Here is a 115343-nt window from a genome sequence, read left to right on the forward strand (position 1 = left end):
ATGAAGTTGATCACATTCCAGATCAACATCAGGGTATTCTTGGTTGTCAGGGGTTTTGCGGACATAGCCACTCCATTTTTCCATGCATTCCGCTAATGCTAACTGAAAATAACAGCAACGGGAAAACACATTTGTAAGTGATTTTATACGCGTGCTTTTACCGGCTTAGCCGAAGGGAGATCGCAATGCATGCTTTATGTTGAGCTTGATGGCGGCTCAGGTTATGCTGATTTAAATCACTTGTTTAAAAAGGATGTTTTAATGTCGGGCTTTCCTCATTTATTAGAACCCTTGGATCTGGGGTTTACCCAGCTGAGAAACCGGGTACTCATGGGTTCCATGCATACCGGGTTGGAAGAAGAAAAGGGCGGTTTTGAGAAACTGGCACACTTCTACAAGGAGCGGGCGCTGGGTGGTGTGGGTTTGATTGTCACCGGCGGCATAGCGCCAAACTTTCGCGGCCGTTTGGCCCCCAACGCCTGTCAGCTGAGTTTTCCCTGGCAAGTGGGCAAACACCAAATCGTTACCCGCGCCGTGCATGAGGGCGGCGCCAAGATCTGTATGCAGATCCTTCATGCCGGTCGTTATGGCTATCATCCTTTTTCACTGGCACCGAGCAAGGTCAAGTCACCCATTACCCCATTTACGCCAAGCGCCATGTCTTTGCGGCAAATCCGTGGCACCATAAAGGATTATGCCACCTCTGCCGAATTGACCAAACGGGCCGGTTATGATGGCGTGGAAGTGATGGGCTCTGAAGGCTATCTCATCAATCAGTTCATCTGTGAGCGGGTCAATCAGCGCAGCGATGAGTACGGCGGCAGTTTTGCCAACCGTATTCGCCTGCCACTGGAAATTGTTCGCGCCATCCGCGCCAAGGTCGGACCCGAGTTCATCATTATCTTTCGTTTGTCTATGCTGGATCTGGTTGACAAGGGCTCAAGCCTTGAGGAGGTCATAGAGCTCGGCAAAGCGCTGGAGCAAGCCGGTGTCACTATCATCAATACCGGCATAGGTTGGCATGAGGCCAGGATCCCGACCATAGCCACCAGCGTACCCAGAGGCGCCTTTGCCTGGGTCACTGAACGTTTGAAAAAAGAACTCAGTGTTCCTTTGGTGGCCACCAACAGGATCAATACACCTGAGATAGCCGAGCAGATCCTCTCCTCGGGGCAGGCGGATATGGTTTCCATGGCCAGGCCTTTCCTGGCCGATCCTGAGTTTGTCAACAAAGCCGCGGCCAATCAAAGCGAAGCCATCAATACCTGCATCGGCTGTAATCAGGCTTGTCTCGATCATACCTTCTCGCTCAAGCGTGCTACTTGCCTGGTTAATCCAAGAGCCTGCTATGAGACAGAGATTAATTTCCCCAAGACTGAGTCACCCAAACGCCTGGCTGTGATGGGCGCGGGCCCGGCGGGGATGGCGTTTGCCGTCTACGCCGCTGAGCGGGGGCACAAGGTGACTTTGTTTGAAGCCCGAGATGAAGTCGGTGGCCAGTTTAACCTGGCGCGCAAGATCCCCGGCAAGGAGGAATTCAACGAAACCATACGCTATTTCAAGAATCGCCTCGCACACTTTAAGGTGGACCTGCGTTTGAATACGCCGCTCAACGCCTCTGTGCTCAGGGATGAACCTTTTGATGAGTTGGTGGTCGCCAGTGGTGTTGTACCAAGAGAGCTCAACTTGCCCGGATTTGATTCTCCCAAGGTGGTCAGTTATCAACAGGTGCTGCGGGGCGAGGTGGAAGTCGGCCAGCGGGTGGCACTTATCGGCGCCGGTGGCATAGGTTTTGACTTGGCGCATTTCCTCGGCGAGCAGGAGTCCAGCACGCTGGAGCCGGAGCGCTGGTATCGTCAGTGGGGGATAGACACAAGTTACGCCGAGCGCGGCGGATTGGCCAAACAAGCCCAGGCGCATGCCCCGGCCAGAGAGCTGTATTTGCTGCAACGCAAGAAGAGCAAGCTGGGTAAAGGTTTAGGTAAGACCACGGGCTGGATCCATCGCATGGTGCTTAAGCAGCACAAGGTGACAGAGCTCAGTGGGGTAAGCTATGAGCGCTTTGACGACCAGGGATTGCACATACTGATTGATGATAAGCCGCAACTGCTGCCAGTGGATACTGTGGTGATCTGCGCAGGCCAGGAATCCAACCGTGTGCTGTTGCCGGAACTGGAAGAGTGCGGCTTGCCAATGCACCTCATTGGCGGCGTTGATGTTGCTGCCGAGTTGGATGCCAAACGCGCCATTCGTCAGGGTGCAGAATTGGCGATGCGGATCTAGTCTCTAACCGGGTTTAGGGAAGGTGCGAATAAGTCCTTTTGGCCTTCTCTTTTGTAGAGAGTGGCTTATTCAGCAATTGGCGTTCAAGGTATCTAACTGAAGGCATGCCGGGCCCTTTATCGATGGTGGCGAGTGGCGGGGGATTTATATCTTTGATGTCGCCAGTCTGGCTGAGGCTGAAGCCTTGACGGCCAGCGATCCTGAGGTTCAGGCCGGTAGCCTTATTATGGAACTTAAAGCTTGGTACGGCAGTGCAGCTTTGCTGGAGGTCAACCGTATTCACGCCCGGATAGCCGAGTCACAGCCTTGAGTGACAAGCTTTCAACACTAAATGAGCGTTTCAAAGCCGCTTGAGAATATCGTTTGGTACTGAGCTCAACCCGGGCGGCGGTAAAAAACCACCCAAGCCGCGGTCGATACGCAAATGCTGCAGATCCAGCGCCCGGGTCAGGGGCACGAAGAGGGCGCCTGGATGAAGGATATATTCGCTCACCAGGTTGAAGCCGCCGCCACAGATAACCCTTTGATAATGCCAGCCAATATCTGAGGCCGGGTACAGCTGCAGCCGGGTTAATCCAGGTTTGTGCTCTTTGTTGTTGCAGTTGTTGAACTCGCTCAGAGCACTCTTATCAAGGGATTTGCTATCAAGGGGTTTGTTATTAAAGCCTGCATCGGCGCTCGGGCGCGGCGGCGCAATAATATCTATCGCTTCTCCCGCCTTTGTGGCGTGTTCAAGCAGCAAAGCCTGCTCGGCAAGGCTTCCCGAGTGGATCACCAGAGTCTGTTTAGGCTTTTCAAGACCCTTTGGGGTTGCGCCTTTGGACTTGTCTTCGCCGAGTAACGGCAGCCAGAAGCGTTGGCCCGTTTGATTGGAGAGCGCCAGCTCTTGCTCCGGGGTCGGCCATTCACAAAACCAGATTTGCTGAAAACGGGGAATATGGGCAATACGCTGGCGATAGACATTCCAGTTGAGCAATCTGGCGATATAGACAAGTTTGCCAGGCAAGGGGATATCACCAAGCTCGCCCCAAATGCCCCCGGGAAAGGCATCTATCAGCATGAGCCGACACGCTTGTTGCTTGTTGAGCGATGCCAGTAACTGCTTGAGCCAAGCGCTGAGTTCGGCTCGGCTTTGAAGCCCGGGCGGCAGACTTATGTGTTGAATGCCCTTTGGTAGCAGCGTGTCGACCGCTAACGGCAGTGGACTTGTGATCACCAACGCTTGCTGCGCCTTGATAAAGCCGAGCACTTTCAGTGCCCGGCTCAAGTGCCCGAGTCCGCCGCCGGGGGCGTAATAGATAAGCATCAGTGACTCGCCGTTTGAGCGACCAGAGACTTGATGACAGAAAAATAACGCTCGGCTTCAGCCTCGGCGCTGCACTGACTCAGTACTGTTTGGTACAAAGCCTGGCTCTTGGCGGCGCGAATCGAAGCGGTATCGGTTTGCCAACGCACCAACGCATCCAAAAGCGATTCCGCCGAAGTTGGATGAAACAGATAACCTGAGTCCGTTTGGCCGCGGAGATTATTTGCTGCGTCACTGTCAGTCAAACGGCCATCAAAGACATGCTTTTCGCGCTCATGCAGGCTGTCGAAGATAAGATCGGCCATACCGCCGCAGCAGGCGCCGAGCACAGGGATGTTGAGCGCCGCCGCCTCCAGCAGCACATTGGGTGTTCCCTCATAGAAAGAGGGAATGGCGATAAGGTCGCATACCAGATAACGGCTTATCAGTTGATACCTGTCAAGAAACGGCTCCAGGGTGTAACTGCCCTCGGGCAGGGTTTGCAATAGCTCGGCGGCGCTTTCATCCAGCTCGCCAATCAACAACAGATGGCAGTTGTGTACCAAGGGGCTGCGTTTGAAGGTCTCGATAAAAAAGGCCAAACCTTTTTTCTCTTTCAAATGGCCGAACAGGCCAATCACAGGCTGACTGGGATTTTCCAGGTTATTGGAACGCCAGGCTTTGGCTTGCTCTTTATCCAGCGGCAGTGGTCGCCAACGTTCGCTATCCAGGCCATTACTCATGTTGTGCACTCTGACTTGCGGCCACAGGGCTTTGACCCGTTTTGCCTTGTCGGCGCTGACGGTCAATACCAGCGCGCTGGCTTGCAGCGTATCCTGCAGCACTTGATAGCGACGATGATCGAGAATACTCAAGTCGAAGTCATTGCCGCGCAGCAATGTGATGAGCGGTAGCCCAAGCCAGGCGGCAAAGACCCGCCCGGCATGCATGGAGAAGGGATAGCCATAGGCAACGACAGCATCATATTCACCTTCCAGCTTGTGCCACAGAAGATTGAGCGAGTGCGCCGGGTTTGTACCCATGGGAAAGCTGAGATCGCAACCCTGCTCAGCAAAATAGCCGGTCTCCTTTTCCAGGCCGCCGGAGCGTAAATGATAAAGGGTGATATGTACCCCGAGCCGCCGCAAATGGCGCACCAGTCTATCGCAGGACAATGCCATGCCGCCTTTGGCCGGCGGGTAGTGTTGAGTCAGCCACAGTAGCCTGGGGTTAGCTGTCATAGATATCCCGGTACTCGTAATCCGGCAACTGCTGATCATCTTCGTCGACAGGGAGCTCAAAAGCGGCAAAGTCCTCGGCATCAAACTCTTTATTGTAACTGCCGTGTTTGGTGTGCAGTTGGTACCAGGCACTGCCGAGATACAGTTGCTTGAGGGCGAAACCGGCAAGCGGATCCTCAGGTTTAACGCCTTGTAGGCTCAATTGCTCATACTTGGTGCCTGAGTGTGGATCTTCATAGACTTCCTTGCCGACCTTCAAGGGTTTGGCGGCGCACTGGAAACACAGACAGGTTTTGGGATCCAGATGATGCTCGCAGACACTGGCTTGGCACTCACTGCAACTGCCAACGGCAGGTTGGCCGCAAGGGCTGAGGGTGAAAAAACCGACTTTTAACTGACACTGACTCATATTATCCCCTGGCTCGAATACTGGTCTGTTGATAGGACTTGGCGATGGTTCTGAGAATATTCTCGGCATCCATCAAACGTGACTCACCGATAAATTTAAAGGTGGAGTTGGATTTCACCTTGGTGATGCCGTTTTGAGTCTGTGCCTTGCTCGTTGGTGCCAGTTTACCCTGGCGTAGATGATAATATTCAGCATTCAGCGTCAGGCAGCTGCGAATGCTGCGCCGTCCCTTGTACTTGATCTTGGTTTTGACTTTGCCTCGGGCGTTGCGACGGGTGCGTTTACGACGACAGATAACATCATCCACCCGCAGTTGCAGCTCATTGCCGTCCTTGAGTTTGGCCCTGAATTGCAACAGTGGCACTTCAAAGTAGGCCAGTTGGGTATTTTTCTCAGGCTTTTCGGTTCGGGCCGGCTTACGCTTGTGTATGGAGTCGAGATCCAGTTTCAGTTGCACGCTGTTGGTCTCCATCGCCAGTACCTGCATCAATTTGATAAGGCCGGTGCGCACATTGTCGTTGACGTCCATATTGTTGCAGCTGTGAAGCAATAATATCGAGGCCAGAGTCAAACCCACCAAGGCATACACCACCAGGTGAGGTACGGGCAGGAATATGCTGACAATAGTGAAACCTATTAACCAATTGCGGCTGCGGCGAAACTGGCGTCTCAATGGGCTGCCCATACGATCCAATCGGGTCAGGCGCTTGAGAAACAGTAACCAGTGCTGGGTCGAATGGGTTGCATCCAACTTCCTGGTGCGGATAAATTCTTGCTCCACCGGGGTTAACTGCTTGAACACTTTGCGCATTCGCCAGTAGTGAAGCGGGGCGTTAAAAGGGTTTATGGCTGTTTCCATATCGTTTCCTTGACATTAAACAGGTGCTATTAAGCGGTAGCTTGCATGGGGCCTTGGCTCAGCTGTTGATACAAGTCGCTGAGTTGAGTGCAGATCTGTTGCCATTGGAACTGCTCTGTCACCCTTTGTTGGCCCTTGAGGCCCAAATCTTTGGCCTTGGCCGGTTGACTGAGCAGCTCAATACAGGCTCTGGCGAGCTCGGAGGGCCTGGAGGGGGGAACCAAGAGCCCATGCTCTTCATGGGTTACCAGTTCACGAATGACAGGTAGATCCGAGGCGATAACTGCGGTGCCACAAGCCATGGATTCGAGCACTTTCAAAGGGCAGCATCCCTGAAGCATGTTGCGCCTGCAGGGCGTGAGCGGCGCCAAAGATGCGCTCGCGGCCTGGATTTTTTGCCTGAGACTGGCTTGGTCCAACCCGAAATGCAGCGAAACACAATCTTCCAGTTCCATGGACTTGAGCCAGGCCTTTACCTGCCGGGCCTGGCGATTTTCGAGTGACAGGCAGAGATCCAGCTCGACCTCCAACTGCTGACGCACCAAGGCAAAGGCTTTGAGCAGATCCCTAAGCCCCTGCCAGCGCTGGGCAGCACCAAAATAGATGAGCCTGGGCAGACTCGCATCCTCTGCTTGCCTCAATGGCTCGGCAGGCGGCAACTCGGCGCCGTTTGGCAGATAGACTACTGGAGTGGTAGTGCGTTTTTCAAGGCCGGCAGCCGTGAGTTTTGAAGGCGTCACAATCAGATCGGCACCATCCAGGCAACGCTGCTCCCAGGCGCTGATTTTGGCCAGGGTTTTTCGCGGCAGCGACAGGTGAATAGGCAGCTCTATGCTGGGCAGGGCATTAACCTCATAGACAAGCTTGAGCGCTGGATTGTCCTTGCGATGATCCAGCAATGGCACCCCCGCCCAGGGGTCGCGAAACTGCGCCAATGTCAGGGTATCGCGATTTTGCCTGAGCAGCGCCCCAAGCTGATTGGCATAGTCCAGCGCCTTGGCAAGCACGTTATTGCCCGAGCTTGGGTTTAGCTGGTGCCTGACGATACTGACCTCACTGGGATTGCTGCCGAGTGACAGGGTTTCCTGCTGCCAGGAAGGCATCTGGGGATCACCTTGTAGATAGAGCATACCAGGGGACTGGAAGGCAAACAGGGTTGACGCCATATAACGTATATGGGTCGAAGCGCCTTTGGGCAGAGGGTAACGATCAAAAGCGCAATAAAGACTTTTGAATGAATAACTTGAGTCTGATTTCATAAGTCCGGCAGAGTACCGGAGTCAGGCAGGATTTACAACGAAAAAACGCTTGTTTGACTGTAGGAGATCTGCCATTGACGGTGTTTTTTGCGCTTGTTTCAGGCCAAGTGTTTAACCCGCAGCAGCGGCATGTCGGCGCCTTCGCTGGAGAGATCCAAGTCCAGATCTTCCGTGGGCACACAGCAGCAGGGCAGACATTCATCCGCCTTTAACTCGGCCAATGGCGTGGTCAGGTAAGTAACCGAGCCACTGCGCACCCGGGTCTTGCAGGCGCCGCAAAACCCGCTGCGGCACTCGGCAAAAATGCTCACCTTACGGGCTTCAAGCGCTGCCAGGAGAGTCCTGTGCTCTGTGGTATACAGCAGCAAGGGCTCTCCGCGCAGCAGCACGATAGGGGCTTTGTTAAAGGTCAAAGTCGGAGAACTCATCGTCATCGACAGCCGAATCTATCTGGCCGACCAAATAGGATGATACTTCCACTTCCTGAGGCGCCACCTGTACGGCATCGCTTTCCAGCCAGTTTTTCATCCAGGGCAGGGGATCGCTCTGCTCACTGTATGGTGCGCCCAGGTTAACCGCCTTCATTCTCTGATTGGTAATGAACTCCACATACTGGCAGAGAATGGTTTCGTTCAGGCCTATCATGGAGCCATCCTTGAACAGGTACTTGGCCCAGGCCTTTTCCTGCTCGGCGGCGCGCAGGAACAGATCGTAAGCTTCCTGCTGGCACTCTTTGGCGATTTCACCCATCTCAGGATCATCTTTGCCACCCTGCATCAGGTTGATAATGTGCTGGGTTGAGTTCAGGTGCAAAGCTTCATCGCGGGCGATCAGGCGAATGATCTTGGCGTTGCCTTCCATCAGTTTGCGCTCGGCAAAGGCAAAGGAGCAGGCGAAGCTGACGTAAAAACGTATCGCTTCGAGCGCATTGACCGACATCATGCACAGATAGAGGGCTTTTTTGATGGTGCGGGTAGTGACTTCAAGCGTGCGACCGTTGACGTCGAACTTGCCTTCACCATGCAGGTGATACAGCTGGGTCAGCTCGATAAGGCGGTCATAATACTCGGCAATATCGCCGGCGCGCTTGAGGATCTCCTCATTGACCACTATGTCATCGAACACCACGGATGGGTCGTTGACAATATTGCGAATGATATGAGTGTAGGAGCGGCTGTGAATGGTCTCGGAGAAGGACCAGGTTTCAATCCAGGTTTCCAGCTCAGGCAGGGACACCAGCGGCAGGAAAGCCACATTGGGGCTCCGGCCCTGAATCGAGTCCAACAGGGTTTGGTACTTGAGGTTGGAGAGGAAGATATGCTTTTCATGATCCGGCAGGGCGCCGAAATCGATTTTGTCGCGGCTGACATCCACTTCTTCCGGGCGCCAGAAGAAAGACAACTGCTTTTCGATCAGTTTCTCGAATACTTCGTACTTCTGTTGATCGTAACGGGCCACGTTAACCGCCTGACCGAGAAACATAGGTTCGCGGGTGGCATCGTTGGGGGTTTGACAAAAAATTGAATAAGCCATGATCTACTCTTTCCAAACAACGGGGCCACCTGGGCCCCGAACTTGTTACTTAACCCTGCTTAAATCTTGCAGGCGCCGCCGGCACAACCGTCGTCTTCCTTCTCGATGCTGGTAATGTCATCGAATTTGTCGGAAGCACCATCACGGGTGTTGTGGTAGTAAAGGGTCTTGACCCCGAGTTTGTAGGCGGTCAACAGATCCTTGAGCAGCAGCTTCATTGGAACTTTGTTACTTTCAAACTTGGATGGGTCATAGTTGGTATTGGCCGAAATCGCCTGATCGACAAACTTCTGCATAATACCCACCAACTGCAGGTAACCGTCGTTGCCGGGCATCTGCCACAGCAACTCGTACTTGTCCTTGAGCTCATCAAAATCGGGCACCACTTGCTTGAGCTGGCCATCTTTACTGGCCTTGACGCTGATAAGGCCGCGTGGAGGCTCAATACCATTGGTGGCGTTGGAGATCTGCGAAGAGGTCTCGGATGGCATCAGTGCCGACAGAGTCGAGTTACGCAGGCCATGCTGCTTGATATCGTGACGCAGGGCATCCCAATCCAGGTGCAGCGGCTCATCACAAATCTTGTCCAGATCCCGCTTGTAGGTATCTACCGGCATGATCCCCTGAGAATAAGTGGTCTCATGGAACAGCGGGCAGGCACCCAGCTCTTTGGCCAGATTCATCGAGGCTTTGAGCAGGTAGTACTGTATGGCTTCAAATGTTTTGTGAGTCAGGCCGTTGGCGCTGCCATCAGAGTATTTCACGCCGTTCTTGGCCAGATAGTTGGCGAAGTTGATGACCCCGATACCCAGAGTGCGGCGGTTCATCGATGCCGTCTTGGCAGCGGGAATAGGGTAGTCCTGGTAATCCAGCAGGTTATCCAGGGCGCGCACGGCCAAATCGGCAAGGCCTTCCAGTTCGCCCAAGTCTTTTATCGCACCCAGGTTCAGCGCTGACAGAGTACAAAGGGCGATTTCGCCATTGGGATCGTCAATGTTGTTCAGTGGCTTGGTTGGCAGGGCAATCTCAAGGCACAGGTTGGATTGACGCACAGGGGCCACTTCGGCGTTGAAGGGGCTGTGGGTGTTACAGTGATCCACGTTCTGCACATAGATGCGACCTGTGGAGGCGCGCTCCTGCATCATCAGCGAGAAGAGCTCGACCGCTTTAAGGGTCTTCTTGCGAATGCTCGGATCTTGCTCATATTTCACATACAGGCGTTCGAATTCGTCCTGATCGGCAAAGAAGGCATCATACAAGCCGGGAACGTCCGATGGGCTGAACAGAGTGATATTTTGGCCCTTGATCATCCGCTGATACATCAGCTTGTTGATCTGAACGCCATAGTCCAGGTGACGGATACGGTTGTCTTCAACACCACGGTTGTTTTTCAGAACCAGCAGCGATTCAACTTCCAGGTGCCAGATAGGGTAGAACAGGGTTGCAGCACCGCCGCGAACGCCGCCCTGGGAGCAGGATTTCACCGCAGTTTGGAAATATTTGTAAAAAGGCAAACAACCTGTGTGGAAGGCTTCGCCGCCACGAATAGGGCTGCCCAGGGCGCGAATACGGCCGGCGTTCACACCGATACCGGCTCTCTGGCTGACATATTTGACGATGGATGAGGCCGTGGCATTGATAGAATCCAGGCTGTCATCACACTCGATCAGCACGCAAGAGCTGAACTGACGTGTCGGCGTACGCACACCGGACATGATAGGGGTCGGCAGAGAGATCTTGAAGGTAGAAACCGCATCATAAAAGTCTTTGACATACTGCAGCCGGGTTTCTTTCGGATAACGGGCAAACAGACAGGCGGCGACCAGAATGTAGAGGAACTGGGCACTTTCGTAGACTTCATGAGTCACACGGTTTTGTACCAGATACTTGCCTTCCAGCTGTTTGACGGCAGCATAGGAGAAGTTCATGTCGCGCCAGTGGTCGATATAGCTGTCGAGTACATCCAACTCTTCACGGCTGTAGTCTTCCAACAGGTGCTTGTCGTACTTGCCCATGGCAACCAACTTGCTGACATGATCAACCAGTTTTGGCGGCTCAAACTGACCAAAGGCTTTCTTACGCAAATGAAAAACAGCAAGGCGGGCGGCCAGGAACTGATAGTCCGGAGAGTCGGGAGAGATCAGATCGGCTGCGGCCTTGATAATGGTTTCATGGATGGCTTCAGTGGGAATACCATCATAAAACTGCAGGTGAGAACGTAACTCCACCTCGGAGACCGAGACGTTGTTTAATCCTTTGGCTGCCCAGGTGATAACGCGATGGATCTTATCGAGATCTATGGTCTCGCGTGCGCCACTGCGTTTGGTAACTGTCATAGTGCTATTCATTGAAGATAGGCCTTGGTTGTAATATCTGTGACAATGACGCGTCGGCGTCATTAAACCTTCCCTTGTAAAACAATCAACCGAACAGTTAACGACGGCGGCCCGAGTGGGCTCTGTTAACCGGGAGTTTTCAGTGCAAGACTAGTATGTTTGATTGCGACTGATACACAAGATATGGTGTTTTTCTATATCTTGGATAACAAGATAGTGAGGTGTGGCACTTTTTGCAAGCCTGAGTTTTGGGTATATCTTGTGGATATCTTGAGGATATTGAGTGGCCGATTCCGCAAAGCTGCATCATTGCTGGCGCACAGTCATCATGGTTAAAAATTAAGCGATCTCACTCAAGGTGATCGACTGCTAAAATAAGCAGCGATCCGCGATCTTGCTCAGATCCGCTCGGTTAAAGTAGCATCCGGACTGCGACTTTCATTAAGGCCTTGTCCCCTCGGGAAAACAGTGCCGATTTAGCGTTTTTCTTACCTTGTTACCACAATGGCAGAGACATCACTGCCTGTGGATGGTTCAACTGCCAATCTGCGCCCCAGTCTGCCGGTTTATCCTCTGCCGCCAGATATCCCCACATGGCGATGGCAGAGGGCATATTAACCGCCTGCGCCGCGGCTATGTCGCGCTCTGCATCGCCAAGATAGAGAATACGTTCGGTCGCGCAGTTAAGCTGCTGGGCCCCCAGTAACATAGGAGCCGGGTGGGGCTTGCGATAGAGGGTAGTATCGGCACTGATCACAGCATCAAAGCGTTTAAGCAGCCCGATGCGCTCTAACAAGGGACGGGTAAAACGCGCTGGTTTATTGGTGACAATCCCCAGCGGCATAGCTCTTGAACGGGCACTGTCCAGCAAGGCTTCTATGCCTTCAAACAAACAGGCTTTTTGGCCGTTGACCGCATCATATTCCCTGAGCATCGCTTGCCGGAGATGCTCCTGCTCTTCGGCTGAGGCTTGGGGCACGGCGGCTTGCACCATGGCAAGCGAGCCGTGAGAGGCCAGAGTGCGCAAAAGTTTGCGCTTATCTTCTATCGATACCCCATGGGATGCCAGCGCCAAGGCCAGCGCTTCGGTCAGGTCCTCGGCGGTATCCACCAAAGTTCCATCCAAGTCGAACAGAATCCCTTGAAACGGCAGCTTAGGCGTCATGGCATCAGTCCTGGCGCTGACAGGCAATCATGTAGTTGACGTCAACGCTCTTGGTGTAACTGAATACGCCACTCAAAGGGTTGTATTTTATGCCCAGCGCGTCACGACACAATAGTTCAGTGTTTTCTGCCATGGCGATTAACTCGGATGGGCGGATAAACTTACTGTGGTCATGGGTTCCGGCCGGCAACATTTTCAGTACATACTCGGCACCGAGTATGGTTTGCACCCAGGACATGATGTTGCGGTTAATGGTGGAGAAGAACACCCAACCACCGGGCTTGACCATATCGCAACAAGCCTGGATCACAGATTGCGGATCCGGTACATGCTCGAGCATTTCCATACAGGTAACTGTGTCGTAATGCCCCTGATGATTCTGGGCATGCACTTCGGCAGTTTCTTGCAGGTAGTCTATGCTGACGCCGGCTTCCAGCGCATGCAGCCTGGCGACTTCCAACGGCTCAAAACCCATATCCAGCCCGGTGACCTTGGCGCCGATGCGGGCCATGCTCTCGGAAAGAATGCCGCCGCCACAGCCGACATCCAGCACCAGTTTGTCAAAGATACCGCCGGATTGGGCATCTATATAATTAAGGCGCAGTGGGTTGAGTTCATGCAGCGGCTTGAATTCACCGGCAGGATCCCACCAACTGGCGGCCATACTTTCAAACTTGGCAATTTCCTGAGGGTCGACATTGGGTTGAGAAGACATATTCGGACCTGAAACAGCAATATTAAGGATGCGCCTATTATAACCATATAAGCCATAGGGAAGGGCAGTATAAATTGGCGCCTCAATGTGATCGGCGGCACTAAAGGCCAAAAGCTGGACAAAATATCGGCAAGATTCGGTTTTTGATGATAAAAACAACAACGGAACTCATGTCTATGACAGTGATATCAGCCCCCGCTCGCGACTTGTATCATGCCCTTGGCGTTTTTGGCTGCAAAGGCGGCTTTAAGGACTTCCGACATTAAATAACTGTGTTAGAATGCCAAATCACGTTTGTTGGGCTCGACAATGACACGGATTTACAAGTTGTCAGCTAATTTAAGGGGATCGAGCAGTTTATGACTGATCTGGCTTTATCAATTTCGCCAATAAATATTGAAGACGAACTAAAGAACTCCTATCTGGATTACGCCATGAGCGTTATCGTCGGGCGGGCATTGCCAGACGTACGCGATGGCCTCAAGCCGGTGCATCGCCGCGTACTCTTTGCGATGAACGAGCTGAAAAACGATTGGAATAAACCCTATAAGAAGTCGGCACGTGTTGTCGGTGACGTGATAGGTAAGTATCACCCTCATGGTGATAGCGCCGTATACGACACCATAGTGCGGATGGCACAGCCTTTCTCGCTGCGTTACACCCTGGTAGATGGTCAAGGTAACTTCGGCTCCATCGACGGCGATGCCGCGGCGGCCATGCGTTATACCGAAATTCGTATGGAAAAGCTGGCGCATCAACTGCTGGCTGACCTTGAGAAAGAAACCGTCGATTATGTCCCCAACTACGACGGCACCGAAATGATCCCGGCCGTATTGCCGACCCGGATCCCCAACCTGCTGGTCAACGGCTCCTCCGGTATTGCGGTGGGCATGGCCACCAATATTCCGCCGCATAACCTGAACGAAGTGGTTAAAGGCTGTTTGGCGCTTATTGAAGAACCTGAGCTGTCTATCGAACAGTTGATGGAGTATATCCCGGGCCCGGACTTCCCGACTGCCGCCATTATCAATGGCAAGAAAGGCATAGAGGAAGCGTACCGTACCGGCCGCGGTAAGGCGATTATGCGCGCCCGTGCCGAGGTGGAAACCGAAGACAATGGCCGCGAGCGGATCATTGTTACCGAGATCCCGTACCAGGTGAACAAGGCTCGTTTGATTGAAAAAATTGCCGAGCTGGTAAAAGACAAGAAAATTGAAGGCATCAGCGGCCTGCGCGATGAGTCTGATAAAGACGGTATGCGTATTGTGGTTGAGGTCAAGCGCGGCGAAGTCGCCGAGGTGGTACTCAACAACCTCTATGCCCAGACCCAGATGCAAACCTCTTTTGGTATCAACATGGTGGCTTTGACCAATGGCCAGCCCAAGTTGTTTAACCTCAAGGAGATGCTGGAAGCCTTTATTCTGCACCGCCGCGAAGTGGTCACCCGCAGAACCGTGTTTGAACTGCGTAAAGCCCGCGAACGCGCGCATATTCTGGAAGCCCTGGCTATCGCCCTGGCCAACATCGACCCTGTGATTGCGCTGATCAAGGCCTCTCCAACACCGGCCGAAGCCAAGGTTAAACTGGTGGAAACCGGTTGGCAGCTCGGCAACGTGCAGGGCATGTTGGAAAAAGCCGGTGATGATGCCGCCCGTCCCGAGTGGCTGGAGCCGGAGTTTGGTATTCGCGATGGTCTCTACTATCTGACTGAGCAGCAAGCCCAGGCTATCCTAGAGCTGCGTCTGCACCGTCTGACCGGTCTTGAGCACGAGAAGATCCTCCAGGAATATGAAGAACTGCTGGAGCTGATTGCTGGATTGCTGCATATCCTCAGAAGCCCAGAGCGTCTGATGGAAGTGATCAAAGAAGAGTTGGAAGAAGTACTTGAGCAATATGGTGACGAGCGTCGCACCGAGATCAATGCTTCAGCCGTGGATATCAGCCTCGAAGACCTTATTTGCGAAGAAGATGTGGTAGTAACCCTGTCGCATTTGGGTTATGCCAAGTATCAGCCGCTGAGCGATTACCAAGCGCAGCGCCGCGGCGGTAAGGGTAAGGCGGCTACCAAGGTTAAAGACGAAGATTTCGTTGAGAAACTGTTGGTTGCCAATACCCACGACACCATTTTGTGCTTCTCCGACTTCGGCAAGCTCTACTGGCTCAAGGTTTATCAGTTGCCGCTGGCCAGCCGTCAGTCGCGCGGTAAACCTATTGTGAACCTGCTGCCATTGTCTGAGGGCGAGCACATTACGGCGATTCTGCCGGTTCGTGAATACGAAGCCGACAAGTATATCATCATGGCGACTTCCCACGGCACAGTGAAGAAGACATCGCTTATTGAGTACAGTCGTCCAAGAGCCAACGGCATTATCGCCGTTAACCTGAAAGACGGTGACCAGTTGATCGGCGTTGACCTGACCGATGGCAGCAACGAAATCATGCTGTTCTCCAACGAAGGTAAGGTTGTACGCTTCAGCGAAGATCAGGTGCGCGCCATGGGCCGTACCGCCACCGGTGTTCGCGGTATCAAACTCGAAGATGGTCAGGAAGTGGTTTCACTGATAGTGCCAAAAGAAGATGGTGCCATTCTGACAGTGACAGAAAATGGTTTTGGTAAGCGTACCGAGCTGAGTGAGTACCCAACCAAGAGCCGTGCTACCAAGGGTGTGGTTTCCATCAAGGTCAGCGAGCGTAACGGCGCGGTAGTCGGCGCGGTTCAGGTTGGCGACAATGATGAAATAATGCTGATCAGCGACAAGGGCACACTGGTGAGAACCCCGGCGGCCGGCGTTTCTATCATAGGCCGTAATACCCAGGGCGTGACCATTATCCGCACTGCCGGTGACGAGGCCGTGGTGGGTTTACAGCGTATCGATGAAATCCAGTCTGATGAAGACGAAGTGGAATTCGATGAAAACGGCGAACCCATAGCGGCCGAACCTGCCGCCGAGGATACAGAAGGCCAAGCGCCCGAAGCACCTGAAGCCGAGCAGGAATAACAGCATCAAGCATATATGAGCGTCCAGTTGGACGCTCTTTTTTTCAAGGAGAACAATGAAGTGAGCACGATTTATAATTTCTGTGCCGGACCAGCCATGTTGCCGGCCGCGGTAATGCAAAAAGCCCAGCAGGAATTACTGGACTGGCAGGGGCACTGTGTCTCCGTCATGGAGATCAGTCACCGCAGTCAGGCCTTTATCGATCTCACCAAGGCTGCCGAGTCCAGATTACGCTCGCTGATGAATATTCCCGAAGATTACCATGTACTGTTTATGCATGGCGGTGGTCGCGGTCAGTTCTCTGCTGTCGTGAATAATTTTTTGGGCAATAACGGCAGAGCCCTGTATTTGGAGAGCGGTCAGTGGTCAAGATCAGCCACGGCAGAGGCCAGGAAGCTGGCCGGAGATGACAGGATTGATAGCCAAAGCATAGTTGAAAAGATCAATGGACTCAACAAAGTAACCTTGCCTAAGCTGGAAGGTGATAGTGGCAAGTATCGTTATGTGCACTATTGCCCTAACGAGACGGTAGATGGTATCGAAATTTTTGAAGAGTTGGAGTCTCCTTGGCCAATTGTGGCGGATATGTCATCCACTATCATGTCCCGTGAAATCGATGTCAGTCGTTACGGGCTCATTTATGCCGGGGCGCAAAAAAATATCGGCCCTTCCGGTTTGGCCATAGTGATAGTGCGTAAAGAGATGCTGGCTTTGCCGGCCATGCCGCAATCGTCCATCATGGATTATCGCTTGGCGGCCGAAAACGATTCCATGTTTAACACTCCCCCTACTTTTGCCTGGTATTTGGCGGCCGAAGTGTTTGAGTGGCTGCACCGGGTGGGCGGTATCGAGGCGATGGCAGAGCTCAACAAAGCCAAGGCCGAACTGCTTTATGCCTGTATCGATGAACTGGACTTTTACCGCAATGGTGTGGCGACGCCAAACCGCTCGCGGATGAATGTGACTTTCCAATTGGCCGATGAGTCGCTCAATGGTGAGTTCCTGAAAGAGGCGGAGGCCGCAGGTTTGGTGGCTCTTAAGGGGCACAGAATTGTCGGCGGGATGCGTGCCAGTATCTATAACGCCATGCCTTTGGCCGGCGTTGAGGCCCTGGTTGCCTTTATGAAAGCGTTTGCGGCCAAGCACAGCAGCTGAACCCCGGCGAAAATCGTTTTATTGCAACAAATCCCATAAAAAAGCGAATGCCTCGGCATTCGCTTTTTTCATCTCACTCTCCAATTTTAACCTTGCAACACCTTGGCGATAGACTTGGCAAGGTAATCGACATTGCTATCGCTTATCCCGGCGATACTGATCCGGCTTGAGTCCACCATATAGATACCGAACTCCTGCTTAAGTTGTTCAACCTGCTCTGGCGACACCCCAAGGAAGGAGAACATCCCTTTTTGGCGGGCGATAAAGCTGAAGTCCTGCTCGACGCCTATCGCCTTTAAACGCTCAACCAGAATGGCACGGTTACCGTTTATCCTGTCACGCATCACCTTGAGTTCATCCAGCCACTGCTGCTTGAGCTGATTGTCGCCGAGAATGGTTTCCACCAACGCGGCTCCATGTGCCGGCGGCATGGAGTAGAGACAACGCACCACATAAAGCAGTACCGACAAGGCGACATCGGCGGCAGCACTGCTGTTGGCTATGATGCTGCAAGCGCCGATACGTTCGCGATAAAGGCCAAAATTCTTTGAGCAAGAGGAGCAGAGCAACATGTCTTCCACGGCCGCTGCCATCTTGCGAACGCCGTAAGCATCCTCTTCAACACCGTCACCAAAGCCCTGGTAAGCCATATCGATAAGCGGGGTAAAACCGCGTTTGACGGCGACTTGTACCACTTGGTCCCACTGCTCGGTGCTGAGATCCTGGCCCGATGGGTTGTGACAACAGGCATGCAGCAGCACCACATCGTTTTCCCCAAGAGTGTTAAGTTTGGCGAGCATTTCATCAAACTTCAGCGCCTTGGTGGCGTAGTCATAGTAAGGGTAACGCTCAACCTTGAGACCGGCCGCCTCAAAAAGTCCGGTGTGATTGGCCCAGGTCGGATCGCTGACCCAAACGGTTGCGTCTGGGCGACAACGTTTAATAAAGTCGGCTGCGACCCGCAGCGCGCCGGTGCCGCCGGGAGTGGAGACACTGCGAATGCGTCCTGCGCTCAGGGTAGGGTGCTGCTCACCGAATGCCAGCTCGGCAATGAGACGATTGAAATCACTGCTACCGGCAGGGCCGATATACACCTTAGTGGTTTCTGTGGCGGTGCGGCGCTGCTCGGCGGTCTTAACGCAGTCGAGGATGGGGGTATTTCCCAAGATGTCTTTATAGACACCAACGCCCAAATCAATTTTTTCATGGCGAGGGTCGTCGCGATATTGGCTGAGCAGCCCAAGAATGGGATCGGCTGGCATCGCCTTGAGTGTGCTGAACATAGGGTTCCCTGGATTGAATACTTGTTGAAGAAGATTAGCATAACGATATTTAGGTTATTTGTTAACGGCTGGTGAGGTTGCAGTAAGCGATAGTCTGAGTGGTGCAACTGGCAAGCTGGGCTTCCAGGGTGTAAAGCTCTGTTGCAAGAAAGCAGAGTCGTTTCTCTGTATCACTTGTTGGAACGTCTATCGGAGAGTTAAAGAGCTTATTTAGCGCTAGTTGAATAATTTTCCGCTGAAATCGGCTTTTTTCAGCAAAAAACGGTTGAATCCCTGTGGCGCTCAGGTAACTTTAATGCCACGAACACTTAATTCAGGCCTATCAGCACTCGCTGTATCTAATCTTTTGTCTTGATTTACCGGTTTTATCCCATAATCGGTGACAAGGTCTTTTAACCCGCTTTGGCGGTATGTGGCGTAACGCTGCAACGCCGTCAAACACAGATGCAAGAATCCAAAAAAGATGAAGCAATTGCGACTGGATCCCATAAGTAGAATGCATGGGGAGGTCAACATCCCCGGCTCCAAGAGTATCTCCAACCGGGCGCTGCTATTGGCAACCCTGGCCAAGGGCAGCACAGAACTGACCAATCTGCTCGACTCAGATGATATTCGTCACATGTTGGCAGCGCTGAAACAGCTCGGCGTTCAATTTGAGCTCTCCGAAGACAAAAGCCACTGTAGTGTGCAGGGCCTTGGCGGCGCAATCAACAGCGACAAGCTGCAAGAGCTTTTTCTCGGTAATGCCGGCACCGCTATGCGGCCATTGTGCGCCGCGCTGACTCTGGGGAACGGTGAGTTTGTTCTCACGGGTGAACCCAGAATGGAGGAGCGGCCAATAGGAGATTTGGTCGACAGTCTCAAGGCCTTGGGCGCAGATATTCAATATCTGAAACATCCCGGCTTCCCGCCATTAAAAATCAAGGCAACGGGCCTCAGTGGCGGGGATGTGGAAATTGCCGGTAATCTCTCCAGCCAGTTTCTTACCGCGTTACTGATGGTTGCGCCGCTGGCCGGTACCGCTGTCAATATCAAGGTCAAGGGTGAACTGGTTTCCAAGCCCTATATTGATATTACTTTGGCCTTGATGGCGCAATTTGGTGTTAAGGTCATCAACCACGACTATCAGCGTTTTGAGATCCCATCCGGTCAAAGCTATCTGTCACCGGGCAAGGTATTGGTGGAAGGCGATGCCTCATCGGCGTCTTATTTCCTGGCCGCAGGCGCTATCGCCGGCGGTGAAGTGAAAGTTACCGGAGTTGGCCGTCTCAGCATTCAGGGTGATGTCAAGTTTGCCGATGCGCTGGCGAGCATGGGCGCCGAGATTGAATGGGGAGATGACTATATTATTGCCAGGGGCAGCCAGCTCAAGGGCATAGATATGGACATGAACCATATTCCCGATGCGGCAATGACCATAGCCACAGCTGCGGTTTTTGCCAAAGGGCCGACTCGTCTTAGCAATATCTACAACTGGCGTATCAAGGAGACAGATCGTCTCAGCGCCATGGCCACAGAACTGCGTAAAATTGGTGCCGAGGTGGAAGAGGGTGAGGATTATATTTTGGTAAATCCACCGCTTGCGCCCACGCATGCCGCCATCGATACCTATAACGACCACCGCATGGCCATGTGTTTTTCGCTGCTGGCGTTTGCTGATTGCGGCGTCACCATTAATGACCCGGATTGCACCTCAAAAACCTTCCCGGATTACTTCCAACGCTTTACGGCCTTGGCCGGTTAAGCGGCTGAATTTCGGGCTGTTGACAACAACAGCCCGAAATTGACCTTGAATTCAGCATACGGAAAGCATGCAGTTGATATATAATATTGGCCGCTCATTTTCGGTGAACTCATACTGTGTCCTCATGGAAGATGATAATTACTGCGGAGGAATTTATGTCTGAACGGGCGCCTGTTGTCACAATTGACGGCCCAAGCGGTGCGGGAAAAGGCACTATAAGTCAGTTGCTTGCCAACAAACTTGGATGGAAACTGCTCGATAGTGGTGCCATATATCGAGTGCTGGCACTTGCCGCTATTCACCACGATGTGGAACTGGATAACGAAGAAGCCATCACCCTGTTGGCCGCGCACCTGGATGTACAGTTTCTGGCGGGAGCCGGAAATGAAGCCATAAAAGTGGTGCTGGAAGGCGAAGATGTCAGCCATGCCATTCGCACTCAAGAATGTTCTGACGCAGCCTCAAGAGTGGCGGCGTTTCCCCGGGTGAGAGAAGCCTTACTCAGAAGGCAGCGCGCTTTCAGAGTTGCCCCCGGGCTTATAGCTGATGGCCGGGATATGGGAACCGTTGTTTTCCCGCATGCACCGGTCAAATTATTTTTGACAGCCTCGGCTGAGGAAAGGGCCCAGCGGCGCTATAATCAGTTGCAGGACAAGGGCTTCGATGTTAATATCGAGCGTCTTTTAACCGAGATCCAGGAAAGAGATCACCGGGATATGAATCGCGCAGTTGCGCCTTTGGTGCCCGCAGAAGATGCCTTGGTGATAGATACTACCGGACTCGGAATTGAGACTGTGCTGGAGCTGGCGCTCAGGCACATAGTTGACAAATTATCTGACGTCAGTCTCTGAGACTGGCGGGATAGGCATTCGCCACAGGGAAGAGGCGAGTTATTTTACTGACTCCACGTTCAGGATAGATACGTGGTTTATTACTTAAAGTTAATTAACATGACTGAATCTTTTGCTGATCTGTTTGAACAATCCCTTCAACAACTGGAATTCCGCCCAGGTTCTATCGTTCGTGGTACTGTAGTTGCCATCGAAAACGGTATGGTACTGGTTGACGCCGGTCTGAAATCTGAGAGCCCAATCCCAGCTGAGCAATTCAAAAATGCTCAAGGTGAACTGGAAATCGCCGTTGGCGACCAAGTTGACGTTGCGCTGGATAGCGTTGAAGACGGTTTCGGTGAGACTCAACTGTCTCGCGAAAAGGCTAAGCGCCACGAAGCCTGGATCGTTCTGGAAAAAGCTTACGAAGATGCTGAAACTGTAATCGGTGTCATCAATGGCAAGGTTAAAGGCGGTTTCACCGTTGAGCTGAACGGTATCCGTGCGTTCCTGCCTGGTTCTCTGGTTGACGTTCGCCCAGTACGCGATACTGCTCACCTGGAAAACAAAGAACTGGAATTCAAAGTTATCAAGCTGGACCAGAAGCGCAACAACGTTGTTGTTTCTCGTCGTGCTGTTATCGAATCTGAAAGCAGCGCTGAGCGTGATGCTCTGCTGGAAAACCTGCAAGAAGGTCAAGCAGTTAAAGGTATCGTTAAGAACCTGACCGACTACGGTGCATTCGTAGATCTGGGCGGTGTTGACGGCCTGCTGCACATCACCGACATGGCTTGGAAGCGTGTTAAGCACCCATCTGAGATCGTGAATGTTGGTGACGAAATCAACGTCAAAGTACTGAAGTACGATCGCGAGCGCACTCGTGTATCTCTGGGTCTGAAGCAACTGGGTGAAGACCCATGGCTGGAAATCAGCAAGCGCTACCCAGAAAACACTCGTCTGACTGGTCGCGTAACCAACCTGACTGACTACGGCTGCTTCGTTGAAATCGAAGAAGGCGTTGAAGGTCTGGTACACGTTTCTGAAATGGATTGGACCAACAAGAACATCCACCCATCCAAGGTTGTTAACCTGGGTGACGAAGTTGAAGTTCTGGTTCTGGACATCGATGAAGAGCGTCGTCGTATTTCTCTGGGTCTCAAGCAGTGCAAGACCAACCCATGGGAAGACTTCGCTAACCGTTATGCCAAGGGCGACAAAGTTACCGGTAAGATCAAGTCTATCACTGACTTCGGTATCTTCATCGGTCTGGACGGCGGCATCGACGGTCTGGTTCACCTGTCTGACATCTCTTGGAACGGTAGCGGCGAAGACGCTGTTGGCGAGTACAAGAAAGGCGACGAAATCACTGCAGTGGTTCTGTCTGTTGATCCAGAGCGTGAGCGTATCAGCCTGGGTGTTAAGCAGACTGAAGACGATCCATTCAACGCCTACCTGGCCGACAAGAAGAAAGGTACCATCGTAGTTGGTACTGTTACTGCTGTTGACGCCAAAGGTGTTACTGTTGAGCTGGCTGACACCGTTGAAGGTTACATCCGTGTATCTGACATCAGCCGTGACCGTGTTGAAGATGCATCAAGCGTCTACAATGTAGGTGACAGCGTTGAAGCCAAGTTCATGGGCGTAGATCGCAAGAACCGTGCAATCAGCCTGTCTGTACGTGCTAAAGACGAAGCTGAAGAAAAAGAAGTGATGGCTAACCTGAACAAGCAGGATGACGCTATCATGACTAATGCAATGGCTGAAGCGTTTAAAGCAGCTCGTAAGTAAGTGCCTGTAGTACAGGGGGCTTGCCCCCTGTTAGGTGACTGTGTTTGGCTTGATAATAGGGGTAGCTAGGATGACTAAATCCGAACTGATCGAAAAACTCGCCAGTGGGCAGTCGCAACTGTCGGCGAAAGAAGTAGAAGGCGCCATCAAAGAGATGTTGGAGCAAATGGCTAAAACATTGGAAAGCGGTGATCGCATAGAGATCCGTGGCTTTGGCAGCTTTTCACTTCACTATCGTGCACCTCGCACTGGTCGTAATCCCAAAACGGGAACATCAGTCGAGTTGGATGGCAAGTACGTCCCGCACTTTAAGCCAGGCAAAGAACTGCGCGAACGCGTTGACGCTTATAACCGTTAATCGCTGTTGTATTAAAAGCCTCCGAAAGGGGGCTTTTTTATGCCCGGAGCTTGGCTAAAGCTGGTCAGCTCAGTCAAATTACTGGATAATCAGAACATTGAAACGCGTTTATGGAGTGCAACGTGAAGTCATTTGTCGCAACCGTACTGGTGGCAATGTTGTTTGTAGTGGCACTGGTATTTGGCTCTCGCAATGAACAGCTGGTCACCATCAGTTATTTTGTGGCACAGGGAGAGTTCCGTTTGCCTGTGGTGTTGGCCGTGGTGTTTCTGGCGGGGTTTATCCTCAGCTGGGTCATTGCTTTCTACTACATCATGAAGCTGAAACTGTCATTGCGTAATGCCCGTAAGAAGATCCAGACATTAACGCAGCAGCAGGGGCAAGACGCCTAGTATGCTCGAACTTCTCTTTCTGTTGCTGCCTATTGCTGCGGCTTACGGTTGGTACATGGGCCGCCGCAGTTTGAAGCAGAAACAGAATTCAGCACAAAAGAAACTGAGCCGAGACTACTTCACCGGGCTCAACTTTCTGCTCTCCAATGAGTCGGACAAGGCTGTTGATCTCTTTATCAGCATGTTGGATGTCGATGATGAAACCATAGACACTCACCTGTCTTTGGGATCCTTGTTTCGCAAACGGGGTGAAGTAGATAGATCTATTCGTATTCACCAAAACCTGATAGCCAGGCCCAATCTCGCCACCGAGCAAAGAGACATGGCGATGATGGAGCTGGGTAAGGACTATATGGCCGCCGGGTTCTACGATAGGGCTGAGGAGATTTTCCTTAACCTGGTCAGTCAGGACGATCACAGCGAAGAAGCGGAAACCCAACTGATCTCCATTTACCAAACCACCAAAGATTGGCAAAAGGCGATAGATATCACCAAGCGCTTGCCACGAAAAAGCCAGCAGGGTCTGAAACCCGTCATCGCCCATTTCCATTGCCAATTGGCCGAAGAAGCTGACGATGAAGCGGGAAAACTCAAGGGCTTTCAAGCCGCACTCAAGCAAGACCCTCAATGTGGCCGCGCCTTGTTGTCACTGGCCAACGCCTACTTGGATGCCGGACAGTTACCTCAGGCCAAACAGATGCTCAATCAACTGATTGACGCCGATGCCGAGCTTTTTGCCGATGCACTCGCCTGTGCCCGCCAGCTCTATCAAGAGCTCAAGGATATTGAAGGTTATCGCGAACTGTTGGCTCACGCCATAGATAAGGGCGCGGGTGCTTCAGTTGTGGTGGCATTGGCGCAGCGTATGATTGAAGACGGCGATATCAAAGGCGCCGAAGACATGGTGATGCAAGCTCTCTATCGTCACCCCACCATGCGGGGGTTCCAGCACCTTATGCAGATGCACATCAAGCAAGCTGAGCAGGGCCAGGCACGAGATAGCCTGGCGATGCTGGAAAAATTGGTAGAGCAACAAATTAGATTCCGTCCAAGTTACCGCTGCCGGGAGTGTGGTTTCCCGGCACATACCTTGTATTGGCACTGCCCATCCTGCAAGAGCTGGGGCAGTATTAAGCGGGTTCGCGGTTTGGACGGTGAATAACCCTCAGATAACGGAGTAAAAATGACAGAGACACCTATTGTGGTCGCCTTGGACTTTGATAATAAATTCAAAGCATTGCAACTTATTGATAAGTTGGATCCGTCTATGTGCCGCCTTAAGGTAGGCAAAGAGATGTTTACCCTGTTCGGGCCTCAACTGGTGAAAGAGATCCATGACCGAGGGTTTGAGCTGTTTCTGGACCTGAAGTTTCACGATATTCCCAATACAGTGGCCAAAGCGGTAGCTGCCGCCGCCGAAATGGGGGTGTGGATGGTGAATGTCCACGCCAGTGGCGGTCTCGCCATGATGGAAGCTGCCCGCCGGGCCTTATTACCTTATGGGGATAACGCCCCCTTGCTGATTGCTGTTACTGTGCTGACGTCAATGAGCGACGATGAGCTCAAGCTTATTGGTGTTGAAGGCAGTGCTGAAGAGCAGGTTCGAAGACTGGCGCGCCTGACGCAAACAGCCGGTCTCGATGGTGTGGTCTGCTCGGCCCGAGAGTCCAGTATGCTCAAGGCCGAACTTGGCGCCGATTTCAAACTGGTGACTCCGGGTATTCGTCCGGCGGGCAGTGACGCCGGCGATCAAAAACGCATCATGACCCCGGCCGAAGCTATGGCCGCGGGCTCAGATTATCTGGTCATAGGTCGACCCATTACTCAAGCGGCCGATCCTTTGGCGACATTGCAGGCGATACATCAATCGTTGGCATAAACTTGCGACATACCGGCGACTTGCAGTATGGACCGGAATAACGAATGATCAGTGGATAGGAGAGAAGCTCAATGTTCGATTATCAGGGTAAGTATGTAGTGGTCGTCGGGGGTACCAGCGGCATTAACCTTTGTATCGCCAAGGCGTTCGCAGTAGCCGGTGCCCATGTGGCGGTTGCCAGCCGTAACCCGGAAAAAGTGGCAGCCGCAGTGGCGTTATTGAATGAAGCCAATCCGCAAGGTCAACATCTGGGCCTGAGCTTCGATGTCAGGGATTTGCCGGCACTCGAGCAAGGCTTTACAGTTTTGGCCCAGAGTTTCCCGCATATTGATGTGCTTGTCAGTGGCGCCGCCGGCAATTTCCCAGCCAGCGCCGCCAAACTCAGCGCCAACGGTTTCAAATCTGTCATGGATATCGATTTGTTGGGCAGTTTTCAGGTGTTGAAACAAGCCTATCCTATGCTTAAGCGCCCTGGCGCCAGCATTATTCAAATTTCGGCGCCGCAGGCGTATATTGCCATGCCGATGCAGGTCCACGTTTGTGCCGCCAAGGCGGGAGTCGATATGTTGACCCGCACACTGGCGTTGGAATGGGGGCCTGAAGGCATACGGATAAACTCCCTGGTGCCTGGTCCAATTGCCGGTACCGAAGGATTTAATCGCTTGGCGCCGTCGGCGCAGTTGCAACAACAGGTGGCAGAGAGTGTACCGTTAAAACGCAATGGTGAGGGCGAAGACTTGGCCAATGCCGCACTCTTTATGGCCTCGCCAATGGCTTCCTATATTACCGGAACCATATTACCGGTCGACGGTGGTTGGTCGCTTGGCGGTGCCAGTGCGGCCATGAGTCAACTCGGGGCGCTGGCAGCAAAGCTAGAATCAAGTAAGTAGCAAGAGAGAGATTATAAAATGGCAAACGCATTACAGGAACAGTTGCTTAAGGCGGGGCTCGCCAGCAAGCAAAAAGTTCGCGATGTCAAAACCCAGAAGAAACGTAACCGCAAGTCCAATATTGATGATGGCTCTGCCCAGCTGAAGGCGCAAATCGCACAGCAGAAAAAGCAGCAGGCAGAAAAGGATAAGGCACTCAATGAACAACGCTTTGCCGAGGCCACAGAGAAAGGCTTGGTTCGTGGCCTGGTCACTGAGATTAAGCAAAATGCGGTGGCGCTGCCGAAAGATGGCGAAATCAAGTTCAACTATACGTTGGAGAACAAGATATACCCATTGTATATCAATGAAAAACTCCAGAATCAGCTACTTGGTGGCCGTTTGGGGATAGTGCGAATTGAGCAAAGCAGCTATCTGGTGCCCCATAAACTCGCCGAGCGGGTCAATCTGTTGGTGCCGGCTTGGTGTGGCTATTTGTGGCAAGCCGAGAACAACGCGGAGCAAGTGCCGGATGAAGAGGACCCTTACGCAGATTATGTCATTCCGGACGATCTTATGTGGTAACTCTCAGTAGAGCTGTTCGTCATCGCCATCGACGTAAAGCTCTATCATATGCCTCTGGTCATTGATGTGCAGCCTCATGTGGATGGGGTTGCAGCATACCCGACAATCATTGTAAAACTCCTGGTCGCCGCCGCTGGCATCGAGCTCTACTTTTTGATGGTGGCCACAATGGGGGCAACAAATAGTTTGACTTTTAAGTTGCATAGTTTCCTCCTCCGCCGTTCAGCCCTATGCCTTTGGACGATAGAACCCAAGCTCACAACATAAAGTAAGTATAGCCCCGGCCTGTGAGCCAAAGCTTATTCATTGAATGTTTTTGGGTTGCGTGGGCCGGGCCTTATCCCGTAAAATTACCAGTCTGCCCGGCGGAGACCTTAAGGCTCCTGTACTGCCTTAACCCAAGGGCTAACATACTTTTTTATCATTGATAACCAAGTGGCCCTACGTGTGGGTCACCACTGGACAAGGAATTTTCATGCCCGTAATTACACTTCCCGATGGGAGCAAACGCGAGTTTGCCAACCCAGTCTCTACACTCGATGTTGCTGCTGATATTGGTCCTGGCCTGGCGAAAGCCTGTATTGCCGGACGAGTCAACGGCGAGTTGAAAGATGCCTGTGATCTGATCGAAACAGATGCAGAACTGTCGATCATCACGGCCAAAGATGAAGAAGGGCTGGAAATCCTTCGTCACTCTTGCGCGCATTTGTTGGGTCATGCGATCAAACAACTGTGGCCCGAAACCAAGATGGCGATTGGTCCTGTTATTGATAACGGCTTCTACTATGACATCGACCTGGATCATAAACTGACCCAGGAAGATCTGGAGAAGCTGGAAAAACGCATGCTGGAACTGGCCAAGACCAACTATGACGTAGTCAAGCGCGTGGTTAGCTGGCAGGAAGCCCGTGATACTTTTGAATCTCGCGGCGAGCCTTACAAAGTGGCAATCCTGGACGAAAACATTAGCCGTGATGCCACTCCGGCACTGTATCACCACGAAGAATACACAGACATGTGTCGTGGTCCTCATGTGCCCAACATGCGTTTCTGCCATTTCTTTAAACTGATGAATGTTGCCGGCGCCTACTGGCGTGGTAACTCAGACAACAAGATGTTGCAGCGCATCTATGGTACTGCCTGGGCAGACAAGAAAGCGCTCAAGACTCATTTGACTCGCTTGGAAGAAGCGGCCAAGCGTGACCACCGTAAAATCGGCAAGCAGCTGGACCTGTACCATATGCAGGAAGAAGCGCCGGGCATGGTGTTTTGGCATAATGACGGCTGGAGCGTATTCCTCGAGCTTGAGCGTTTTATTCGCCAGAAGCTGAGCCAGTACGACTACCAGGAAGTGAAAGGCCCGCTGATGATGGACCGTGTGCTGTGGGAACGTTCAGGTCACTGGGATAAATACGCCGAAGCGATGTTTACAACCAGCAGTGAGAACCGCGAATACGCCGTCAAGCCGATGAACTGCCCCGGTCATGTGCAAATCTTCAACCAGGGCCTCAAGTCTTATCGTGACCTGCCGCTGCGGATGGCCGAGTTCGGCTGCTGTCACCGTAATGAGCCTTCAGGTGCCTTGCACGGCCTTATGCGGGTTCGTGGTTTTACCCAGGACGATGCGCACGTATTCTGTACTGAAGAGCAGGTGCAATCCGAAGTCAGTAAGTGTATCAAGATGGTGTACGACACCTATTCCACTTTCGGCTTCAGCAATATCGTGGTTAAGCTCTCTACCCGTCCAGAAAAGCGTATCGGTGATGATGCCATGTGGGATAGGGCAGAAGAAGCTCTGAAACAAGCGCTGCGCAGCAACGATATTGAATTTGAAATCCTGCCCGGTGAAGGCGCCTTCTACGGTCCTAAAATCGAGTTCACTCTGCACGATTGTCTGGACCGTGCCTGGCAGTGTGGTACAGTGCAGCTTGACTACGCTTTACCAGGTCGTCTGGGCGCAACTTATGTTGCCGAAGACAACAGCCGTCAGACTCCTGTGATGATCCACCGTGCGATTTTGGGCTCTTTGGAGCGATTCCTCGGTATTCTCATCGAAGAGTTCGCCGGTCGTTTCCCAACCTGGCTGGCCCCTGTGCAGGTTGTTGTTATGAACATAACAGACAAACAAGCTGATTATGTTGAAGAAGTAGTCGAATTCTTCAAGGAACAGGGCATACGTGCCTCTAAAGACTTGAGGAATGAAAAAATAGGCTTTAAAATACGCGAGCACACTTTGAGGCGGGTTCCTTATTTGCTGGTCATAGGTGATCAGGAGATGGAAAATCGGGAAGTCGCTGTGCGTACCCGAGACGGGGTGGACTTAGGTAAGATGCGAATCGATGATTTCGCCGCTAAGGTCAAGCAACAAATTTCGCTCCGTAGTCTTGAATTGTTGGAGGATTAGGTCATAAAGATCAAAAAATCAGCAGGCCGTCAGGCGGCCCCGAATAGAATTAATGAAGAAATTACCGGCGTACCTGAGGTACGTTTGAATGGCGTTGATGGTGAAGCCATTGGTATCGTCAGCATCAAAGAGGCTCAGGAAGTAGCCGATGAGGCAGGTCTGGATCTGGTTGAGATCAGTCCTAATGCTGAGCCGCCTGTATGCCGTATCATGGACTACGGTAAATATCTGTTCGACAAGGCAAAAGCCCAGAAAGAACAGAAGAAGAAGCAGAAACAGATCCAGGTGAAGGAAGTTAAATTCCGCCCTGGTACTGATGAAAACGACTATCAGGTAAAACTACGCAACCTGATTCGTTTTCTAGAAGATGGAGACAAAGCGAAAGTTACGCTGCGTTTCCGCGGACGCGAAATGGCACACCAGAACCTGGGTATGGATCTTTTGAACCGTATCAAGGCCGATCTGGAAGAGTATGCGGTTGTTGAATCCTTCCCGAAAATGGAAGGTCGACAAGCCATCATGGTGCTGGCGCCCAAGAAGAAATAGCAGGGCAACCCTGAAAAGTAGCAAAGGTCTACGGGCCTTTGCTCGCCTTGCGTTTTATTAATATCCCAATGCGGAGTTTTAGTAATGCCTAAAATGAAAACCGACAAGGGTGTAGCGAAGCGTTTTAAGAAAACCGCCAATGGTTTCAAGCGTAAGCAAGCCCATCTGCGTCACATCCTGACCAAGAAGAGCACCAAGCGTAAGCGTCATCTGCGCGCCAAGTGTTTAGTTGCCAAAGCTGACGTGCCAATGATTGCACGCCAACTGCCATACGCTTAATTAGGAGGAATTGAAAAATGCCAAGAGTTAAGCGTGGTGTAACTGCACGAGCTCGTCACAAGAAAGTTCTTAAACTTGCCAAAGGTTACTACGGTGCCCGTTCACGTACTTTCCGTGTAGCGGTACAAGCAGTAACCAAAGCAGGTCAATATGCTTACCGTGACCGTCGCCAGAAGAAGCGTCAATTCCGTCAACTGTGGATTGCACGTATCAATGCGGCTTCTCGTCAGAATGGTCTTTCATACAGCCGTTTCATCAACGGTCTGAAAAAGGCGTCTATCGAAATCGATCGTAAGATTTTGGCAGACATCGCTGTATTCGACAAAGTAGTGTTTGCTACTCTGGTAGAAAAAGCGAAGGAAGCACTGGCAAACTAATCTCTCAGGAGATAAGTTGTAGTTGCTGTTAAAAAGGGACTTAAGGTCCCTTTTTTCATGCCTGTGATTTACTTATATTTTAATGTCTCAGACAAAAAAGCCAGTCATCAATGACTGGCTTTTTCAGTATATCGGCAGAGCTTATTTCTGGGCATCCAGGAAGCGCTCGGCATCCAGAGCCGCCATACAACCGGTTCCGGCTGAGGTGATGGCCTGACGGTAGTGCTGATCCATCACATCGCCGGCGGCGAATACGCCTTTGACGCTGGTCTGGGTGGCATTACCGTTAAGGCCGCTTTCGACCTTGATATAACCGCCATTCATCTCCAACTGGCCTTCGAAGATACCTGTGTTGGGACTGTGGCCAATGGCGACAAATACCCCAGCCACTTCCAACCCGGAAATACTGGCGTCTTTGGTGCTCTTCATCTTGAGTCCGGTAACCCCCATGGCATCGCCAGTCACTTCATCGAGAGTTCTATCCAGATGCAAAATGATATTACCGTTTTCGACTTTATCCATCAGACGGTCGATAAGAATTTTCTCAGAGCGGAAGCTGTCACGGCGATGGATCAAGTGTACTTCAGCCGCGATGTTGGAAAGGTAGAGCGCTTCTTCAACCGCTGTGTTACCACCGCCGATCACCGCCACTTTCTGGTTGCGGTAGAAGAAACCGTCACAGGTGGCACAAGCAGATACACCACGGCCCTTGAAGGCTTCTTCAGATGGCAGACCGAGATACTTGGCCGAGGCGCCGGTAGCTATGATCAGCGCATCACAGGTGTATTCACCGTTGTCACCTTTCAAGGTGAAAGGGCGCTGCTGCAGGTCAACTTCATTGATATGGTCAAAGATGATTTCGGTATCGAACTTCTCGGCATGCTTTTGCATCCGTTCCATTAGCGCAGGACCTGTCAGGCCTTCGGCATCGCCGGGCCAGTTTTCGACTTCGGTCGTTGTGGTCAACTGGCCACCCTGTTGGATACCTGTGATCATCACTGGCTTGAGATTGGCGCGGGCAGCATAAACGGCTGCGGTATAGCCGGCGGGGCCAGACCCCAAGATAAGTAGGTTACAATGTTTGGCTTGGCTCATTTTATTCTCTCCGTGCCTTGGCAAATAGCAGCGATTGTAGGTAATTTCCCCCAAAGGGTAAAGCGCTTGGAACAGAATCTTCAAGATTGGCTTAATCGAAAAAAAGGAGCCCTTGGGCTCCTTTAACGCTATAACTAATTTATTTACTGTAACAGTTCGTTGGCAGCGGTATAAGGCATATTGTGTGCTACAGCGACTTCTTTACAGGTGATCTTACCGTGCATCACGTTAAGACCATTTTGCAAGTGCTTATCAGACAAGAGCGCGTCGCGGTAACCCAGACGGGCCAGCTTGAGAATGTAGGGCAGGGTTGCGTTGTTCAGGGCAAAGGTGGAAGTACGCGCCACAGCGCCCGGCATATTGGCCACACAGTAATGCACTACATCATCGACGATATAGGTAGGATCCTGGTGAGTTGTGGCATGAGAGGTTTCCACACAACCACCCTGATCTATGGCGACATCCACTATCGCGGCACCTGGCTTCATCTTCTTAATATGTTCTCGGGTAACCAGCTTGGGCGCCGCCGCCCCGGGGATCAGCACGCCGCCGATGACCAGATCGGCTTCCAGCACATGTTTCTCAATGGCGTCTGCCGTAGAATAGATAGCCTTAACTTTGGAGCCAAACTGTACGTTCAAACGACGCAGTGCATCAATAGAACGATCAAGCACCACTACATCGGCGCCCATACCGACTGCCATTTGTGCGGCATTGGTTCCAACCATACCGCCACCTATGATCACAACTTTGGCTGGCTCAACTCCGGGAACACCACCGAGCAACATGCCCAGACCACCCATGGATTTTTCCAGCGCCATTGCTCCGGCCTGGATGGACATACGTCCGGCTACTTCTGACATGGGAGCCAGCAAAGGCAAGCCACCACGATCATCGGTAACTGTTTCATAGGCGATACAAACAGCGCCGCTGCTAATCAGTTCTTCTGTCTGGGGCAGATCAGGGGCAAGGTGCAGATAGGTAAAGAGGATCTGATCATGGCGCAACATGGCACGTTCTACGGCCTGTGGCTCTTTGACTTTGACAATCATCTCAGCCTTGGCAAAAACCTCGGCGGCCGTGTCCAAAATGGACGCTCCGGCATTGATATAGTCTTGATCGGTAAAACCGATCCCATTACCAGCATTCGTTTCGATAAAAACCTGATGGCCATGCATAGTGAGCTCGCGTACGCTGGACGGCACCATACCCACGCGATATTCATGGTTTTTGATTTCCTTTGGAACACCAATTATCATTTTCGAGCCTCAATATACTAAAAAACCCACTTTTAATGGGCATAATTGTTATTTTATAGTGACCTGAACGTGATCAATTCAGGAAAGTCTAGTATAGTATTGCCCGGGCAGATTATGCTGCTAAACTTGTGACATACGCAAAATTAAATGTTGTTTTAGTGATAAAACAAGGTTAAAAATATGGTAAATAATAAAAAGAGTCCTGTAAAAGACTTGGATCGTATCGATCGTAATATTCTTAATGAACTGCAAATTGACGGTCGCATTTCCAACGTTGAGCTTTCCAAACGTGTTGGTTTGAGTCCAACACCCTGTCTTGAACGCGTTAAGCGTCTTGAAAAACAAGGCTACATTAACGGTTATACCGCACTGGTCAACCCGCACTTTTTAGGTGCATCTTTACTGGTGTTTGTTGAGATCACCCTTAACAGAGATACTCCCGAAGTCTTTGATAAATTTAACCGTGCAGTACAGCTTTTGGATGATATTCAGGAATGTCATCTGGTATCCGGCGATTTCGATTATCTGCTCAAGACCCGGGTGTCGGATATGTCTGCTTACCGTAAATTATTGGGCGAAACCCTATTGAAATTGCCTTCCGTATCCGATACCCGTACCTATGTGGTAATGGAAGAAGTGAAGCAAACCAGTAAAGTAGCCATCAGTATTTCAGCCGAAGCTTGATCCCGATATCGTCCTCGAAAAAGGAGTCTATTTGGCTCCTTTTTCACCACTGCTGTTTGCTTTTTAATCCGGAATAGAAAGTCTAATACACAAAGTCTCCTTATCCACTTGCTTTTAGTGGCTTTCGTAGGCTTATTCGCTGCACATTCAGGTTGATTCTGGTATCTTAAATCCATCCGTTTTTCGTTTGCTTATGGAAATCGCATTTGTCTCAGGGAAATAGTGTCAGAACCCTCAGTGGCCTGCAACGCCTGCTGGAAGGGGGGCTTATTCTGTGCTGCATGATCGCCATCTATATACTGTTGGCGCTGGGCAGCTTTCATCCGGGCGATCCCGGTTGGAGTCAGTCTAACTATCAAGGGGAGATCGAGAATGTCACCGGTGCCGTAGGTGCCTGGCTGGCCGATGTCCTGTTCTATTTCTTTGGCTACACCGCCTACTTAATCCCTATCATCATTGCCGGAACCGGTTGGTTGATCTTCAGGCGCGCTCACAAACTGTTGGAAGTGGATTATTTCTCGGTCGGCTTGCGCTTGATTGGCTTCTTGTTGATGGTGCTCAGCCTGGCTGCCTTGGCCAGTATGAATGCCGGTGATATCTATGAGTTTTCTGCCGGTGGCGTGGCCGGCGACGTGATAGCCCAAGCCATGCTGCCTTACTTCAACCAGTTGGGTACCACACTGCTGCTACTTTGCTTTGTCGGCGCGGGTTTCACTCTGCTGACAGGAATAAGCTGGCTTACCATAGTCGAGCTCACAGGCTTGGCAACTATCTGGTGTTTTCTCAAGCTCAAACAGTTGCCGGCACGTCTGTCTGGTCCGAAAGAAACCGAAGATACCCGCGGCTTTATGTCGGTAGTGGACAAGTTCCGCCGTGAACGCGATGAACTTGAGCCGGAAGAAGTGCTCGAAGACGATGAAGATGAGGTCATAGAGCCGCCCGCCAAGAAGCCTGGACTGCTGAGTCGTTTCCGTAAAAAGGATCCGCAAACTCTGGAGCGGGAAGACGCGGAAATGGCCGATGAGAACACTGATACTGAGCACAAGCGTCAGGGCAGGGTAGAACCTGTGCTTTTTGCCGGGGTTGCCGGAAGTGCGACCGATAATGCTGCCGACACGCCGCCTTGGCAGAAGAGTAATACCGAAGGTAGTGACACAATAGACTTCGACAAGCGTGCTTCTACTGGGGCTATCAGTCATAAAGAGCGGCAATTGCAGGCCCAGAAAGCCAGGGTTGAAAACGGCATTATTATTTTGCCCGGTGAAGAGGGCACTTCCAAAGAACGTAAGCAACCTATGGATCCCTTGCCGAGCATCTCGCTGTTGGATGTGCCCAATCGCAAGAAGAACCCCATCAGTGAAGAAGAACTGGATCAGGTCGCACGCTTGGTGGAAAGCAAACTCGCTGACTTCAATATTACCGCGCAAGTGGTCGGAGTCTATCCCGGCCCTGTGATTACCCGCTTTGAGCTGGACTTGGCTCCTGGGGTCAAGGCTTCAAAAATTTCTAACTTATCCAAGGACTTGGCGCGTTCTCTGCTGGCTGAAAGTGTGCGGGTGGTGGAGGTTATTCCGGGTAAAGCCTATGTGGGGCTGGAACTGCCCAACAAGTTCCGCGAAACCGTATTTATGCGTGATGTGCTTGATTGCCAGGCGTTCAAGGACAGTAAATCCAATCTCACCATGGTGCTTGGACAGGACATTGCCGGCGATCCGGTCGTGGTGGACTTGGCCAAGATGCCGCACCTTTTGGTGGCTGGTACCACAGGTTCAGGTAAGTCGGTCGGGGTCAACGTGATGATCACCAGTCTGTTGTACAAATCCGGCCCGGAAGATGTGCGTTTTATCATGATAGATCCCAAGATGCTGGAGCTTTCTGTCTATGAAGGTATTCCGCATCTCTTGTGTGAAGTGGTTACGGATATGAAAGAGGCCGCCAATGCCCTGCGCTGGTGTGTTGGTGAGATGGAGCGGCGCTACAAACTGATGTCGGCGCTCGGGGTACGTAACCTCAAGGGCTTCAACGCCAAAATCGCCGAGGCCAAGGCCGCTGGTACGCCAATATGCGATCCGCTTTGGAAGTCCAACGAAAGCATGGAAGATACGGCGCCTGAACTCGACAAGTTGCCCTCTATCGTGGTTGTCGTGGACGAATTTGCCGACATGATGATGATAGTCGGTAAGAAGGTGGAAGAGCTGATTGCCCGTATCGCCCAGAAAGCACGCGCTGCCGGTATACACCTGATTCTGGCGACCCAGCGCCCGTCTGTGGATGTGATAACAGGCCTTATCAAGGCCAACATTCCCACCCGCATCGCTTTCCAGGTTTCTTCCCGCATCGACTCGCGCACCATTTTGGATCAGCAAGGCGCCGAAACCCTGCTCGGGATGGGCGATATGCTTTATCTGCCCCCGGGTACCGGCGTGCCCAACCGGGTTCACGGTGCTTTTGTGGACGATCACGAGGTGCATGCGGTCGTTGCTGATTGGCATGCCCGCGGTAAGCCTCAATATATTGAAGAAATTCTTCAGGGGGCCAGTGACGGCGAACAGGTGTTGCTGCCCGGTGAAGCACCGGAAGGCGGCGAGGAGGAGCTGGATGCACTCTACGACGAAGCCGTGGCTTTTGTTACCGAAACCCGCCGGGGCTCTATCTCCAGTGTGCAGCGTAAGTTCAAGATAGGTTATAACCGCGCCGCTCGCATCATAGAGCAGATGGAACTTCAAGGGGTGGTCAGTGCCCAGGGCCATAATGGCAACCGCGAAGTCTTGGCGCCACCGCCGCCAAGATAAGACAGATTGAGGTACAGATGAAAAAAAGCGTTATGTTTCTTGCTCTGGCAATGAGCTTACCGGCCGTGGCCGATGATGCCGGACAACTCAAAGCTAAGTTAGATGCCATTGCCGGTCTGAAAGCCGATTTCCAGCAGCAGGTTACAGATATTAATGGCAAACTTATTCAGCAAGGCACTGGCGAGCTCGCCTTGGCGCAGCCCAATCAGTTTTACTGGCATCTACAGCAGCCGGATGAATCTGTGATAGTGGCAGATGGCAAAGATGTTTGGATCTATAACCCGTTCGCCGAGGAAGTGAGCGTGCTGGCGCTGGAAAATGCCATTGCCGCTTCGCCCATGACGCTTTTAGTGCGCCGCGACGAGGCCAGTTGGGCCCGCTATAACATCACTCTGGACAAAGAGTGTTTCCAGATAGCACCCAAGACTGAAGAGGCCGGAGTACAGCAGGTCAGCGTCTGTTTCAATGATAATACTTTGACCCAACTGGCACTGAAAGACACTCAGGGTAATCTCAGTCAGTTCAACCTTAGCGGGCAACAGCCGTTGACAGATAGCGACAAGACACTGTTTAAATTTGAGGTTCCCGAAGGCGTTTCCATTGACGATCAGCGCCCAGGGCGGGAAGGTTAACCTTGTCCAGCCTGAGCTTTGATTTCGCCCCCGACTTTCGCCCTCTGGCTGCAAGAATGCGCCCGGCGACGCTTGAACAGTACGTAGGTCAACAACATCTGCTGGGACCAGGGCAACCGCTGAGACTGGCACTGGAGGCAGGAAAGGCCCATTCCATGATGTTCTGGGGGCCGCCGGGTACCGGAAAGACGACACTGGCAGAGCTGGTCGCTCATTATGCCAACGCTCACGTGGAACGAATATCTGCGGTCACATCCGGGGTGAAAGAGATCCGTTCGGCGATAGAACATGCCAAAAATGTGGCGCAATCGCGCGGCCAGCGCACCTTGCTGTTTGTCGATGAGGTGCACAGATTCAACAAGAGCCAGCAGGATGCTTTTCTGCCTTTTATTGAAGATGGCACTGTGATTTTTATCGGCGCCACCACAGAAAACCCTTCGTTTGAAATCAATAACGCTTTGCTTTCCAGGGTGCGGGTTTATCTGATTAAGCGTCTCGATGAAGACGAGATTGCTACCATAGTGACCCAGGCGCTCGCTGATGAAGAGCGTGGCCTTGGCAAACGCAGGTTGCAGATGCCGCAGGAGCTGATGGCCAAGTTGGCGACTCTCGCCGATGGTGATGCCCGCAAGGTTCTCAACCTGGTGGAGCTGATGAGTGACATGCTGCCGGACGGCGGTAGTTTTACCGAGGCCATGCTGGTGCAGGTAGCCGGTGAACAGTTGGCGGGGTTTGATAAGAATGGCGATCAATATTACGACCTGATCTCTGCCGTGCACAAATCGATTCGCGGCTCGGCGCCAGATGCGGCGCTCTATTGGTTTTGTCGCATGCTGGAAGGGGGCTGCGATCCTCTGTATGTCGCAAGACGCCTGCTGGCGATAGCCTCTGAAGATGTGGGGAATGCCGACCCTACCGCAATGACAGTCGCTCTCAACGCCTGGGACTGCTTTCACCGGGTCGGCCCGGCCGAGGGCGAGCGCGCCATCGCGCAGGCAATTGTTTATCTGGCCTCGGCGCCCAAGAGCAATGCGGTGTATACAGCCTTTAAGGCGGCCAGACAACTGGCCCGGGAAACCGGCCAGCAGCCTGTTCCCATGCATTTGAGAAACGCGCCGACCGAACTGATGAAATCCATTGGTGCCGGTGAAGGCTATCGTTATGCTCATGATGAGGCCAATGCTTACGCCGCCGGTGAATGTTATTTCCCCGAAGCCTTGGCCGAGAGTCGTTTTTATTATCCGACCGAGCGGGGATTCGAGAAACGGATCCGCGATAAGTTGGCGCAGCTTTGCCAACTCGACCGCCAAAGTGAGAACAAAAGGTATGATTAATCTGACCGTTGTCGCCCTTGGTGGTGCAACCGGCGCAGTTTTGCGCTACCTGATATCGATATTTGTGCTCCAGCTATTTGGCAGTGGTTTTCCTTTTGGTACACTGGCTGTTAATGTACTTGGCTCATTTCTGATGGGGATGCTCTATGCACTGGGAGAACTCAGTCATATCAGCCCTGAGATCAAGGCGCTGGTCGGTGTCGGATTTCTTGGAGCACTGACAACCTTCTCGACTTTCTCAAATGAAACCTTACTGCTGATACAGGGAGGTGAGTTGCTAAAGGCATTTCTGAATGTGGCGTTGAACCTGGGACTGTGCCTGGCCATGGTTTACCTGGGACAACTGCTGATTTTTTCACGCGTATAACTGATAAGACAAGTAGACATGTTAGATCCAAAATATCTGCGTAATGAACTCGCAACAACTGCGGAGCGCCTGGCGACCCGCGGTTTTATCCTCGATGTAGACAGGCTGACCAAGCTGGAAGAAAAGCGCAAGTCGCTGCAGGTGGAAACCGAAGAGCTGCAGGCCAGTCGCAATGCCATCTCCAAGTCCATAGGTCAAGCCAAGTCCCGCGGTGAGGACGTTGCTCCAATCATGGCGCAGGTAGGCGATCTCGGCAGCCAGCTGGACAGTAAAAAGCAGGAGCTGAGTGCGCTGCTCGAAGAGCTGGATGCTATTGCCATGAGCATTCCCAATTTGCCGGATGAATCTGTACCTGTGGGTTCAGACGAGAACGACAACGTGGAAATCCGCCGCTGGGGCACACCAAGGGAGTTCGACTTCCCGGTACGGGATCATGTGGATCTCGGTGAACAGCTCAAAGGATTGGATTTCAAGAGTGCCGTTAAGGTAACGGGTTCACGCTTTATCTTTATGCAGGGCCAAATTGCCCGTATGCACCGCGCTCTGGCGCAGTTCATGCTGGATTTGCATACTCAGGAGCACGGCTACACCGAATGCTATGTGCCTTTACTGGTCAACGAAGCCAGCCTTAAGGGCACAGGCCAACTGCCCAAATTTGGTGAAGATCTGTTTCACACCAAACCGGCCACAGAGGAAGGCCAGGGGCTTAGCCTGATCCCAACCGCCGAAGTGCCGCTGACTAACCTGGCCCGCGACACCATACTGGATGAGGCCGAGTTGCCTATCAAGTTGACTGCTCACACGCCATGCTTCCGCAGTGAAGCCGGCTCTTACGGTAAAGATACTCGCGGCCTTATCCGCCAACACCAATTCGACAAGGTCGAAATGGTGCAATTGGTGAAGCCGGAAGATTCTGAAGCCGCATTGGAACAGTTGGTCGGTCACGCCGAAAACGTACTGAAGAAGCTGGGTCTGCCACACAGAACTATCGTCCTGTGTACCGGTGATATGGGCTTTGGTGCCGCCAAGACCTACGACGTTGAAGTCTGGGTTCCGGCTCAAAATACCTACCGTGAGATCTCTTCCTGCTCTAACGTGCGTGACTTCCAGGCGCGGCGAATGCAGGCCCGTTATCGCTCCAAAGACGACAACAAGCCAAAGCTTATCCACACTCTGAACGGTTCTGGTCTGGCAGTTGGTCGCACGCTGGTAGCCATTTTGGAAAACTACCAGAATGCCGATGGCAGTGTCACAGTACCTGAAGCACTGCGCAGCTATATGGGTGGCATTGAAAAAATAGGTTGATGGGTGAGGTCATATGGATAAAGGTCAGCGCTACCTGCGCTGGCTTGCCTACGTGGCCGTCATCGCAGTTTTTTCTGCCCTGTTTTTAGCCACGCTCGGCAAGGCAGCCATGCTGGTATATGAGAATTTAAAATAGTTATTCTGCATAGTAAAAAGCCCCGAAGTTCGGGGCTTTTTTGTGTGCGAAATCGAGTTGCTCTAAATACACTTGGCCGGTTTGGGCAACCCGGCAATCTTGGTTGCCTGCTTGGCCGGCCCCATAGGGAACAGGGTGTAGAGGTACTTGGAGTTGCCTTTCTCCGGCCCCAGCGCCTGGCCGATTGCCTTGACCAAAACCCGGATAGCCGGGCTGGTCTTGTATTCAAGATAAAAGTGACGCACAAAGTTAACCACTTCCCAATGGGCAGCGGTCAGCTCTATATCTTCACCTGCGGCGATAACGGGCGCCAGCTCGGGCGTCCAATCGGAAACCTGCTTCAAGTACCCTTGAGGATCGGTCGCTATCTGCTTGTCATTGAATTGAATGAAATCTACCACGAAATAACCTTTGTATGAGCCAATGTCAGCGCTACCAGCGCCGGATAATCCAACTGTTCATAATTACCAAGAAAGTCTTCCAGCCCGCGGGCCTTAACATCATCAGCCACCAGCACCACTTTAAATGGTGATAGCGCCATGGCCCATTGACGTTTCAGCAGGGCGCTTACTGCATCGCCGGCCAGCAGAAACACATCTGTCTTACCGGCATATCTCAGTGCGCAGGACAGCGCAGTATCGCGCGCCGCCGATGTTTGTATTTGGTGTAATATCATCAGAAAACCATGACCTCATCGGCATCAAGCAGAGTCTGGCGGATCTGCTCGTTATCACAAATGGTGGCAGGAATAACCAGTTCGGTGCGGCCAAGTCCCAATTCCTGCAGCGATTGCTTGCAGACCAGCACAGTGTCTATGTCATAGAGCGGCAGCGCACCTAAGGTGGCGATATAATCCTTGCAGCCGATAAGCTCAGGTTGCTGCTGCTTCAGCAGCGTAAGCACGCCTTCATCGGTAAATATCAGGCTCACCTCTTGCTCGAAACTGGCGCTCAGCAGCGCCAGATCCAGGCCTTCGCGCCCGGAAGCCGAACCATGCGGAGCCCGGCGAAAAATAATGGCTATTTTCTTCATTAAAAACTCACCAGACGATCACTCTTTTCAAGCCCGGTGACCAACTCGCCAAGCCCTCCCATGGTAAAGCCAGCGGCCAGATTGGCACTCGCTTTGGCGTTGTCCTTGGCGTCCTGTGCTGAAAGCACACCGCGGCGCAGGGCGGCAGAGACGCAGTTCACCAGATTAAGCTGCCACTCCTTTGCCAACTGTTGCCATGCGGCAGTTAAGTCCAATTCGTCCGATGCCGGCGCGCATAGGGCATTGGACTGACTTACGCCGTCCTGATAAAAGAATACGCAGTGAACCTCATGGCCCGCTTGCAGCGCCGCCCGGGTATATTTGAGTGCATGGAAGCCGGCCGCCGGGCCGTAGACACTGCCATTCACCATAATAATAAGTTTGCTCATACCAAAAAAAATGACCCTGAATTAGGGCCATTTTAACCTATTTTCCATCCCGTGGGGATCAGTCATCGCCACCAACACCCATAAGGTGCAGCAGGCTGATAAACAGGTTGAGGAAATCCAGGTAAAGGGCGATAGTAGCGCGGATATAGTTGGTCTCACCCCCATTAACGATACGGCTGGTATCAAACAGGATAAAACCTGTCATCAGCAGGGCGATACCCGCATTGACCGCCATAAATACTGCGCCGTTACCGACAAATATATTGATCACTGCTGCGGCAATGACGACCACCAGACCAGCAATCAAGAAGCCGCGCATAAAGGAAAAATCTTTCTTGGTGGTCACGGCATAGGCCGACAGGGCGACGAAGATGGCTGATGTCAGACCAAAGGCCTGAATAATCAACTCAGGACCGTTACTCATGCCGGCGTAATGGTTGAGGATATAACCCAGAGACGCACCTTCCATACCGGTAAAGGCAAATACCCAAAAGATCCCGGCAGCGGAATCGGCTTTTCTCAGGGTAACGAACAGCAACACCAAGCCACCGATGGAAAGTCCCAGTGACATCATGGGGCCGATTCCCATCGCCATGGCGATGGCGGCACATACGGCTGAAAACCCTATGGTCATTGCCAGCAGCATGTAGGTGTTTCTGAGCATTTTGTTCACTTCCATAGTGGAAGTTTGGCTCGAATAAAGGGTTTGCTGAGTCATTTGCTTCTCCGAAGGTTGACTGACATAGCCAGGGTTAATGGCCCGGCTAGTTTCCATGTTAGAGCAGCTTAAACCTTATATGGTTCCGCTGCAGGTTTCCTGTTATAGATTGTGCCATTAAACACTGAATCCTTTATGAATTAAAGTCAGGCGAGCCACTCTCTGTGCAGTTTTTCGGTATCGCCCAGATAATCCAGTACCCATTTGAGCGCCGGTGACATCTTATTGGCATTCCAAGCCAGACAGCAGGAACTGGCCGGTAGCGGCGTTGCTAACTGTTTTTCCACCAAGGCTCCGGCGCGAATAAAGGGGCTGGCAAGGTGCACCGGCATATAGCCTATCCCCAAGCCTTCGCGGAAGCAGTTGATGGCACGGATCCAATCCGGCACCACCAAGCGGCGCTGATTGTCCAGCAACCAGGTGTGGCGCTTGGGGATCTCTCTGGAAGTATCGTCCAGGCAAATAGAGGGGAAGGGCCTGAGCTCTTCATCCTCCAGAGGCCGGTCTATGGCCGCCAATGGGTGAGACTTGCTCACCAAAAATGCCCACTCGATGTCGCCCATGTCTCTGTGATGGTAGGCGCCGCCGACCGGAATGGCGGTGGTCGCCCCTATGGCAACATCGCTGCGCCCGGTAGACAAGGCTTCCCAAACACCGTTGAACACCTCAATGCGAATGATCAGCTCCACATCGGTGAAGTGGCGATAGAAGTCGGCAATTAACACACTGATCCTGTCTGCCCTGACTATGTTATCCAAAGCGATGGACAGCGTCGGTTGCCAACCATTGGCCACCCGCTGGGTTTCCCGTTTCAGATCGTCCAGTTGCTTGAGCATGATCCTGGCTTCCTTGACGAAGTGAGCTCCGGCGGGCGTCAAACTGACGCTGCGGTGGTGGCGTTCAAATAGCACAACCCCCAGCTCTTCCTCAATCTGCTTAATGGCATAACTCACGGCGGAGGGCACCTTATGCAGCTTGTTGGCTGCGGCGGTGAAACTGCCAAGGTGAGAAACAATATCGATAAGTTGTAACGACTGTTCAGAAAGCATGGCGATTCCTTGCTGTGAGAATATTTGAAGGCATAAGTCAAAAATAAACGTTTCACCTCGATAGAGCAAGGCTTTAGACTGCACCGGCATTCATATTACTTTTATCTTAAGTTGTAACCAGGTTGTATATGACTCTTAAATATTTCATGTTTTTATGCTATCTCGCGCTTCTGAGCATGTTGGCTTTCATCGCGACCGACATGTATCTCCCAGCATTCAAAGCAATTGAAAGCTCTCTTGATGCCAGCGCTTCTCAAGTAGCCATGTCCTTGACCTCTTTCCTGGCCGGATTGGCCTTGGGGCAACTGCTCTACGGCCCTCTGGTGCAGCGTTTCGGTAAACGCAACTCACTGCTCGGTGGTTTGGCGTTGTTTGCCCTGGCGACAGTCAGTATAGGTTTCAGTGACAATATCATCATGCTCAACTGTGCCCGTTTCTTCCAGGCGATAGGCGTCTGCAGTGCTGCCGTCATTTGGCAGGCTTTGGTGGTAGAGCAGTATGATGCCAAAGACTCACAACGCATTTTCTCCAACATCATGCCCTTGGTGGCCTTGTCACCGGCATTGGCGCCCATTCTCGGCGCCAAGGTGCTTGGGCATCTGGGCTGGGAAGCGATATTTTTCATTTTGGCAGCGACGGCAACGGCATTGATGGCATTGACCATGGTGTTGGTTAAGCCGGCAAGCGAAGGCTCGGCCAAAGCTGAAGAAAAAGTGGCTTACAAGACCTTTTTCAACAACACAGGTTATTTGGGCAATGTACTCATCTATGGTGCATGTTCCGGGGCTTTCTTCGCCTACCTGACACTCTGGCCGATAGTGATGGAACAGCACGGCTACCAGGCAGATGCCATAGGTTTAAGCTTTATTCCGCAAACCATCATGTTTATCGTCGGTGGCTATGCCAGCAAGTTGCTTATCCGCAGGGTAGGCAGTGAGATGACGCTTAAACTGTTGCTGGCGCTGTTTGGTTTGTGTGTGCTGGCGATAGCCTTGGCGACTTTGGTATTCAAGGCGCAAACCATCTATCCACTGCTAATTGCGTTTTCTGTACTGGCCGCCGCCAATGGTGCCATTTATCCGATAGTGGTTAACAGTGCGCTGCAACATTTCAGTCAGTGCGCCTCCAAAGCGGCCGGTCTGCAAAACTTTTTACAGATCACCTTGGCATTCGGAGCATCAAGCCTGGTTGCTGTGTGGGCCACGGCCGGGGAAACTGCTATTGCCTGGGGGATCCTGGGGTGCAGTGTGCTGGTATTTGCTGGCTATAAACTGCGTCAGTTTGCCGACTGGTCGCAGGTGAGGGCAGGTTTTACCAAGCCGGATCCGGCGCGTTTGGCAATGCATGCAGAAGAAACACCTAAGGACTGAGTGCAGATTGAGCAAATAGATAAGACCATGACATTTTCTACTTTACAGTCTCAGACGCTCACTATAGTATTTGCAGCGTTCGGAGGGGTGGCAGAGTGGTTGAATGCACCGGTCTTGAAAACCGGCATGGGTTTATAGCCCATCCAGGGTTCAAATCCCTGCTCCTCCGCCATATTCAGAGAAGCCCGCTTGTGCAAACAGGCGGGCTTTTTCGTATCTTATTTTGATGATTGCCATTAGCCTGGTATGGGCGGTTAGAGGATGGTGGGTTTATAGCGCCGTCATGCAGGGTTCAAATCCCTGCTCCTTTGCCATATTCAGAGAAGCCCGCTTGTGCAAACAGGCGGGCTTTTTCGTCTCTCAGTTTTGATGATAGCTATTAGCCAGGTATAGGCGGTTAGCGGATTGCCGGGTTTATAGCGCCCTTATGCAGGGTTCAAATCCCAGCTCCTTTACCATATTCAGAGAGGCCGCTTGTGCAAACAGGCGGGCTTTTTCGTCTCTCAGTTTTGATGATTGCTGCTAGCTTGGCACCGCTTTGAGGATTGCTGGGTTTATAGCGCCGTCATGCAGGGTTCAAATCCCTGCTCCTTTGCCATATTCAGTGAAGCCCGCTTGTGCAAACAGGCGGGCTTTTTCGTATCTTATTTTGATGATTGCCATTAGCCTGGTATGGGCGGTTAGTGGATGGTGGGTTTATAGCGCCGTCATGCAGGGTTCAAATCCCTGCTCCTTTGCCATATTCAGTGAAGCCGGCTTGTGCAAACAGGCGGGCTTTTTCATTTTTTGATTAAGCAATAATGACGCCGATGGATTAATGCCGTTCACATTAAGTGAACGGCATTACGCATTGCGGACTTTTTTAGTATTTCAGGCTCGGAGCTACAGAACTTAGGTTAGCTATGTAGCAAGTGCCCGCAATAGAAGCCGGCAAACTAGCCACGGGATTTATCCCTTGAGATAGTCCAGCACCACTTGATGGTGATCTTTGGTCTTGAACTTGTCGAATCTGTGGCTGATGGTGCCGTCCTGGTCAATCAGAAAACTCAGGCGGTGCAGACCATCATAAACTTTGCCCATAAATTTTTTCTCGCCCCAGACGCCGAAGGCATCGGCTACTGCGTGATCTTCATCGCTGAGCAGAGTGAAGTTGAGCTCATGCTTATCGATAAACTTGCCCAGTCTCGCCACGGGATCAGTGCTTATTCCAAGCACGGTTACATTGAATTCGTCCAGTTCCGTCTTGCTGTCTCTGAGACCACAGGCTTGCACTGTGCAGCCCGGCGTCATCGCCTTGGGGTAGAAGTACACCAGTACCCGGCCTTTTTTCAGGCAATCTTGCAGTGAAACATTTTCATCGTTTTGGTTTTTAAGGGTGAAGAGTGGCGCTTTATCGCCTGCATTTAAGGTGTTCATGCGTTCAATCCTTTTGATCTTTATTTGGTATAAGTGGGATTCAATCGGCCTTGGGAACCGCAATTCCTTGCATACGTTTGATGTTGCAGGTCAGGGACATCTCTTCGGCCAAGGCTTGAATGCTGGTTTCCAGCTTATCCAATTCGACTTTTTCCGGGATATTGATGGCCAGGAAAACGTGCTGAGTCTGGCTGCCGTCCGGCAACTCTTCCGAATATGAGCGTACCGCACCGAGATCCAAAGATCTGTCTGCCAAAAACTGCGAGATGCGCTTCATGGTGCCACGCTGATCCTGACCATTGAAAGTCACTTCAATACGCGAGATATAATTTTGCGGCGTGTGCTTGGAGGTGCGCTTCATCACTGTCATCAGCTCAAGCTCGACACTGAGACTGGGAAGGCTGGTTTCTATCTTGGTAATGGATGCCCAGGAGCCGGACAACATCATAATTAGAGTAAACTCGTTGCCGAACAGCGCCATGCGGCTGTCGACTATGTCACAGTCGCAATCACTGGCTAATCTTGCCAGTTTGCTGACCAGGCCGGGACGGTCGGCGCCCATAGCGGTAACGACCAGGTAGTTGGTCATGAATTTTCCTCATATTTCCGGTATCATAGAGCGAAAACTCAGCCACTGTGAGCTGAGTTTTTTGTGCAGTCAACCATGCTACCACAACTTATTCGATTTGTTAGCCCTGACAGTGCTTGTCATTGGCTGGCTGCACCAGTACCATAGCGAATCCTGAAATCTTGGGGACATAAGATGATAAACGGAAGCATCGTAGCCTTAATTACGCCCATGCAAGGCGATGGCTCAGTGGATTTTGCAAGTCTCGAGCGTTTGGTGGAATTTCATATCAAACAGGGGACTGATGCCATAGTTGCAGTTGGTACCACAGGCGAATCAGCCACTCTGCCCATTCACGAGCACCTTGAAGTGGTGTCGCAAACCCTTTCTTTTGCCGCAGGTCGTATTCCCGTCATAGGCGGTAATGGTGCCAATGCCACCGCCGAAGCCATAGAACTGACCCGGGAATTGTCGAAACTCGACGTGGCCGCCATGTTGGGGGTTACTCCTTACTATAACAAGCCAACACCTAAAGGCTTGGTTGCCCATTATAAAGCGGTTGCAGCCAGCACGGATGTTCCCCAAATTCTGTATAACGTTCCCGGCCGCACTTCGGTTGACATGAAGCCGGAAACCGTTGCCCAGCTTTGTGATGTGCCCAACATCATTGGGGTGAAAGAAGCCACTGGCGACCTCTCCCGGGTGAAGCAACTGCGTGAGCTTTGCGGTGACGATTTTCTGCTGTTCAGTGGCGACGATGCCACGGCGCGTGAATTTTTGGCCCTTGGCGGCAATGGGGTGATCTCGGTTGCCAATAATATCGTCCCTAAGGCATTCAAGGCTATGTGTGATGCGGCGCTGCAAGGAAGATCCGTAGAGGCAAAAGCCATTGATGAATCCCTGAGCGGCTTGTACAGCGCACTCTTTTGTGAGGCAAACCCAATACCGGTTAAATGGGCGGTTCACCGTATGGGACTCATCAGCGAAGGCACAATTCGTTTGCCTCTGACTGAACTTTCCGAAGAGTTTCATGGTCTGTTGCTTAACGCAATGCAAAAAGCCGGGATAGAGGTTGAATAATTTAATGCTAAAGCAAGTTACCCCCTTAGTGATGGTTGTCGCTGTTACAGCCTGCAGTACGCCGATTGATCGTCGCCAGGCCAATGGCGACTTCGAATACGTAGATGCCGGCACTTCAGCACCTTTGGTGATCCCGGAAGGTTTGGACACTCCAAGATTCAGTAAAGAGTTTGAGATCCCGCAAGCGGGCGCCAAAAGCAATCCCGAGTTTGTCGGTGAAAAACTCGATATTCGTCCGCCTTTGCAAGTACTGCCTATGGCGGAAGGCACCCATGTGGAAGAGGGCAGTGACAACATTAAAGTGGTGGTTGAGTCCATTGACAACAGTGTTGATCTCAAACAGGAGATTTACAGTACAGTTAAGGGTTATCTGCAAAAGCAAAGCTATGGCGTTGTCTCTGAAGATTATGATAAAGGCTCTATCGAGACCGACTGGATTGAGACAGAGCAGGTGCTCGATTCTTCCTGGTTTGGCAGCGATAAAGTCTACCAACTGCGGCAGCGTTTTCGTTTTGATGTTGAAGTTCGCCCTCATGGCCGTACCGGTAATTTGCTGATCACACTTATCGACCACGAAGAGCATTATGACGGCTCAGAGCTGCCGGTATTGCTCAGCGGTGAAGACAAGCGCCGTTATACCATAGATATGCTCAACAGTGCTGTGGCCTATATGAGCCTCAAGCGTGAACAGATGATCAAGGCCAACCGCATCAAGCAGAGTCTGGGCATTGATATGTCACTGTCTCAGGGTGGTGACAGTGAGAGCTACTGGGTGGCCGATGCGCCCTTCAAGCGCACCTGGGATCGTCTACGGATAGTACTGCCGGAGCTTGGCTTGGAAGTCGTGGACATGGACTCAAGCAAAGGCTTGTTCTACGTTAATCTGAATGACAACTCCGGCTTCTGGAGTTCCTTGTGGGGCGATAACAAGTTGGCGCTCAAAGAGGGCAGTTATCGTTTGTTGCTGAAAGAAGATGCTGCCAACAAAGAACAGACTGAAATTCGTCTGCACGATGTGGCCGATCAGCCACTCGCGAATGAAACCATTGAAGCCGTTTATCAGAATCTGGCGGAGTTAATGCGCGAAGATCGCAAGGTGCGTTAAGCGCTTCTGGTTTATTGCTGCCGGTTTGATTGGAAAGGCGCCGAATTCGGCGCCTTTTTTATTGCTTGCCAGGCAATAGGGACTTTTAGCCACCAGAGCCCTTCGGCAGTATCAACTAACTCTTCTCTATAACCACTTAATTTGTAATGTTTTTGTGTAATCTTTATGCTGTGCATTCAGTTATACAGAACGAATGATGAAATAAGTCAGTCACTGCTTATATGGCCTTATGCAGAACACTCTTTGCTTTCTGTGGAATTAGGCGGCCGGTATCTCTGGCTGGTAGTGGTTAATGCAGATGTTTTGACTGTGTGTCTATCTATGTCAAATAAATGTAATTTGTAAGTAAAAGTAAAACGTATTGAAGCCGATAAGTCGCAGGGTAAACTGTTTTACCCATAAAACTCTGTACCTTCGGACAATCAATGAAAAAAACAATACTCCTAGTGGTACTACTGGCGGCCGCTGCCATTGGTTATCAGCAATGGCATCAGCAGCAAGCCCCGGCGGAGAAAAAGGCCCGCCCGGTACCCAATGTTGTGGTGTATAAGGCCGCCATTCAGGCCGTAAGGGATGAAGTGGAAGCACTTGGTACCTCCAAGGCTTATGAATCAGTAACCATCACCCCTAAAGTCAGTGATGTGGTGACCTTGATTCGTTTCGATGATGGTCAGATAGTCAAGCAAGGACAGCTACTTGCTAAACTGCAGGACGCCGAGCAGCAGGCCAGGGTGGAATTGGCCAGGATCAAGGTGCGGGAGAATACCCGTGAGTTTGACCGCATCAGCTCGCTTGTCACCAGCAAGACAGTGGCTGAAACCGAACGCGACCGACTGCAAACCCTGATAGAAAGTGCCAGGGCCGAAGTCGAACAGGCCCAGGCGGCACTGCGGGACAGGCAGATCACCGCCCCCTTCAACGGTCGCCTGGGATTACGCCAAGTCTCGGTCGGTAGCCTGGTGACCCCGGGCGTGGTGATCACCACCCTGGATGATATCTCGGTTATCAAGTTGGACTTTTCGGTTCCCGAGCGGTTTATTCAGGACTTGTTGCCGGGCAAAATCGTGGAAGCCCGTGCGGTAGCCTATCCGGATAAGCTGTTTCGCGGCAAGGTTGTTTCTATCGACAGCCGGGTTAACCCTACCACAAGGGCAGTCGTGGTGCGCGCCGAAATCCCCAACCCGGATGGTCAACTGCTGCCGGGTATGTTGATGAAAGTGAAGCTTATCAAGCAAAACCGTGAGGCATTACTGCTGCCAGAGTCGGCTATTATTCCTATTCAAAACCGCCACTACCTCTATCTGGCCAACAGCGAAGGTGTGGTAGAACAGCGACAGGTCACCATAGGGCTGCGCAGCCGTGGCTGGGTGGAAATTCTCGAAGGCGTCGAGCTGGGTGAGCAGGTGATCATTCGCGGGATCCTCAAGGTCCGTCCCGGTGACAAGGTCAAGGTGGAGTTCAAGGAACATTTCAGCTTCCTGACGGCTGAAGAGGCGAAGACCACAGCATGATACTGACAGACATTTCCGTTAAACGACCGGTTTTGGCTTCGGTCATCAGTCTTTTGTTGATCGCTTTCGGTCTGGTGTCCTTCGGTAAGTTGCCACTGCGCGAATATCCGGATATTGACCCACCGATAGTCTCGATAGATACCAGTTATCGCGGCGCCAGTGCCTCCGTGGTGGAAAGCCGGATCACTCAACTGATTGAAGACAGGATCAGTGGCGTTGAAGGCATACGCCATATCAATTCATCCAGTACAGACGGCCGCTCTTCCGTGGTGCTGGAATTTGATATCGACCGCGATATTGAAGCCGCGGCCAACGATGTCCGCGACCGTATTTCAGGTTTGCTCGATAACCTGCCGGAAGAGGCCGATCCGCCGGAAGTACAAAAGGCCAATGGCGGTGATGAAGTGATCATGTGGCTTAATCTGGTGTCGGATCAGATGACCACTTTGCAACTCACCGATTATGCCCGTCGTTACCTCACCGACAGATTCTCCGTCATCGACGGGGTAGCCAATATGCGTGTCGGTGGCGGCAAGGTCTACGCCATGCGGGTCTGGATTGACCGCCAGGCGCTGGCAGCCCGTAACCTGACGGTGGCCGATATCGAAGCGGCGCTACGATCGGAAAACGTCGAACTGCCGGCCGGCTCCATCGAATCCAAAGAGCGCCACTTTACCGTGCGGCTTGAGCGTAGCTTTCGCACCGCCGAAGACTTTGCCAACCTGGCGCTGACCCAAGGGGGCGACGGTTACCTGGTTAAGCTCGGAGATGTAGCTCAGGTCGAAATCGGCTCGGAGGAAGAGCGGATCATGTTCCGCGGTAATGGCGAGGCCATGATAGGCCTTGGGGTCTCCAAACAGTCTACCGCCAATACTTTGGAAGTGGCGCGGGCAGTGAATAAACTGGTGGATGAGATCAACCCGACTCTGCCCCAGGGGATGGAGATCAAACGCTCCTACGACAGCTCGGTATTTATCGAAGCCTCTATCGACGAGGTTTATCAGACGCTGTTTATCGCCATTATTCTGGTGATCATCGTCATCTACCTGTTCCTTGGCAGTGTGCGCGCCATGTTGATCCCGGCGCTAACTGTGCCCGTATCCCTACTAGCCACTTTTATCGTGCTTTACGCCTTGGGATACACAATTAACCTCTTGACCCTGCTGGCGATGATCCTGGCCATCGGCATGGTGGTGGATGATGCCATCGTGATGCTGGAAAACATTCACCGCCGTATCGAAGAGGGCGACAGTCCACTGAAAGCCGCTTTCCTCGGCGCCCGAGAGGTGGCCTTTGCGGTTATCGCCACTACGGCGGTATTGGTGGCGGTATTTATGCCGATCACCTTCCTTGATGGCGATCTCGGCAAGTTGTTTAAAGAGTTTGCCGTCACCATGAGTGCTGCCGTGTTGTTTTCCTCGATAGTGGCCCTGACACTCAGCCCCATGATGTGTTCCAAGCTGCTTAAACCCGCGAGCCAGGATACCTGGCTGATGCGCAAGGTCGATAAGGGAATGAACGCTCTGGCAGGCTTTTACAGCCGCAGTCTTACCGGCGCCATGAAGCATCCCTTGTTGGCTTCCCTTTTGGTGGTGGTGGCTCTCGGGGCCAGTGCCTACATGGTTAAACAGATCCCGCAGGAGTTTGCTCCTCAGGAAGACAGAGGCTCAATGTTCCTGATGGTCAATGGCCCGGAGGGCGCCAGCTATGAATATATTGAAGCCTATATGAACGAGGTGGAACAGCGTTTGATGCCTTTGGTCGACAGCGGCGAAGTCAAACGTTTGTTGATCCGTGCGCCTCGCGGTTGGGGCGGCTCGGCCAACTTCTCCAACGGTATGGCGATCATAGTACTCAATGATTGGGGCCAGCGCCGTCCCGCCAAGGAGATCATCAATGATATCCGTGGCAGGCTTGCCGATCTCGCCGGTGTCAGGGCATTTCCAGTGATGCGCCAGGCCTTTGGCCGCGGTGTCGGTAAACCTGTACAGTTTGTCATTGGCGGCCCCAGTTATGAGGAGCTCGCCAGATGGCGCGACATTATGCTGGAAAAAGCGGCGGAAAACCCCAATCTGGTCGGTTTGGATCATGACTACAAGGAAACCAAGCCTCAGCTCAGAGTGGTCATCGATAAAGACAGGGCGGCGGATCTCGGGGTCTCCATTGCTCATATAGGGCGTACACTGGAATCCATGTTGGGTTCACGCCTGGTAACCACCTTTATGCGCGACGGTGAAGAGTATGATGTGATCATTGAAGGCAACCGCGAAAGCCAGAACACCGCCTCGGATATGCAGAATATCTATGTACGCTCAGATCGCAGCAAGCAGCTGATCCCGCTCTCGAATCTGGTGACCATTGAGGAGTTTGCCGACGCCAGTCAGCTCAATCGCTACAACCGGATGCGGGCGATAACCCTGGAGGCCAGTCTGGCGGAAGGTTATAGCCTGGGTGAGGCGCTCGATTATCTCAATGATTTGGCCCACACCTATCTACCGGCAGAAGCCTTGATAAGCTACAAAGGCCAGTCGCTCGACTATCAGGAGTCCGGCAGCTCCATGTACTTCGTGTTTCTGTTGGCGCTGGGAATTGTGTTCCTGGTATTGGCGGCGCAGTTTGAAAGCTATATCCACCCCATGGTGATCATGCTGACTGTGCCGCTGGCAACCGTGGGCGCCTTGGTGGGCCTGCTGCTGACCGGCCAAAGTCTGAATATCTACAGCCAGATAGGCATCATCATGTTGGTAGGGCTGGCGGCCAAAAACGGCATTCTTATCGTCGAGTTTGCCAATCAGCTCAGAGATAAGGGACTTGAGTTCGACGCCGCTATTTTGCAGGCAGCCAACCAAAGGCTCAGACCGATACTGATGACAGGCATAACCACGGCCGCCGGCGCCGTTCCTCTGGTGCTTGCCGAAGGTGCCGGCGCCGAGACCCGTTTTGTTATTGGTGTGGTGGTGCTCTCCGGCATCTTGCTGGCTACAGTGTTTACCCTATTGGTGATCCCTGTGGCTTACTCACTATTTGCCCGCCGGTCCAGCTCACCGGAAGCGGTGGCTCAACAGTTGGAAAAGGAACTGGCAGAATAACTCTATAGAGCCCAAGTGCCAGCTTGGGCTCTGCAGCGCTTGGAGAATAAAAGCCTTAAGGTCTTGTTTTTGTTATTGGAAAGGCCGGTGAAATACAGGGGATTACTTCAAAACGATAACCATAAAGGGTTTGGTGATCCTGCTGGATTTGCAGTAACTCATAATCATTAAGCTCAACAGCATGGGCTGACTCAGCCAACTGACAGCGGCTACGGCCATCTGCCTCCATACCGAAAGCGAAATCCGCTACCAGTTGTCTCACTTTTTGGCGATAGGCCGCGGTAAACCTTGAATAAACTGCAGCTTCCTCCTCGGCTTTAACCGACTCAGGACGATCAGCGTTATCCTCATTAATGGCGTTTTCCTCGTGAGTTTCATCCTTCAAATTCACATGGTCAGTGTTATCAGCGTCAGCTTTCGATTGGTTAGTATTACTCAATTGCTTATTGTCCGGTTTGAATTGACCATTGAAGGAGAAACTCACGCCATCATCATCAAGTCGAACACGGCTCTCAATAAAATGTTCCATATCTATCAATAACATAAGATGATGAAGGATTAAAAAAGACAATGTGAGTCTGACAAATGCTGTACTGACGGGATAAGCGTATTTCGGCTGCCACTTGAAACCAATGAGCCCTACCAATTTAAGCAATAATAGGCCTGCCAGATAGAAAGGTAACAGCATTTGTAATAATAACAAGGCGATACTACTGGTGATAACCATCCAAACCGGGAGTTCAAGTAACAGGGCAAAGTTATGCGTATAGTTAAAATGTGCCGCAGAAACCCCTGTGACTTCATTAACTATGGCACCACTGCTGGCCAGGGAAAAGTTGGCAATGGTGGCATAAAATAGCAGTATCATGGCTTTGCCGGCTAATGAATGCCACAGCTTGTTAAATAATGGCCAAAACTCAATAATCAATGCACTTACCGTCAGCAAAGTTGGTAATGCCGGATGGTCTTCATAAAGCGGTAAGCTGAAAAGGGCCAGCAGATAGAGCTTTTGAGCTATGGTTAATTTGGCAAGTCGCTGGCTTATCTCTGAGTGAAATCGACGGGTAAAAGCTAAAAACTGGTGTACTATTGGACTGAACCACCGACTAACCTGAAGTATTCTCATTAAAACTCACTGATTGAGCAGCATAGGATATTGTTGCAATGCTACCAAAATACAACCATTGCGCAACATAACTCTTTGAGGACACCTCAATAAACTAAATTATAAAACCCTATTATTCAATTGTTTATGTTATTAATTATCCTGCCGGAGTGCCGTTGCAGGAGTCTCGTAATTTTTGCCACCAATGTACATGACGTTTGAGTTCATCATTGAGACGTGCATTTAGGAGGTCTTTCGGACCACCTGTGGTTTCGGCAAAGAAATATTCAATGCGTTCAGCATGAGGTGTTCCTTGATAGAGACTTTGCAACATGTTGCCCAAGCGTCGCTGTATGTGACGACTGTGACTCAGTTGCTGCTGTATCGGTCCGGTGAAGTTTCGTACTAGTATTCGCTGCAATATCTCCTGACGTTGTTTGCTATGGCCGGGACGGCATAAAAGAAGAGCTAGCTGTGGTTCCAACCAATCGTTAAGCTGCATTAACCAAAGAAGGCTGATCGACTGGCTTCGCATGTTACGGGCGATAATCCGGCTGCGCGCCAATTCAGTCAGTGCAGAGTCAAGGTTTGTGACATCCAATGCGTGCCAGGAAATACGGCCAGATTGTGCCAGCTCTATATCGGTTTTGAGTTTCACCAAGTTGGCTAGCGCCAATTCGGTTTCGGTTAGTCCGGCAAGGGGGGATCTACGTGAAAGTGAATCATGGCTGATGAACAGGAGTTTATCCAAAGCTCTGTCTTTTAATAACATCCAGTAGAACCAATCCATCAGCTCTCTTTGTTTCTGTAACTTGGCTTCCGTCAACAATCGTCTGCTTTGATCATCAAGGCTGAGGCTTTGCAAACAAGCCGGTGCAGCCTGAATAAAGGCCAGTTGATACTTAAACTGTTCGCTGGGCTCGGCTACTTTACCAAGAATTGAGTTGTGGTGTGCTATGAGCTCACCCAGACGACAATGCATCAACCCCAGGCTGTTCAGCAATGGCAATGACATTCTTGTGGAGGGAGCTTGTATCTCGCCGACGCTATTCAAGAGGCGATTATCCTTGGGAAGATAATCAGGGGCGATAAAGCTTTGTTCAGTGACTCGGCTAAGACGCTCCGCGTAGTCATGCCATAGCGCTTGTGTGTTATCTTGACAAGCGGTCAGGCCCAGCGCAATCCCAATTAGAAGACTGCAACATTTGGAAAATCTGACAGGAACCAACATGGTAATCACCTTGAGAAAGGGAGCGGCTTATCGACCTTAAGCTGTTCATATACCTTAGGCTCTCCATATAACGGTGACTAGCAATGATTTTGAGTCATCAGGAGACAAGTGGCCATAAACAGGGGTAAGCTCTCCGGGGGGATTAGTCTTTTAGAATGATACCTCTTATTAATGGGGGCTGCTTTAGCTGAAAATTTGGTTTAACAAAATATCAGTCTCTTTTTTCACCAAGATCTTTCTGTGCAAATTTGCTACAATGTTTGCTCACCTTATATTGACCTTTCCTCGGAGACTATACGTCCGGGGGGATTCTGTTTGCCCAGACCCGACTGAAAAGCTACCGCCAATCTGCCGCGGCAGGAATACTTTTCCCTGCCGCTATCGCCACTAAAAGCGGAAGCGACTTTACAGCCAGGTCTCTCGCATTTGCTTCTTAAAAGGAAATGGAAGCAAAAGGTGAAGCTACTGCCCGAGCTGGACGGGCAAGGTCGGGCCCGTCAGGACCTTGGATACATAGTCAGAAGCGACCTATCGGAGGTAAATGCATTATGACAATAGCTGACGTATTGACAGAGAAACACTCACCACTTTATCACACCGAAGATAAGACGGTTGTCTCCCATACCCAAAGGGATGAAGGCGACTGGATCCAACACACACTGATGTTGGAAAATTGCGATGCACCATTTCGTTTCAAACGCCCCAAAAAATACCGTTCGCTCAAAGGCGCCAGAGTATCGGTCGATTATTATCCCCAAACCACTATAGTAGCCGGATTTGAGATGGAAACCATGAAAGTGGTACGGATCCGCCGTTGCTGAAAGTTGATGCCGGAATGCCTGCTCCAATGTTAGTATTTTGTGTTTCTGGTGGCCGTCTTTGAACCTGGGTGTCCAACCTGGGTATGACCCGCCAATGTCGCGCCTTGAAAGGATATTCCGGCCTGATGAAACTTGCTGTTATTGTCTCTCTTACTCCTTGGCTTCAGCTGTTGTCGATTACTCTGTCTCGGCTATGTCAAAGTCAAACAAAGCTTGTTTTTCTGCCTCTGTTATTGGTAGTTGGCCAAAGCTTGGCTGCAGAGCAAACGAATAAGGGTCAGATTGACGTTCCGATCAGAGAGCTTGTTGTCACCAACTCAGGTTCCTGGAAACCGTTTTCTTACCTGAATGATGCCGGTGAACCCAGCGGCATGTTAGTGGATATTTGGCGTGAATATGCCAAGGCCAATCGAGTCAAAATCCGATTCATATTGACCGATTGGCAACACTCGCTGGATTTGGTTCGCAGCGGTCAGGCCGATATTCATGCCGGATTGCTTTGGTCTCAGGAAAGAGAGCACTATCTCGATTATGCCCAGGGGCTACTTGGCATAGAGAGTCAACTGTTCTTCAACCAGGCATTGCTCGGTACAGAGCCTGGCCGTTATCTGGATAGCGGTGGTGAAGTGGGAGTAGTGAGCGGCGGCTATGAAGAGGCTTTCGTTCGTCGAGAGTTTCCAAATACCAGCTTAATTGTTTATGCCAGTAACGAGCAGATGCTCAAAAGTGCAGTAGCGGGAAGGTTAAAAGCCTTTGTTGCTGATCTCCAGGTTGCCAATTTCTACCTTTACACCTCGCAAGAACCTACACTTTTTGTTCCGGTTCGTCATCTTTACAGTGCTCAAATTCGCTCGGCCGTCAAAGAGGGGAATATCACTTTACAGGAAGAAATTCGGCAAGGATTGGCGCGCATTCCTGATGCCGAATACCAAAGGATCCTAAATCGTTGGATGTATGTGGAAACGGTTTATCCACGCTATCTATTGCAAGTTGTTTTGGCTTTGCTTTTTCTGGCTGTCATAAGCTACGTATTTATGCTTCGTCGCACTGTGGCTATCCGCACTGCAGAACTGGAAGCAGTTAACGCAGAGTTGCTTCATTTGGCGGCAACCGATAGCCTGACAGGAATAAGCAACCGACGGGCATTTATGGAGGCATTGGAACAAGCTTGCGACAGCCGCAGTTACGATAGTTTAACCCTGTTGCTGTTTGATATTGATGATTTTAAAAGGATCAATGACAGTTATGGTCATCTTGTAGGGGATGAGCTCATCTGCCAACTGGTACAGAGGGTGGCAACTCTTTTGCCAGAAGATGCCGTATTTGCCCGGGTAGGCGGAGAGGAGTTCTGTATCCTGCAATTGGGGATGACAGAGAGCGGAACCCAAAAGCTGGCAAGGAGTTTATTGTTGTCCGTAGGACAAGCACCATTTTCGACCAAAGTGGGCGAACTGCCACTCAGTATTAGCATAGGAGCCGTCTACGCAGATCCGGGAAGTCGAGATCCGCTTTCGGTACTTGCCGATGCCGATCGCTTGATGTATCAGGTTAAGGCGTCCGGACGTAATGATCTGCTGTTCCGACGTTTCTGATAATAACTGATTGTCGCCAGAGGCCTGGTTCTTATGCAGTTATTTTAATAGTCTTTATCAAGCTCAGACTCAGTCAAGTACCATAAGTAGTCTGTACTCATCCAAAGCGTATTGGTCTGTCATGCCGCTGATATAATCCTGCAGTAAACGGCACCTATGATAAAATTCAGGATACTGATTGGTTTCAATGGCTCTTTTATAGGTGGCCAGGTGTTTACCGGGCAGCTTATGGAATAGCCGGGTTTCGATAAGCGCAGTTTTGGGCTGCCCTTGTACCAGTTTGCTAAACTCATCCTCGCTCAATGCCAGCAGGGAACGATAGTTATCCAGTAAACCTGTTATGATCCTGTATCCCTGTAGCTCAAGTTTCTCCACTTCCCGATGGCAAAATACCTGTTTAATAGCGACTTGCTTGAGCGTTTCTGTAATGGCGTGCTCATAGCCGCCATCTTCAAGCAGCGACTCGTTCAGGTTGCCGTGGTACACAGTATCAATATTGTCGATAAAGCGCTTGGCGGCATGATTGACCAAAGGGTGTATCAGCCGAACCCGGAGGAAAGTAAAGAACTGGCTTTGTTGGTTGATTGCCAGGTGACGGGCGCTGCTGTCTGCCGCTTCAATCGATTTACTCATAAAGTCCTGGTGTCCGAGAGCGTCTTGCTTGACTGCAATTTGCCGCTGGTATTCGGCTATCAGACTCTGTTTTAGGGTATCCAACTCTATAATGCCTTTTTCCACCGCATCTTCAATGTCAGCAAGGCAGTATGAAATATCATCGGCGGCCTCCATGATGTAACTCACTGGGTGACGACAACCGGGTGCCATTTCCATGGCTTGTGTCAGTTCGGCAACAAAGCTGGACTCACTGGCGTAATAACCAACTTTTTTCATCAAATAGCTATGCTCAGGACTGGCTTTATCTTTCACTAGCGTGCCCGGGCGAGTGTATTTCAAAATGCCGGCCAATTGACTGTAGGTGAGGTTGAGCCCTAACAAGGTGTGGATTAAGCGTATACCTTGGGCATTACCCTCAAAATGAGATAAATCTTGAATTAATTCAGGATACTCGGAATCAAACCCTGAAGGAACAAGAGAAGTAAGATTACGACTGAACCAATGACTGATAGCGGCTTCACCGAAGTGACCAAAGGGAGGATTACCGACGTCGTGCATCAGACAACTCATTTCCACCAGGGTTTCCAGTTGCCGCTCCAATTCTTGCAAACCGTATAGCTCAGCATCCGGCCCCAGGTATCTAAATATCCTCTGTGCGATAAAGCGTCCAACTTGTTGTACTTCCAACGAATGTGTCAAACGACTTCGTACCGCGGCATTGCGCTCCAGCGGGAATACCTGAGTCTTTTGCTGTAGACGGCGAATGGCGGCCGAGTTAATGATACGGCCGCGATCACTCTCCAGTGCCAACTGCAGTTTTTCTGGATTATCGACCCGAGCGTCCACTTTGCCAAATGGACGTTGTGCTGTAATTTTACGACGAAAATCTATCTCAGAAAATGTGGATGACACCGAGAAAACCTCCAAATAAGTGGTTGCCTGAAAAAGAAAAAACTCAGCAATTTGTAAATACTTTCAATGTGCCACAGTTTATCCCATGGAGCCAATTTGTGACACTCTATGTAAATTTGCGATGAGTTCGATAGCGTCTTTGGCGATCGCAGAGTACTATCCTGACAAATCCTTTGTCAGAGAAGTGTTAATGCTCAAGTCTTTAAGTGTGATGTTGCTGCTTATTTTAGCGGCGACCCTCGGTTTCCTGATGTTCCATGGCGATGATACCATGCCGGACAGACTCCAAGGGGAGTGGACAACCGGTTGTCTCAGTGACGAAAAACTGGGTAAGGAGTTTATCATGCGCTTTGAGGAAAACCGCTTCCATAGTGTGGCTAATCTCTATGATAATAACCAATGCACAGGCGTGCCGCTGAGTCAGATAAAGGGCAGTGCTTATGTTGAATCCATTGGGGATAAAATCACGACTTGTGAAGGCCTTGAAGCAGATGAAGCCATGCTGTATTGGGATGAACTGGGGGATGCCAAAGCGTTTGTCTATTACATCAATGAACAAGGAGAACTGTTGACCGGACGGCCCAATGAAGACAAGAGTGCAGCGGCTCAGTGGTGTCTCGATCAGGACGCCAAGTTCCACCGTAGTAAATAATCCAACCAAGCTACAGGGGATGGGGCAGATTTGTTCCAGCCCCATCTGCGCTGACATTCGCCATTCGACGAAAAGCCATTCAGATCCTGGCAGTATTTCGTATTTTAATGGTCGTCGTAATATGCGGTAATGGTTCCGAACAAGCAATGGCAGCTTGTTCGGATAATAGCGTGCTCAGGGCTGATAAACGCCCACTACTTCAATACGTTGACTCGAGTCTGCATGTTTTGCTGCATTATCGAGATCGATATGGCCGCTGTTGCTGACATCCATAAAGTCAAAGGCTGGCAAATCAGCTTCGGCAACTTCACCGCTGGCAGGAGCATCCGGATTACGCTCCAGAGCCAAAAAGTCAAACACGTTTCTATCAACGCCTTGGGATGGTGCAGTATTTTGCATCGCAGTAAAAATGGTTTCGATGCGGCCGGGGAACTGTTTGTCCCACAGCTTGAGCATATTTTTGACCTCGGCGCGCTTGAGGTTTTCCTGGGAGCCGCAAAGGTTACATGGAATGATAGGGAAGGCTTTCAGCTTGGCGTATTCGGCAATGTCTTTTTCTCGGCAATAGGCGAGGGGACGGATCACCATATTGGCTCCGTCATCCGATAGCAACTTGGGTGGCATGGCCTTCATCTTGCCACCATAGAACATGTTAAGGAACAGGGTTTCTATGATGTCGTCTCTGTGGTGGCCGAGTGCTATCTTGGTGGCTCCTATTCGCTGGGCAAACCCATAAAGGGTACCGCGGCGCAGCCTGGAACAAAGCGAGCAGGTGGTCTTGCCTTCGGGGATCTTATCTTTGACTATCGAATAAGTGTCTTTTTCTAGAATATGGTAGGCCACGCCTAGGCTATCCAGATACGCCGGCAGCACTTCTTCCGGGAAGCCGGGCTGTTTCTGATCCAGATTGACGGCGACAATTTCAAACTGCACAGGTGCACGCTGCTGCAGGTTCAACAAAATGTCCAGCATGGCATAGCTGTCTTTGCCGCCGGAGAGGCAGCACATCACGCGATCGCCTTCTTCAATCATATTGTAATCGGCAATGGCACTGCCGACTTCGCGGCGTAAACGCTTTTGCAGTTTGTTGAGACGAGTGATTTGTTTCTTATCCAGCTCTTGCATAACTTCAGACATAAAAAAATAAGCGCCCAGTAACACTATGGTTCAGGGCGCGTATTATTCCAGCTAAAGCCGGTCGGGTAAAGGGGCGACTCAGGCCAGAGGCGACTTATAACCGTCGGGTTTGACCGCCAGCAGATCGCAGTTGACCGAATCTATCACATGTTCTGCTGTGTTGCCGATAAGCGCGGCAGAGAATCCGGTACGACCCACAGTGCCGAGAACAACCAATTCGGCGTCCAATTGCTCTGCCAGCTCAGGGATAACATCCTCAGGCAGACCTTCTTTCACGTGACAGTGGGCGGTATCAACCCCGTAGCTGTTGGCCAGATAATTGACCCGTTGCTCGTGCTGCATGCGAATGGTTTCGTTGTAAGTGTGGGCATCAAAGTCCGGCAGTTCAATCGCCAGGTTGACCGGAGTTCCCGGATAACCGTTAACCAGGTGCACCTCGGCATCGAACTTGGCTGCAAGCTCTTGAGCATGTTCAATGATCTTGCCGTTCAGGGATTGATGTTCTTCATCTTCAGAAGCAACGTTAACGGCGCAGAGAATTTTACCTTTTACCGGCCAGTCATGCTGTTTTACCAGCAACACAGGCACGGGAGCCTTACGCAACAAGTGCCAGTCGGTGGGGGTGAAAATAACCGCTTTGAGTTTGTCGTGCTCATGGGTGCCTTTGACTATCAGGTCATATTCTCCCTGAATGGCAAAGTTGATGATGCTCTCAAACGGGCGGTTGTGCCACAGTACTTCACTGTCTATCTCGAGTCCGGCTTGCTGGTGCGGTTTGAGCAGATCAGCGATCCAGGCTTTACGTTGGTTAATCACCCCTTGACGCATGGCCTCACGTTCCTGATTGGAAAGAATTGAGGTCATTTCATAGGAGAAATCAAAGATAGACAGAAAGACAGTGATCTTGGCCTTGCTGCGGGTGGCGAGTTCCACCGCGCGGGCAAGAGCAGGTTGCTGTTCTGATGTAGGGTCGACTACGACCAATAGCTTTTGATAGTCCCTCATGGCTTTTTCCTTATTCCGCAGGATATACCTATATCATGCGATATTGGCTGTGATTTGTATTGCTTGAGATCAATATATTGAATCGCTTGCTATCTTGCTATCCGGGCAGCTCCAGCCAACCTGTCGAGCTCTTCCAGATCCAGTATAGTGATATATTTACCTTTCACTTCAATTAGTCCGGCCTTTTGGAACCGTCCCAGCAAACGACTGATAGTTTCTACCGTCAGGCCAAGATAGTTGCCTATATCACCACGGGTCATGGTGAGGCGAAATTCCCTAGGGGAGAAGCCACGGCTGCCAAAACGAGCGGCCAGGTTACTGATGAAAGCGGCCAAGCGTTCCTCGGCATTCTTTTTGCTTAGCAGCAGGATCATCCCTTGGTCACTCATGATTTCATTACTCATCAAGCGCATGATCTGTTGTCTGAGTTTGGGCATGGTACCTGAGAGTTCATCCAGAGTATTGAAGGGGATTTCACAGACCATAGAGGTTTCCAGGGCCTGGGCAAAACTCTGGTGTGACTGGGCATGGATACCGTCAAAGCCTATGACATCACCGGCCAGATGGAAGCCGGTGATCTGCTCATCACCCTGTTCTGTGATGGTATAGCTTTTAATCGTTCCGGAGCGAATAGCATATAGAGACTTTAGCGGATCTCCGGACTTGAACAGCTGTTCACCTTTCTGAATGGGTTTCTTGCGTTCGATAATGTTGTCAAGCTGATCCAACTCATTAGTGTTGAGCGTAAAGGGAATACACAAGGTCCCCATGCTGCAATCATGACAATGAATGGTACAGCCCCCGGCAGCAGGGCGACGATGCTTGTTGTTGTCTATTGTCATAGTCTTTCTCAAGTAAAGCGACTCTTCCCATGTTAAACCAATTCACTGACCCCGGCTAGTCGAGCTGAGCCAAGGCGATATAGAGTGTTTGGATCCCGAATCCAACCAAGAGTAAACCGGCAATTAAACGCACTGCGCGCTTTTGAGCCCAGTCGGCCAGCGCCTTGGCGGCAACCCCGGCGCTGAGCAGGGCAGGTAATGTTCCCAAACCGAAACAAAGCATAATAAGCGCGCCCTGGCTGGCGCTGCCGCTGGCCACGGCCCAGGTAAGAGTGCTGTATACCAGCCCACAAGGCAACCAGCCCCATACCATACCAGCCAATAAAGCCTGCCCGGGGTGAGTCACGGGTAACACTTTTTGGGACAATGGTTTAAGTAAATGCCACAATCCCTGACCCAGGCGCTCAATCTGCACCAGCCCTACCCAGATGCGGGCAATATAGAGCCCCATGGCGATCATCATCACACCGGCAATGAGCCTGAGCACCAAGAGGTAAATATCGATATCAAACAGCATGCCAAGCCCAGCGGCAGAACCGCCCACCAAAGCGCCGGCCAGGCTGTAACTGAGAATACGGCCAAGATTATAGGGAAGCAGAAACGAGAGTTGTTGCGCCAGCGGATTCTGGCCTCGACGGGCAGCGGGAAGCTGGCTCGAAAAGGCGCCCACCAAACCACCGCACATACCAAAGCAGTGTCCGGCTCCCATTAGGCCCACTAAAAAGGCACCTGTGAGGTTATATTCCATTGCCTCTATCCTGAGGAGCTTGAGTGACTTCAGTTTCAGCCGTTTGAGATTGCTCCTGTTGCGTCTTGCTGTCCATAGGTTCCTCATCAAACAGAATCGACACACTGTGGCGCTCAAGATCGTCAAATTGATCCGATTTTACCGCCCAGAAAAACACACCAACAGCAATCAGCACAAACAGCATGGCGATGGGGATTAGTACGTAAATAATACTCATAAGCGGACCCTGAGAAGTCTGAGGCTGTTGCTGACAACGATCAGCGAACTGGCCGACATGCCGATGGCGGCGATATATGGTGCGACATGACCTGTTACGGCCAGAGGCAGTATAAGAAGGTTATATCCCAAAGCCCAGGCAAGATTTTGACGAATGATACGATTGGCTTTGCGGGCAACGGCTATGGCTTGGGTAAAGCGCCACAGATGATCGCCAAGCAGAATCAGATCAGCACTGTTTTTCGCCAGCGCGGTGCCACTGCCCATGGCGATAGAGAGATCGGCGCCGGCAAGCACTGGGGCATCATTGATGCCATCGCCGAACATGGCTACCTTATGTTGTTGTTGCAAACTGCGTACATAGTCGAGCTTGTCTGCCGGGCTCATGTCTGCGTGCACTTCAGTTATGCCAACTTGCCGGGCCAGAGATTCGACATGGGGCCGGGTATCACCGCTGGCAATCGCCAGACGGATATTGTTTGCCTTGAGTGCCTCGACCGTATCCTTGGCGTCTTCTCTCAGCCTGTCTTGCAAAATAAAACTGGCCACCAAACCTTGCTCATCGGCGAGGAACACCTGTTGCTGCTGACTTGGCGCAAACTTGATACCGACAAACTCGGCGTTGCCTATCTTAAAATCGCGACCATTGATTTGGCCGCTGATGCCGCGAGCCACTTGATGATGCACGTTTTCAGCCTCAAGTGTGCCCCCATAAGGGCTGAAAGCCAGAGCTATCGGGTGCAATGAACCGGCTTCGAGCGCTGCCGCCAATTGTTTTACCTGCAACTCGCTGTACTCAGCTTCACGGCCTTTGTTGATGCGGGTTTCCAATAAGGTCAGATTACCGCAGGTGAGGGTGCCTGTCTTGTCAAAGACGACAGCATCAATTTGTGGCAATTTTTCAAATACCCCCGCTTTACGGGTAATCACCCCGAGGCGGGTAAACAGTGCTGTAGCACAGGTCACAGCAGTCGGGGTTGCCAGGGCCAGCGCGCATGGGCAGGTAGCTACCAATACAGACAGCGTGACCCAGAAAGCATCTTCGGGTGAGAACTGGTGCCACACCAGATAAGTGATAGCCGCTATGCTGAGTATGGTGCCGGTGAAATAACGCGACAGCTTGTCGGCCGTCATGGCGACGGCGGGTTTGTTATTGGAGGCCAGTTCCTGCAAGCGGATGATTTCTGCCACCAGTTGATCTTGGCCTATGGCGTTCACCCGTACTTTCAGTGGTTGATCCTGATTGATGGTACCGGCATAAACCTGGTCTCCAGGCTGTTTGCTCTGCGGCATCTGCTCGCCGGTAAGCATGGCCTCGTTGACCGCAGAATGGCCGTGCTCAACCGAGCCGTCGGCGGGGATCACTTCCCCCGGTCTTACCAGCACCAAGTCGCCTATTTGCAGACGTTTGGCGGGGATCTCTTCGTTGCTGCCATTTTCCGTAATACGTTGGGCGGTCAAGGGCACCAACTTATGCAGGTTACTCGAACTGACCGAGGCTTTCTGCCGCGCCGCCTGTTCAAAATAGCGCCCAAGCAACAGGAAGAAGGTGAACATGGACACAGACTCGAAATAGACTTCGCCAGTGCCTTGTACTGTCGCAATACAGCTGGCGATATAGGCGCCGCAGATGGCGATGGAGACAGACACATCCATATTGAGCCTGCCGGCAAGCAGGGCCCGCAGCGCACTGAAATAAAAAGGCTGCGCCGAATAGAACACCACAGGTGCGGCAAACATCATGCTTACCCAGCGGAAATAGTCGCGATATTCCACTTCAAGCCCGGTAAAGTAACCGGCGTACAGCGCCAGGGCAAACATCATCACCTGCATGGTGGCAAAGCCCGCCAAGCCAAGCCTCAGCAGAAACTTACGGCTGTTCTTTTTACTCTGAACTTCCTGATCATCCAACTGATAAGGCGCCGCCTGATAACCGATACGGCCGATTTGATTAAGTATTTCAGACAGCTTAATGTCGGCCGGACGCCAACTGATGAGGGCTCTTTGGGTGGTGGAGTTAACCTGCACCGAATCTATGCCGGGCAACTGTTTAACTTTATGCTCGATGAGCCAGGCGCAGGCGGCACAGGTAATGCCGTCAATCGATAGCGAGACTGAGGTTTGATTGCCTTGATCATGCACAAAATCCTGCTGCACTTCGGGAAGATCGTAGGCACTGAAGGTCTTGAGCTCGTCCGGCACCAGAGCGTTTTGCCTGCTGCCGGGTTCGGAGCGAAATTTATAGTAATTGGTCAGTCCGGCATCCATGATGGCCTGAGCCACTGCCTGACAGCCAAGACAACACATGGGCTGAGCCTGACCATCAATCACTGTACTGAACTGCATACCCGTGGTCACGGGCTCCCCACAATGAAAACAGACTGTATGTGTCATGACAGCACTCAATTGAGCCAGTAGGTTTTATCCGCTTCTATTTGCAGTCTTTGCTGCAAACGCCATTTACGGTCAAATCCTTCGATTCGCACAACCCAGGCGCCATCAAGCGACTCATTGGGGATATAGCGATAGACCTTGGAGGCATCAGCCGTCAGCATTTGGGTAAAATCCTTTTCTGCCAGAGTTGGGTGGTAAAACTCCAGATTCATTGCCGCGAGATATTCCGGGCCGCCGTGTTGGGTTATCAAAAGTTCACCATTATGCCATTCAAGGGAAAACTGCATCCCCAGTTGACGGGCATATTGAATTTTGTGGATGTCCTGGTTAATTGCCTTACCGTTTTTATAGTAGTCGTCGGCAACCAGGGAATCGGAGTTGGTGAGGGCAATACGCAGAGTGGCAAAACTGGCTATAACGGCGCACATGGGCAAAACGATAAGAAACCAAGGCCAGAACTGCTTATACCAGGCTTGTGGAGCGCTCATACTGTTTACCTACTATTCTATTTGGGCGGCTATTCTATCGCGAAAGCGGTTTTTTAAAAACAAAGGCCCCGAAATTATCGAGGCCTTTGAAAAGTCAAGCGAACTTACTTCTCTGCCTGATGTGACAAGCTGTATACGTAAGCGGCGATAACGTGAACTTTCTCTTCACCGAGAACGTCTTTCCAAGGTGGCATAACGCCACTGCGGCCGTTCTTGATGGATTCCATTATCACGCCACGGCTGCCGCCGTAGAGCCAGACATTGTCGGTCAGGTTAGGGGCACCCATCAGCTTGTTGCCTTTGGCGTCCATACCGTGACAGGCAAAACAGCCCTTCATGAATGAACCCTGGCCTTTGGCAGCCAAAGCCGCGTCGTGTTCACGACCGGACAGGCTAATCACATATTCGGCCAAACCTTCAATCTCGCTGTCATCGATAGGCAGACCACCTTTAGGTGGCATCATACCGTGACGACCGTTCATTATGGTGGTCTTGATGGTTTCCAACTCGCCGCCGTACAACCAGTCACCGTCGGTCAGGTTAGGGAAACCTTTGCCACCACGACCGGCAGAGCCGTGACACTGGGCACAGTTCTGCAGGAACAGACGGCCACCTACTTTGAGAGCTTCTTCGTTCTTAACCAGCTCGGCCAATGGCGTTGCTTTATAGGCTTCGAAGATAGGGCCGTACTTCTCATCGGCAAGCTTCACTTCCTGATCGTACTGCACCCAACGGCCTTCTTCTGTTGCGTCGGCAATCGCCTTGGCAGAGTCGGCCTTGATGCCTTGCTCTGTACCTATGCTCTGGTTGGAACTACTCCAGCCGAGCAGGCCTTTGTAATTACCCAGGCCTGGGTAGAGTACCAGGTAGAGCAGACCAAAGACGATGGTGATATAAAAGAGATAGCTCCACCATTTAGGCAGTGGGTTGTTGATCTCCTGGATACCATCATAGCTGTGGTCCATCAGGTCGCCTTCTTTAATCTCCGGCGTGGTGTTTTTGGAGCAGAGCCGTAGCAGAATAAAACATCCTGCGATCACCAGTAAGCTGAGTACGGTGATCCAGATACTCCAGAAGTTACTCATTAACATTATTTGTGTTCTCCTGAGTCCTTCGCATTCTGGTGTTGTTCTTCATCGGAAAACACCAGGTTAGCCGCTTCGTCGAATTGCTTTTGACGACGCGAGCTATATGCCCAAGCAAATATCCCGACAAAAACCAGGATCAAAACCAGCGTTATAATCCCTTGTATAGTGCCGTAGTCCATATTTGCCTCCTTATTTCAGTGCGTGTCCCAGCGACTGCAGATAGGCGATCAGCGCCTGCAGCTCTGTCTTGCCTTCAACGGCTTTTTGGGCGCCTTCGATATCTTTATCTTCGTATGGCACACCAAAACCACGCATCACTTCCATTTTCTTGGCTGTGTATTCACCTGTTAGGGTGTTTTCAGCAAGCCAAGGGAAGGCAGGCATGTTGGACTGAGGAACAACGGCACGGGGATCGATCAGGTGAACTTCATGCCATTTGTCACTGTAACGACCACCCACACGGGCCAGGTCGGGACCGGTGCGCTTGGAGCCCCACAGGAATGGGTGATCCCAAACAGATTCACCGGCAACCGAATAGTGGCCGTAACGCTCGGTTTCGGCACGCAGCGGACGGATCATCTGACTGTGACAGTTGTTACATCCTTCACGGATATAGATATCACGGCCTTCCAGCTGCAGGGCTGTGTAAGGCTTGAGACCGGCAACCGGCTCAGTGGTATCTTTTTGGAAGATAAGCGGCGTGATCTGCACCAGGCCACCAATACTGATGGCAATCACAGTGAAGATACCCAGCAGGCCGACGTTCTTCTCAACTATTTCATGATTGAATTTCATCGTTACTGCTCCTTATGCGGCTTTGGCTTCTGCGATGGCAGGCAGAGAGTCTTTAGGGGCATAAACAGTGCGCAGCACGTTGTAAGCCATGATCAGCATACCCGTTACGAAGAAACAACCACCCAGGAAGCGGACGAAGTAGAACGGATAAGAGGCTTCCAGACTTTCAACAAAGCTGTAAGTCAGGGTGCCGTCTGCGTTCACAGCGCGCCACATCAGACCTTGCATTACACCGGAGATCCACATGGCAACGATATAAAGTACGGTACCGATAGTCGCCAGCCAGAAGTGCAGGTTCACCAGCTTGGTGGAGTACATGCGGCCATGACCAAACAGCACAGGGATCAGGTGGTACAGAGAACCGATAGACACCATCGCAACCCAGCCAAGTGCACCAGAGTGAACGTGACCAATGGTCCAGTCGGTGTAGTGAGACAGTGCGTTTACTGTCTTGATGGCCATCATAGGGCCTTCGAAGGTAGACATACCGTAGAAGGACAGAGATACCACCAGGAAGCGCAGAACCGGATCGGTACGCAGTTTATGCCAAGCACCGGACAGGGTCATGATACCGTTGATCATGCCGCCCCAAGAAGGTGCGAACAGGATCAGTGACATCACCATACCCAGAGACTGAGTCCAATCGGGCAGGGCGGTGTAATGCAGATGGTGAGGACCGGCCCAGATGTACAGGGCGATAAGTGCCCAGAAGTGGACAATCGACAGACGATATGAGTAAACGGGACGCCCGGCTTGTTTGGGAACGAAGTAATACATCATTCCGAGGAAACCGGCAGTCAGCAGGAAGCCTACCGCGTTATGGCCGTACCACCATTGCACCATAGCATCGACGGCGCCACTGTACAGCGAGTATGATTTCCACAGACTGACAGGAACAGCCATGGAGTTCACTATGTGCAGTACGGCTACTGTGATAATGAAGGCGCCAAAGAACCAGTTGGCCACATAGATGTGGGAAGTGGTTCGTTTGATAATGGTACCGAAGAACACGGTCGCATAAGCGATCCAGACTACGGCGATGGCGATATCAATCGGCCATTCCAGTTCGGCATATTCTTTACTGCTGGTGATACCCAGCGGCAGAGTGATTACGGCCGAAAGGATGATGGCTTGCCAGCCCCAGAACGTGAATGCAGCCAGCTTAGGTGCAAACAGACGGGTCTGACAGGTGCGTTGAACGACATAATAGGATGTGGCGAAAAGGGCTGATGTGCCGAACGCAAAGATCACAGCATTGGTATGTAACGGTCTTAAACGACTGAAAGTTAACCAAGGAGTCTCAAAGTTCAGCTGTGGCCAGATTAACTGAGCCGCGATAAGTACACCTAATGACATACCAATAATGCCCCACAAAACTGTGGTTAAGGCAAATTGGCGGACAACGGTGTAATTGTAATCAGCGCCTGTTGGCTGGGAATGGTTCATCATATTGCTTCCACTGCTTATTACTTTTACTTGTTGTTCAGTAAAGGACTGGCCTTTACCTGTTATAAAATGACTCGAGTGAAGGCGTCCCCTATGAGAGTCACACTCTTGTGTCAATGGCTTGGCCTGCATATTTGGAATAAAACGTCAGGCGATGCAATGATACTTGAGCTACATCAAAAAAGATACCAATCTGCCGGACACATTGTTGATCCAGATCAAACTTGACCATAGAATGTTAACACCTTGCAGCATAAGGTGAAATTTTATGCATAGCGTGACTCTTTCCAAGCTATTTTGCGTCGTTTTCAGCCTGTTCGCGCTTCTTGGGTGTGACCAGGCTCAAGTTTCCAGCGCAACCCAATCTGCCAGCGATCCCAGTTTGTGTGATTTTTCCGTGTCTGCTTGTGTTAAAAAATTGGGCGAGCAGCAGATCTCTCTGATGTTAAACCCAGAATATGCCCCCAGCGAAAAGCCTATTCACTGGCAGCTTGGCTTTGATCGCCCAGTGTCCAATCTCAAACTTCGTGTAGAAGGCAGAGATATGTTTATGGGCGTCATTCCTATGACGCCATCTGCCACCGAAGGGGAATCATTTGAGGGCCAGCTGATTTTTGGCTCCTGCAGCAGTGGTTATATGGTATGGCGGGTGTTTGTCAGTTGGCAGCAAGGTACAGAACAGTACTCCACTTGGTTCGACTTTCTTGCTGATAGTCACAAGCAAAAGTAATAAGAATCACCTTATTGACGCGCCATTGGCAACAACTCAAGATCCCGCGTCATCGCGCCAGCTGTTTTTGATTTTGATGAAAACATCTATGTTATCGATAAACAGCTTTAAAAAGTTCGGATCAAAATGGTTGCCGCTGCAGGATTGCATCTCACTCAGTACGTCATCGAGCGGCCAGGCCGGCTTATAGCAGCGGGCATGGGATAGCGCATCGAACACATCGGCAATGGCAACGATTCTGGCAAAAGGGTGGATCTCTTTGCCCGAGAGACCTCTGGGATAGCCACTGCCATCGTATTTCTCATGATGTTGCAAGGCTATGGTGCCGGCAGCCTTTAAAATGGGCCTTTCAGAATTAGCCAGGATCTGATGGCCGATTATCGGGTGTTGGCGCATTACATCCCATTCAATATCGTCCAGTTTCCCCGGTTTGAGCAGCACATTGTCGGGAATGGCTATTTTCCCTATATCATGCATAGGTGCTGCCCGCTTGAGCAGATCGGCTTCAGGCTCCGGCAAACCGGCTATCAGCGCCAGCGCGTGGCAATATTCGGCCATGCGTTTTACATGATTGGCCGCTTCCTTGGAGCGGCTTTCCACCACATCACCAAGACGTAGAATAAGCTCCGACTGAGTATCTTCCACCTCTTGGTTCAGCAACAGGTTTTCAAACGCCATCCCGACATTGATGGCAAAGATGTCGATAAGCTGTTTATCCAGATCGGTCAACTGGCTGACAGAATCCATATAAAGCAGGTTGACCCAGTTATTCTTGGCCGGAAAGTAGCCCACAAAGCAGTTATCCCGATAAAGGCAGCGCTGCTCTTTCAGGGCTTCTTCCATCAGTGAGCGGATCTCTGCAGGCAAGGGCTTTTCGTGGTGGTTGGTAAATTCACCTGTGGCGGCAATGATTTGAATTTTTTTGTTTTCACCAGGCTCAGTCACTGCATCCATAGCGTTACAACCGAGTATGGTTGTAGTGCCTTTTAACTCCAACAAGTTGGCGACCTGAGTCAGTAAGCCATCGGCAAATTTGTGCAGAGTGCGCAGTTCAAACAGGCCAGAAGTCGCTCCGAGTACTCGCTCCAGTCCGCGACGATGATTGAGCTGCATCTGCCGCGCCTGCTCAATTTCGGTAATGTCCCTGAAAGAACGAAGGGCAGAGTAGACACAGGTTGTCAGTTTACGGGAGTCCAGCTCGGCCTTGGCTTTATAGTCATTGATGTCATAGTTGACTATCACGTCCTCTTCCGGCGCTTGCCCGGGTTGGCCGGTGCGGAGAATCAGCCTGATAGCTTTATTTTGCAGCCTTTCACGGATCCAACGTACCAATTCAAGCCCGGCATGATCACTTTCCATCACCACATCAATAAAGGCGACGGCGACATCCTCTTCGCCTTGCAGTAACTCTTTGGCTTGTTCGCCACTATAGGCGTTGATAAAGCTCAAACCGCGGCCATCGAGCTTGAAACGGGAGAGGGCAAGTTTAGTGACTGTGTGCACATCAGGTTCATCATCCACCACAAGTATTTTCCAAGGGGGCAGATTATCTGTGGGGGTTGAAGCTGTCTTAGAGGCAAATAAAGGGCCTTTTTTGGCCGTGTCGATCAGCATCAGTCTGACTCCAATCATTTGAATAGTTTTGATTTACCAATCAAAAGTGTAGTCCAAGCCTAGAGAAGGGCTAGCAATTGTTCACAAAATTGGCTCACGGTGGGATAGGGGGATTTTCAGCAGCGTCAGGATCTACTATATTGAGAATTATTCTCATTAACGAAGGGTGAAAGAATGAAAGCCAACAGCAGAACAATAGCGTATAAAACTGATCAGGAGGTCTGCATGGCGATACCCGTCGCCAAACTGGCTGAGTTGATCCACAAGGGCGAGTTATGTGCCGCGGACTTTCGTTGTCTCGACAGTCAATCCAAAAAGCAGGTTTGGCAATTGTGCCTTTGGTGCTGTAAGCAAAGAGTCCATTGCGATCACCAGTGCAGCCAATGTGAGACAGAGATTAGTGCCGATAAATAACATTATCGGCATTAGTGAAAAAAGGGTAAAATCTATAATAATCATTGCTATAGAATAGGCTTTACCTTGGAAGACAATCAGCCGTTATCTGCCATGCCGTTGTTTGACCGCGCAGACTTACTTTTGCAGGGCAATCCTGTGGTCAACAGCTATATAACCCATTTAAGCCTGGGTAAAGTGGCCGATGCGGGTCTCTTGCTTGAGCATGCAACAGACTGGCTTTACGAACAAAGAGACAGTGAAAACAACTACAAGGCTTACCGGAGTGAACTGACAACCTTTTTTCATTGGTGTTTCGATGTTGCAGGTATATCAGCAGCCAAGGTAGGCAGACGGGAAATAGGACGTTACGTGGCTTATTGTCAGGCGCCACCGACAGAATTAGTGGGTTATTTCAACGTCCCACAATTCAAGACGGATAAGCTCAGTCAGAGCCGGGAACCCAATCCCAGCTGGCGACCGTTTATTGGGCGCAAGGCGCTTGGAAAACCTTTGCCATACAGTCTGAGCGATAATGCCTTGAAGACGAAAATTGCCATACTTTCATCATTTTATACTTATCTTATGAGCGAAGAGTATTGCGAGCGCAACCCGGCGCAACTCTGGCTCAATCACAGCCGCTTTGCTAATAAGAGTAAGTTCAGGTTAGATCCTGCCGAAGAGCAACTTAAGGTGTTCAGTGAGTTGCAATGGTCTTATCTTGTGGCTTGCGTACAGCGACTGGCGGAAACGCTGCCGGCACAACACCAACGCAGTCTGTTCTTGATTAACCTGATGTACGGCTGTTATCTGCGGATCTCGGAAATTGCCGCCCGCGCCGGTTATGCACCAACCATGAGTCAATTCAAGCGTCATAATCACAGTGGCATCTGGTATTTTCATATTCCCAGGAGCAAAGGCGGCAAGGCCAGAAACGTAGCCGTATCCAAGGCGTTGCTGCAATCACTGCAATGTTACCGGCGCCACCTGGGACTGAGCGATTATCCCGAAGCCAATGAAACCACGCCGCTGTTTATACGGCATCGCGCCGCCGGCCGAGGGCGGGAAAGCGGCGTGCTCAATGCCAACCTCGGTATACGTCAACTGCGGGATGAAATTCAGTTTCTGATAAACTGCGCCGCCGATGATGCCGAGAAGGATGGCTTTATCCGTGAAGCCAATGAAATGCGGCAACTCACAGCGCACAGCATTCGTCATACTGGGATCACCCATGACATCAATCTCAACGGGCGACCTTTATCACACGTGCAAGCTGACGCCGGTCATGAAAGCATAGACACAACATCGCAGTACCTGCACACCAGTCAGGAAGAAAGGCACCAGAGCGCATCCGCCAAACCATTGGATCGACTGCAAGGAATTGAGAGTTAATCCAAGGATATTGCACAGAGGTTAAGGTGGCTTAGGAGCAAAAGTTGCCTTAAACCTGGAATTACCGGTAATAACACTCCAGATTTCAAACAGCTGCACATAAAAATGCGCACAATGTATATTATGTTAAATAGAGTCTGAATGAATCTATCTACATATATTCTTTTATTCTTTCTGCTTTCTCTACAAATCCATGCCCCCGCACCCTGCATCATGGATGCCTGTCTCATGTAAAACATACAATAACCAAGAATGTCCTGAATTGCTTATCTTGCAACTACGCCAGATAATTACTGACGTCATTAAGACTAAGTACTTGCCAACGATTTGCCCCATCAATTTAATTAATTTGTCCCACTTAGCTTATGAGTTGCTTTCCCCATAACCCTTGCTTCATCGCGATTGTCTCTACACCTTATAGCTGGCTGGTCTGAAATAACCAGGATCTCGGATGCTTTACTCTATTCAACATAGTTATCAAGAGGCATAGTTATCAAGAGGCTAAGTTTCCATTTGCCGGTCAAATGGCTCCGGTAATTCCAGTGACCTCAACAATGCATTGAGCTATGAACGACATCCCTGAATACCAGTTCTTTCCACATTAGACCCTCCATTGGAGATGTTCCCAAGAAAGGCTTACAGCGCCTTTAAACAACAGCTGTCAATCAAAAATGCAGTGCCAGTCCACATAGCGGCTTAACTTCCTGGCCACGACCATATGTGGGGTCACATCCCCAGTATCATTTCAAAGGTTTGATGTGAGTTGTTCATAGGTTTAAGCATTAATATCAGTAGCCTGTGTTTAAGCCAGCCCTAATTGTAAATGCGAACAAATATCATTTAACGGGTCTGATACTTGTGCTATGTTGCGATTCTTTATCAAACTAATTCTTCGGACATCGCAACTCATGTGGTACCTCCTGTTGATCCTGGCGATGCCCCTGGGTTCACTGCTTATCTATTTAGGCAGTAAACACCAGGCCTTGCTTGCCAAACCTTTGCCCTGGCAGGCCAATCTACTGGGCACTTTATTATTGCTGCTGACTCTGCTCGGCTGGGGTTTACTGCTGACGGCTTCGGCCGCACTGTTCTTTTGGCTAATGTTGCTTTCCATGCTGCTGGGCTCCCTGCCCTTTATTTCCCTGCTCAAGGGAGACAACGAATGACAACCATTAAAAAAGATAAAATCCGCCCTGATTGGCTGGGGAAAACCCTTGCCGGCGCCTTGCTGGGCTTTGCCCTGGCAGTAGCACTCAGTGGTATCTTTGCCTGGGTGGGGCCTGGTGGAATAGATGCCAAAGATAAGGTGCAATTCAATATGTGGCTGATAGCGCCACTCTGGCTTTCATTCTTCAGCTTCAGCTATTTGTTCTACAGTGCCCGCCGCGCCATTTTCTGGCTAATGGCGGCCAACGTGCTTGCATGGCTGCTACTATGGTGGGTTAAGTAAATGCAGATCCGCAGCGATATTCTCAGAATTTATCAAACACTTCATACCTGGGTGGGCATACTCGCCGGGATTTTACTGTTTATCGGTTTTTATGCCGGCGCCCTGACCATGTTCAAGGAAGAGATTGCCGCCTGGTCATCACCGCCGCAAACCATTTTGCCACAGGTGAAACTGGAACAGATGGACCAACTACTCAGTGAAGCCAGAGCGCAACACCCTGAGTTAAGTAAGGGTTTCAGCCTTCATCTTGCCAGCGACAAGCATTCGCCTTTGAGTTGGTACGCCTCCGGCAGTGAGCGGCAATGGGGTCTGGGCGATGAGCTTTGGCATGCCAGTTTAAACAATCAAGGTGAGCTCATCTCCCATAAGGAACCCAAGAGTCAACTGGCACGCTTGATAGATGAGCTGCACCGCACCGGCGGTATTCCTGGCGATATGGGACACGAGCAGCTCGGTGCTTATTTTATGGGGGTTGCTGGCATTCTCTATTTTATGGCGTTGGTTTCCGGGGTGATCTTCCTGCTGCCTACTCTGGTGAAAACGCTGTTTGCCTTAAGGCGCAAGAAAGGCCCCAATCGTTTTTGGCTCGACAGCCACAATCTGCTTGGCATCACCGCACTGCCATTTCATATCATTATCAGTGTGACTGTGGTGGTGTTTGTGTTTCACGATCAATTGTACGGCGCCTTGGGGCAGTTTGTTTACGGCGATAAGCCGATGTTCAACCGTGAAGCGCCCAAGGGCGAAGTGCGCTCACTGAGCACCCTGCCCCCGATAACCGAACTGGTTGCTCGGGCCGAAAGCTTCGCGCCCGGTTATCAGGCGCTCAGTTTGACCTATATGGGTATGGATACTCCGGCTCCCATGGTCCGGATGGCCATGTATAACGAAGAAGCCTTGATGCGCGGCCCCATAGGAGACTTCCTTTATATCAATCCCTACACCTTTGAGGTGGGCAACAGCACCTTTACTCCGGGTGAAGAAGGCGTTTGGGGCCGGATGGTTTCGGTATTCTTTGGACTTCACTTTGGCTCCTACGGCGGCTATCCCGGTCGCTGGCTCTATTTTTTCCTCGGAATGAGTGGTGCCATGCTGTTTTACAGCGGTAATCTGTTATGGCTGGAAAAGCGCCGCAGTAAACAGCGCAAGGGAGAGCCTATTCCACAGCAACCAAGAAGAGTCAGGCTCCTTGGGGCCGCTACTGTGGGAATTTGCTTGGGTTCAATGTTAGGCGTGGCGCTGGCCATGTTGCTGGGCAAATGGGGATATGCTCATGTAGAGAATATCAATCATCTCTATCTGTGGAGTTACTACGCCAGTTTCCTTTTCGCCCTGGCTTATGCTTTCTGGCGTGGTGCTGCCAGAGCCGCGGTAACGCTGCAAGCACTATCGGCGCTGGTCTGTGTGGCAATGCCGCTGACATCCATGCTGGCGTTGCTGGCACCCGGCCTTGGAATTTGGGCACCGCAGACCCCGGGCACCTGGGCGGTGGATCTTACTGCATTCGGTTTTGCCGCCATCTTTGCCTTTGGCGCACTCAAAACCTTTAAACGAGCGACCCAGGGTCCGACTGACAGTATCTGGGCCATGCCGCAAAAATAGCCTGTTGCTGGGCTGCAAACCAGCATTCAGTCTTAGTCCATTCGTTTGAATCAAACCATAACAAAAGCCCGCGATGCGGGCTTTTGTGTTTTGCAAAATACTTAAGCTTGCCTCAGAAACCCCTTCCCTGAAAATAGGGCCACAGGATAGCCAAGGCGATTGACCACATGGTCAACCAGATAAATCTGTCCAGATAACGCCAGGCCGCGGGACGGCTGAACACGGGAGCCAACAGGCGCGCACCAAAGCTCAAACTAAAGAACCAGATAAAGGAAGCCAGCACCGCACCGGCACCAAACCAGCCCCTGACCTCGGTATCAAACTTTGTGCTTATGCTGCCCAGTAAAACCACGGTATCCAGATAAAGATGCGGGTTCAAAAAGCTTATCGCCAAGGTGGTGATCATCGCCTTGCGAAACGAATCCGCGGCTTCGGTATCCCCGGTCTGCAACCCCTGACTCTTGAACGAGGAACGTAGCGCATTAAAGCCGTACCACAGCAGAAAGGCTGCACCGCCAAAGCTCGCCAGATGTTTAATGGCCGGTGCGGCCAAGATCAACTGACCAAGCCCGGCAACCCCAGCAGTAATCATCAGGGCATCTATCAAAGAACAGGTCAAGGCGATAGGAAACGGATAGGCACGTTTGATGCCTTGCTTCAATACAAAGGCGTTCTGAGCTCCCACGGCAATGATCAGACTGGCACCTATCCCCATGCCCTGAATGAAAGCGGTTTGCATAATCTCTCCAACAGCAGGTCGTCGCAATAATCGGCGACCAATAAAGGTTTTCAATGGCGGCAGTTTACTCCCGGCAAGAAAATTAATATAACTAATGTTTTTTATTGGTCATTAGCAAAACTTATAATCGAGCAAGGATTAACCCAAGGAGTCGTTATGCTGGACTACAGTCATCTCAAGGCTTTGTCAGTAGTGGTCGCCGAAGGCGGTTTTGAGCGGGCCGCCAAACGGCTGCATGTGACCCAATCGGCGGTATCACAGCGGATAAAGCAGCTGGAAGAAAGAGTGGGACAAGCGCTGCTCATCAGAAGTAACCCTGTAGTGCCGACACCAACAGGCAAACGGCTCTTGCGCCACTATGCTCAGGTCGAATTGCTGGAGACTGAACTCAGAGCCGAAATGGACGCCGACGATCCGGCCATGCCCACTGTAGTGAGAATTGCGGTGAACGCCGACAGTCTGGCAACCTGGTTCCTGCCGGCTATCAGTGCTATGTTCGCCCGCCGCGGTTGGCTGTTGGAGCTGATTGTGGATGACGAGTCTTACACTCATCACCTACTGAAAAACGGTGAAGCGGTTGGCTGCGTGACCACCTTGGGGCAAGCGATGAACGGCTGCTCCAGCGAGTTTCTCGGGGTGATGGAGTATGCCTGTGTGGCCACGCCTGAGTTTGCCGAACGTTATTTCGACGGTCTGCCGAATACCGACTCACTTGCCTCGGCACCGGCAGTGGTGTTCTCCACCCGCGACAAGCTGCATGAAAAGTACTTGAAGCGCTACTTCGAGATGCTGCCGGGACAATGGTGGCAACACACAGTACCTTCATCGGAAGGCTTTCTGGAAGCGATTTTACAAGGGTTGGGTTATGGACTGGTGGGCCATCTGCAAGCACAGCCGCTGCTGGCATCCGGGCGCCTGATAGAGCTGACACCCATGATGCGGATGCGGGTGCCACTCTATTGGCAGCACTGGAACCTCAAGGCCAAGCAGACCACGTTGGTATTCAGGGCATTGGCGGCAAGTGCCAGAAACCACTTGTTGCCCGAATGAATAGCGATTGAAAAAACACAGGCGACCTTAGGCCGCCTGTATCAGTTAACTTGAAATTGACCGCCTTATTCGGCTTGCGCCTCTAAAGCGGCTTTGGCCGCATCGGCTTCGGCGTTGGGCCAGGCGTTCAGTACAGCCTTGACCAGCGAGGCCAGCGGGATGGCGAAGAACACGCCCCAAACGCCCCAAAGGCCGCCGAAGACCAACACTGCTGCGATAATGATCACCGGATGCAAGTCCACCGCATCGGAGAACAACAAAGGCACCAGCAGGTTGCCATCCAGCGCCTGAATGATGCCGTAACCCAGCATCAAATAACCGAACTCGGGGCTGACACCCCACTGGAAGAAGGCAACCAGGGCAATCGGTAAGGTCACCAAGGTGGCACCGACATAAGGAATGAGCACTGAAAGTCCAGTCAACACCCCGAGCAGCGCCGCATAACGCAGATCCATCAGGGCGAAGAACACGTAACTCACGACCCCGACAATCACAATTTCAATCACCTTGCCGCGAATGTAATTGAAGATCTGCTGATTCATCTCGAACCAAACCTTACGGGCCAGCTCACGATTGCTGGGGAAGAAGCGCTTGCTGCCGCGGATCAGCTCATCTTTATCCTTGAGGAAGAAGAATACCAGCAGCGGCACCAGGATGGCGTAAACCATCAATACCAGCAAAGAGGCCGAATAGCCGAGGAGCTGAGTGGCAATATCCAAAAGATGCTGGGTATCGAGCAATTTTTTGAGTTCGGACACCATGGTATCGAGCTGATCTGTTGAGATAAACTGCGGATACTGTTGCGCCTGCTCCTGTAGCAGGATTATTCCCTTATCGAGCATGTTGGGCAGATCGCTAAGCAGTGCTGCCCCCTGGCGCCAGATGCTGGGGATCAGGCCAAATGACAACAGGATCATTAAGCCGATAAAGAGGACCAATACCAAAGAGGCGGCCGCAGTGCGGCTTACCCCTATCCTCGCCATTTGTGCCACCGGCCACTCCAGCAAAAAGGCCAATACCAGAGCGACCAGCAGCGGCATCAACAAACCACCGGCAAAGTAGATGGTCAACGCAATGCCAAGCAGAATAAACAATAGTGTCAGAGCCTGAGGATCACTGAAGCGGGCTTGGTACCAACGACTCAAATAGCTAAACATCCGGGATTCCTGTGCTGATGATGGCTGCGCCATCTTGATTATCGCTTCATCAAGAAGCTGTCTAGTTAGATTCTGCGCTTCTACCCTGTTGGGCAACTGAGACATGTAAACGCAAAACGGCCGACTCATCGGACGCTATCCGACAATCATAACCCTGTTTTTTGGCGAAACGGGGAACATCCTGCCGCGATCCTGGGTCTGAAAGCAAGAGACACAGAGTTTCACCGGGCAGCAAACGTTTCATCGCCATCTTGGCCTTGACCAGGGCTTCGGGACAACGACTCTGAGTTAAATCAATTAAAACCATGATGAGCTTGCTAAACATAAACCTCGGCTATTATCCTAAGTTGCAACTGAAACCACAAGCCAGGCAGTTATGCATTAGTGGCATACAGGAAATCTAATCAGCTTGAGTACTTTGACTTTTTCCAAGTTTCGACAATCCATTCTGGCCGGTGCCACAACTCTTTTACTCGCCACCGCCAGCCATAGTTTCGCCAATAACGACCTGCCGGATCTCGGTACCGCCGCCGTCAATACCTTCAGTCTCGAAAAAGAGATGGTCTATGGTGACGCCTATATGCGGGTCATTCGTTCCCAGGCGCCTGTGTTATCCGATCCTGTGTTGAGCCAATACGCCACTGAGCTGGGTAATAAATTGGTGGCGCATGCCACCGGGGTTAAGACCCCCTTCTATTTCTTCCTGCTGCGAAACGATGAAATCAACGCCTTTGCCTTCTTTGGCGGCCATGTGGCAATCCACACTGGATTGTTTCTCAATGCCGACAACGAAAGTGAATTGGCCTCGGTACTGGCGCACGAAATTACCCACGTAACCCAGAGGCACTTGGCGCGCTCACTCGAAGCCCAGGAGAAAGCCAGTCCGGCCACCATTGCCGGACTACTCGGCGCTATCTTGCTGACCATAGCGGCGCCTCAGGCCGGGATGGCGGCGCTGGCCACCACTCAGGCATTATCGACCCAGTCCAAAATAAACTATACCCGGCTGCATGAAAAAGAAGCCGACAGGATAGGCATGCAAATTCTGGTGGAATCCGGTTTCGATCCCAATGCCTCGGCCAACTTCTTCGGTAAACTTGCAGCCCGTTATCGCTTTACCTCCAAGCCGCCGCAAATGCTGCTGACTCACCCACTGCCCGAATCGCGGATAACCGATGCCCGTAACCGCGCGGCTCAGTACCCCCACAGATATGTGGCAGACAACCTTAATTTCCATTTGGCCAAGGCCAGGATCCAGGTGCGCTTTTCCAGCTATAGCGACGATGCGGCACTGTCGCTGTTTGAAACCCAGTTAGCCAAGCACAACTACGCCTTTAAAGATGCGGCCCTCTATGGCAAAGCATTGGCACTGTTTCGCCTCAAGGACTTCAAACAGTCTGAACAACTGATAGATCAATTATTGGAAAAAGATCAGGACAACCTCTTCTATCTCGACACCAAAACCGATCTGCTGGTGGAGCGTAACGATTATCAGGGCGCGATAAAGATGTTGGAAGCCCAAAGACGCCTCAAACCCACCTCTCAAGTGATCAACGCCAACCTGGCCAGCGTTTATCTCGAAAGTAAACAGCCGCAGCTGGCTATCCCTATTCTCGAGGATATGGCGTTTCTGGATAAGCAAAATCCCTTACCCTATCAATTGCTGACCGAAGCTTACAAACAAACCGGTAACAAGACGCTGGAACACTTTTCCAATGCCGAATCCATGGCGCTGCGGGCCAATTATAAGGGGGCTATCGATCAGCTCAACTTTGCCTACAAGGCCGCCGATGGCCAGCCTCTGCAGATTGCCAGAATCGAGGCCAAGATACGCCAATTCCGAATCGCCGACAGGGCGCTGGACGAATTGAAGAAATAGTTTGCTTAAACTTTGATTATGCAGGTTTTCATTGGCCCGTTCACCGGGCCACTTTCCCCTGACGTCTGCGCAGATTTTTGCTATCATCGTCGCACTTTTCAGCCAAGGTAAAGAGAAAACCCATGACCCAGGTCACTATTTTCCATAATCCACGCTGCTCCAAGAGCCGCGAAACACTGGCACTGCTGGAGTCCAAAGGCGTCGAGATCCAGATTGTCGAGTATCTGAAACAAGTTCCGGATGCTGCCACAATCAGTGAACTGTTGGCCAAACTGGGTATCAGCGCCCGTGAACTGATGCGCACCAAAGAAGAAGAATACAAAGCCCAGGGGTTGAATAATCCTGAGCTGACAGAAGCCCAGTTGATTGCCGCCATGGTAGCCACTCCCAAGTTGATCGAGCGACCAATCGTGCTTGCCAAAGGTAAGGCCGCCATTGGCCGTCCACCGGAAAACGTGTTGGCGATCCTGTAAATGAGCAGTCACGCGCTATTGCAAATCTCACGGAGCGGCTATCTGTTACTGATAGCCTTGTTGGCCTATGCCTTGATCGATAAGGGGCTCAACAGCGAATACTCACTGCTGTTTACCAGTCTTTGGCTGGTGCCCTTGCTGCTGCCGCTACCGGGGATCCTCAAAGGCAATCCCTATACCTTTGCCTGGGCCAGCTTCATTCTTTGCCTCTATTTTCTGCACGGCTTGACCTTGCTCTATATAGCCCAGGGCAATGAATGGTGGTTTGCGTTGATTGAGAGCCTGTTGATCGCATGCTTGCTTATCAGCATGCCCTTCTACGCCCGAAAACGCGGCCGCGAGTTGGGGCTTGGGCTCAAGAAACGCACCAAAAACTGAAAGATCCCCCCTGAAACCGAGACTTCCAAGGGGGGGTGATAGCTCGAAATGATTCAACGGAAATCTCATCATTCCCTAGCCCAAGAACTGACTATGTTGTCGATAACCAAGCAGGAAAGCTTTCCAAGATAATTGAAGGTTCAAATCATAAGATCCAGCGTACAGTTCTTACAAAAACCAGTTCTCACAAAAACCAATGCAGCTTAAAACAGCAGCAATGCAAGCGACACCACAGCTTCACTTTGACAAGCACTCACAAGGTGATAAGCCTTAAAAGTGCCTGCTTCGGGCTATTTAGGTTATTGCAAACCGGCCTCGAAAGTGAGGAAAATTTCACTGACTGTCTTATCCGCAAGGCGAGTATCGGCGTTAAGTTGCTCGAATGATGCATGCAACATATAGCGGCCGGCGCTGGGCAGTTCAAAACTCACCTTGCCTTCTTTGTCTGACTTCAGCGTCAATTGCTGTTTCTGGTTACGATAAAGTGTGCCTTCCTTCACAATCGCGACTTCCACACCGGCAATCACTTTACCCTGGAAATAGAATTGCAGCTCAGTGGGCTCCTGCTCGACTATGTCAGCCGGATGGGTCAAAGGTTTGAGTTCCAGGTATTCCCCTTTCACTTCAAAAGCCTTGTCGCTTGGCTTGTTGAGAGTGACATATGACTCGACACGCGAGAAATACAGCGCCCCTTCGAGATCGTACGCCCCTTTGGGCATCATCGCCTTGGTGGTTTGCTTGTCAGTACGGCTGCGGACGCTGTCTTGCTGGCCCTTGAGCTTATAGCGCGACATATATCTTGGCTGGGTCTCTTTCTCGAATCTGTAGGTGCCGTCTTCGGTCAGGCGATAGTCAAACACAGACTTACGGCTGCCGCGATAGCTTGAGGATGGCCGCTCCTTGGTGCCGGACGGCGTGACGATTTGCACATCTTCAGAGCCAAAAGGTTTATCAAACAGGAAGACTTCATTACTGGCGCTGACATCTGAAGTGATCCACACACCTTTGCCGGGATCGGCCGAGACATTGAACTGGCTGGGCAGTATAAATCTGTCATGGGCGTTCGCCGTTTGTGCCAACAGACAGGCCCCCAGGGCCAACAAGAGTTTGCTTGTTTTCATCATCTTTTACTCCACTAGGTATTGAAGGCTAATCGTGCCGGTTTCTATGGTGGGCGCTATTTCAGCTTTGAAAGGCTTGCCGTCGAGCTGAAACTTGTGCCGTACCAAATCCCGGCCGCCGTGCTCACGTACCACTTCCACCAGCAAGGTATATTTACCGTTGGCAACCTTAGCCCCTTGGTCATCTTTGAGGTCCCAGCTGATGGGATACTTGCCCGCAGGCCTTGTTGCCGATGCAATGGCATCGACAAAGTTCATGTCATCCCGCCCGGCCTTGCGCCACCAGCGACGAATGTCTTTCAGCCACTTGTATCCCTCGCCTTCCTGCATGACCCAAAGGCTCAAGGTTCGCACGCTCTGCCCTTTGGCATCTTCCACCCACACGGCTGTGTAAGGCCTGTGGTATTGGCCCGTGGTGATTTCCGGCAGTGTCAGATTAATCTCCAGCGAATCGGCTTGGGCCTGCCCCAGAGTTAAGCTGCTACTCAGTAATACCGCCAGAGACAGAGACAATCTGGTTTTCAAAGGTTTGCCACTCATACATTCTCCATTCACAACACACCAAAGGTAGGGGCACGAGTTCGTGCTTTGCCGTCTGTCACTTTGAACTCAAGGAACAAACAACAGATAAATAAGGGCACAGGCACTGCTGACACCGGCCATGGCCAGTAAGGATTTTTTCAATCTACGGCTCTGAGGCAACAGCAGGAAAGCACCGGTCAGGGAAAACAGGATGATAAGAATTGAACAAAGATCCAGCAGCCAGACCCACAGGGTGCCACTGTTACGCCCCTTATGCAGATCATTGAGTACTGCGATAACACCATAATCTATCTGCTCGACATAGGCTTTCCCATCCAGCAGATCCAGGGTAATGCTCTGATAGCGCCCCGGCCCCTTATGCACCAGCGCCACTTCATCTTCACTGAACTCGGCACTGTGACCATCCACTCCCCAGTGGCTACTGAGCCAATGCGCTGTGGCTTCGCGCCAATCCGGCTCTTCACTATTCACCGGCAACAAAAATCCCGGCAGGGCTTCTTCCGATGCCAGGCTTTCTCCGCCCTGGCGGATAAACCAATCCGGATGATTGAGAGTGATACCGGTAACGGCAAAGAACAGCATCAACAGCAGCAGTGCCATAGAGACATAGATATGAACGACGCGGGCGAAATGGAGCGATGACTTGCTGACTCTGAACTTCAATTAAGGTTTCCACATAGCGCAGGCCGCCACTGGGCGGCCTGTTAATTGACTGTTATTGGCCAATACTAAATAACAATCATTCTTGCCTTAATGCTATTTACCTTATTTACACTCGCCGGCAGTTGCCCAGTCGACATAGCAAACCCGGGCCTCTCCCAAGTCACTGAGGAAGTTGAGCCAGTATATTTGATGATCGGCCAGCTTATCGCCCGGGCCTTTGACTTCAAGCCAACTGATGCGCCCTTCGGCGTCAAATAACACAAGATCCGGATGGCCACTGCGGTAATGCTTAAGATCACCAAGCATACGTTCAAATACCTGAGCGAGCCTGGCACCGGAAAGTGCCGCCAGCGTCAGCTCCAGCGCCTGTTGCGGCAGATTTTCCCAGTAAACCCAATCGTTTGCCAGCCCTTGCTTTTGCTGAAAATGGCGCCAAATAACAGCGCCGGGCTCCCGAGCGATTTCATCAAGACGCGCCGTGATGGCCTCTTGGCGGCGGCTAACAAACTCCTCGGTGAACATATCCCGTGGGCTGCGTTGAAATGGGTTATCGAATACCGCCTTAATGGGGGCAAAAATAATGTCCCAAAAGGCCAGCCCGAAAAGGCCACAAAGCAAGGTATTCTCCAGAAAAAACACCCGGTAGCCGAGCGCTTCAAAGTGCGCAGCGACACGCATTTCAACTCGTTCACCATTGGGAGTAAGTTGCAGTATTATCGTTTGCAGCGCACCCAGTCTACCCGGCACACTTTCACTCAGCGCTTGCAGCCTTAACATCAAAGATTCAAGCGCCAAGGAATCAAGCGTTTCACCATGGCCTGATGGTGAGGCAAACTTGCTGTCGTTGCCATTTGGCAACTTTTTAAGCAGGCGTTTGCCAATACGTTCTATGATTTGCCACTGACTCTCATTACCGGCAAGGTCGCAAAGGTGCAACAGCGCATGAGTCAGAGCCTGCCACTGAGCCTGTTTTTCCAGACAGCGACACAGGCGTTCCCTTGCCTGCCAATGTTCACACTGCGAATAGACACTGATGGCAAGAGTGGTTTGGCCTTGCCTTTCGGCTTCGCGGCCTATCAGAGTCAGTAGTTTTTGCCGGCGCCGTTCGAGTAAGGGGTTAGCCTCGGGCACTGCTGAAATGGCGTTAAGCTGCTCAAGCCGCAATGGAATATCCAGCACCTGTTTGGCCAGTATCGCCTCTTCTATCTGCTGACTCATAAGGCCAAATGCCAACGCAGCGTTAAGCTGCTCTGGGCTGTCATAGGCGCGGTGGGCCTTGTCCAGCACTGTGACTTCAAAGCATTGCAAACCAAGATCGCTGAGCACAAACTGGCTCAGATCCTGATAACGGTTGCCAAAATAGAGTAGCAATAGGCCATCGAGAAGCCGCTGGCATTTAAGCTCAAGCCAGTCAATGCCCAGTAGAGAGTTCAGTTCGTCAATCAATAACTGTGAGTCTTGGGGCCCGAGCGCCAGCAGGGTACGTTTCAGCGTCTCCTTTGAGGCACATTTCATGCTTTTACCTAGATGCAGCGCAATATCGACCAGGCCCCCAAGACAGTTTTTGCCCTCCGGGGCTTGACTCTGTTGCAGTTTGAGAAGCGCCCGGCGAAGCTCTGTGAGGGTGACTCCTTTGAGCCAGGTTTCAGTGTTTGGCAATGATGAAGTGCTGATAAGCTCCGCTTGCTCAAGCCCCTTTATCACAGGTTCCAAAGCCCCTATTTCCGGGTAGTTAAGCTTATCGGCGCGAAACCACTCGCCCTTGCGGGACAAGAGACGCACCAGCAACATCCGCGAAGGTTTGGAGCAGGCCAGGTACGCCGCGCGTAACCTGGCAAGCTCGCTTGGCAAAATATCCAGATAGCGGCGGCTACCCTCCAGCAAGAGTTCAAAATTGCTCAGGTAATAGTCGCTTGCAAGTTCAGGGGCAGCTGGTTTCACTAAGGTTTTTGCCGCTAAGGTTTCTGCCATTAGGAAGCTTCGCCTGATTTCACGGTTTTCAGATCCTCAACCGGCACGGGGCGGGCAAAATAGTATCCCTGCACCAGGAATATACCGCGCTCTTTGAGGTACTCCACCTGCTCCGCCGTCTCCACGCCTTCGACTATCATCTCAAGCTCTGACTCCAAACCAAAGGCGATAATGGCATCCAGCACACCACGCTTGAGATCGTTGGTGCCTATGGTATCGATAAACATCTTATCTATCTTGATGCTGTCAATCCCCAAGGTTTGAATATACTTAAAGCCGCCATATCCGGTGCCAAAGTCATCAATTTTAAAGCTGTAGCCCTTCTCGGTCAGCCTGGCGATTTCCTGCTTGGCGGCATCAATGTCGGCAATGGGCAAGCGTTCGGTGATCTCAAATTTAAGTCTGTCCGGCTCTGGCCAATTATGCTGTTGCAGCACGCGACTGACATGAGCCTGCTCCAGATGTTCTGCCACCAGGTTGATGCTAACCCAAGTGCCGCTCTCCAGCTCCGGCAGTTGTTGCAGTACCTGCTGCAGCAAAGATTCGGTAATGGGAATGATTAGGCCACAGGCTTCTGCATGCTCAACAAAGGCAACAGGTGGAATAAACTCTTTGCCCTTCTTCCAGCGCACCAGCACTTCATAACCGACCACTTTATTCTGATTAATATCGACTATGGGTTGATAAAAAGGGATAAACTCCTGCCGGGCAATGCCTCTTTGGATCATGCTCTTGAGCGAACTGTGGTAACTCAGATAAAGCCAATAAGCCCCGGCGAGCAGCGCGCCGAGTAAAATGCTCAAGGGTAAACCGTAAACAAAGATCTTTTCTCTGGCGTAATCATCGAGTTTCTCACCAAACCAGAGTTTTTGCTCCATTTGCTGCTGGTTCATCACGCTGAAAAAATGCACATTGGCTTCTCTGGGTACCGAAGGATTGCCGCGCTCAAATACCAGGCCTTCGGAGCCTGGAGCATGATGCCTAAACTCTATGTAGAAACAATCACTGCAGGGAACGTTAATAAGCTCACGGATCCAACTGCTGTCCAAAATCCAGTAAGCGGTATTGCCATTGCTTTTGAAATAAACCAAGAGTTCCTGCTCGGTATCATACATGGCGCCTGTGGTGGTCAGGCCAAAGCCTTGACCTACATACGTGTCATTGGGAAGATCCGGTAATAGTAAATCTGTGCCAAGCGAACTGCAGCCAAGGCCGGTTTTGGTTTTAATCCCCATCACCCGAAAATAACGATTGTAGTTTTCAGGGGACCGCAATAATTTCGCGTCTTTCGGACCACAATCAAAATGAAACTCAGGTACTTGATGTAGGATAATGTCATTGATGGAGCGTTGTCTCTGGCTAAGATACTCTTCCATGAGTTTGAACTGTTTTTTAACTATCATCGAAGTCACTGGCCTTAACAATAATTCCGATGACAACAGCAAGAGAACTACAGGTAACAGCAATAGCAGCAAAACCCGTTTATTCTCAGATACAGCCTTCATGATTTTCGTCCTTGTAAAATGTTACCCCCTTATACACAGCCATATTTTCAAATACAATGATGCACTCGGTAATTCAATAAGAAATGACAGTATTAAAGCGGGTAAACAGCTTTATAGCAAGCCCAATTAAGTCACTGAAATTAATGGGTTGACTCTTGTCTCTATCTCGGAATTTGATATTTTTAGCGGTTTGGCATGCCTTTGTGCACCAAGCTGAAAATTTCAGCGATTAGGGTTTTATTATTCGGAGCAGAAAATGAATGAGAATGTCATTCAGGCAATCCTGGTGTTTGCCGCATTTGCAGTGTTCAGCCTGATTATCGACCGTTGCCTGAAACAAGTGGCCGCCCGCTTTGACTCGGCGGCCAGCGAATCGTTTCGCTTGATCTCCAACTCCCAGCGCGTGGTACTGATATTTATCGGCGCTGTCTTGGCCTTATCCAAGTTGGGCTTTGATGTTGGCGCCCTGGTTGCCGGCCTCGGACTCACTGGCTTTGCGCTGGGTTTCGCCCTCAAAGACGCCATCTCCAACCTGATTGCCGGTATTATGATAGTGCTCTATAAGCCGATAAAGCTGGGCAATAAAATCGATATTACCGGCTCCAGGGGGACTGTGGTGGATCTCAATCTGCGTTATATCACGGTGAAGGATGACGGTGTGACACACCTGGTGCCAAACTCTTTGTTCCTAAACAATAAAGTTTCCATTATTGATGAAGATAAGCAATGACGGCGCAGCTTTGGGATAAGGTTGCCAATCAGGTCAATTTCAATCTGGAAATCGATGTGCAGCGCTTCTGCCACTTGGTAAAACCCGACGCCAGAATACTGGACTTTGGATGCGGTTATGGCCGGATAGCCAAGCAGCTGAAACAGTTAGGCTATCCTGAAGTGCTGGGGGTCGATCCCTCAACCGCCATGATAAAGCGCGGCCTCAGTCTGTACCCGGACATCAATTTAATTCAGCTGCCACAACTTCCATTGCCTTTTGCCGATGAAACATTCGATGTAGTGCTGAGCTGCGCCGTTTTAACCTGCATGTCATCTGAAATGGCGCAAAAAGCCGCCATATTGGAGCTTAAACGCGTGCTTAAGCCGGGTGGCTTGTTCCACCTGAGTGAGTTTTGCGCCCCCATTGCGAAACGTTTCACCTCAGGGCTGGGTACTCCTATGTGTTATCACACGCCCATGCAGTTGCAGGAGCTGCTGGAAGACTTTGTCGACCTGAAAGATGAAGTCACAACCTGTAGAACTTTGGCCGGCGATACGGCTCAATGCTATCGAGCCTTTGCCAGAAAACCGCAGCAGCTTTAGCTTAATTACGATAAATAGTCTGGATCAGATGAAAACCAAACTGGGTTTTGACCGGGCCATGCACTTCCAGCACCGGCTTTTTGAACACCACTTGATCGAAGGCCTTAACCATCTGGCCCGGACCAAACTCCCCGAGATCGCCACCGCGTTTTTTTGAAGGGCACTGAGAGTATTGTTTCGCCAGCTTGCCAAAGTCCTCTCCTTTGGCGATCCGGGCCTTGAGTTTTTCCGCCTCTTCACGGGTTTTAACCAAAATGTGTCGGGCACAAGCTCGGGCCATGTTGTTTCTCCTGAGTCATCTTCGTTAGCTAACCATTAGCAGACGATTTTACCATAATCTTGGATCCTCCCCTCATTCGATATTAAACAAGCTGCACTATGTTGACCTTATTTGCCTGGGGCAAGCTTTAGTCAAACCTATGTTAGAGCTTCAAAATAGCTTCTGCCACCGCTCTCTTACTACAAAAGTCCCAATCCCCCGGACTATTGGTGACCCTAACGGCCCGTGCTATAGTGTCCAATGTTTACAACCATTTTGATATAAAACAACAACAAGCAACAACAAACTGTCAACCAAGTGGAGTCGTGCCATGAAGATACTGTCTTACCTCCCTTTAAGCTGTACCCTATTGCTCAGCGCTTGTGGCGGTGGTGGCAATGATAATGGCGGCGACCTTATCCCTCCTGTCGTTACTCCACCTCAGGCCTTGTCTCGCTGTGAGCAACAAAGTGAATTCAACAATCAAACAACAGCATCCGGTCTGGTTTTTAAGTTGCAAAGCCGTTATTTAGCCGGCCAGCAAAGCAGTGTTATTGCCACTATGGGCACGCTCAACAGCCGTAATATGCAGTTCCAATGGCAGCAGTTGTCCGGGCCCGGTGTCGATATGAGCATCAATGACAGCCCAGTGCTGGCGTTTGTACCGCCACAAAGCGGTGATTACCGCTTTCAGTTAAATGTCAGCGGCAATGATCTCAGCCTGCAGGAGACGGTTACCCTGACAGTAGCAGCGGGAAGTGGCCTAAATATCCGCCAGGATCACCAAGTGGTAGAAGGCAATAATGTCAGCGTACGACTGGATAGAGTCAATGGCGCTGCGGCAAACAATATCAACTGGTGTATTGCTGCCGGGCCTGACCTTAATCTGGACTTGTCCAATCTTGAGCGTCCCTTATTTGTCGCCCCCGGGGTTAGCCAGGATACGGGGGTGATCTTGCGAGCCAGCGCCAGTGTCAATGGCGAGATCTTAAGCGATGAAGTCAGCATACTGATAACTGATGAAGCGCAAATTACCTCAGAGTACTTTGATGCGCCAGTTGCCCGCACTCATGCCTACAGGCGAAACTCGCCCTATGCCGATGTACTAAAACGCTGCACTTATTCCAATCAGTTGAGCGCTTGCCAGCTTAGTACCCTGCCCTTGATTGGACAAGTCGGCACCGGCATCAGTGATAAACAAGCGATAATGGACCGGGTACTGGTATCCCACGATTGGATGGGGCGTAATTTTGAAGCCTTTATCGATCAAATGGACACTCATGGTGACTTTGCCACCTTATTGCAATCTGTCACCGCCGTGGTGATAAGCTACGATGTCCGTCCCTCCTTTTATTGGGTGGTTACCGGCGCCATCTATCTGGATCCGGAAGATCTTTGGTTGACGGCAACCGAGCGCGACAGCATCAATGAAGCGCCGGATTACCGTGCCGGTTTCGGTAATGAGCTGCAGTTCCTGATCCCCTGGCGTTATGTCAAAGACAACGATTATGCTTCTGTCTATCGTGATCGCAACCAGCGCAGCAATCGTCCTATCAGTGAGTTGACTACCGATCTTTCCTCGCTGCTATACCACGAGTTGGCTCATGCCAATGACTTTTTCCCGCGCAGTGTTCATTCAAGCCTTGAGGGACCAACTTTGCTGGATGATTATTACCGGCGCACGGCGCAAAAAGCCTTGATATCGGATCAGCTCAGCAGCGCTTATCCGCTTAATAGCACAGAAATGAGAGCCCTGGCCAGCGTAAGCTTTATGGGCGAAACCGCCACAGCGACCCAAAAGGCATACTCGCCCGGGGATGTCAGCGGCTTCTTCTTTGCCGACAGAGCCAATGACTTTTACAACTACAGTACCTCCAGGGAAGATGCCGCCATGCTGTTTGAAGAAGCCATGATGAGTTACCGTCTTGGGGTACAGCGGGATGTGGCTGTCACAGACAAACCCGCAACTGTGACCGCAAACAGCATCAGTGTCGACTGGGGCCAACGGGGACGGATCGGTGCCACCGAACTTAGAAACCGAACAGGTTTGGTGTTGAGCGAGATGATGCCTGAGCTCAATAATCAGCTGCTGCTGGATAGTTTGCCGGCGCCGCTGCAGATGCAACCAGGCTTGAGTTGGGCAGCCAACCTCGGCATATCACCCACACTTATGGCGCCAAAGAGCAATATCCAGCATCAACAACAGCGTGAACAAACTCAAGTGCCGCTGCGTTTGAGTGGCGATCGCCACAGAGCTCCTGTGGGTGTAAACAGACACTGATTGTTATTTTAGTTTGTCATAGTATAAAAAAGCGCTGCTCTAGGGCAGCGCTTTTTTACTATCTTTAGCGACTTAAAGACTAAAGCCGTAGCATCTCTTTGATAAAGGGAATAGTCAACTTACGTTGATGAACCATAGACGCCTTGTCCAGCCTATCCAGTACATCGAACAGGGTACGTAAGTCTCTGGCTAAACGATTAAGCAGAAAGCGGCCTACATCTTCCGGTAACTGTAGGCCACGCATGGCAGCGCGACGTTGCAATGCCACCAACTTTTCTTCATCGGCCATGGGCTGGAGCTGATAATTGAGTCCCCACTGCATCCTTGAGACCAGATCCGGCAAGGCAAAACCGGCATCTATAGGCGCTGCGCTGCCACTGACCACCAGAGCACAATGTTTCTGTTCGGCTACCCGGTTATAGAGATCGAATATCGCCTCTTCCCATAAAGGATGGCCGGCAATCGCATCGACATCATCAATACAAACCAGATCGAGCTGCTCCAACCCTTCAAGTAAAGCGGTGGAGATACTGGCATGAATACCCAAAGGAATATAAAAACTGCTGCGTTCCAACTCATTGGCGTGAGCACAGGCGGCGTGCATCAAATGGGTTCTACCCGATTTTACCGGTCCCCATAAATAAACGGCTCCCTGGCTGTGGCCTTCGGCACAGGCCCTCAGAGTCTGGATAAGTTCATCGTTTCCTGCCGCTGGATAGTAACTGTTAAAAGTCTCATCGTCCGGCAAGTGAACGGGCAGTGAAAGTTGCAAGGGTGAGTTTTGTGTCACTCAGGATCGTTCCCAATCGCGGTCAATCAAAAATGCGGGCGCCAAGTCTAGCATGACTGGCGCCGCGGTTAAAACCTCAACGGCTGTGCCACTGGTAAGGACCTAAGGGCTGGCTCACATTCTCGTTGAATTTTGTGGTCTCGGATGCCTGCGGCAATGAGTTAAAACCATCGTAACCCTGGCCGTCGGCGACATCTTGAAAACCGCTCTGGGCCGAAGATAACCGAGGCTCCAAACGCAACAGGTTTTTCAAGTCGTCTTCCGAGCCAAAAAGTTGCACCTTAAAAGTAGCGCTATCACCCTGCAAAGTGCTAAGGCTTGCTTCACGCACCGCGCTGAGTTGATTGAGAAACGCTTCAATTTCCACCAACTGCTTCATCTGGCTGATGCCGGTAAAACGTACCTTGCTCAGCAAACCATCCCCAGAGTCGGCTATGGCGTACCGGGACACAAAGTAATCGGACAGTGACAACATCATCTCGGCCACAGCCTCGTCTTTACTGGCAGCTTGTCCCTGACGATTGAGCAGAGGCTGGCCGAAGGACTGACTGATATCCGTCTTGGGATAAAGTACCAATTGATAGTTAAATTCACTGCCATTTGCCTCAAGTGCGCCCATCGCAAAGAAGTCCGCCTGATAGCGAGTTGAGGCGGTAGCAACAGTATCGGCAAATAAACCGCGCACGTCATTGACATTGATACGCATCAAATCATCAAGATCCATCAAAGGAAACATCAGCGGCACACCACGTTCCATCGAAGCATCGGCAAACGCCTTGCGCTCTTCAGCGCTTGAGTCATCACTTAGGATAACTCTTTCATTGTTGATATCCGTACTGAGCCAAAACAGAGTTAAGGGACGCTGTTTGCCCCATACAGGCAAGCCGGCTTCACGCAACATGTCGACTATCTTCCGGTGTTCGAAATTAGCTTTTAGCTTGAGCCCTTCTTCAGTATCAAGATAACCAAACTGACTGACCAGGGCATCGGCATTGGCAAGTTTGGCTTGGATCTCCGGGCTTTCGAGAGCACTGCGTGAGCCGGAATTTTTTAAAATAACATCTTCCAATGCCTTCTTGAGCCCCTTGCTCTTCTCGGCACTGGATCTGGACCCAACGGCTACAGTAGCTTCATCCAGCTGTTTAACCTCAACAGCCTGAACCAAAGTCGTGGCGCAGAACAGGGAAAGAAAAACAACTGGCTTTACAAATAAATTCAGCATCTTTGCGACGGTAAAAAGTGGTCGGAATGGCAAAAGTGTATCATATATGCCCCACTTGGCGAGCCGGTGGAGATGAAAAACCTGCCTCTTGGTTCATCTCGGGTTCAACTATGGAAATTGTGAAAAATTTGATCTAAAACGGCAAATAGCCCCCCACGCTTTGTGGCCATCTGGTAATATTGGCCGGTTTAACCACAATACGGATAAAAAAATGAAATACCTTGCCCGTCCTCTGCAAGGCGCACAAATGTTATTTGTCGCTTTCGGAGCCCTGGTGCTGATGCCGTTGCTTACCGGCCTCGATACCAGCGTAGCCCTGTTTACCGCCGGATTCGGCACCCTGTTATTCCAACTGATCACCAAACGTCAAATCCCTGTTTTCCTCGCGTCGTCTTTTGCTTTTATTCCACCTGTTATGTATGGCGTCCAAACTTGGGGTATCCCTGCCACCATGGGCGGGTTGATGGCAGCCGGCTGTGTCTACCTAATGCTGGCCTCTGTGGTAAAACTGCGTGGCAGCGGCATTATTATGAGGCTTCTGCCCCCTGTGGTTGTGGGGCCGGTTATCATCATCATAGGTCTCGGCTTGGCACCGGTTGCGGTGAATATGGCGCTTGGTAAAAGTGGAGATGGCAGCCAGGTGCTTGTTGCCCAAGATACCGCGCTATTTGTTTCTCTGGCATCACTCCTGACCACCATAGCCGTGGCCATCTTTGCCAAGGGACTGTTGAGGCTGATGCCGATCCTGGCCGGCATTATAGTCGGTTACAGCTTGAGTCTGTATTACGGCATAGTGGACTTCAATGTTGTACACGAAGCCGCCTGGCTGGCCATGCCTAACTTCGTCGCTCCCGAATTTAACTGGCACGCCATAGCCTTCATGATCCCGGTTGCCATCGCCCCGGCGGTGGAGCACATAGGGGATATTCTGGCTATCTCCAATGTTACCGGTAAAGATTACCTGAAAAAGCCCGGCTTACATCGCACTCTTGCCGGTGACGGTGTTGCCACCATAGCAGCTACCGCTTTTGGCGGCCCACCCAATACCACTTATTCTGAGGTCACAGGCGCAGTAACCCTGACGCGCAACTTTGATCCGAGAATTATGACCTGGACAGCCATTACTGCTATTTTGCTGGCCTTCGTCGGCAAGTTGGGGGCTCTGATGCAGACCATTCCGGTACCTGTAATGGGCGGTATCATGTGTCTGTTGTTCGGCTCTATCGCTGCAGTGGGCCTCAACTCATTGATCAAACACCAGGTGGATCTCAGTGAACCTCGCAACCTTTCTATCGTTGGAGTGACACTGGTATTCGGTATCGGGGGTATGGCTTTCGGTATCGGTTCATTCAGCCTGACCGGCATCAGCCTTTGCGGTATCGTAGCTATATTGATGAACCTGTTGCTGCCAAACAGCAAACCTCACGCGAGCAAAACAGGTAACTCTGTAGTAGATGAAACCTAAGCTGAGTACTGGCTGCGTTAGAACATATTAATTAAAAAACCGATGGCGTTGTCATCGGTTTTTTGACTTATAATCTGTCATTTCCCAATGGGAAGCATAAGAACACATAACGAGCCTCACAGACTCGAATAAAAACCGTCTGGGATGTTCAGAAAACAAAAATCCCCAGGACATACCCGGGGATTTTAGGTCACTGTTTAGAGTTCAGGTTAGGGCTCAAGCCACTATGATAAAGCCAACAAAAGTCAGTGCCGCTGCGATTAAGGCATAAGGCAGTTGAGTGACTGCGTGACTTACCAGATTACAGCCGGAGCCTTGCGCCGCAAGGACGGTGGAGTCTGAGTAGAAACATGCCTGGCTACCAAAGGATGAAGCTGACAACAAGGCGCCTATCACCAAGGGGATATCGGCACCAACAGATTGCGCCAGCGGCATTACAATAGGAATGGTTACCGCAAAAATACCCCAACTGGAACCTGTGGCAAAGGCCAGAATTGCCATGGCTACAAATACTACTGCCGGCAAGAGCTTAGGTGTCATAAAGGGACTCAGGGAGTCGATGACATACTGAGGTAGCAGCAGTTGGTCGCAAACATCCTTGAACACAAAGGCGGCGATAACAGTGCCTATAGCCGGTAGCATGCTCTTAAAGCCATCTATCATCTGATCCATCATTTCGGACAAGGGCATCAAACGCTGTACCGCGTAATATGGCAAGGTAATCACCAAGGTTGCCAACAAGCCTTTCCATACATCGATATCGAAGTAGACGGTAAAGCCAACCAACAGCAAAATAGGTACCAGGAAATTATGTAATTGTCCTTGCTTATCGGCCAGCTCAAACTCCTCTTCCATCGCGCGCACGGCATATTCATCCAAGGTCTGGACTTCATCAAAATTTGTTTGTTCTTTGGCTGGACTACCGGCAGCCGCAGCAAGCTGTGCTTTTTTCATTGGCCCTATGGCCGGGACTATTCCGAGAATCACCAACAGCACCATGGCAACTGCCAACCAGGCATAAAACATGTACGGGATTGCCTGCATATAGATTTGGATCCCCTCACCTTCGGCAGCCACTCCGTTGTTGACCAAGAGCCCGCCGAAAAAGACCGCCCAGGTAGATAGCGGCACCAACACGCACACTGGCGCAGCGGTAGAGTCGACCACATAGGCCAGCATCTCACGGGAGATCTTGAATCTGTCGGTGACCCGTTTCATGGTTTCACCGACCGTGAGCGCATTCAGGTAATCATCAATGAAGATAACCAGGCCAAGTACAAAGGTCATTAGCAGGGACGAGCGCGGCCCCTTGGCTAACTTAATTGCCTTGCGGCCAAAGGCCAAGGCACCGCCGGTGCGCACCAATAAGGCAATCAGGGCACCGAAACTGCCACACACCAGGATTAACCAACCTATGGTCTCATCGGCCATCACTTTGAGTGAAATATCGGCGAAGTTATTCAGTACCTGACTGGGATCCAAAAGTAACAGACCACTGACCGCGCCTATGATCAACGCCAAAATGGGACGACGCAGCCAAATGGCCAGCACCAATACAACAATGGGGGGAACAAGACTTAACGCTGTCGGCTCAGACATGCACTTAGGTCCTCAAAAAGATGGCCTTACGGCCCTATAAAGTCATGTGGGGCGTTCAAGACACCGCCAAAACAACTGCTTTATTTACGGCTTTCCGCCAGACGGACAGTAACAACTGGTCGCTTTTGTTGGAGCCTTGCTAAAAACATCGCGCAGAAAATAATGCTCAACTGCATATGAGTCAACCATAATCTGAATCAGTCAGCGCAAATTTTGACCTTGTAGGCAATTGCCAAAAAATTTCTATATGATTCAATAGCTTTTACATGCACATTTTAAGCTCTTTTAGCGTTATTGACATATAAGCATTCAGTTAAACTGCCTTTTTATTTTAAACAATGTCAAATGAGTTTTGTGCTAATCACCAGCACCCTGCCGATTAAGCAGTTTTAAATACTGATATCCAATCAGGTTGTAGTCGCATCATCTTTTAACTGGCATATTTGTTTGACGTGAAAAGATAAAAATTCTGTTAAAAGCAAAAAATATGACTCATCCCCCCTTTCTAAGATGCTTTAAATTAGGTATCGTGCCGAAGGTTAAACTCTTTCATATCAGCCAGTTTCGAGGTAGTAATGCGGCCAATCATCAAATCCAATAAGCTCGACAGTGTTTGTTACGATATTCGAGGACCGGTACATAAAGAAGCACGTCGGTTGGAAGATGAAGGGCACCGTATTCTTAAACTCAATATAGGTAACCCGGCCCCCTTTGGCTTTGAAGCCCCGGAAGAGATAGTTCGTGACGTCATCCTCAACCTGCCATCAGCTCAAGGGTATTGTGAGTCCAAAGGTTTGTTTTCTGCCCGTAAGGCGATAGTGCAGCATTACCAGTCCCAGGGGATCTTCGGTGTCGATATTGAAGATATCTATATAGGTAATGGTGTTTCCGAACTGATAGTGATGGCCATGCAAGGGCTACTCAATACCGATGATGAGGTGTTGGTTCCCTCCCCTGACTATCCACTATGGACTGCGGCGGTTAACCTGGCCGGCGGCAAGGCGCGCCACTATCGCTGCGATGAAGCGGCCGACTGGTTTCCCGATCTTGAGGATATCAAGAGCAAGATTGGCCCAAGAACCCGCGGAATTGTGATTATCAACCCCAACAATCCAACCGGTGCCGTATACAGTCGCGAGCTGTTGCTGGAGATTGTTGAGTTGTGCCGGCAACACTCCATCATACTGTTTGCCGATGAGATCTATGACAAAATTCTTTACGATGGCGCTGTGCATATCCCGGCCTGCAGCTTGTCGGACGATATTCTCACAGTGACGTTTAATGGCCTTTCCAAAGCCTATAGAGCCGCCGGTTTCCGGGTCGGTTGGATGATGCTGTCCGGCAATCTCAAGGCGGCGCGAAGTTATATTGAAGGGCTGGAGATGCTCTCCTCTATGCGCCTTTGTGCCAACGTGCCCAATCAGCACGCGATTCAAACCGCATTAGGTGGTTATCAAAGTATCAATGAGCTTACCGCCATAGATGGCCGCCTGACCCAACAGCGGGATATCTGTTATGAGCTACTCAATCAAATTCCCGGCGTGAGCGTGGTGAAACCCAAGGGTGCCATGTATGCATTCCCTCGCCTCGACAGCAAGCGTTTCGGCCTCAGGGACGATGAGCGCCTGGTGCTGGATCTACTGAAAGATAAGAAAATTCTCTTGGTACAGGGCACTGCCTTTAACTGGTCAGAGCCGGATCACTTACGAGTGGTGTTTCTCCCTCATAAGGAAGACTTACAGCGGGCCCTGCTCGCCTTCGGTGACTTCCTCGAGTACTACCGCCAATAACAAATGCCAGCCGCCCGTCGAGGCGGCTTTTTTATCGCCGCCCGGCACTGACAGCCTTTAACCACTGAGGTAAAGTAAGGGAAACGCGCAAAAACTTAGAGAAGTTGTATGAGTCACCTTTTTGCCCACCTGGCCAGGATGAAGTTAATTCAGCGTTGGCCTTTAATGTATAACGTCCGCCCCGAGAATGTGCAGGAACACTCATTGCAGGTCGCCATGGTGGCCCATGCGCTGGCCATCATCAGTAACCGTAAATTCAATGGTCAGTATTCGCCCGATCGCGCCGCTACCCTGGCCATCTTTCACGATGCCGGCGAAATTCTTACCGGCGATCTGCCCACTCCGGTCAAATACTTCAATGCCGAGATAGAAGCCGAATACAAGAAGATTGAAGCCATAGCCGAAGCCAGGCTGCTGGAGATGGTGCCCGAAGAGTTTCGTGACGACTACCGCTCGCTGTTTATCAGTGATAACGCCGAGCTCAGCCATCGCAAGTTGGTCAAGTCCGCCGATACTCTGTGCGCCTATCTTAAGTGTCTCGAAGAAAAGCGTGCAGGCAACAACGAGTTCAATAGTGCCCGCAAGCGACTCGAAACCATGCTGGATGCCAACCCCGACCCGGCAGTGGCGTATTTTCGCGAGCATTTTATTCCCAGTTTCACCCTGGATCTGGATGAGATCAATCAACTGCTCTAGCAGGAGATATTATGAGCCAAGCCCACTGGCAAGCCAGGCGCGAGCCCAATAACAGTCAGCGCCGCGACGATAATCGCAGTCCCTATCAGAGAGACAGAGCCAGAATTCTGCACTCTGCCGCCTTTCGGCGCTTACAGGCCAAGACTCAGGTACTTGGGGTGGGCATGAACGACTTTTACCGCACCCGCCTGACCCACTCACTGGAAGTCTCGCAAATAGGCACGGGCATAGCCGCCCAGCTGAAGCAGCGCTATCCCGAAATGGCCTTTTTGCTCGATTCCATGAGTCTGCTCGAAGCCCTGTGTCTCGCCCACGATATCGGCCACCCACCCTATGGCCATGGCGGTGAGGTGGCGCTCAACTACATGATGCGTGAGCACGGCGGCTTTGAAGGCAATGGCCAGACCTTCAGAATTCTTACCCGGCTCGAACCCTATACCGAACACTTTGGCATGAACCTAACCCGGCGTACCCTGCTCGGTGTACTCAAATATCCAGCGCCGGTACGTACGCTGAGAGTCGATAGACCCCAGCCGGAACTGAGTCACTATCGTCAGTTAAGGCCGAGCCAATGGCCGCCGGTCAAAGGGGTTTTCGATGATGATGAAGCTATCCTCGATTGGGTGCTTGAGCCGCTGGATAGTAAAGACAAGCAAGGCTTTCTCAGCCACTATAGCCCGGGCGAAGGGCTGCACCATCGCACCCGCTATAAATCATTCGACTGCACCATTATGGAGCTGGCCGATGATATCGCCTATGCGGTGCACGATCTCGAAGATGCCATAGTGATGGGAATTGTCACCTGCTCCAATTGGCATGAGGATATGCGTGCACCGCTGCAAGCCATTGAGGATGAATGGATCCAAAGCCAGCTCGGGAATATTGAGCTCAAGCTGTTTTCCCGCAAACATCACTTGCGTAAGGATGCCATAGGAACCTTGGTAAATGCGCTGGTAACCGCCATCAGAATCGACCAAACTCCGGACTTTGCCGAACCCTTGCTGAGATTCAGTGCCAAGTTGGAGCCGGCCTTTGCCGAGCTATTGGAACTATTGAAGCAGTTTGTACTTAAACATGTGGTACGTAAGCCCGAGATCCAGATGCTGGAGTACAAGGGGCAACAGATAGTGATGGAGCTGTTTGAAGCCTTTGCCTCGGATCCCCTGAGGCTTTTGCCTCACAACACACAATCTCGTTGGCAGCAAGCCAACAACAAGGGCGAAAACAGCCACAGAGTAATAGCAGACTATATCTCGGGAATGACAGATGAGTTTGCCGCCAGGTTACATCAGCAACTGTTTAGCCCAAAGGGCGGTGCCATCATAGACTTGAGCCAGAATTATTGACCACATCAAGCCAATGCCGTTCAGTTAATAATGGGTCGAAAAAATTGATCTTCATTTCACATGAGGGGAATACGATTTACGCAGGCTTTGCCATATCGTTGCGAAGGGGCGAACTCATCAAGGCAGGCCGTATAATAGCTGTTATTTTTTGATGATTTATACCAAGGAGGACATGGCGGTAGTTTTACCATCATGAACCACTACATGATTGATCATGAGCAATCACTCTAGATGGCTGCATAGCCGCTTGATGTTAAAACGTGATTGAAAAAGAGGGTTACCTTTGTTGGGTAGCCATCTAGGGAAATATTCGGAAAGCTAGCTATGGAAATAAAAAAGAGGCCGCAAATTTGCTTGGCCTCTTTTTTAATATGGTACCCGAGGACGGACTTGAACCGTCACGCTGTTACCAGCGAGGGATTTTAAATCCCTTGTGTCTACCGATTCCACCACTCGGGCAAATTGTGCGACAAGGAGCATATCTCATCGTCGCTGAAAGAGTGGAGGCGCGACCCGGAGTCGAACCGAGATCGACGGATTTGCAATCCGCAGCATAGCCATTCTGCCATCGCGCCCCAAGCCGTAAGGCTGGGATTGGAGCGACATATCGGGTTCGAACCGATGACCTGTACCTTGGCAAGGTACCGCTCTACCAACTGAGCTAATGTCGCATCACTTGTTTGCTTCATCTTCCGAGTTGACAATCAACAAAGGTACCGACCTTCTGTTTTACCAACTGAGCTAATGTCGCATCGCTTGTTTGCTTCATCTTCCGAGTTGACAATCAACAAAGGTACCGACCTTTTGTTTTATCAACTGAGCTAATGTCGCATACCAGTTCCGCTATCCAAGCGAAAGCCAGAGTCTTATTCCCTGACTGCGGAATGGCATTCTACCGATTTAAGGGCGGGAGTCAATCGGCAAATAAGCATTTTTATATCAAAATGGCTTGAATGCTGGCAATTTACTCAACAGGGGACTATTTCCGGTCAAAATGATTAAAATGCAATCTGATTCAGTAGCTTGTCGACTCCCTTCCCTATCAAATGACATCCTAAAAAACCTTGTACAACGCCTCTCTAAAATCACTTCTCAAACGGTCCGAGGTGAATCCAATAATATTCAGGCTTGGATATAACAAGGCCCGGTACTCAGACCGGGCCTTGGCTATTAAGAGTCGGAATTAATCTTCAGACAATGGCAGAGACAAGTAGTTAAGACCTAACATCTTCTGCATTACACCCACCACCTGGCAGCTATAACCAAACTCATTGTCATACCATACGTAGAGGATGGCGCGCTTGCCATCGGCGATAGTGGCTTGAGAGTCAACCACGCCGGCGTAGCGTGAACCCACCAGATCACAAGAAACGATTTCCGTAGACTCGGTGAAGTCAACCTGGTTTTGCAGCTCTGAATGCAGCGCGATATCACGCAGATACGCGTTCATATCTTCTTTGCTGGTTTCAGCATTCAGGTTCAGACTAATGATGGCCATAGACACATTAGGAGTCGGCACCCGAATCGCATTACCGGTCAGCTTACCGGAAAGCACCGGCAAGGCCTTGGCAACGGCTTTGGCGGCACCGGTTTCGGTGATCACCATATTCAGCGGCGCGCTGCGACCACGACGGTCGGCTTTGTGGTAGTTATCAATCAGGTTTTGGTCATTGGTATACGAGTGGATAGTTTCCACGTGACCATTTTCGATACCGTACTTATCATTAACGGCCTTCAATACAGGCGTAATGGCGTTGGTGGTACAGCTGGCAGCAGAAACAATAACGTCTTCCGGCAGAATATCGCTGTCGTTAACACCAAAGACTATGTTCTTGATACTGCCTTTGGCAGGTGCAGTCAGTAGAACCTTGGATGCACCAGGGCTCTTAAGGTGCAGACCCAACCCGTCTTCATCTTTCCAGATACCTGTGTTATCGACCACCAAGGCATCAGTAATACCATACTTGGTGTAATCCACTTCATCGGGTGAGTTGGCGTAAATCACCTGAATATAAGTACCGTTGGCGATGATGGCGTTGTTCTCTTCATCCACCTCAACCGAACCGTTAAAAGGTCCGTGTACTGAATCACGGCGCAGTAGGCTGGCACGTTTTTCCAGATCGCCCTTACGGCCACCGCGCAGTACGATAGCGCGCAGGCGCAACTTGTTGCTGCGACCGGTTTTTTCGATCAACAGACGGGCCAGCAGACGACCGATACGGCCGAAGCCGTACAGTACGACGTTGCGTGGTTCAACTTCATCTTTGCTTTCAATGGCACTGGCCAGCTCGCGGCTCATATAAGCCTCGATTTCGCTGCCATCGGTATGATTACGCCAGTACTTAACCGCCAGTTTACCTATATCCACTTTGCACTGTTTGACATCCAGTTTGCTCAGGGCTTCTACGAAGGGGAAGCTCTCACGCAGGCGCAGCTTGTCGCCCACATGGCGACGAACCAGACGATGGGCCTTGATAATATCGATAGTGGAGGCGATCAGCAGGGGTTTACCATAAACCACCACTTCTACGCCCTGATTGCGATACAACTTGCCCAACAGGGGCTGCATGGCCTCTGCCAGTTCGAAGCGTTCTTGCCAACTTTGTAGGTGTTTATCAGCGCTCATTTACAGATCCTTTATCTCACTTTTCCACTTAAATTAACGGGAAAGGTTTGAGTAACAAAAAGAAAAGACCAATAATCATATTTATGACAGCTAACCTGCCCCTCTTTGGTCGGCGCTATTGTAATGAAAACTGCAGCTTCAATCTAGTAGGAGATTTTCGCTAAATCTCTAATTAAATTACAGATTTAACCATGTGGAGCGTATTTTGACGCGTAATCTAGTAATAATTACATCATTTATCCTTATAGCATGGGTTAGTGGCTGTGATAACGGCGGTAACCCCGCCACTATTTGTAAGAATAATCCTGAACTTTGTGACGATTTGCATAAGGATAGCTGGTGCAGGCGGGAAAAAAACAGTCTGATTATTCAGCGCTACCAGGTCAAAACCACCGCTGAACCCTCAGGTGAGCAAATTTATCACTTGCTCACTAAACTGGAAAACTACAACCGCTGTGTGGGACTTGCGTCCGGAGTACAACATATTCTCAATCCAGAGCGCACCAATGACAGAGCCAGAGCCTATGGTTTAAGCGCGCAAAGCCTGTCTGAGCTGCAGGCCTCCACCAAGGGCAGTAATGACATTTATATTGCCTTCTATCACTGGGCACATTTAGGTGACGATGCGGCGCTCAAGGTATTGCTTGAAGCAGAGAAACAGCAACAGATAGATTCATCCGAGATCCTTGCCGGGCTAGCGGGCTATTATCTCAAGTTTGATGCCATCAAAGCGAAACAACTCTATCTTAAAGTGTTTTCAAAAAGTACAGATAAGAACTTCGACCCCGATTGGTTATTGGGGCTGGCGAGTGCTTCCCGGCAGTTGCAGGATATGGAGCAGGCCTATCTGCTTTCAAGAACCAATCTACTGTTGACCGACAACCCGGTCGATGAGGTCCAGCTTCAGGCCATGATAGGCAACAACAGTCAGCTGAGTACTCATTTGGATCAACAGGCAAGTAGTCTGGCGGACGCTCTCAAAAGCGGTGATTACCTTGAGAGTGACTGGCCCAAACGCCTGCAAGGCAATGCGGGGACACAAGTTGCTCCTGAGGTTGGAGCAACACAAGCCGCAAATAGCAAACCCATTGATAGCGACAGTAAGCTTGAGAAAAGCGCCGAAGCGGCCAAACAAAACTGATGATCTATTCTCCGGGCGGCAAATTACTTGCCAGTTTGTAATTTACGCCTGTCGGTCGCACAATTAAAGCATTGTTTCGCGACCGCTGTAATAAAAACACCTAATTTGTTAACGGAATAGCCAGTTACAGCGTGATTTAACTTGACGACCCGCGACATTTTTGTAATTTTACTACCAATTACTGTTTTTACATTCACCAGAGGGATATGAGATGACTATCCGCGTAGCAATTAACGGTTATGGCCGTATCGGACGCAATGTTCTGCGTGCTCTATACGAGAGCGAGAAAGACTATCCTATTCAAATCGTTGCCATCAACGATCTCGGAGACGCTTCCATCAACGCTCACCTGACCAAATATGACTCTGTTCACGGCCGCTTCAACGCCAAAGTAGAACACGACGATGAAGCTATTTATGTCAATGGCGACAAGATCCCGACCTTCCAGGAACGCGATCCATCCAAACTGCCATGGGCCGAGCTGCAGGTAGATGTGGTTTTCGAATGTACCGGTATCTTCACTTCCAAAGAAGCGGTACAACCACACCTGGATGCCGGCGCCAAGAAGGTTATCATCTCAGCTCCCGGTAAGAATGTTGATGCCACCGTGGTATACGGGGTTAACAACCAGGAAATCACCAAAGAGATGACTGTTATCTCCAATGCTTCCTGTACCACTAACTGTCTGGCACCAGTGGCCAAGCCATTGAACGATGCCATCGGCATTGAATCCGGCCTGATGACCACTATTCACGCCTACACCAATGACCAGCGTCTGTCTGATGTGTATCACAGCGATATGCGTCGTGCCCGCGCGGCGGCTTTGTCGATGATCCCAACCAAAACAGGTGCTGCTGCGGCTGTTGGTTTGGTTGTACCTGAGCTTCAGGGCAAGTTTGACGGTCTGGCAGTTCGGGTTCCGACTGTCAACGTGTCTCTGGTTGACCTGTCCTTTATCGCTTCCCGCGACACCACAGTGGAAGAAGTTAACGCCATTATAGAAGCGGCAGCCAAGACTTCCCCCATGAACGAAGTGCTGGCGGTTAATAAGGAGCCTCTGGTTTCCATCGACTTCAACCACAACGCCTTCTCATCCAACTTCGACGCCACCCAGACTCGCGTCAAGGGACGCCTGGTGAAAGTCATGGCCTGGTACGACAACGAGTGGGGGTTCAGCAACCGTATGCTGGACAACGCCGTTGCCTTGATGACAGCCAAGTAATATAAGTTCAAAGCCGAACGCCTGCCTAGTGCAGGCGTTTTTTATGCCAGTTGTACTAGCTTTGTCTTGCCACAGACTAGGTCTTTATTTCTCAAACTTCCATAGCCCGTTTTATCCGTCTGTCAGCAGTGCTTCTCCCGATATCCCCCTGCTGTCTCATTGCTCTTTCAATATTTGATGTAAAGTAGCGGATTTCCATTTTAGACAAGCGCCATCAAACACATTTCACTTCCGGAAAATAAAGTCCCTACTTAGACTCAGGTTAAAAGCCATTTCAATTATTGTGTTTGAAAGCCAATTCGGCCATTGCGCCGGTTAGCGCCTTGCCTTTAGCGGAGCCTCACTATGGACAATCAATTTCTTAGTCTTATTACCGATCCCCTGCTTGACCCCAAGCAAAAAACCCTGGCGCTGGCCGGTGCCGCCGATGCCAGTATTCCCTATCTGCCTCGCAGTGAAGCACTGACCCAAGCCATGGATAAAGGCATTATTTGCGATATGTTTGAGGGCCATGCCCCGTTCAAACCCAGATATGTTTTGCCCGATTACCAACGTTTTCTCGAGCAAGGCTCCGAGTATCTGGAGTTGACACCGGCCGAAGATCTGGATGATGCCCTGATGAAGCTGATGGTGCTGTATCACCATGTGCCGTCAGTCACCAATATCCCGGTTTTTCTCGGCTATCTCGATAGTTTATTGTTGCCTTACTGCCAGGACGTCAGTGATGAAACCCTATATCAGAAACTGAAACGCTTCTGGATCCAGTTGGATCGCACCCTGCCGGACGCCTTTATGCATGCCAATATAGGCCCAGAGGACAACCGTGTCTGCCGCACTATTTTACGCATTGATGCCGAGCTCAAGCAGGTGGCTCCCAATCTAACCTTTATGTATGACCCCAGGCGCACGCCCAAAGCGCTGCTGCGATTGGCGACAGACAATATCATTGCCTGCAGCAAACCTCATATCGGCAACTGGCCGATACATGCCCAAACCTTTGCCTGTGCTCCCGGTGAGGCGCCAAATCAAACGTTCGGCATTGTCAGCTGTTATAACGCGCTCCCCACCCGAGGCGGTGCCAATACGCTGGTCAGACTTAACCTCAAAGCCGTCGCCGAAGAAGCCGGTACCCTGGAGGAAATGCTCGAGCGCACCCTGCCCCATTACTGCAACCTGATGTATGAACTGATTGAGCTACGTTGTGAGTTTTTACACCATAGATCCCATTTCTTCGACTCCTTCCTGGTAAAAGAAGGACTCATTGACGAATCCCGCTTTGCACCCATGTTCGGCGTTTATGCCATGGCCGAAGCCGTCAATCATCTGCAACAGCTGGCAGGTATGAGTGGCGAATATGGTCACAACGAGCAGGCCAATGCACTCGGTTTAGCCATTACCCGCGCGCTCAGTGACAGAGTGACCACTACCCAAGTCAGTTTTGGCTTTAATGGCCGCGCCTTACTTCATGCCCAGGGGGGCCTTTCCATCGACAAAGGCACCACTCCGGGAGTCAGAATAGCCTACGGCCACGAGCCGGACCCTGTCACTCATGTATTGGCGCTGGCGCCGCAACACGCTTTCTATCCTTCCGGGATCAGCGAGATCCTGACCCTGGATGAAACCATCAAGGCCAATCCTGAAGCCCTGCTTGAGCTGTGTATTGGCGCCCTGGATGCCGGCTTTCGTGAATTTACCGCCAATACCGCCGATACCGATCTGGTGCGCATCACAGGTTATATGGTGAAAAAGTCGCAGATCGCCAGTTACCGCCAACAAGGCTCACGTACCAACACCACCTTTCTGGGCACAGAAGCCAGTGAAACCACGGCCGTGACCCAAAGGGCACCGCGGGTAGTGAGCGCAGAGTTCCATGCCGCCGACAAGTCCCAGGTGTAAGGACGCAAGCTATGAAGAGTGCAGCCCCGGGAATAGGAATATTTGATAGCCCGTCTAATCATTCTGAGCTTAATCGCGATGAGCTGAATGGGCGTCAGTCGAATTACCGTGAGTTAAATAGCGGCGACACTGGCACTTCGGCATTGACTATAAGTTCCGAGGTTGCCAGTGCCGACGTCGCCAGAGTGTTGCCCTTCTCGACCGTTGATGGCCCGGGCAATCGCATGGTGTTTTTCCTTCAGGGTTGCAACTTTCGCTGCCCCGGTTGCCATAATCCGGAAACCATCACTCTGTGTGACGCCTGCCAGGAGTGTATTACGCACTGCCCGGCAGGTGCCTTGAGCCTAAAATCAGCTGCGGCTGATATTCAAGCAGTTTCAAATAGCAAGGCATCTCTCAGGCTTGCCTGGGATAGTACAAGCTGCATCGGCTGCGACACCTGTCTCGATGTTTGCCCTTCGAGCAGCCAGCCCAAAACCCAACGCCTGTCAGTCGAAACAGCATTGACACTGATTAAAAGGCAGAAAGCTTTTATCCGCGGTATCACCTTGAGTGGCGGAGAGGCCAGCTTGCAGCTGAAATTTGTCAGCACCTTGTTCAAAGCCATCAAACAAAGCCCAGGGCTCAAACACCTGACTTGCCTTTTGGATACTAATGGTAGCCTGGGAGCAAGTGGTTGGCAGCGTCTGATCCCTTGGCTTGATGGCGCTATGGTTGACCTGAAAGCCTGGGATGAGCCGGCTCACCGACGACTGACAGGCCGTGGCAATATCAAGGTCAAGCAGAGCCTGCAACTGCTGGCCGAAGTAGGAAAACTGGCGGAAATCAGGCTACTGGAAGTCCCCGGAAAAAGTGATTATTGGCAGCACTTTGACGCTCTGGCGTTGTTTTTGCTCGACTTGCAACGCCGGCAAGCGCTGAAGGGGGAGCCGATGCGGCTGCGCCTAAACGGTTACAATCATCATGGTGTCAAAGGCGAGGCCTTGCGCTGGCCCAAGGCGAGCCAACAGCAGATTGATGACCTGGCCAAGGCGCTCAGCCGCGCCGGTATAGCCAATATCAGTCTGCCACCGGTTAACCTTGGCTGATGGACTGCTTAAAGCCACTGAGGAGAGTTGCTTTTAGCCATTGTAGCGCCGGATCTCGGCTACCACTTTGATGATGCACCATGCTATAGCCCACCTTGCCATAGGCAAAGGGCAATGGCTTAACTACCATGCCGCTTGCCTGCGCCGCCATTGAAGCCCACAGCGCCGAGCAGGTAAACAACAAGTCCGAGTGGCGGCAGATACTGGCGGCGGCGCCGAAGTCGGCGACTTCCAGCGCCAGCTCCCGCCTGCGGCTCAATTGTGCCAATGACTGCTCGAAAAAGGGTTGCTGCAGATCGGCGTCCAAAATGCCCACATGGGCAAAGCTCAGATAGGCATCCAGTGTCAACTTTTTTGTTGCCAGCGGGTGCCCGGCTCGCATCAGGCAACACATCTCGTCCTCTGCCAAACGCTCCCAAATCAGTTCGTTGCGGCCAGTTGGCGGCTGTCCCAAGTCGTGTGGCAGAACCAGCAAGTCCACCCGTCCTTCACACAGGGACTGAAAACCCGTGCTCTCTTTGGCATGCACTGCCAGTTTCATTCCCGGCGCCTGCTGTTGCACGCTGGCGATAGCGCCCGCAAGCAGTTCGAAGCTACTTTCTCTCAGCGCCAAATTCATCCGCCCTTGAAATCCTTCCGGGCGAAAGCCCTCTTCGGTAAACAGGTTGTCCATCTCTCTGAGCATGGCGCTGATAACCGGCCCGAGTCGTTTGGCCTTGGCAGTCGGCAACAACTGATTACCCTGACGGTAGAAGAGCTCATCATCGAGGCAATCCCTGAGCTGGGAGAGTATTTTGCTGACCGCCGAAGGGCTCAAACACAGACGCGTGGCCGCCTGGGTGACGCTTTGCTCTTCCAGCAGCTGTCTGAGCACCAGAAGATGACGGAAATTAATGCGGGATAAGCGGACGATATCACTCATTCTGGCTGTGTTTAACCTTGACTGAATAAGCCAAGGCTAAACCAAAACTGAATCAAGTTCTGCAATCAGGCTCTCATTCAGCCAAGCGCTTGGTAAAGCGCTGTCAGAGAATACGCCGCAGCAGAAAGTCGGCCTTGAGCCTGCGAATACGATTCATGATTTTTTTTACCGGCTTGGGGTAACTCTGCAAGGTATCTATCTGGCTGTAATGATACAAACGCTGGCTGTGCAGCAGCAGATGTTGCTGCTCTTTGGCAAAAGACTCGGCCAGCTCTTGTTTGTCATCATGCAGCAGTAAACCATTTTCCAGATCCAGGGCCCAGGCCCGCGGATTGAGATTGCTGCCGGTGAGCAGATGTTTGCGACCATCCATGCTCACCCCTTTGAGGTGATAACTGTTGTTGTCATGCTTCCACAGATGGATATTGAGTAGTCCTTGATCAACCGCCCACTGCTGGCGTTTGACAAACTTGCGCAGCGACTGCTCATAGAGGTACGGCAATGCACCTATGGTGGAAAAATCCTGATCCGGCGGAATATAGAAGTCATTGGCCGTCTTGTCACCCACCAAAATATCCAGACGCTTGCCGTTACGCAGATGTTTAACCAACGCCCGCACCAAAGCATAGGGCGGGTTAAAATAGGGAGTGCAGATAAAAAGCGATTCCTTGGACTCCTCAACCATGGCGAGTACCGCCTTGTTGAGCGGATTGCGCTTGCGTCCAAGCCCCAAAAGCGGCGTGACCCGCAATCCCTCTTCAACGCCCTTGAATTGATAGCTTGCCGCCGACAATCGCTGCTTAAAGCTTCTGACATCAATTTTTTCCGGCAGCACTTCCTCTTCTTCCGGACAGCTCAGGCAACTGACCGCTTTGTCGCTTAAAATAGCACTGTCAATCATCTCTCGCATGCTGGCAGCCAGCTCGGCCGATTCCAGCAAGTGATAGCGATCGAAACGGTATCTGTCTTTCTGCTGCAGGTAGATATTATTGAGGCTGGCGCCGCTGTATATCACGGCATCATCGACAATAAAGCCCTTGAGGTGCAGTACTCCCATAAACTCACGGGATTTCACCGGTACGCCATAGATGTTGAAACGCTGCTGCGCTTGCGCCATCACCTGACGGTACATCAGGTTGTTGCCGCCATCGCCCTTGTGGCCGATAAGGCCGCGGCGGGCACGGTGAAAATCTACCAACACTTTGATTTCGAGTTCGGGTCTGGCTGCCTTGGCCGCCAGCAGTTCGGCAAGTATTTCGCGTCCGGCCTCATCGTCTTCCAGATAGAGTGCCGCAATATAGATGGCCTCTTTGGCGCTACGGATCCGCTCAATCAAGGTCTGTTTGAAGTTACTTGGGGTCAGCAGCCAGTGCAATGCATCCGGCGCTATGGCAATTCCACCCAGCTTATCCAGCAAGGTATCCTCCTGTCACTGTATGTTCCGGCAATCCACTCGCTCCTTGTGTTTCCCGGCAAAATGTCCTTCCCCTGTGATGGCGTAATCGATAAAGATCCACGGCGGGGCGAATAAGGCAATAGAAATTACCCACTTGTCTTCTATCGGGCAAGCCTTTTCTAGTCAACAGCCGCTATTGGTTCACGATTTCGGCGCAATTTGTATCAAAAGAGGCTATGAGGACACCGCGCCAAGAGTAAAACCGACCCAGATCACGCTTTTGTGATGGCAGCCCTGTTATCACAGCATTAGCCTTATACACTAATATGCCCTTAATCCCTCACTCACTTAACTCAAACCTGGACGGCAATGAACAAACAATTCTGGTTGACGCTTATCGGTACCCTGCTCGCGGCCTGGGCCTTGTTTCACTTCAAAACCTATCTCGGCCCTTTGGTACTGCCGCTGTTTATCGGTTTGGTATTGATAGTCACACTTAAACTCTATGCACTGATGGACAAGGACGACAGCTAAGGCTCTGCAGGTTATACTCTCGAAAGCATTCACGGAACCGGAGGCTTTTTTATGCCACAGTTGTCCCTGCAGGGCTTGGCACGTCCACTGTTGTTATTGAGCGCCATGGCGCTGTCTTCCCCTTTGAAGGCCGATAATACCTCCCTTGATGATCTTTTGACTCTGATCACTCCGGCCTCATCACAAACTGCCGTCTGGATAGAAGATCTGCAAAGCGGCGAGCAACTGCTGAGCCACAACAGTGAAACCCTGATGATCCCGGCCAGTACTCAAAAACTGCTGACCGCGGTAACGGCCACTGAGCTGCTGGGAGAGGAGTTTCGTTATCACACCAGCATTCTCAGTACCAATTCGCCCAAAAATGGCGTACTTCAAGGCGATCTCTATCTACTGTTCAGTGGCGATCCTACCTTAAAGCGCCAGGATCTGATGGAACTGTTCAAGCGTGTCACCGAAGCGGGTATCAACCAGGTACAGGGCAACCTTATCTTGATAGGAGAAACCCATGAGCAGCTTAGAGCACCCGGTTGGGTATGGGATGACTTGGGGATCTGTTACGCAGCCCCCGTCTCCAGCTATGTGATTAACCAAAACTGTGTCCATGGCAAACTCGAACCCACACTCGCCTCAGACAAAGCCAAAATTTCAGCGCCGGTTTATCTGCCGGTCAAGCTGACCACCAACGCCATTTTCGACAAAGGTCACAAGCAGGGCTTTTGCGAACTGCAACTGGACCGGTTACCCGGCAACCACTTTCATTTCAGTGGCTGTTTCCCGGGCGCTCAGGTATTACCGCTGGCGCTGGCGGTCAACGACCCCGGCCAATATGCCATCGACAGCGTCGCCGGCATTATCAAGGGTAAACTCAGTATCAAAGGCAAGATACTGACCTCCAATCAGCTGCCGGCCAGCTCCAGGGTGGTAGCCAGTCATGCCTCGGATGCCCTGCCCGAGCTGTTGGAAATCATGTTACTGGAATCTGACAACCTGATTGCCGACAGCCTACTTAAACAGCTGGGGAAACACTATTATGGTGATGGCGCCAGTTTCAGTGCCGGCGCCAAAGCCATCAGGGAAGTGCTGGCAGAAAAAGGTGTAGTGCTGGAAAGAGCCCAGTTGATAGATGGCTCCGGACTGTCACGCTATAACCTGCTCAATGCCAGGCAGTTGGCGCAGTTGCTGCGATTAATTGCCGATACCCCGGATTACCAATGGTTGATGCACAAGCTACCGGTTTCCGGCCACAGCGGCACCTTAAAGTACCGCAAGCGCTATGCCAACAAGCCGCTCAAGGGCAGAGTCTGGGCCAAAACCGGCAGTATGCAGGGTGTGGTGAATCTGGCCGGTTATGTTACCGATGGCAGTGACAAGCAAGTGCCCAGATACCTGTTTGTAGTGCTGGAAAATGGTTTGAGCCCCCAGAGCAAGGAGCTTGAAGCCGCGCCCTTTGCCACACTTTTGCTGCAGGGGCTGACAGATTTTCGCACAAACAGCCGCGCAGAAGGCCAACTGGCGGCAAAAGAGCAAGATAAACCCAAAGCTGCACAACAGGAAAAAGCCCAGGCCGAGCTGAATGTCAGCGCCCGTTAGTAGGGCAACGTCAAAGCTTGTACTTAGATAAAACGCCAACAAAGCCATGAGAAAAGAGCCGCTTATAGCGGCTCTTTCGATTCAGCTTGAATACTTCTGCGTTCTCAGAACAGCTCGGGCGCAAGGGCCATCACACTGTCATCACCACCGGCCAGCTGACTCAAATGGAAATCGGCTTTGGCCAACAATTTGGCAAAGTAGAACTCCTTCAGTTGGTTCTTGACCTCGGCAAAGCCTGGCTCAAGGGTATTATCGGTTGCAGCGAGTGCCTTATCTGCCATCAACAGCCACAGGTAACCGTAGAGTATGTAACCAAAGGCATCCAAGGCTTCAACCGCCAAGGCGTTAATAAGCGCAGGCTTATCGCCTTTTTGCTCGTTAATAGCGGCAATCGCGCTGGCGAACTGGTCAAACAGGCTTTCAACGCGCTGTTTCTGCTCATTTGATACTTGTCCAAAAGTCGCCATATCAACCTTGATATCGGCGATAAACTCATTCAAGGTTGCCAAGCGATCACCTGTCAGCTTGCGCCCCAAAAAGTCAATGGCCTGAATACCATTGGTGCCCTCATAAATCTGGGCGATACGGGTATCACGCACCAATTGCTCTATGCCGGTCTCACGAATATAGCCGTGGCCACCGAATACCTGCTGCGCCAATATGGTAGCGTCCAGACCGCGATCGGTCAGGAACGCCTTAGCGACCGGAGTCAAGAGACCCACGTAACGACTGGCTTTGGTTTTAATCGCTTCATCTTCGGCAAACTTGGCCAGATCCAGCTGTTTACCTGTGAGCATAGCCAAGGCCCTGCCCGCTTCTGTCATGGCGCGGATATTCAGCAGCATGCGCCTTACGTCGCCATGTACCAAAATAGGATCTGAATCGCTGCCGGTGGGTGAGCCACCGGCAGCGACG

109 protein-coding genes and 4 tRNA genes (2 of these 113 running past the window's edge) are annotated in these 115343 nt (G+C 51.2%); 56 read left to right on the plus strand and 57 right to left on the minus strand.

Annotated features, from left to right (window positions below):
* Positions 1-65: the 5' portion of a signal peptide peptidase SppA gene (sppA, locus tag SIL79_RS16055; RefSeq protein WP_039032995.1), read on the minus strand. The gene continues 1789 nt to the left of window position 1, outside the view; 65 of the gene's 1854 nt are visible here — the first part of the coding sequence; the start codon lies at positions 63-65; its stop codon lies beyond the left edge, outside the window.
* Positions 66-261: 196 nt separating this feature from the next.
* Between sppA and SIL79_RS16060 the strand changes: the two genes are divergently transcribed.
* Complete coding sequence (locus tag SIL79_RS16060; protein WP_319619520.1) at positions 262-2283, plus strand: NADPH-dependent 2,4-dienoyl-CoA reductase; 2022 nt, start codon at positions 262-264, stop codon at positions 2281-2283.
* Positions 2284-2401: 118 nt separating this feature from the next.
* Positions 2402-2593 (plus strand): YciI family protein, encoded by a 192-nt coding sequence (locus SIL79_RS16065; protein WP_162206395.1) that lies wholly within the window; start codon positions 2402-2404, stop codon positions 2591-2593.
* 30 nt (positions 2594-2623) lie between these two features.
* Here SIL79_RS16065 and SIL79_RS16070 read toward each other — a convergent pair whose 3' ends face one another.
* The 10 genes from SIL79_RS16070 to ubiG form a co-directional block, all read right to left on the minus strand.
* Complete coding sequence (locus SIL79_RS16070) at positions 2624-3589, minus strand: hypothetical protein (RefSeq protein ID WP_319619521.1); 966 nt, start codon at positions 3587-3589, stop codon at positions 2624-2626.
* Positions 3589-4809 (minus strand): glycosyltransferase family 4 protein, encoded by a 1221-nt coding sequence (locus tag SIL79_RS16075; RefSeq protein ID WP_162206366.1) that lies wholly within the window; start codon positions 4807-4809, stop codon positions 3589-3591. Before SIL79_RS16075 ends, SIL79_RS16070 begins: the two co-directional genes overlap by 1 nt.
* Positions 4799-5218 (minus strand): hypothetical protein, encoded by a 420-nt coding sequence (locus SIL79_RS16080; RefSeq protein ID WP_052247922.1) that lies wholly within the window; start codon positions 5216-5218, stop codon positions 4799-4801. Before SIL79_RS16080 ends, SIL79_RS16075 begins: the two co-directional genes overlap by 11 nt.
* 1 nt (position 5219) lies before the next feature.
* Positions 5220-6077 (minus strand): hypothetical protein, encoded by an 858-nt coding sequence (locus SIL79_RS16085; RefSeq protein ID WP_039032992.1) that lies wholly within the window; start codon positions 6075-6077, stop codon positions 5220-5222.
* A 29-nt stretch (positions 6078-6106) separates the two neighbouring features.
* Positions 6107-7336 (minus strand): glycosyltransferase family 4 protein, encoded by a 1230-nt coding sequence (locus SIL79_RS16090; RefSeq protein ID WP_162206367.1) that lies wholly within the window; start codon positions 7334-7336, stop codon positions 6107-6109.
* A gap of 98 nt (positions 7337-7434) precedes the next feature.
* Positions 7435-7770 (minus strand): class I ribonucleotide reductase maintenance protein YfaE, encoded by a 336-nt coding sequence (yfaE, locus tag SIL79_RS16095; RefSeq protein ID WP_233962398.1) that lies wholly within the window; start codon positions 7768-7770, stop codon positions 7435-7437.
* On the minus strand, positions 7739-8869 hold the full coding sequence (nrdB, locus tag SIL79_RS16100; protein ID WP_025010421.1) for a class Ia ribonucleoside-diphosphate reductase subunit beta: 1131 nt from the start codon (positions 8867-8869) through the stop codon (positions 7739-7741). Before nrdB ends, yfaE begins: the two co-directional genes overlap by 32 nt.
* Positions 8870-8928: 59 nt before the next feature.
* Positions 8929-11217, minus strand: a complete 2289-nt coding sequence (nrdA, locus tag SIL79_RS16105) for a class 1a ribonucleoside-diphosphate reductase subunit alpha (RefSeq protein ID WP_144361543.1) — start codon at positions 11215-11217, stop codon at positions 8929-8931.
* Positions 11218-11701: 484 nt separating this feature from the next.
* Positions 11702-12370, minus strand: coding sequence for an HAD family hydrolase (locus SIL79_RS16110; protein WP_144361490.1), 669 nt, complete (start codon positions 12368-12370; stop codon positions 11702-11704).
* A 4-nt stretch (positions 12371-12374) separates the two neighbouring features.
* Entirely contained in the window at positions 12375-13085 is a 711-nt protein-coding gene (ubiG, locus tag SIL79_RS16115) for a bifunctional 2-polyprenyl-6-hydroxyphenol methylase/3-demethylubiquinol 3-O-methyltransferase UbiG (RefSeq protein ID WP_039032988.1), read from the minus strand.
* A 359-nt stretch (positions 13086-13444) separates the two neighbouring features.
* Here ubiG and gyrA point away from each other — a divergent pair, with 359 nt between their 5' ends.
* Together gyrA and serC are read left to right on the plus strand one after the other, a co-directional pair.
* Positions 13445-16084 (plus strand): DNA topoisomerase (ATP-hydrolyzing) subunit A, encoded by a 2640-nt coding sequence (gyrA, locus tag SIL79_RS16120; RefSeq protein ID WP_101096456.1) that lies wholly within the window; start codon positions 13445-13447, stop codon positions 16082-16084.
* A gap of 60 nt (positions 16085-16144) precedes the next feature.
* Entirely contained in the window at positions 16145-17239 is a 1095-nt protein-coding gene (serC, locus tag SIL79_RS16125) for a 3-phosphoserine/phosphohydroxythreonine transaminase (protein WP_039033035.1), read from the plus strand.
* A gap of 86 nt (positions 17240-17325) precedes the next feature.
* Here the strand turns inward: serC and SIL79_RS16130 are convergent, their stop codons facing one another.
* The gene (locus SIL79_RS16130) at positions 17326-18522 is read right to left on the minus strand and encodes an amino acid aminotransferase (protein ID WP_144361491.1); all 1197 of its coding nucleotides are present in this window, start codon (positions 18520-18522) and stop codon (positions 17326-17328) included.
* A 463-nt stretch (positions 18523-18985) separates the two neighbouring features.
* On the opposite strand from SIL79_RS16130, the gene aroA reads away from it, so the two are divergent.
* The 9 genes from aroA to SIL79_RS16175 all read left to right on the plus strand — a co-directional run bounded on the left by aroA (position 18986) and on the right by SIL79_RS16175 (position 26967).
* The gene (gene aroA / locus SIL79_RS16135; protein ID WP_101096458.1) at positions 18986-20266 is read left to right on the plus strand and encodes a 3-phosphoshikimate 1-carboxyvinyltransferase; all 1281 of its coding nucleotides are present in this window, start codon (positions 18986-18988) and stop codon (positions 20264-20266) included.
* Positions 20267-20421: 155 nt separating this feature from the next.
* The gene (gene cmk, locus SIL79_RS16140) at positions 20422-21117 is read left to right on the plus strand and encodes a (d)CMP kinase (RefSeq protein WP_039033034.1); all 696 of its coding nucleotides are present in this window, start codon (positions 20422-20424) and stop codon (positions 21115-21117) included.
* 99 nt (positions 21118-21216) lie between these two features.
* Positions 21217-22884 carry a 30S ribosomal protein S1 gene (gene rpsA, locus SIL79_RS16145; protein WP_025010414.1) on the plus strand — a complete coding sequence of 556 codons (1668 nt, stop codon included), beginning with the start codon at positions 21217-21219 and terminating at the stop codon, positions 22882-22884.
* Positions 22885-22954: 70 nt separating this feature from the next.
* Positions 22955-23242 carry an integration host factor subunit beta gene (gene ihfB / locus SIL79_RS16150; protein WP_025887377.1) on the plus strand — a complete coding sequence of 96 codons (288 nt, stop codon included), beginning with the start codon at positions 22955-22957 and terminating at the stop codon, positions 23240-23242.
* 122 nt (positions 23243-23364) lie between these two features.
* Positions 23365-23634, plus strand: a complete 270-nt coding sequence (locus SIL79_RS16155; protein WP_039032984.1) for a LapA family protein — start codon at positions 23365-23367, stop codon at positions 23632-23634.
* A 1-nt stretch (position 23635) separates the two neighbouring features.
* On the plus strand, positions 23636-24796 hold the full coding sequence (gene lapB / locus SIL79_RS16160) for a lipopolysaccharide assembly protein LapB (RefSeq protein ID WP_071475565.1): 1161 nt from the start codon (positions 23636-23638) through the stop codon (positions 24794-24796).
* 21 nt (positions 24797-24817) lie between these two features.
* Positions 24818-25513 (plus strand): orotidine-5'-phosphate decarboxylase, encoded by a 696-nt coding sequence (pyrF, locus tag SIL79_RS16165; RefSeq protein WP_071475564.1) that lies wholly within the window; start codon positions 24818-24820, stop codon positions 25511-25513.
* A 71-nt stretch (positions 25514-25584) separates the two neighbouring features.
* The gene (locus SIL79_RS16170) at positions 25585-26403 is read left to right on the plus strand and encodes an SDR family oxidoreductase (RefSeq protein ID WP_071475563.1); all 819 of its coding nucleotides are present in this window, start codon (positions 25585-25587) and stop codon (positions 26401-26403) included.
* An 18-nt stretch (positions 26404-26421) separates the two neighbouring features.
* Entirely contained in the window at positions 26422-26967 is a 546-nt protein-coding gene (locus SIL79_RS16175; RefSeq protein WP_071475562.1) for a DUF2058 domain-containing protein, read from the plus strand.
* Positions 26968-26970: 3 nt separating this feature from the next.
* On the opposite strand, the gene SIL79_RS16180 is transcribed toward SIL79_RS16175, so the two are convergent.
* Positions 26971-27171: a CPXCG motif-containing cysteine-rich protein gene (locus SIL79_RS16180; protein WP_039032979.1), complete on the minus strand. Its 201-nt coding sequence runs from the start codon at positions 27169-27171 to the stop codon at positions 26971-26973.
* A gap of 271 nt (positions 27172-27442) precedes the next feature.
* Here SIL79_RS16180 and thrS point away from each other — a divergent pair, with 271 nt between their 5' ends.
* From thrS to rplT, 4 genes are all read left to right on the plus strand, one after another.
* Positions 27443-29371 (plus strand): threonine--tRNA ligase, encoded by a 1929-nt coding sequence (gene thrS, locus SIL79_RS16185; protein ID WP_039032978.1) that lies wholly within the window; start codon positions 27443-27445, stop codon positions 29369-29371.
* 3 nt (positions 29372-29374) lie between these two features.
* Positions 29375-29917: a translation initiation factor IF-3 gene (gene infC / locus SIL79_RS16190; RefSeq protein WP_039032977.1), complete on the plus strand. Its 543-nt coding sequence runs from the start codon at positions 29375-29377 to the stop codon at positions 29915-29917.
* 84 nt (positions 29918-30001) lie between these two features.
* Entirely contained in the window at positions 30002-30196 is a 195-nt protein-coding gene (gene rpmI, locus SIL79_RS16195; RefSeq protein ID WP_025009728.1) for a 50S ribosomal protein L35, read from the plus strand.
* 17 nt (positions 30197-30213) lie between these two features.
* The gene (rplT, locus tag SIL79_RS16200; protein WP_025009729.1) at positions 30214-30573 is read left to right on the plus strand and encodes a 50S ribosomal protein L20; all 360 of its coding nucleotides are present in this window, start codon (positions 30214-30216) and stop codon (positions 30571-30573) included.
* Between the two features lie 141 nt (positions 30574-30714).
* Here rplT and trxB read toward each other — a convergent pair whose 3' ends face one another.
* Together trxB and ald are read right to left on the minus strand one after the other, a co-directional pair.
* Complete coding sequence (gene trxB, locus SIL79_RS16205) at positions 30715-31668, minus strand: thioredoxin-disulfide reductase (protein WP_319619543.1); 954 nt, start codon at positions 31666-31668, stop codon at positions 30715-30717.
* 143 nt (positions 31669-31811) lie between these two features.
* A complete protein-coding gene (gene ald / locus SIL79_RS16210; protein ID WP_039032975.1) occupies positions 31812-32927 on the minus strand; it encodes an alanine dehydrogenase in 1116 nt (371 codons plus the stop codon).
* A 180-nt stretch (positions 32928-33107) separates the two neighbouring features.
* Between ald and lrp the strand changes: the two genes are divergently transcribed.
* From lrp to SIL79_RS16245, 7 genes are all read left to right on the plus strand, one after another.
* Positions 33108-33611, plus strand: a complete 504-nt coding sequence (gene lrp / locus SIL79_RS16215; protein WP_025009731.1) for a leucine-responsive transcriptional regulator Lrp — start codon at positions 33108-33110, stop codon at positions 33609-33611.
* Between the two features lie 206 nt (positions 33612-33817).
* Positions 33818-36403 carry a DNA translocase FtsK gene (locus tag SIL79_RS16220; RefSeq protein ID WP_319619545.1) on the plus strand — a complete coding sequence of 862 codons (2586 nt, stop codon included), beginning with the start codon at positions 33818-33820 and terminating at the stop codon, positions 36401-36403.
* A gap of 17 nt (positions 36404-36420) precedes the next feature.
* Entirely contained in the window at positions 36421-37035 is a 615-nt protein-coding gene (gene lolA, locus SIL79_RS16225; protein WP_039032973.1) for an outer membrane lipoprotein chaperone LolA, read from the plus strand.
* 2 nt (positions 37036-37037) lie between these two features.
* A complete protein-coding gene (locus SIL79_RS16230; protein ID WP_039032972.1) occupies positions 37038-38369 on the plus strand; it encodes a replication-associated recombination protein A in 1332 nt (443 codons plus the stop codon).
* Entirely contained in the window at positions 38362-38736 is a 375-nt protein-coding gene (crcB, locus tag SIL79_RS16235; RefSeq protein ID WP_039032971.1) for a fluoride efflux transporter CrcB, read from the plus strand. The genes SIL79_RS16230 and crcB overlap by 8 nt, the downstream gene beginning before the upstream one ends.
* Positions 38737-38754: 18 nt before the next feature.
* A complete protein-coding gene (serS, locus tag SIL79_RS16240; RefSeq protein ID WP_039032970.1) occupies positions 38755-40041 on the plus strand; it encodes a serine--tRNA ligase in 1287 nt (428 codons plus the stop codon).
* A gap of 13 nt (positions 40042-40054) precedes the next feature.
* Positions 40055-40177, plus strand: coding sequence for a hypothetical protein (locus SIL79_RS16245; RefSeq protein ID WP_025009737.1), 123 nt, complete (start codon positions 40055-40057; stop codon positions 40175-40177).
* A gap of 62 nt (positions 40178-40239) precedes the next feature.
* Here SIL79_RS16245 and SIL79_RS16250 read toward each other — a convergent pair whose 3' ends face one another.
* The 6 genes from SIL79_RS16250 to punR form a co-directional block, all read right to left on the minus strand.
* Positions 40240-40578, minus strand: coding sequence for a TusE/DsrC/DsvC family sulfur relay protein (locus SIL79_RS16250; protein ID WP_039032969.1), 339 nt, complete (start codon positions 40576-40578; stop codon positions 40240-40242).
* Positions 40572-40853, minus strand: coding sequence for a sulfurtransferase complex subunit TusB (gene tusB / locus SIL79_RS16255; protein WP_025009739.1), 282 nt, complete (start codon positions 40851-40853; stop codon positions 40572-40574). The genes SIL79_RS16250 and tusB overlap by 7 nt, the downstream gene beginning before the upstream one ends.
* The gene (gene tusC / locus SIL79_RS16260; RefSeq protein ID WP_039032968.1) at positions 40853-41209 is read right to left on the minus strand and encodes a sulfurtransferase complex subunit TusC; all 357 of its coding nucleotides are present in this window, start codon (positions 41207-41209) and stop codon (positions 40853-40855) included. The genes tusB and tusC overlap by 1 nt, the downstream gene beginning before the upstream one ends.
* Positions 41209-41598, minus strand: a complete 390-nt coding sequence (gene tusD, locus SIL79_RS16265; protein ID WP_039032967.1) for a sulfurtransferase complex subunit TusD — start codon at positions 41596-41598, stop codon at positions 41209-41211. The genes tusC and tusD overlap by 1 nt, the downstream gene beginning before the upstream one ends.
* Positions 41599-41656: 58 nt before the next feature.
* Positions 41657-42316, minus strand: a complete 660-nt coding sequence (locus SIL79_RS16270) for a Bax inhibitor-1/YccA family protein (RefSeq protein WP_039033033.1) — start codon at positions 42314-42316, stop codon at positions 41657-41659.
* A gap of 146 nt (positions 42317-42462) precedes the next feature.
* Positions 42463-43365 (minus strand): DNA-binding transcriptional activator PunR, encoded by a 903-nt coding sequence (punR, locus tag SIL79_RS16275; RefSeq protein ID WP_039032966.1) that lies wholly within the window; start codon positions 43363-43365, stop codon positions 42463-42465.
* 128 nt (positions 43366-43493) lie between these two features.
* On the opposite strand from punR, the gene punC reads away from it, so the two are divergent.
* Both punC and SIL79_RS16285 read left to right on the plus strand, forming a co-directional pair.
* Entirely contained in the window at positions 43494-44735 is a 1242-nt protein-coding gene (punC, locus tag SIL79_RS16280) for a purine nucleoside transporter PunC (RefSeq protein ID WP_234500649.1), read from the plus strand.
* Between the two features lie 81 nt (positions 44736-44816).
* Positions 44817-44907 (plus strand) — tRNA-Ser (locus tag SIL79_RS16285).
* A gap of 776 nt (positions 44908-45683) precedes the next feature.
* Here SIL79_RS16285 and bcp read toward each other — a convergent pair.
* Entirely contained in the window at positions 45684-46151 is a 468-nt protein-coding gene (gene bcp, locus SIL79_RS16290) for a thioredoxin-dependent thiol peroxidase (RefSeq protein ID WP_039032964.1), read from the minus strand.
* 40 nt (positions 46152-46191) lie between these two features.
* The gene (locus SIL79_RS16295) at positions 46192-46740 is read right to left on the minus strand and encodes a glycine cleavage system protein R (RefSeq protein WP_025009712.1); all 549 of its coding nucleotides are present in this window, start codon (positions 46738-46740) and stop codon (positions 46192-46194) included.
* A 174-nt stretch (positions 46741-46914) separates the two neighbouring features.
* On the opposite strand from SIL79_RS16295, the gene dapA reads away from it, so the two are divergent.
* The 4 genes from dapA to SIL79_RS16315 all read left to right on the plus strand — a co-directional run bounded on the left by dapA (position 46915) and on the right by SIL79_RS16315 (position 53504).
* Entirely contained in the window at positions 46915-47799 is an 885-nt protein-coding gene (dapA, locus tag SIL79_RS16300; protein ID WP_039032963.1) for a 4-hydroxy-tetrahydrodipicolinate synthase, read from the plus strand.
* 4 nt (positions 47800-47803) lie between these two features.
* A complete protein-coding gene (gene bamC / locus SIL79_RS16305) occupies positions 47804-48904 on the plus strand; it encodes an outer membrane protein assembly factor BamC (protein ID WP_039032962.1) in 1101 nt (366 codons plus the stop codon).
* A 425-nt stretch (positions 48905-49329) separates the two neighbouring features.
* Entirely contained in the window at positions 49330-50415 is a 1086-nt protein-coding gene (locus SIL79_RS16310) for an efflux RND transporter periplasmic adaptor subunit (protein ID WP_039032961.1), read from the plus strand.
* On the plus strand, positions 50412-53504 hold the full coding sequence (locus SIL79_RS16315) for an efflux RND transporter permease subunit (RefSeq protein ID WP_071475554.1): 3093 nt from the start codon (positions 50412-50414) through the stop codon (positions 53502-53504). Before SIL79_RS16310 ends, SIL79_RS16315 begins: the two co-directional genes overlap by 4 nt.
* A gap of 55 nt (positions 53505-53559) precedes the next feature.
* On the opposite strand, the gene SIL79_RS16320 is transcribed toward SIL79_RS16315, so the two are convergent.
* Complete coding sequence (locus SIL79_RS16320; RefSeq protein WP_319619560.1) at positions 53560-54630, minus strand: hypothetical protein; 1071 nt, start codon at positions 54628-54630, stop codon at positions 53560-53562.
* 136 nt (positions 54631-54766) lie between these two features.
* Complete coding sequence (locus SIL79_RS16325; RefSeq protein WP_319619561.1) at positions 54767-55840, minus strand: DUF3080 family protein; 1074 nt, start codon at positions 55838-55840, stop codon at positions 54767-54769.
* A gap of 548 nt (positions 55841-56388) precedes the next feature.
* Here SIL79_RS16325 and SIL79_RS16330 point away from each other — a divergent pair.
* Positions 56389-56661, plus strand: a complete 273-nt coding sequence (locus SIL79_RS16330) for a hypothetical protein (RefSeq protein WP_052247918.1) — start codon at positions 56389-56391, stop codon at positions 56659-56661.
* A 125-nt stretch (positions 56662-56786) separates the two neighbouring features.
* Positions 56787-58253 carry a transporter substrate-binding domain-containing diguanylate cyclase gene (locus SIL79_RS16335; protein WP_319619562.1) on the plus strand — a complete coding sequence of 489 codons (1467 nt, stop codon included), beginning with the start codon at positions 56787-56789 and terminating at the stop codon, positions 58251-58253.
* A 69-nt stretch (positions 58254-58322) separates the two neighbouring features.
* Here the strand turns inward: SIL79_RS16335 and dgt are convergent, their stop codons facing one another.
* Entirely contained in the window at positions 58323-59780 is a 1458-nt protein-coding gene (dgt, locus tag SIL79_RS16340; RefSeq protein ID WP_226684295.1) for a dGTPase, read from the minus strand.
* A 190-nt stretch (positions 59781-59970) separates the two neighbouring features.
* On the opposite strand from dgt, the gene SIL79_RS16345 reads away from it, so the two are divergent.
* Positions 59971-60432, plus strand: a complete 462-nt coding sequence (locus tag SIL79_RS16345; RefSeq protein WP_319619564.1) for a hypothetical protein — start codon at positions 59971-59973, stop codon at positions 60430-60432.
* 174 nt (positions 60433-60606) lie between these two features.
* Here the strand turns inward: SIL79_RS16345 and ttcA are convergent, their stop codons facing one another.
* From ttcA to ccoN, 11 genes are all read right to left on the minus strand, one after another.
* Positions 60607-61569: a tRNA 2-thiocytidine(32) synthetase TtcA gene (gene ttcA / locus SIL79_RS16350; protein WP_039032956.1), complete on the minus strand. Its 963-nt coding sequence runs from the start codon at positions 61567-61569 to the stop codon at positions 60607-60609.
* A 78-nt stretch (positions 61570-61647) separates the two neighbouring features.
* Positions 61648-62574: a universal stress protein UspE gene (gene uspE / locus SIL79_RS16355; protein WP_039032955.1), complete on the minus strand. Its 927-nt coding sequence runs from the start codon at positions 62572-62574 to the stop codon at positions 61648-61650.
* A gap of 89 nt (positions 62575-62663) precedes the next feature.
* Positions 62664-63416 carry an electron transport transcriptional regulator EtrA gene (gene etrA, locus SIL79_RS16360; protein ID WP_025010389.1) on the minus strand — a complete coding sequence of 251 codons (753 nt, stop codon included), beginning with the start codon at positions 63414-63416 and terminating at the stop codon, positions 62664-62666.
* 55 nt (positions 63417-63471) lie between these two features.
* Positions 63472-64164: a sulfite exporter TauE/SafE family protein gene (locus SIL79_RS16365; protein ID WP_039032954.1), complete on the minus strand. Its 693-nt coding sequence runs from the start codon at positions 64162-64164 to the stop codon at positions 63472-63474.
* On the minus strand, positions 64154-64381 hold the full coding sequence (gene ccoS, locus SIL79_RS16370; RefSeq protein WP_039032953.1) for a cbb3-type cytochrome oxidase assembly protein CcoS: 228 nt from the start codon (positions 64379-64381) through the stop codon (positions 64154-64156). The genes SIL79_RS16365 and ccoS overlap by 11 nt, the downstream gene beginning before the upstream one ends.
* A complete protein-coding gene (locus tag SIL79_RS16375; protein ID WP_319619569.1) occupies positions 64378-66774 on the minus strand; it encodes a heavy metal translocating P-type ATPase in 2397 nt (798 codons plus the stop codon). Before SIL79_RS16375 ends, ccoS begins: the two co-directional genes overlap by 4 nt.
* A gap of 8 nt (positions 66775-66782) precedes the next feature.
* Positions 66783-67262 (minus strand): FixH family protein, encoded by a 480-nt coding sequence (locus tag SIL79_RS16380; protein ID WP_039032951.1) that lies wholly within the window; start codon positions 67260-67262, stop codon positions 66783-66785.
* A gap of 104 nt (positions 67263-67366) precedes the next feature.
* Complete coding sequence (gene ccoP / locus SIL79_RS16385; protein WP_101056347.1) at positions 67367-68347, minus strand: cytochrome-c oxidase, cbb3-type subunit III; 981 nt, start codon at positions 68345-68347, stop codon at positions 67367-67369.
* Positions 68348-68352: 5 nt separating this feature from the next.
* Positions 68353-68529 carry a CcoQ/FixQ family Cbb3-type cytochrome c oxidase assembly chaperone gene (locus SIL79_RS16390; protein ID WP_039032950.1) on the minus strand — a complete coding sequence of 59 codons (177 nt, stop codon included), beginning with the start codon at positions 68527-68529 and terminating at the stop codon, positions 68353-68355.
* Between the two features lie 10 nt (positions 68530-68539).
* Positions 68540-69145 (minus strand): cytochrome-c oxidase, cbb3-type subunit II, encoded by a 606-nt coding sequence (gene ccoO, locus SIL79_RS16395; RefSeq protein ID WP_025010382.1) that lies wholly within the window; start codon positions 69143-69145, stop codon positions 68540-68542.
* A gap of 12 nt (positions 69146-69157) precedes the next feature.
* Complete coding sequence (gene ccoN / locus SIL79_RS16400) at positions 69158-70594, minus strand: cytochrome-c oxidase, cbb3-type subunit I (RefSeq protein ID WP_028779894.1); 1437 nt, start codon at positions 70592-70594, stop codon at positions 69158-69160.
* A 439-nt stretch (positions 70595-71033) separates the two neighbouring features.
* Between ccoN and SIL79_RS16405 the strand changes: the two genes are divergently transcribed.
* On the plus strand, positions 71034-71321 hold the full coding sequence (locus tag SIL79_RS16405) for a hypothetical protein (protein ID WP_157823068.1): 288 nt from the start codon (positions 71034-71036) through the stop codon (positions 71319-71321).
* 36 nt (positions 71322-71357) lie between these two features.
* Here SIL79_RS16405 and SIL79_RS16410 read toward each other — a convergent pair whose 3' ends face one another.
* Entirely contained in the window at positions 71358-72935 is a 1578-nt protein-coding gene (locus SIL79_RS16410; RefSeq protein ID WP_144361499.1) for a response regulator, read from the minus strand.
* 225 nt (positions 72936-73160) lie between these two features.
* On the opposite strand from SIL79_RS16410, the gene SIL79_RS16415 reads away from it, so the two are divergent.
* From SIL79_RS16415 to SIL79_RS16435, 5 genes are all read left to right on the plus strand, one after another.
* Positions 73161-73349 carry a hypothetical protein gene (locus tag SIL79_RS16415; protein ID WP_319619576.1) on the plus strand — a complete coding sequence of 63 codons (189 nt, stop codon included), beginning with the start codon at positions 73161-73163 and terminating at the stop codon, positions 73347-73349.
* Positions 73350-73442: 93 nt separating this feature from the next.
* A complete protein-coding gene (locus tag SIL79_RS16420) occupies positions 73443-74720 on the plus strand; it encodes a tyrosine-type recombinase/integrase (RefSeq protein WP_039032948.1) in 1278 nt (425 codons plus the stop codon).
* 908 nt (positions 74721-75628) lie between these two features.
* Positions 75629-75886: a hypothetical protein gene (locus SIL79_RS16425; RefSeq protein WP_162206377.1), complete on the plus strand. Its 258-nt coding sequence runs from the start codon at positions 75629-75631 to the stop codon at positions 75884-75886.
* On the plus strand, positions 75883-76170 hold the full coding sequence (locus SIL79_RS16430) for a hypothetical protein (RefSeq protein WP_028779881.1): 288 nt from the start codon (positions 75883-75885) through the stop codon (positions 76168-76170). The genes SIL79_RS16425 and SIL79_RS16430 overlap by 4 nt, the downstream gene beginning before the upstream one ends.
* Positions 76171-77772, plus strand: coding sequence for a PepSY-associated TM helix domain-containing protein (locus SIL79_RS16435; protein WP_162206378.1), 1602 nt, complete (start codon positions 76171-76173; stop codon positions 77770-77772).
* A gap of 112 nt (positions 77773-77884) precedes the next feature.
* Here the strand turns inward: SIL79_RS16435 and SIL79_RS16440 are convergent, their stop codons facing one another.
* Complete coding sequence (locus tag SIL79_RS16440) at positions 77885-78511, minus strand: LysE/ArgO family amino acid transporter (protein ID WP_039032945.1); 627 nt, start codon at positions 78509-78511, stop codon at positions 77885-77887.
* A gap of 156 nt (positions 78512-78667) precedes the next feature.
* Between SIL79_RS16440 and SIL79_RS16445 the strand changes: the two genes are divergently transcribed.
* Positions 78668-79561, plus strand: coding sequence for a LysR family transcriptional regulator ArgP (locus SIL79_RS16445; RefSeq protein ID WP_144361501.1), 894 nt, complete (start codon positions 78668-78670; stop codon positions 79559-79561).
* Between the two features lie 65 nt (positions 79562-79626).
* On the opposite strand, the gene SIL79_RS16450 is transcribed toward SIL79_RS16445, so the two are convergent.
* Both SIL79_RS16450 and SIL79_RS16455 read right to left on the minus strand, forming a co-directional pair.
* Complete coding sequence (locus tag SIL79_RS16450) at positions 79627-80718, minus strand: AI-2E family transporter (protein ID WP_039032943.1); 1092 nt, start codon at positions 80716-80718, stop codon at positions 79627-79629.
* Positions 80719-80779: 61 nt separating this feature from the next.
* Positions 80780-81025: a sulfurtransferase TusA family protein gene (locus SIL79_RS16455; protein ID WP_039033027.1), complete on the minus strand. Its 246-nt coding sequence runs from the start codon at positions 81023-81025 to the stop codon at positions 80780-80782.
* 102 nt (positions 81026-81127) lie between these two features.
* Between SIL79_RS16455 and bepA the strand changes: the two genes are divergently transcribed.
* The 3 genes from bepA (at position 81128) to SIL79_RS16470 (ending at position 83448) form a co-directional block, all read left to right on the plus strand.
* The gene (gene bepA, locus SIL79_RS16460) at positions 81128-82597 is read left to right on the plus strand and encodes a beta-barrel assembly-enhancing protease (RefSeq protein WP_039032942.1); all 1470 of its coding nucleotides are present in this window, start codon (positions 81128-81130) and stop codon (positions 82595-82597) included.
* Positions 82598-82719: 122 nt separating this feature from the next.
* Positions 82720-83070: an arsenate reductase (glutaredoxin) gene (gene arsC, locus SIL79_RS16465; RefSeq protein WP_101056322.1), complete on the plus strand. Its 351-nt coding sequence runs from the start codon at positions 82720-82722 to the stop codon at positions 83068-83070.
* Positions 83071-83448 (plus strand): DUF2069 domain-containing protein, encoded by a 378-nt coding sequence (locus SIL79_RS16470; RefSeq protein ID WP_039032940.1) that lies wholly within the window; start codon positions 83071-83073, stop codon positions 83446-83448.
* A 299-nt stretch (positions 83449-83747) separates the two neighbouring features.
* Here the strand turns inward: SIL79_RS16470 and SIL79_RS16475 are convergent, their stop codons facing one another.
* The 5 genes from SIL79_RS16475 to SIL79_RS16495 form a co-directional block, all read right to left on the minus strand.
* Complete coding sequence (locus tag SIL79_RS16475; RefSeq protein ID WP_235369945.1) at positions 83748-84572, minus strand: DUF4198 domain-containing protein; 825 nt, start codon at positions 84570-84572, stop codon at positions 83748-83750.
* Positions 84573-84575: 3 nt separating this feature from the next.
* Positions 84576-85109, minus strand: a complete 534-nt coding sequence (locus tag SIL79_RS16480; protein ID WP_162206379.1) for a DUF2271 domain-containing protein — start codon at positions 85107-85109, stop codon at positions 84576-84578.
* 69 nt (positions 85110-85178) lie between these two features.
* Positions 85179-85712 (minus strand): PepSY-associated TM helix domain-containing protein, encoded by a 534-nt coding sequence (locus tag SIL79_RS16485; protein WP_405130441.1) that lies wholly within the window; start codon positions 85710-85712, stop codon positions 85179-85181.
* 165 nt (positions 85713-85877) lie between these two features.
* Positions 85878-87746, minus strand: coding sequence for a VRR-NUC domain-containing protein (locus SIL79_RS16490; protein ID WP_319619589.1), 1869 nt, complete (start codon positions 87744-87746; stop codon positions 85878-85880).
* A complete protein-coding gene (locus tag SIL79_RS16495; protein WP_071475541.1) occupies positions 87746-89251 on the minus strand; it encodes an EAL domain-containing protein in 1506 nt (501 codons plus the stop codon). The genes SIL79_RS16490 and SIL79_RS16495 overlap by 1 nt, the downstream gene beginning before the upstream one ends.
* A 256-nt stretch (positions 89252-89507) precedes the next feature.
* On the opposite strand from SIL79_RS16495, the gene SIL79_RS16500 reads away from it, so the two are divergent.
* Together SIL79_RS16500 and SIL79_RS16505 are read left to right on the plus strand one after the other, a co-directional pair.
* Positions 89508-89981 carry a mechanosensitive ion channel family protein gene (locus SIL79_RS16500; RefSeq protein WP_052247916.1) on the plus strand — a complete coding sequence of 158 codons (474 nt, stop codon included), beginning with the start codon at positions 89508-89510 and terminating at the stop codon, positions 89979-89981.
* Positions 89978-90565 carry a class I SAM-dependent methyltransferase gene (locus SIL79_RS16505; RefSeq protein WP_071475540.1) on the plus strand — a complete coding sequence of 196 codons (588 nt, stop codon included), beginning with the start codon at positions 89978-89980 and terminating at the stop codon, positions 90563-90565. Before SIL79_RS16500 ends, SIL79_RS16505 begins: the two co-directional genes overlap by 4 nt.
* A gap of 1 nt (position 90566) precedes the next feature.
* Here SIL79_RS16505 and SIL79_RS16510 read toward each other — a convergent pair whose 3' ends face one another.
* On the minus strand, positions 90567-90845 hold the full coding sequence (locus SIL79_RS16510) for a peptidylprolyl isomerase (protein ID WP_025010268.1): 279 nt from the start codon (positions 90843-90845) through the stop codon (positions 90567-90569).
* A 310-nt stretch (positions 90846-91155) separates the two neighbouring features.
* On the opposite strand from SIL79_RS16510, the gene SIL79_RS16515 reads away from it, so the two are divergent.
* Positions 91156-93105 carry a PKD domain-containing protein gene (locus SIL79_RS16515; protein WP_071475539.1) on the plus strand — a complete coding sequence of 650 codons (1950 nt, stop codon included), beginning with the start codon at positions 91156-91158 and terminating at the stop codon, positions 93103-93105.
* Positions 93106-93184: 79 nt separating this feature from the next.
* Here SIL79_RS16515 and hda read toward each other — a convergent pair whose 3' ends face one another.
* On the minus strand, positions 93185-93895 hold the full coding sequence (gene hda, locus SIL79_RS16520; protein WP_039032924.1) for a DnaA inactivator Hda: 711 nt from the start codon (positions 93893-93895) through the stop codon (positions 93185-93187).
* Between the two features lie 76 nt (positions 93896-93971).
* The gene (locus SIL79_RS16525; RefSeq protein ID WP_083399727.1) at positions 93972-95117 is read right to left on the minus strand and encodes a DUF2066 domain-containing protein; all 1146 of its coding nucleotides are present in this window, start codon (positions 95115-95117) and stop codon (positions 93972-93974) included.
* Between the two features lie 211 nt (positions 95118-95328).
* On the opposite strand from SIL79_RS16525, the gene SIL79_RS16530 reads away from it, so the two are divergent.
* On the plus strand, positions 95329-96582 hold the full coding sequence (locus SIL79_RS16530; protein WP_319619595.1) for a uracil-xanthine permease family protein: 1254 nt from the start codon (positions 95329-95331) through the stop codon (positions 96580-96582).
* 216 nt (positions 96583-96798) lie between these two features.
* Here SIL79_RS16530 and SIL79_RS16535 read toward each other — a convergent pair whose 3' ends face one another.
* Complete coding sequence (locus SIL79_RS16535; RefSeq protein ID WP_071475537.1) at positions 96799-98181, minus strand: Na+/H+ antiporter NhaC family protein; 1383 nt, start codon at positions 98179-98181, stop codon at positions 96799-96801.
* Between the two features lie 575 nt (positions 98182-98756).
* On the opposite strand from SIL79_RS16535, the gene SIL79_RS16540 reads away from it, so the two are divergent.
* From SIL79_RS16540 to SIL79_RS16550, 3 genes are all read left to right on the plus strand, one after another.
* Positions 98757-99971, plus strand: coding sequence for a pyridoxal phosphate-dependent aminotransferase (locus SIL79_RS16540; RefSeq protein WP_039032921.1), 1215 nt, complete (start codon positions 98757-98759; stop codon positions 99969-99971).
* Positions 99972-100079: 108 nt separating this feature from the next.
* Positions 100080-100667, plus strand: coding sequence for a 5'-deoxynucleotidase (gene yfbR, locus SIL79_RS16545; protein ID WP_039032920.1), 588 nt, complete (start codon positions 100080-100082; stop codon positions 100665-100667).
* An 11-nt stretch (positions 100668-100678) separates the two neighbouring features.
* Positions 100679-102013, plus strand: coding sequence for an anti-phage deoxyguanosine triphosphatase (locus tag SIL79_RS16550; protein ID WP_144361507.1), 1335 nt, complete (start codon positions 100679-100681; stop codon positions 102011-102013).
* A 372-nt stretch (positions 102014-102385) separates the two neighbouring features.
* Here SIL79_RS16550 and SIL79_RS16555 read toward each other — a convergent pair.
* The 4 genes from SIL79_RS16555 to SIL79_RS16570 all read right to left on the minus strand — a co-directional run bounded on the left by SIL79_RS16555 (position 102386) and on the right by SIL79_RS16570 (position 104639).
* Positions 102386-102472: transfer RNA gene (locus tag SIL79_RS16555), tRNA-Leu, on the minus strand.
* Positions 102473-102514: 42 nt separating this feature from the next.
* A tRNA-Cys gene (locus tag SIL79_RS16560) sits at positions 102515-102588 on the minus strand.
* A 20-nt stretch (positions 102589-102608) separates the two neighbouring features.
* Positions 102609-102684: transfer RNA gene (locus SIL79_RS16565), tRNA-Gly, on the minus strand.
* Positions 102685-103196: 512 nt separating this feature from the next.
* Positions 103197-104639: a glyceraldehyde-3-phosphate dehydrogenase gene (locus SIL79_RS16570; protein WP_039032918.1), complete on the minus strand. Its 1443-nt coding sequence runs from the start codon at positions 104637-104639 to the stop codon at positions 103197-103199.
* A gap of 193 nt (positions 104640-104832) precedes the next feature.
* Between SIL79_RS16570 and SIL79_RS16575 the strand changes: the two genes are divergently transcribed.
* The 4 genes from SIL79_RS16575 to SIL79_RS16590 all read left to right on the plus strand — a co-directional run bounded on the left by SIL79_RS16575 (position 104833) and on the right by SIL79_RS16590 (position 109986).
* Complete coding sequence (locus SIL79_RS16575; protein ID WP_313954996.1) at positions 104833-105780, plus strand: DUF2989 domain-containing protein; 948 nt, start codon at positions 104833-104835, stop codon at positions 105778-105780.
* A gap of 211 nt (positions 105781-105991) precedes the next feature.
* The gene (gene gap, locus SIL79_RS16580) at positions 105992-107002 is read left to right on the plus strand and encodes a type I glyceraldehyde-3-phosphate dehydrogenase (protein ID WP_025010313.1); all 1011 of its coding nucleotides are present in this window, start codon (positions 105992-105994) and stop codon (positions 107000-107002) included.
* A gap of 345 nt (positions 107003-107347) precedes the next feature.
* Positions 107348-108898, plus strand: coding sequence for a YjjI family glycine radical enzyme (locus tag SIL79_RS16585; RefSeq protein ID WP_162206382.1), 1551 nt, complete (start codon positions 107348-107350; stop codon positions 108896-108898).
* A gap of 11 nt (positions 108899-108909) precedes the next feature.
* Positions 108910-109986: a YjjW family glycine radical enzyme activase gene (locus SIL79_RS16590; protein ID WP_144361509.1), complete on the plus strand. Its 1077-nt coding sequence runs from the start codon at positions 108910-108912 to the stop codon at positions 109984-109986.
* Here the strand turns inward: SIL79_RS16590 and SIL79_RS16595 are convergent.
* Both SIL79_RS16595 and pssA read right to left on the minus strand, forming a co-directional pair.
* The gene (locus tag SIL79_RS16595) at positions 109973-110908 is read right to left on the minus strand and encodes a LysR family transcriptional regulator (RefSeq protein WP_071476677.1); all 936 of its coding nucleotides are present in this window, start codon (positions 110906-110908) and stop codon (positions 109973-109975) included. The genes SIL79_RS16590 and SIL79_RS16595 overlap by 14 nt on opposite strands.
* Positions 110909-111011: 103 nt before the next feature.
* Positions 111012-112325, minus strand: coding sequence for a CDP-diacylglycerol--serine O-phosphatidyltransferase (gene pssA, locus SIL79_RS16600; RefSeq protein ID WP_144361510.1), 1314 nt, complete (start codon positions 112323-112325; stop codon positions 111012-111014).
* A 348-nt stretch (positions 112326-112673) separates the two neighbouring features.
* Between pssA and SIL79_RS16605 the strand changes: the two genes are divergently transcribed.
* Both SIL79_RS16605 and dacB read left to right on the plus strand, forming a co-directional pair.
* Positions 112674-112838 (plus strand): hypothetical protein, encoded by a 165-nt coding sequence (locus tag SIL79_RS16605; protein ID WP_100143596.1) that lies wholly within the window; start codon positions 112674-112676, stop codon positions 112836-112838.
* Positions 112839-112889: 51 nt separating this feature from the next.
* Entirely contained in the window at positions 112890-114428 is a 1539-nt protein-coding gene (dacB, locus tag SIL79_RS16610) for a D-alanyl-D-alanine carboxypeptidase/D-alanyl-D-alanine endopeptidase (RefSeq protein ID WP_144361511.1), read from the plus strand.
* Between the two features lie 104 nt (positions 114429-114532).
* Here dacB and SIL79_RS16615 read toward each other — a convergent pair whose 3' ends face one another.
* A protein-coding gene (locus SIL79_RS16615) for an acyl-CoA dehydrogenase family protein (protein ID WP_144361512.1) crosses the window boundary here: on the minus strand, positions 114533-115343 show its final stretch. 962 nt of this gene lie beyond the right edge of the window; only the last 811 of its 1773 coding nucleotides appear in the window; the start codon falls outside the window, past its right edge — the gene reads right to left on this strand; its stop codon occupies positions 114533-114535.

Origin of the sequence: Shewanella indica (assembly GCF_033842865.1) — a bacterium.
Taxonomy (GTDB): Bacteria; Pseudomonadota; Gammaproteobacteria; order Enterobacterales; family Shewanellaceae; genus Shewanella; species Shewanella indica.

Coding starts and splice junctions, on each gene's coding strand:
- SIL79_RS16510 (WP_025010268.1), bottom strand. CDS start 90,845: ATGGCCCGAGCTTGTGCCCGACACATTTTGGTTAAAACCCGTGAAGAG.
- SIL79_RS16075 (WP_162206366.1), bottom strand. CDS start 4,809: ATGACAGCTAACCCCAGGCTACTGTGGCTGACTCAACACTACCCGCCG.
- punR (WP_039032966.1), bottom strand. CDS start 43,365: ATGCTTTCTGAACAGTCGTTACAACTTATCGATATTGTTTCTCACCTT.
- yfbR (WP_039032920.1), top strand. CDS start 100,080: ATGAGTCACCTTTTTGCCCACCTGGCCAGGATGAAGTTAATTCAGCGT.
- SIL79_RS16070 (WP_319619521.1), bottom strand. CDS start 3,589: ATGCTTATCTATTACGCCCCCGGCGGCGGACTCGGGCACTTGAGCCGG.
- SIL79_RS16515 (WP_071475539.1), top strand. CDS start 91,156: ATGAAGATACTGTCTTACCTCCCTTTAAGCTGTACCCTATTGCTCAGC.
- SIL79_RS16335 (WP_319619562.1), top strand. CDS start 56,787: ATGAAACTTGCTGTTATTGTCTCTCTTACTCCTTGGCTTCAGCTGTTG.
- rpsA (WP_025010414.1), top strand. CDS start 21,217: ATGACTGAATCTTTTGCTGATCTGTTTGAACAATCCCTTCAACAACTG.
- SIL79_RS16375 (WP_319619569.1), bottom strand. CDS start 66,774: ATGACACATACAGTCTGTTTTCATTGTGGGGAGCCCGTGACCACGGGT.
- SIL79_RS16175 (WP_071475562.1), top strand. CDS start 26,422: ATGGCAAACGCATTACAGGAACAGTTGCTTAAGGCGGGGCTCGCCAGC.
- ubiG (WP_039032988.1), bottom strand. CDS start 13,085: ATGTCTTCTCAACCCAATGTCGACCCTCAGGAAATTGCCAAGTTTGAA.
- SIL79_RS16410 (WP_144361499.1), bottom strand. CDS start 72,935: ATGCTGATCGACACGGCCAAAAAAGGCCCTTTATTTGCCTCTAAGACA.
- lrp (WP_025009731.1), top strand. CDS start 33,108: ATGGTAAATAATAAAAAGAGTCCTGTAAAAGACTTGGATCGTATCGAT.
- bcp (WP_039032964.1), bottom strand. CDS start 46,151: ATGAACACCTTAAATGCAGGCGATAAAGCGCCACTCTTCACCCTTAAA.
- tusC (WP_039032968.1), bottom strand. CDS start 41,209: ATGAAGAAAATAGCCATTATTTTTCGCCGGGCTCCGCATGGTTCGGCT.
- ccoP (WP_101056347.1), bottom strand. CDS start 68,347: ATGAGTAACTTCTGGAGTATCTGGATCACCGTACTCAGCTTACTGGTG.
- lolA (WP_039032973.1), top strand. CDS start 36,421: ATGAAAAAAAGCGTTATGTTTCTTGCTCTGGCAATGAGCTTACCGGCC.
- SIL79_RS16495 (WP_071475541.1), bottom strand. CDS start 89,251: ATGAAGGCTGTATCTGAGAATAAACGGGTTTTGCTGCTATTGCTGTTA.
- SIL79_RS16170 (WP_071475563.1), top strand. CDS start 25,585: ATGTTCGATTATCAGGGTAAGTATGTAGTGGTCGTCGGGGGTACCAGC.
- punC (WP_234500649.1), top strand. CDS start 43,494: ATGACTCTTAAATATTTCATGTTTTTATGCTATCTCGCGCTTCTGAGC.
- SIL79_RS16270 (WP_039033033.1), bottom strand. CDS start 42,316: ATGACTCAGCAAACCCTTTATTCGAGCCAAACTTCCACTATGGAAGTG.
- SIL79_RS16550 (WP_144361507.1), top strand. CDS start 100,679: ATGAGCCAAGCCCACTGGCAAGCCAGGCGCGAGCCCAATAACAGTCAG.
- SIL79_RS16330 (WP_052247918.1), top strand. CDS start 56,389: ATGACAATAGCTGACGTATTGACAGAGAAACACTCACCACTTTATCAC.
- SIL79_RS16310 (WP_039032961.1), top strand. CDS start 49,330: ATGAAAAAAACAATACTCCTAGTGGTACTACTGGCGGCCGCTGCCATT.
- SIL79_RS16455 (WP_039033027.1), bottom strand. CDS start 81,025: ATGGTTTTAATTGATTTAACTCAGAGTCGTTGTCCCGAAGCCCTGGTC.
- SIL79_RS16325 (WP_319619561.1), bottom strand. CDS start 55,840: ATGTTGGTTCCTGTCAGATTTTCCAAATGTTGCAGTCTTCTAATTGGG.
- rpmI (WP_025009728.1), top strand. CDS start 30,002: ATGCCTAAAATGAAAACCGACAAGGGTGTAGCGAAGCGTTTTAAGAAA.
- ttcA (WP_039032956.1), bottom strand. CDS start 61,569: ATGTCTGAAGTTATGCAAGAGCTGGATAAGAAACAAATCACTCGTCTC.
- SIL79_RS16535 (WP_071475537.1), bottom strand. CDS start 98,181: ATGTCTGAGCCGACAGCGTTAAGTCTTGTTCCCCCCATTGTTGTATTG.
- SIL79_RS16110 (WP_144361490.1), bottom strand. CDS start 12,370: ATGACGCCTAAGCTGCCGTTTCAAGGGATTCTGTTCGACTTGGATGGA.
- SIL79_RS16500 (WP_052247916.1), top strand. CDS start 89,508: ATGAATGAGAATGTCATTCAGGCAATCCTGGTGTTTGCCGCATTTGCA.
- SIL79_RS16425 (WP_162206377.1), top strand. CDS start 75,629: ATGTGGTACCTCCTGTTGATCCTGGCGATGCCCCTGGGTTCACTGCTT.
- SIL79_RS16180 (WP_039032979.1), bottom strand. CDS start 27,171: ATGCAACTTAAAAGTCAAACTATTTGTTGCCCCCATTGTGGCCACCAT.
- nrdA (WP_144361543.1), bottom strand. CDS start 11,217: ATGAATAGCACTATGACAGTTACCAAACGCAGTGGCGCACGCGAGACC.
- aroA (WP_101096458.1), top strand. CDS start 18,986: ATGAAGCAATTGCGACTGGATCCCATAAGTAGAATGCATGGGGAGGTC.
- SIL79_RS16415 (WP_319619576.1), top strand. CDS start 73,161: ATGGCGATACCCGTCGCCAAACTGGCTGAGTTGATCCACAAGGGCGAG.
- SIL79_RS16320 (WP_319619560.1), bottom strand. CDS start 54,630: ATGAGAATACTTCAGGTTAGTCGGTGGTTCAGTCCAATAGTACACCAG.
- cmk (WP_039033034.1), top strand. CDS start 20,422: ATGTCTGAACGGGCGCCTGTTGTCACAATTGACGGCCCAAGCGGTGCG.
- SIL79_RS16435 (WP_162206378.1), top strand. CDS start 76,171: ATGCAGATCCGCAGCGATATTCTCAGAATTTATCAAACACTTCATACC.
- SIL79_RS16130 (WP_144361491.1), bottom strand. CDS start 18,522: ATGTTCAGCACACTCAAGGCGATGCCAGCCGATCCCATTCTTGGGCTG.
- SIL79_RS16445 (WP_144361501.1), top strand. CDS start 78,668: ATGCTGGACTACAGTCATCTCAAGGCTTTGTCAGTAGTGGTCGCCGAA.
- tusD (WP_039032967.1), bottom strand. CDS start 41,598: ATGAGCAAACTTATTATTATGGTGAATGGCAGTGTCTACGGCCCGGCG.
- thrS (WP_039032978.1), top strand. CDS start 27,443: ATGCCCGTAATTACACTTCCCGATGGGAGCAAACGCGAGTTTGCCAAC.
- SIL79_RS16440 (WP_039032945.1), bottom strand. CDS start 78,511: ATGCAAACCGCTTTCATTCAGGGCATGGGGATAGGTGCCAGTCTGATC.
- trxB (WP_319619543.1), bottom strand. CDS start 31,668: ATGAGCCAAGCCAAACATTGTAACCTACTTATCTTGGGGTCTGGCCCC.
- SIL79_RS16505 (WP_071475540.1), top strand. CDS start 89,978: ATGACGGCGCAGCTTTGGGATAAGGTTGCCAATCAGGTCAATTTCAAT.
- SIL79_RS16090 (WP_162206367.1), bottom strand. CDS start 7,336: ATGAAATCAGACTCAAGTTATTCATTCAAAAGTCTTTATTGCGCTTTT.
- SIL79_RS16540 (WP_039032921.1), top strand. CDS start 98,757: ATGCGGCCAATCATCAAATCCAATAAGCTCGACAGTGTTTGTTACGAT.
- SIL79_RS16585 (WP_162206382.1), top strand. CDS start 107,348: ATGGACAATCAATTTCTTAGTCTTATTACCGATCCCCTGCTTGACCCC.
- etrA (WP_025010389.1), bottom strand. CDS start 63,416: ATGACAATAGACAACAACAAGCATCGTCGCCCTGCTGCCGGGGGCTGT.
- SIL79_RS16450 (WP_039032943.1), bottom strand. CDS start 80,718: ATGTTTAGCTATTTGAGTCGTTGGTACCAAGCCCGCTTCAGTGATCCT.
- SIL79_RS16590 (WP_144361509.1), top strand. CDS start 108,910: ATGAAGAGTGCAGCCCCGGGAATAGGAATATTTGATAGCCCGTCTAAT.
- ald (WP_039032975.1), bottom strand. CDS start 32,927: ATGATAATTGGTGTTCCAAAGGAAATCAAAAACCATGAATATCGCGTG.
- tusB (WP_025009739.1), bottom strand. CDS start 40,853: ATGATATTACACCAAATACAAACATCGGCGGCGCGCGATACTGCGCTG.
- SIL79_RS16475 (WP_235369945.1), bottom strand. CDS start 84,572: ATGATGAAAACAAGCAAACTCTTGTTGGCCCTGGGGGCCTGTCTGTTG.
- SIL79_RS16315 (WP_071475554.1), top strand. CDS start 50,412: ATGATACTGACAGACATTTCCGTTAAACGACCGGTTTTGGCTTCGGTC.
- ihfB (WP_025887377.1), top strand. CDS start 22,955: ATGACTAAATCCGAACTGATCGAAAAACTCGCCAGTGGGCAGTCGCAA.
- SIL79_RS16530 (WP_319619595.1), top strand. CDS start 95,329: ATGAAATACCTTGCCCGTCCTCTGCAAGGCGCACAAATGTTATTTGTC.
- SIL79_RS16420 (WP_039032948.1), top strand. CDS start 73,443: ATGCCGTTGTTTGACCGCGCAGACTTACTTTTGCAGGGCAATCCTGTG.
- arsC (WP_101056322.1), top strand. CDS start 82,720: ATGACCCAGGTCACTATTTTCCATAATCCACGCTGCTCCAAGAGCCGC.
- SIL79_RS16085 (WP_039032992.1), bottom strand. CDS start 6,077: ATGGAAACAGCCATAAACCCTTTTAACGCCCCGCTTCACTACTGGCGA.
- SIL79_RS16405 (WP_157823068.1), top strand. CDS start 71,034: ATGTTAAACCCAGAATATGCCCCCAGCGAAAAGCCTATTCACTGGCAG.
- SIL79_RS16245 (WP_025009737.1), top strand. CDS start 40,055: ATGGATAAAGGTCAGCGCTACCTGCGCTGGCTTGCCTACGTGGCCGTC.
- SIL79_RS16485 (WP_405130441.1), bottom strand. CDS start 85,712: ATGGCACTGCTGCTGTTGATGCTGTTCTTTGCCGTTACCGGTATCACT.
- yfaE (WP_233962398.1), bottom strand. CDS start 7,770: ATGACGATGAGTTCTCCGACTTTGACCTTTAACAAAGCCCCTATCGTG.
- bamC (WP_039032962.1), top strand. CDS start 47,804: ATGCTAAAGCAAGTTACCCCCTTAGTGATGGTTGTCGCTGTTACAGCC.
- SIL79_RS16605 (WP_100143596.1), top strand. CDS start 112,674: ATGAACAAACAATTCTGGTTGACGCTTATCGGTACCCTGCTCGCGGCC.
- SIL79_RS16060 (WP_319619520.1), top strand. CDS start 262: ATGTCGGGCTTTCCTCATTTATTAGAACCCTTGGATCTGGGGTTTACC.
- SIL79_RS16295 (WP_025009712.1), bottom strand. CDS start 46,740: ATGACCAACTACCTGGTCGTTACCGCTATGGGCGCCGACCGTCCCGGC.
- SIL79_RS16430 (WP_028779881.1), top strand. CDS start 75,883: ATGACAACCATTAAAAAAGATAAAATCCGCCCTGATTGGCTGGGGAAA.
- serS (WP_039032970.1), top strand. CDS start 38,755: ATGTTAGATCCAAAATATCTGCGTAATGAACTCGCAACAACTGCGGAG.
- gyrA (WP_101096456.1), top strand. CDS start 13,445: ATGACTGATCTGGCTTTATCAATTTCGCCAATAAATATTGAAGACGAA.
- dapA (WP_039032963.1), top strand. CDS start 46,915: ATGATAAACGGAAGCATCGTAGCCTTAATTACGCCCATGCAAGGCGAT.
- rplT (WP_025009729.1), top strand. CDS start 30,214: ATGCCAAGAGTTAAGCGTGGTGTAACTGCACGAGCTCGTCACAAGAAA.
- SIL79_RS16525 (WP_083399727.1), bottom strand. CDS start 95,117: ATGCTGAATTTATTTGTAAAGCCAGTTGTTTTTCTTTCCCTGTTCTGC.
- ccoN (WP_028779894.1), bottom strand. CDS start 70,594: ATGATGAACCATTCCCAGCCAACAGGCGCTGATTACAATTACACCGTT.
- nrdB (WP_025010421.1), bottom strand. CDS start 8,869: ATGGCTTATTCAATTTTTTGTCAAACCCCCAACGATGCCACCCGCGAA.
- crcB (WP_039032971.1), top strand. CDS start 38,362: ATGATTAATCTGACCGTTGTCGCCCTTGGTGGTGCAACCGGCGCAGTT.
- ccoO (WP_025010382.1), bottom strand. CDS start 69,145: ATGAAATTCAATCATGAAATAGTTGAGAAGAACGTCGGCCTGCTGGGT.
- ccoS (WP_039032953.1), bottom strand. CDS start 64,381: ATGAGTATTATTTACGTACTAATCCCCATCGCCATGCTGTTTGTGCTG.
- SIL79_RS16480 (WP_162206379.1), bottom strand. CDS start 85,109: ATGAGTGGCAAACCTTTGAAAACCAGATTGTCTCTGTCTCTGGCGGTA.
- SIL79_RS16365 (WP_039032954.1), bottom strand. CDS start 64,164: ATGGAATATAACCTCACAGGTGCCTTTTTAGTGGGCCTAATGGGAGCC.
- SIL79_RS16490 (WP_319619589.1), bottom strand. CDS start 87,746: ATGGCAGAAACCTTAGCGGCAAAAACCTTAGTGAAACCAGCTGCCCCT.
- SIL79_RS16380 (WP_039032951.1), bottom strand. CDS start 67,262: ATGAGCGCTCCACAAGCCTGGTATAAGCAGTTCTGGCCTTGGTTTCTT.
- gap (WP_025010313.1), top strand. CDS start 105,992: ATGACTATCCGCGTAGCAATTAACGGTTATGGCCGTATCGGACGCAAT.
- SIL79_RS16595 (WP_071476677.1), bottom strand. CDS start 110,908: ATGAGTGATATCGTCCGCTTATCCCGCATTAATTTCCGTCATCTTCTG.
- SIL79_RS16080 (WP_052247922.1), bottom strand. CDS start 5,218: ATGAGTCAGTGTCAGTTAAAAGTCGGTTTTTTCACCCTCAGCCCTTGC.
- uspE (WP_039032955.1), bottom strand. CDS start 62,574: ATGAGGGACTATCAAAAGCTATTGGTCGTAGTCGACCCTACATCAGAA.
- dacB (WP_144361511.1), top strand. CDS start 112,890: ATGCCACAGTTGTCCCTGCAGGGCTTGGCACGTCCACTGTTGTTATTG.
- SIL79_RS16470 (WP_039032940.1), top strand. CDS start 83,071: ATGAGCAGTCACGCGCTATTGCAAATCTCACGGAGCGGCTATCTGTTA.
- SIL79_RS16570 (WP_039032918.1), bottom strand. CDS start 104,639: ATGAGCGCTGATAAACACCTACAAAGTTGGCAAGAACGCTTCGAACTG.
- lapB (WP_071475565.1), top strand. CDS start 23,636: ATGCTCGAACTTCTCTTTCTGTTGCTGCCTATTGCTGCGGCTTACGGT.
- pyrF (WP_071475564.1), top strand. CDS start 24,818: ATGACAGAGACACCTATTGTGGTCGCCTTGGACTTTGATAATAAATTC.
- SIL79_RS16345 (WP_319619564.1), top strand. CDS start 59,971: ATGCTCAAGTCTTTAAGTGTGATGTTGCTGCTTATTTTAGCGGCGACC.
- SIL79_RS16390 (WP_039032950.1), bottom strand. CDS start 68,529: ATGGACTACGGCACTATACAAGGGATTATAACGCTGGTTTTGATCCTG.